The sequence below is a fragment of the Niameybacter massiliensis genome (assembly GCF_001282685.1).
Taxonomy (GTDB): Bacteria; Bacillota; Clostridia; order Lachnospirales; family Cellulosilyticaceae; genus Holtiella; species Holtiella tumoricola.
Map to the genome: position 1 here is coordinate 113,965 of NZ_LN875035.1, position 115,343 is coordinate 229,307.

The 115,343-nt window shown below is 34.5% G+C and carries 108 protein-coding genes, 1 tRNA gene, 2 pseudogenes and 3 other annotated features (1 of these 114 running past the window's edge); of the genes and pseudogenes, 21 read left to right on the forward strand and 90 right to left on the reverse strand.

Features of this window, described 5'->3' with window-relative positions:
- From mutS to hfq, 4 genes are all read left to right on the forward strand, one after another.
- Positions 1-222: the 3' end of a DNA mismatch repair protein MutS gene (mutS, locus tag BN2390_RS06130; protein WP_408633737.1), read on the forward strand. It extends 2,595 nt beyond the left edge of the window; 222 of the gene's 2,817 nt are visible here — the last part of the coding sequence; its start codon lies off the left edge, out of view; it ends in the stop codon at positions 220-222.
- Positions 223-234: 12 nt separating this feature from the next.
- Positions 235-2,307: a DNA mismatch repair endonuclease MutL gene (mutL, locus tag BN2390_RS06135; protein ID WP_053983479.1), complete on the forward strand. Its 2,073-nt coding sequence runs from the start codon at positions 235-237 to the stop codon at positions 2,305-2,307.
- Positions 2,308-2,315: 8 nt separating this feature from the next.
- Entirely contained in the window at positions 2,316-3,269 is a 954-nt protein-coding gene (miaA, locus tag BN2390_RS06140) for a tRNA (adenosine(37)-N6)-dimethylallyltransferase MiaA (protein ID WP_053983480.1), read from the forward strand.
- Between the two features lie 156 nt (positions 3,270-3,425).
- Positions 3,426-3,662, forward strand: a complete 237-nt coding sequence (gene hfq, locus BN2390_RS06145) for an RNA chaperone Hfq (RefSeq protein WP_082238629.1) — start codon at positions 3,426-3,428, stop codon at positions 3,660-3,662.
- A 620-nt stretch (positions 3,663-4,282) separates the two neighbouring features.
- Here hfq and BN2390_RS06150 read toward each other — a convergent pair.
- Together BN2390_RS06150 and BN2390_RS06155 are read right to left on the reverse strand one after the other, a co-directional pair.
- Positions 4,283-4,534 (reverse strand): GNAT family N-acetyltransferase, encoded by a 252-nt coding sequence (locus tag BN2390_RS06150; RefSeq protein WP_053983482.1) that lies wholly within the window; start codon positions 4,532-4,534, stop codon positions 4,283-4,285.
- A gap of 37 nt (positions 4,535-4,571) precedes the next feature.
- Positions 4,572-5,429, reverse strand: a complete 858-nt coding sequence (locus tag BN2390_RS06155) for a hypothetical protein (RefSeq protein WP_053983483.1) — start codon at positions 5,427-5,429, stop codon at positions 4,572-4,574.
- A gap of 452 nt (positions 5,430-5,881) precedes the next feature.
- On the opposite strand from BN2390_RS06155, the gene BN2390_RS06160 reads away from it, so the two are divergent.
- The gene (locus BN2390_RS06160) at positions 5,882-7,228 is read left to right on the forward strand and encodes an MATE family efflux transporter (protein ID WP_053983484.1); all 1,347 of its coding nucleotides are present in this window, start codon (positions 5,882-5,884) and stop codon (positions 7,226-7,228) included.
- A gap of 24 nt (positions 7,229-7,252) precedes the next feature.
- Entirely contained in the window at positions 7,253-7,525 is a 273-nt protein-coding gene (locus BN2390_RS06165) for a metal-sensing transcriptional repressor (protein ID WP_053983485.1), read from the forward strand.
- Positions 7,526-7,569: 44 nt separating this feature from the next.
- On the opposite strand, the pseudogene BN2390_RS22390 reads toward BN2390_RS06165, so the two are convergent.
- The 10 genes and pseudogenes from BN2390_RS22390 to ade all read right to left on the reverse strand — a co-directional run.
- A pseudogene (locus tag BN2390_RS22390) lies at positions 7,570-7,842 on the reverse strand (GNAT family N-acetyltransferase); the annotation flags it as partial.
- Between the two features lie 82 nt (positions 7,843-7,924).
- A complete protein-coding gene (locus BN2390_RS06170; protein ID WP_053983486.1) occupies positions 7,925-8,887 on the reverse strand; it encodes a phosphotransferase family protein in 963 nt (320 codons plus the stop codon).
- A 41-nt stretch (positions 8,888-8,928) separates the two neighbouring features.
- Entirely contained in the window at positions 8,929-9,336 is a 408-nt protein-coding gene (locus BN2390_RS06175) for a GNAT family N-acetyltransferase (RefSeq protein WP_154668785.1), read from the reverse strand.
- A 208-nt stretch (positions 9,337-9,544) separates the two neighbouring features.
- Complete coding sequence (gene metG, locus BN2390_RS06180) at positions 9,545-11,128, reverse strand: methionine--tRNA ligase (RefSeq protein WP_053983487.1); 1,584 nt, start codon at positions 11,126-11,128, stop codon at positions 9,545-9,547.
- 66 nt (positions 11,129-11,194) lie between these two features.
- Positions 11,195-11,465, reverse strand: a binding site (T-box leader).
- Positions 11,466-11,786: 321 nt separating this feature from the next.
- Positions 11,787-12,377 (reverse strand): NUDIX hydrolase, encoded by a 591-nt coding sequence (locus tag BN2390_RS06185; protein WP_053983488.1) that lies wholly within the window; start codon positions 12,375-12,377, stop codon positions 11,787-11,789.
- A gap of 235 nt (positions 12,378-12,612) precedes the next feature.
- On the reverse strand, positions 12,613-13,494 hold the full coding sequence (locus BN2390_RS06190; protein ID WP_053983489.1) for a YitT family protein: 882 nt from the start codon (positions 13,492-13,494) through the stop codon (positions 12,613-12,615).
- A gap of 98 nt (positions 13,495-13,592) precedes the next feature.
- Complete coding sequence (locus BN2390_RS06195) at positions 13,593-14,444, reverse strand: GNAT family N-acetyltransferase (RefSeq protein WP_053983490.1); 852 nt, start codon at positions 14,442-14,444, stop codon at positions 13,593-13,595.
- 109 nt (positions 14,445-14,553) lie between these two features.
- A pseudogene (locus BN2390_RS22395) lies at positions 14,554-14,742 on the reverse strand (GNAT family N-acetyltransferase); the annotation flags it as partial.
- Between the two features lie 12 nt (positions 14,743-14,754).
- Complete coding sequence (locus BN2390_RS06200) at positions 14,755-15,408, reverse strand: hypothetical protein (RefSeq protein WP_053983491.1); 654 nt, start codon at positions 15,406-15,408, stop codon at positions 14,755-14,757.
- Between the two features lie 137 nt (positions 15,409-15,545).
- The gene (gene ade, locus BN2390_RS06205; RefSeq protein WP_053983492.1) at positions 15,546-17,273 is read right to left on the reverse strand and encodes an adenine deaminase; all 1,728 of its coding nucleotides are present in this window, start codon (positions 17,271-17,273) and stop codon (positions 15,546-15,548) included.
- Positions 17,274-17,467: 194 nt separating this feature from the next.
- On the opposite strand from ade, the gene BN2390_RS06210 reads away from it, so the two are divergent.
- Together BN2390_RS06210 and BN2390_RS06215 are read left to right on the forward strand one after the other, a co-directional pair.
- The gene (locus tag BN2390_RS06210; RefSeq protein ID WP_053983493.1) at positions 17,468-18,190 is read left to right on the forward strand and encodes a tRNA 2-thiocytidine biosynthesis TtcA family protein; all 723 of its coding nucleotides are present in this window, start codon (positions 17,468-17,470) and stop codon (positions 18,188-18,190) included.
- A 4-nt stretch (positions 18,191-18,194) separates the two neighbouring features.
- Positions 18,195-19,250 (forward strand): tyrosine-type recombinase/integrase, encoded by a 1,056-nt coding sequence (locus BN2390_RS06215; RefSeq protein WP_053983494.1) that lies wholly within the window; start codon positions 18,195-18,197, stop codon positions 19,248-19,250.
- A gap of 54 nt (positions 19,251-19,304) precedes the next feature.
- On the opposite strand, the gene BN2390_RS06220 is transcribed toward BN2390_RS06215, so the two are convergent.
- Both BN2390_RS06220 and BN2390_RS06225 read right to left on the reverse strand, forming a co-directional pair.
- Positions 19,305-19,808, reverse strand: coding sequence for a nitroreductase family protein (locus tag BN2390_RS06220; RefSeq protein WP_053983495.1), 504 nt, complete (start codon positions 19,806-19,808; stop codon positions 19,305-19,307).
- A gap of 25 nt (positions 19,809-19,833) precedes the next feature.
- Positions 19,834-20,463, reverse strand: coding sequence for a flavodoxin family protein (locus BN2390_RS06225; protein WP_053983496.1), 630 nt, complete (start codon positions 20,461-20,463; stop codon positions 19,834-19,836).
- Positions 20,464-20,624: 161 nt separating this feature from the next.
- Between BN2390_RS06225 and BN2390_RS06230 the strand changes: the two genes are divergently transcribed.
- Positions 20,625-20,978, forward strand: coding sequence for a winged helix-turn-helix transcriptional regulator (locus BN2390_RS06230; RefSeq protein ID WP_053983497.1), 354 nt, complete (start codon positions 20,625-20,627; stop codon positions 20,976-20,978).
- 63 nt (positions 20,979-21,041) lie between these two features.
- Here the strand turns inward: BN2390_RS06230 and BN2390_RS06235 are convergent, their stop codons facing one another.
- The 3 genes from BN2390_RS06235 to argS all read right to left on the reverse strand — a co-directional run bounded on the left by BN2390_RS06235 (position 21,042) and on the right by argS (position 25,999).
- Positions 21,042-22,445 (reverse strand): sialate O-acetylesterase, encoded by a 1,404-nt coding sequence (locus BN2390_RS06235; RefSeq protein WP_053983498.1) that lies wholly within the window; start codon positions 22,443-22,445, stop codon positions 21,042-21,044.
- Positions 22,446-22,457: 12 nt separating this feature from the next.
- Positions 22,458-24,110, reverse strand: a complete 1,653-nt coding sequence (locus tag BN2390_RS06240) for a GDSL-type esterase/lipase family protein (protein WP_053983499.1) — start codon at positions 24,108-24,110, stop codon at positions 22,458-22,460.
- Positions 24,111-24,226: 116 nt separating this feature from the next.
- A complete protein-coding gene (gene argS / locus BN2390_RS06245; RefSeq protein WP_053983500.1) occupies positions 24,227-25,999 on the reverse strand; it encodes an arginine--tRNA ligase in 1,773 nt (590 codons plus the stop codon).
- Between the two features lie 54 nt (positions 26,000-26,053).
- Positions 26,054-26,270, reverse strand: a binding site (T-box leader).
- 133 nt (positions 26,271-26,403) lie between these two features.
- Here argS and BN2390_RS06250 point away from each other — a divergent pair.
- The gene (locus BN2390_RS06250) at positions 26,404-27,264 is read left to right on the forward strand and encodes an EamA family transporter (RefSeq protein ID WP_053983501.1); all 861 of its coding nucleotides are present in this window, start codon (positions 26,404-26,406) and stop codon (positions 27,262-27,264) included.
- Between the two features lie 86 nt (positions 27,265-27,350).
- Complete coding sequence (gene lexA, locus BN2390_RS06255; protein WP_053983502.1) at positions 27,351-27,959, forward strand: transcriptional repressor LexA; 609 nt, start codon at positions 27,351-27,353, stop codon at positions 27,957-27,959.
- 400 nt (positions 27,960-28,359) lie between these two features.
- On the opposite strand, the gene BN2390_RS06260 is transcribed toward lexA, so the two are convergent.
- The 4 genes from BN2390_RS06260 to BN2390_RS06280 form a co-directional block, all read right to left on the reverse strand.
- Positions 28,360-28,635 carry a hypothetical protein gene (locus tag BN2390_RS06260; RefSeq protein ID WP_053983503.1) on the reverse strand — a complete coding sequence of 92 codons (276 nt, stop codon included), beginning with the start codon at positions 28,633-28,635 and terminating at the stop codon, positions 28,360-28,362.
- 496 nt (positions 28,636-29,131) lie between these two features.
- On the reverse strand, positions 29,132-30,079 hold the full coding sequence (locus BN2390_RS06270; protein ID WP_082238636.1) for a helix-turn-helix domain-containing protein: 948 nt from the start codon (positions 30,077-30,079) through the stop codon (positions 29,132-29,134).
- Positions 30,080-30,382: 303 nt separating this feature from the next.
- On the reverse strand, positions 30,383-30,757 hold the full coding sequence (locus BN2390_RS06275; RefSeq protein WP_053983506.1) for a DUF2500 domain-containing protein: 375 nt from the start codon (positions 30,755-30,757) through the stop codon (positions 30,383-30,385).
- Between the two features lie 129 nt (positions 30,758-30,886).
- Positions 30,887-31,498, reverse strand: coding sequence for a hypothetical protein (locus BN2390_RS06280; RefSeq protein ID WP_053983507.1), 612 nt, complete (start codon positions 31,496-31,498; stop codon positions 30,887-30,889).
- Between the two features lie 403 nt (positions 31,499-31,901).
- Here BN2390_RS06280 and BN2390_RS21625 point away from each other — a divergent pair, with 403 nt between their 5' ends.
- Entirely contained in the window at positions 31,902-32,072 is a 171-nt protein-coding gene (locus BN2390_RS21625) for a hypothetical protein (RefSeq protein ID WP_154668786.1), read from the forward strand.
- A 95-nt stretch (positions 32,073-32,167) separates the two neighbouring features.
- Here BN2390_RS21625 and BN2390_RS21630 read toward each other — a convergent pair whose 3' ends face one another.
- From BN2390_RS21630 to BN2390_RS06340, 12 genes are all read right to left on the reverse strand, one after another.
- The gene (locus tag BN2390_RS21630) at positions 32,168-32,365 is read right to left on the reverse strand and encodes a hypothetical protein (RefSeq protein WP_154668787.1); all 198 of its coding nucleotides are present in this window, start codon (positions 32,363-32,365) and stop codon (positions 32,168-32,170) included.
- Positions 32,366-32,858: 493 nt separating this feature from the next.
- The gene (locus BN2390_RS06290; protein ID WP_053983509.1) at positions 32,859-33,044 is read right to left on the reverse strand and encodes a hypothetical protein; all 186 of its coding nucleotides are present in this window, start codon (positions 33,042-33,044) and stop codon (positions 32,859-32,861) included.
- 207 nt (positions 33,045-33,251) lie between these two features.
- The gene (locus tag BN2390_RS06295) at positions 33,252-33,431 is read right to left on the reverse strand and encodes a hypothetical protein (RefSeq protein WP_053983510.1); all 180 of its coding nucleotides are present in this window, start codon (positions 33,429-33,431) and stop codon (positions 33,252-33,254) included.
- A gap of 299 nt (positions 33,432-33,730) precedes the next feature.
- The gene (locus tag BN2390_RS06300) at positions 33,731-34,195 is read right to left on the reverse strand and encodes a hypothetical protein (protein ID WP_053983511.1); all 465 of its coding nucleotides are present in this window, start codon (positions 34,193-34,195) and stop codon (positions 33,731-33,733) included.
- A gap of 34 nt (positions 34,196-34,229) precedes the next feature.
- Positions 34,230-34,796 (reverse strand): HD domain-containing protein, encoded by a 567-nt coding sequence (locus tag BN2390_RS06305; protein ID WP_053983512.1) that lies wholly within the window; start codon positions 34,794-34,796, stop codon positions 34,230-34,232.
- Between the two features lie 126 nt (positions 34,797-34,922).
- Positions 34,923-35,531 carry a YdcF family protein gene (locus tag BN2390_RS06310; RefSeq protein ID WP_053983513.1) on the reverse strand — a complete coding sequence of 203 codons (609 nt, stop codon included), beginning with the start codon at positions 35,529-35,531 and terminating at the stop codon, positions 34,923-34,925.
- 828 nt (positions 35,532-36,359) lie between these two features.
- Complete coding sequence (locus BN2390_RS06315) at positions 36,360-37,241, reverse strand: aminoglycoside 6-adenylyltransferase (RefSeq protein ID WP_053983514.1); 882 nt, start codon at positions 37,239-37,241, stop codon at positions 36,360-36,362.
- Positions 37,216-37,989, reverse strand: coding sequence for an alpha/beta hydrolase (locus BN2390_RS06320; protein ID WP_053983515.1), 774 nt, complete (start codon positions 37,987-37,989; stop codon positions 37,216-37,218). Before BN2390_RS06320 ends, BN2390_RS06315 begins: the two co-directional genes overlap by 26 nt.
- A complete protein-coding gene (locus BN2390_RS06325; protein ID WP_053983516.1) occupies positions 37,979-38,845 on the reverse strand; it encodes an AAA family ATPase in 867 nt (288 codons plus the stop codon). Before BN2390_RS06325 ends, BN2390_RS06320 begins: the two co-directional genes overlap by 11 nt.
- 25 nt (positions 38,846-38,870) lie before the next feature.
- Positions 38,871-39,401: a GNAT family N-acetyltransferase gene (locus BN2390_RS06330; RefSeq protein ID WP_082238640.1), complete on the reverse strand. Its 531-nt coding sequence runs from the start codon at positions 39,399-39,401 to the stop codon at positions 38,871-38,873.
- A 139-nt stretch (positions 39,402-39,540) separates the two neighbouring features.
- Complete coding sequence (locus tag BN2390_RS06335) at positions 39,541-41,232, reverse strand: ABC transporter ATP-binding protein (RefSeq protein ID WP_053983517.1); 1,692 nt, start codon at positions 41,230-41,232, stop codon at positions 39,541-39,543.
- 227 nt (positions 41,233-41,459) lie between these two features.
- Positions 41,460-41,840, reverse strand: a complete 381-nt coding sequence (locus BN2390_RS06340) for a VOC family protein (protein ID WP_053983518.1) — start codon at positions 41,838-41,840, stop codon at positions 41,460-41,462.
- A gap of 177 nt (positions 41,841-42,017) precedes the next feature.
- Between BN2390_RS06340 and BN2390_RS06345 the strand changes: the two genes are divergently transcribed.
- Positions 42,018-42,806, forward strand: a complete 789-nt coding sequence (locus BN2390_RS06345) for a C39 family peptidase (protein WP_053983519.1) — start codon at positions 42,018-42,020, stop codon at positions 42,804-42,806.
- A 69-nt stretch (positions 42,807-42,875) separates the two neighbouring features.
- On the opposite strand, the gene BN2390_RS06350 is transcribed toward BN2390_RS06345, so the two are convergent.
- The 10 genes from BN2390_RS06350 to BN2390_RS06395 all read right to left on the reverse strand — a co-directional run bounded on the left by BN2390_RS06350 (position 42,876) and on the right by BN2390_RS06395 (position 50,400).
- On the reverse strand, positions 42,876-44,237 hold the full coding sequence (locus tag BN2390_RS06350; protein WP_242847649.1) for a hemolysin family protein: 1,362 nt from the start codon (positions 44,235-44,237) through the stop codon (positions 42,876-42,878).
- A gap of 189 nt (positions 44,238-44,426) precedes the next feature.
- A complete protein-coding gene (locus BN2390_RS06355; RefSeq protein ID WP_053983521.1) occupies positions 44,427-44,777 on the reverse strand; it encodes an SHOCT domain-containing protein in 351 nt (116 codons plus the stop codon).
- A 37-nt stretch (positions 44,778-44,814) separates the two neighbouring features.
- Positions 44,815-45,108: a hypothetical protein gene (locus BN2390_RS06360; RefSeq protein ID WP_053983522.1), complete on the reverse strand. Its 294-nt coding sequence runs from the start codon at positions 45,106-45,108 to the stop codon at positions 44,815-44,817.
- A gap of 141 nt (positions 45,109-45,249) precedes the next feature.
- Positions 45,250-45,579 (reverse strand): hypothetical protein, encoded by a 330-nt coding sequence (locus tag BN2390_RS06365; protein WP_053983523.1) that lies wholly within the window; start codon positions 45,577-45,579, stop codon positions 45,250-45,252.
- Positions 45,580-45,594: 15 nt separating this feature from the next.
- The gene (locus BN2390_RS06370; RefSeq protein WP_053983524.1) at positions 45,595-46,272 is read right to left on the reverse strand and encodes a Crp/Fnr family transcriptional regulator; all 678 of its coding nucleotides are present in this window, start codon (positions 46,270-46,272) and stop codon (positions 45,595-45,597) included.
- Positions 46,273-46,414: 142 nt separating this feature from the next.
- Entirely contained in the window at positions 46,415-46,873 is a 459-nt protein-coding gene (locus BN2390_RS06375) for a GNAT family N-acetyltransferase (protein WP_053983525.1), read from the reverse strand.
- Positions 46,874-47,005: 132 nt separating this feature from the next.
- Entirely contained in the window at positions 47,006-47,443 is a 438-nt protein-coding gene (aac(6'), locus tag BN2390_RS06380) for an aminoglycoside 6'-N-acetyltransferase (protein WP_053983526.1), read from the reverse strand.
- Between the two features lie 17 nt (positions 47,444-47,460).
- A complete protein-coding gene (locus tag BN2390_RS06385) occupies positions 47,461-48,021 on the reverse strand; it encodes a hypothetical protein (RefSeq protein WP_053983527.1) in 561 nt (186 codons plus the stop codon).
- Between the two features lie 184 nt (positions 48,022-48,205).
- Entirely contained in the window at positions 48,206-49,480 is a 1,275-nt protein-coding gene (locus tag BN2390_RS06390) for a methionine gamma-lyase family protein (protein WP_053983528.1), read from the reverse strand.
- An 80-nt stretch (positions 49,481-49,560) separates the two neighbouring features.
- Complete coding sequence (locus tag BN2390_RS06395; protein ID WP_053983529.1) at positions 49,561-50,400, reverse strand: hypothetical protein; 840 nt, start codon at positions 50,398-50,400, stop codon at positions 49,561-49,563.
- Between the two features lie 157 nt (positions 50,401-50,557).
- Between BN2390_RS06395 and BN2390_RS06400 the strand changes: the two genes are divergently transcribed.
- Together BN2390_RS06400 and BN2390_RS06405 are read left to right on the forward strand one after the other, a co-directional pair.
- A complete protein-coding gene (locus BN2390_RS06400) occupies positions 50,558-50,938 on the forward strand; it encodes a zinc ribbon domain-containing protein (protein ID WP_053983530.1) in 381 nt (126 codons plus the stop codon).
- A gap of 41 nt (positions 50,939-50,979) precedes the next feature.
- Positions 50,980-51,699 carry an aminoglycoside phosphotransferase family protein gene (locus BN2390_RS06405; protein ID WP_053983531.1) on the forward strand — a complete coding sequence of 240 codons (720 nt, stop codon included), beginning with the start codon at positions 50,980-50,982 and terminating at the stop codon, positions 51,697-51,699.
- Between the two features lie 35 nt (positions 51,700-51,734).
- On the opposite strand, the gene mglC is transcribed toward BN2390_RS06405, so the two are convergent.
- From mglC to BN2390_RS06455, 10 genes are all read right to left on the reverse strand, one after another.
- Complete coding sequence (gene mglC / locus BN2390_RS06410) at positions 51,735-52,760, reverse strand: galactose/methyl galactoside ABC transporter permease MglC (RefSeq protein WP_053983532.1); 1,026 nt, start codon at positions 52,758-52,760, stop codon at positions 51,735-51,737.
- Positions 52,761-52,772: 12 nt separating this feature from the next.
- Positions 52,773-54,275 (reverse strand): galactose/methyl galactoside ABC transporter ATP-binding protein MglA, encoded by a 1,503-nt coding sequence (gene mglA / locus BN2390_RS06415; protein WP_053983533.1) that lies wholly within the window; start codon positions 54,273-54,275, stop codon positions 52,773-52,775.
- A 76-nt stretch (positions 54,276-54,351) separates the two neighbouring features.
- Positions 54,352-55,479: a galactose ABC transporter substrate-binding protein gene (locus tag BN2390_RS06420; protein WP_053983534.1), complete on the reverse strand. Its 1,128-nt coding sequence runs from the start codon at positions 55,477-55,479 to the stop codon at positions 54,352-54,354.
- A 159-nt stretch (positions 55,480-55,638) separates the two neighbouring features.
- The gene (locus BN2390_RS06425; protein ID WP_053983535.1) at positions 55,639-56,688 is read right to left on the reverse strand and encodes a galactose ABC transporter substrate-binding protein; all 1,050 of its coding nucleotides are present in this window, start codon (positions 56,686-56,688) and stop codon (positions 55,639-55,641) included.
- 20 nt (positions 56,689-56,708) lie between these two features.
- On the reverse strand, positions 56,709-58,406 hold the full coding sequence (locus BN2390_RS06430) for a cache domain-containing sensor histidine kinase (protein ID WP_053983536.1): 1,698 nt from the start codon (positions 58,404-58,406) through the stop codon (positions 56,709-56,711).
- Complete coding sequence (locus tag BN2390_RS06435; RefSeq protein WP_053983537.1) at positions 58,393-60,015, reverse strand: response regulator; 1,623 nt, start codon at positions 60,013-60,015, stop codon at positions 58,393-58,395. Before BN2390_RS06435 ends, BN2390_RS06430 begins: the two co-directional genes overlap by 14 nt.
- 113 nt (positions 60,016-60,128) lie before the next feature.
- Complete coding sequence (locus BN2390_RS06440) at positions 60,129-60,626, reverse strand: dihydrofolate reductase (protein WP_053983538.1); 498 nt, start codon at positions 60,624-60,626, stop codon at positions 60,129-60,131.
- A 97-nt stretch (positions 60,627-60,723) separates the two neighbouring features.
- A tRNA-Cys gene (locus tag BN2390_RS06445) sits at positions 60,724-60,794 on the reverse strand.
- 92 nt (positions 60,795-60,886) lie between these two features.
- Positions 60,887-61,870: a tRNA epoxyqueuosine(34) reductase QueG gene (gene queG / locus BN2390_RS06450; RefSeq protein WP_198524869.1), complete on the reverse strand. Its 984-nt coding sequence runs from the start codon at positions 61,868-61,870 to the stop codon at positions 60,887-60,889.
- A gap of 84 nt (positions 61,871-61,954) precedes the next feature.
- On the reverse strand, positions 61,955-63,130 hold the full coding sequence (locus BN2390_RS06455; protein ID WP_242847650.1) for a metallophosphoesterase: 1,176 nt from the start codon (positions 63,128-63,130) through the stop codon (positions 61,955-61,957).
- Between the two features lie 137 nt (positions 63,131-63,267).
- Here BN2390_RS06455 and BN2390_RS06460 point away from each other — a divergent pair, with 137 nt between their 5' ends.
- The gene (locus BN2390_RS06460; protein WP_053983540.1) at positions 63,268-64,011 is read left to right on the forward strand and encodes a 3'-5' exonuclease; all 744 of its coding nucleotides are present in this window, start codon (positions 63,268-63,270) and stop codon (positions 64,009-64,011) included.
- Between the two features lie 64 nt (positions 64,012-64,075).
- Here the strand turns inward: BN2390_RS06460 and BN2390_RS06465 are convergent, their stop codons facing one another.
- The 9 genes from BN2390_RS06465 to BN2390_RS06500 form a co-directional block, all read right to left on the reverse strand.
- Positions 64,076-64,621 carry an ECF transporter S component gene (locus tag BN2390_RS06465; RefSeq protein ID WP_053983541.1) on the reverse strand — a complete coding sequence of 182 codons (546 nt, stop codon included), beginning with the start codon at positions 64,619-64,621 and terminating at the stop codon, positions 64,076-64,078.
- A gap of 11 nt (positions 64,622-64,632) precedes the next feature.
- Positions 64,633-65,805, reverse strand: a complete 1,173-nt coding sequence (locus BN2390_RS06470; RefSeq protein WP_053983542.1) for a M24 family metallopeptidase — start codon at positions 65,803-65,805, stop codon at positions 64,633-64,635.
- 132 nt (positions 65,806-65,937) lie between these two features.
- Positions 65,938-66,090: a hypothetical protein gene (locus BN2390_RS21635; RefSeq protein ID WP_154668789.1), complete on the reverse strand. Its 153-nt coding sequence runs from the start codon at positions 66,088-66,090 to the stop codon at positions 65,938-65,940.
- An 86-nt stretch (positions 66,091-66,176) separates the two neighbouring features.
- Complete coding sequence (locus tag BN2390_RS06475) at positions 66,177-66,482, reverse strand: hypothetical protein (RefSeq protein WP_053983543.1); 306 nt, start codon at positions 66,480-66,482, stop codon at positions 66,177-66,179.
- A 246-nt stretch (positions 66,483-66,728) separates the two neighbouring features.
- A complete protein-coding gene (locus tag BN2390_RS06480) occupies positions 66,729-68,210 on the reverse strand; it encodes a C69 family dipeptidase (RefSeq protein ID WP_198524870.1) in 1,482 nt (493 codons plus the stop codon).
- A 225-nt stretch (positions 68,211-68,435) separates the two neighbouring features.
- Positions 68,436-72,899, reverse strand: coding sequence for a coiled-coil domain-containing protein (locus tag BN2390_RS06485; protein WP_053983544.1), 4,464 nt, complete (start codon positions 72,897-72,899; stop codon positions 68,436-68,438).
- A gap of 1 nt (position 72,900) precedes the next feature.
- A complete protein-coding gene (locus BN2390_RS06490) occupies positions 72,901-73,629 on the reverse strand; it encodes a DUF6063 family protein (RefSeq protein ID WP_053983545.1) in 729 nt (242 codons plus the stop codon).
- 4 nt (positions 73,630-73,633) lie between these two features.
- Complete coding sequence (locus tag BN2390_RS06495; RefSeq protein ID WP_053983546.1) at positions 73,634-75,256, reverse strand: hypothetical protein; 1,623 nt, start codon at positions 75,254-75,256, stop codon at positions 73,634-73,636.
- A gap of 66 nt (positions 75,257-75,322) precedes the next feature.
- On the reverse strand, positions 75,323-77,107 hold the full coding sequence (locus tag BN2390_RS06500) for a DUF4091 domain-containing protein (RefSeq protein WP_053983547.1): 1,785 nt from the start codon (positions 77,105-77,107) through the stop codon (positions 75,323-75,325).
- 440 nt (positions 77,108-77,547) lie between these two features.
- Here BN2390_RS06500 and BN2390_RS06505 point away from each other — a divergent pair, with 440 nt between their 5' ends.
- Positions 77,548-78,012 carry a low molecular weight protein-tyrosine-phosphatase gene (locus BN2390_RS06505; RefSeq protein WP_053983548.1) on the forward strand — a complete coding sequence of 155 codons (465 nt, stop codon included), beginning with the start codon at positions 77,548-77,550 and terminating at the stop codon, positions 78,010-78,012.
- Positions 78,013-78,048: 36 nt separating this feature from the next.
- Here BN2390_RS06505 and BN2390_RS06510 read toward each other — a convergent pair whose 3' ends face one another.
- From BN2390_RS06510 to BN2390_RS06550, 9 genes are all read right to left on the reverse strand, one after another.
- Positions 78,049-79,590, reverse strand: a complete 1,542-nt coding sequence (locus BN2390_RS06510; protein WP_053983549.1) for a ClC family H(+)/Cl(-) exchange transporter — start codon at positions 79,588-79,590, stop codon at positions 78,049-78,051.
- A gap of 259 nt (positions 79,591-79,849) precedes the next feature.
- Entirely contained in the window at positions 79,850-81,004 is a 1,155-nt protein-coding gene (locus BN2390_RS06515) for an amidohydrolase (RefSeq protein WP_053983550.1), read from the reverse strand.
- A 157-nt stretch (positions 81,005-81,161) separates the two neighbouring features.
- Positions 81,162-81,800 (reverse strand): nitroreductase family protein, encoded by a 639-nt coding sequence (locus BN2390_RS06520; RefSeq protein ID WP_053983551.1) that lies wholly within the window; start codon positions 81,798-81,800, stop codon positions 81,162-81,164.
- 135 nt (positions 81,801-81,935) lie between these two features.
- Entirely contained in the window at positions 81,936-83,108 is a 1,173-nt protein-coding gene (gene trpB, locus BN2390_RS06525) for a tryptophan synthase subunit beta (RefSeq protein ID WP_053983552.1), read from the reverse strand.
- 96 nt (positions 83,109-83,204) lie between these two features.
- Positions 83,205-83,459: a binding site (T-box leader), on the reverse strand.
- A 287-nt stretch (positions 83,460-83,746) separates the two neighbouring features.
- Entirely contained in the window at positions 83,747-84,478 is a 732-nt protein-coding gene (locus BN2390_RS06530) for an EFR1 family ferrodoxin (RefSeq protein WP_053983553.1), read from the reverse strand.
- 146 nt (positions 84,479-84,624) lie between these two features.
- A complete protein-coding gene (locus BN2390_RS06535; protein WP_053983554.1) occupies positions 84,625-85,452 on the reverse strand; it encodes a carbohydrate ABC transporter permease in 828 nt (275 codons plus the stop codon).
- 14 nt (positions 85,453-85,466) lie between these two features.
- The gene (locus BN2390_RS06540; protein ID WP_053983555.1) at positions 85,467-86,396 is read right to left on the reverse strand and encodes a carbohydrate ABC transporter permease; all 930 of its coding nucleotides are present in this window, start codon (positions 86,394-86,396) and stop codon (positions 85,467-85,469) included.
- A 10-nt stretch (positions 86,397-86,406) separates the two neighbouring features.
- A complete protein-coding gene (locus BN2390_RS06545) occupies positions 86,407-87,690 on the reverse strand; it encodes an ABC transporter substrate-binding protein (RefSeq protein ID WP_154668790.1) in 1,284 nt (427 codons plus the stop codon).
- Positions 87,691-87,710: 20 nt separating this feature from the next.
- Positions 87,711-89,000 (reverse strand): Gfo/Idh/MocA family protein, encoded by a 1,290-nt coding sequence (locus BN2390_RS06550; protein ID WP_053983557.1) that lies wholly within the window; start codon positions 88,998-89,000, stop codon positions 87,711-87,713.
- 167 nt (positions 89,001-89,167) lie between these two features.
- On the opposite strand from BN2390_RS06550, the gene BN2390_RS06555 reads away from it, so the two are divergent.
- Positions 89,168-90,082 carry an AraC family transcriptional regulator gene (locus BN2390_RS06555; protein ID WP_053983558.1) on the forward strand — a complete coding sequence of 305 codons (915 nt, stop codon included), beginning with the start codon at positions 89,168-89,170 and terminating at the stop codon, positions 90,080-90,082.
- Positions 90,083-90,162: 80 nt separating this feature from the next.
- On the opposite strand, the gene BN2390_RS06560 is transcribed toward BN2390_RS06555, so the two are convergent.
- From BN2390_RS06560 to BN2390_RS06595, 8 genes are all read right to left on the reverse strand, one after another.
- Positions 90,163-90,495, reverse strand: a complete 333-nt coding sequence (locus tag BN2390_RS06560; protein ID WP_082238642.1) for a cupin domain-containing protein — start codon at positions 90,493-90,495, stop codon at positions 90,163-90,165.
- A 12-nt stretch (positions 90,496-90,507) separates the two neighbouring features.
- The gene (locus tag BN2390_RS06565; RefSeq protein ID WP_053983559.1) at positions 90,508-91,116 is read right to left on the reverse strand and encodes a hypothetical protein; all 609 of its coding nucleotides are present in this window, start codon (positions 91,114-91,116) and stop codon (positions 90,508-90,510) included.
- Positions 91,117-91,254: 138 nt separating this feature from the next.
- Positions 91,255-92,430 (reverse strand): polysaccharide deacetylase family protein, encoded by a 1,176-nt coding sequence (locus tag BN2390_RS06570; protein WP_053983560.1) that lies wholly within the window; start codon positions 92,428-92,430, stop codon positions 91,255-91,257.
- Positions 92,431-92,583: 153 nt separating this feature from the next.
- Positions 92,584-93,174 carry a hypothetical protein gene (locus BN2390_RS06575; protein WP_053983561.1) on the reverse strand — a complete coding sequence of 197 codons (591 nt, stop codon included), beginning with the start codon at positions 93,172-93,174 and terminating at the stop codon, positions 92,584-92,586.
- A 72-nt stretch (positions 93,175-93,246) separates the two neighbouring features.
- A complete protein-coding gene (locus BN2390_RS06580) occupies positions 93,247-94,206 on the reverse strand; it encodes a methyl-accepting chemotaxis protein (RefSeq protein ID WP_053983562.1) in 960 nt (319 codons plus the stop codon).
- An 11-nt stretch (positions 94,207-94,217) separates the two neighbouring features.
- Positions 94,218-95,318 (reverse strand): FIST signal transduction protein, encoded by a 1,101-nt coding sequence (locus BN2390_RS06585; protein ID WP_053983563.1) that lies wholly within the window; start codon positions 95,316-95,318, stop codon positions 94,218-94,220.
- A gap of 107 nt (positions 95,319-95,425) precedes the next feature.
- Entirely contained in the window at positions 95,426-95,608 is a 183-nt protein-coding gene (locus tag BN2390_RS06590; RefSeq protein ID WP_053983564.1) for a hypothetical protein, read from the reverse strand.
- An 88-nt stretch (positions 95,609-95,696) separates the two neighbouring features.
- Complete coding sequence (locus tag BN2390_RS06595; protein WP_053983565.1) at positions 95,697-96,710, reverse strand: glycoside hydrolase family 18 protein; 1,014 nt, start codon at positions 96,708-96,710, stop codon at positions 95,697-95,699.
- Positions 96,711-96,874: 164 nt separating this feature from the next.
- On the opposite strand from BN2390_RS06595, the gene BN2390_RS06600 reads away from it, so the two are divergent.
- Together BN2390_RS06600 and BN2390_RS06605 are read left to right on the forward strand one after the other, a co-directional pair.
- Positions 96,875-98,173, forward strand: a complete 1,299-nt coding sequence (locus tag BN2390_RS06600) for a tetratricopeptide repeat protein (protein ID WP_198524871.1) — start codon at positions 96,875-96,877, stop codon at positions 98,171-98,173.
- 110 nt (positions 98,174-98,283) lie between these two features.
- Positions 98,284-99,516: an MFS transporter gene (locus BN2390_RS06605; RefSeq protein ID WP_053983567.1), complete on the forward strand. Its 1,233-nt coding sequence runs from the start codon at positions 98,284-98,286 to the stop codon at positions 99,514-99,516.
- 62 nt (positions 99,517-99,578) lie between these two features.
- On the opposite strand, the gene BN2390_RS06610 is transcribed toward BN2390_RS06605, so the two are convergent.
- The 7 genes from BN2390_RS06610 to BN2390_RS06640 form a co-directional block, all read right to left on the reverse strand.
- Positions 99,579-100,889, reverse strand: coding sequence for a hemolysin family protein (locus BN2390_RS06610; protein WP_053983568.1), 1,311 nt, complete (start codon positions 100,887-100,889; stop codon positions 99,579-99,581).
- Between the two features lie 261 nt (positions 100,890-101,150).
- On the reverse strand, positions 101,151-103,004 hold the full coding sequence (locus BN2390_RS06615) for a DUF5696 domain-containing protein (protein ID WP_053983569.1): 1,854 nt from the start codon (positions 103,002-103,004) through the stop codon (positions 101,151-101,153).
- 24 nt (positions 103,005-103,028) lie between these two features.
- Positions 103,029-103,922, reverse strand: a complete 894-nt coding sequence (locus BN2390_RS06620; RefSeq protein ID WP_053983570.1) for a carbohydrate ABC transporter permease — start codon at positions 103,920-103,922, stop codon at positions 103,029-103,031.
- A gap of 27 nt (positions 103,923-103,949) precedes the next feature.
- Positions 103,950-104,855: an ABC transporter permease gene (locus BN2390_RS06625; protein WP_053983571.1), complete on the reverse strand. Its 906-nt coding sequence runs from the start codon at positions 104,853-104,855 to the stop codon at positions 103,950-103,952.
- A 62-nt stretch (positions 104,856-104,917) separates the two neighbouring features.
- Positions 104,918-106,564, reverse strand: coding sequence for a type 2 periplasmic-binding domain-containing protein (locus BN2390_RS06630; RefSeq protein WP_053983572.1), 1,647 nt, complete (start codon positions 106,562-106,564; stop codon positions 104,918-104,920).
- A 164-nt stretch (positions 106,565-106,728) separates the two neighbouring features.
- On the reverse strand, positions 106,729-108,321 hold the full coding sequence (locus BN2390_RS06635) for a response regulator (protein ID WP_053983573.1): 1,593 nt from the start codon (positions 108,319-108,321) through the stop codon (positions 106,729-106,731).
- A gap of 20 nt (positions 108,322-108,341) precedes the next feature.
- Positions 108,342-109,946 (reverse strand): sensor histidine kinase, encoded by a 1,605-nt coding sequence (locus BN2390_RS06640; RefSeq protein ID WP_053983574.1) that lies wholly within the window; start codon positions 109,944-109,946, stop codon positions 108,342-108,344.
- A 204-nt stretch (positions 109,947-110,150) separates the two neighbouring features.
- Here BN2390_RS06640 and BN2390_RS06645 point away from each other — a divergent pair, with 204 nt between their 5' ends.
- Positions 110,151-112,520, forward strand: coding sequence for a beta-mannosidase (locus BN2390_RS06645; protein WP_053983575.1), 2,370 nt, complete (start codon positions 110,151-110,153; stop codon positions 112,518-112,520).
- Positions 112,521-112,609: 89 nt separating this feature from the next.
- Here BN2390_RS06645 and bsh read toward each other — a convergent pair whose 3' ends face one another.
- The 4 genes from bsh to BN2390_RS22050 all read right to left on the reverse strand — a co-directional run bounded on the left by bsh (position 112,610) and on the right by BN2390_RS22050 (position 115,225).
- The gene (gene bsh / locus BN2390_RS06650; protein WP_053983576.1) at positions 112,610-113,599 is read right to left on the reverse strand and encodes a choloylglycine hydrolase; all 990 of its coding nucleotides are present in this window, start codon (positions 113,597-113,599) and stop codon (positions 112,610-112,612) included.
- 96 nt (positions 113,600-113,695) lie between these two features.
- Positions 113,696-114,346: a helix-turn-helix transcriptional regulator gene (locus tag BN2390_RS06655; protein ID WP_053983577.1), complete on the reverse strand. Its 651-nt coding sequence runs from the start codon at positions 114,344-114,346 to the stop codon at positions 113,696-113,698.
- A gap of 170 nt (positions 114,347-114,516) precedes the next feature.
- A complete protein-coding gene (locus BN2390_RS06660) occupies positions 114,517-114,831 on the reverse strand; it encodes a hypothetical protein (protein WP_053983578.1) in 315 nt (104 codons plus the stop codon).
- A 196-nt stretch (positions 114,832-115,027) separates the two neighbouring features.
- A complete protein-coding gene (locus BN2390_RS22050; RefSeq protein WP_242847651.1) occupies positions 115,028-115,225 on the reverse strand; it encodes a dihydrofolate reductase family protein in 198 nt (65 codons plus the stop codon).
- Between the last annotated feature and the right edge of the window lie 118 nt (positions 115,226-115,343).

Genomic DNA, 115,343 nt, shown 5'->3' on the forward strand with positions numbered 1-115,343 from the left:
GTATCTCCCTCAGGACAAGTCTCCTTACTTGAGCCAGCACAAGCGACACCACCAGCTCAAATGAGCTTATTAGGAGGAAGTGACCTCCATGTGGAAATTATTGATGCATTAGAAGATGCAGATCTCATGAATATGACACCATTTGAGGCCATGCAACTATTATTTGAACTTAAAAATCAGCTAAATGGTAAAGGTTCTAAAAAGAAAAAATCTAGAAGGTAAGGAAGTGAGTAAATGACGCAAATTCAATTATTAGATACGCATACCATTAATAAGATTGCAGCTGGAGAAGTCGTTGAACGCCCTGCATCTGTTGTCAAAGAATTAGTTGAAAATAGTATTGATGCAAAAGCTTCTTCCATTACCATTGAAATTAAAAATGGTGGCGTTGACTTTATTCGTATTACGGATAATGGAAAAGGCATTCCAAAAGATGAAGTAGAAATTGCTTTTTTGCGTCATGCTACGAGTAAAATCACTTCAGCGGAAGACCTTGCCCATGTTTTATCTTTAGGTTTTCGTGGTGAAGCCCTGGCTAGTATTGCCTCTGTAGCCAAAGTAGAACTCCTTACAAAAACACCTAATGCTTTAACTGGCAAGAGAATAGAAGTAGAGGCAGGACAAATGCTTCATTCTGAAGAGATTGCCTGCCCTGTTGGTACAACCATTATTATGCGTCAGCTTTTTTACAATGTACCAGCACGTCGTGCTTTCTTAAAAGCAACGGCAACGGAGACAAGTAAAATTGCAGATGTTGTTTATAAATTAGCTTTAGCACACCCAGAGGTAGCCATTAAATATATTCAAAATAATAAACTTGTTTTCCAAACAGCAGGTAACTATGATTTAAAACGTTGTGTCTTTAGCCTCTATGGCAAAGATACAGCTAAAGATACACTAGAAATGCAATACGAAGAAGAAGGCATTCAAGTCTCAGGACTTATTGGGCTACCTACTTTGACACGTGCTAATAGACAATACGAACAGTTCTTTATTAATGGACGTACAGTGAAAAGTAATTTACTTCAAAAGGCTACAGAAGAGGCCTATAAAACACTTGTGACTATTGGCAAATTTCCTTTTGTTATTTTGCATCTTAACTTACCACCAGAAGAAGTTGATGTAAATGTTCATCCGACTAAATTAGAGGTACGCTTTAGTGAGAGTGAACGTGTTTATAATGCTGTATATAATGGTATTCGTAAACATTTACAAATAGAAAACCTAATCCCAGAGGTTAAAAGCCTTACTTCAACCCCCAATTATAAACCTGCGCCTATTCAGGCAACGGGTGATATTAAAGTTGAAAGTTTCTTTAATAAACCTCAGTTTAATAAGTCCTATGATCCAAGTAAGCTGGTTGAAGCACCCCTTAAACAAAAGGATGATTTTAATACAAGCCAATCAGTCTATCAACCACTCTTTGGGAAGAAGGTAGAAGAAGTACCTATAAGTCCATCATCATCTACTTATACCACAGAAGCGTTAGAACAAATGCCTATAAATAAAGAAGAAACCCTAGCTTTTACAGATAGTAATAGGGTAAGTGAAACACCATTTGTTCCAATGACAGGTGAACAGTCAGCTTTAACAACATCTAGAACCTTAGGCACAGCACAGGTAACCAATGAGTTGCCTTTAACAAGTGAAACAACATTAACGGATGAATCAAAAAAAATCACATCTGTTGTAGAAGTTATTGAAACGGAACCTTATAAACCTGTAGAAGGTGTGGATTATCAAATTATAGGTCAACTCTTTAATACGTATTGGATTTTAGAATATGGTAATGAAGTGTTACTCATGGACCAACATTCAGCCCATGAACGTGTCATGTATGACCAGTATATGAAAGACTTTACAACGAGCCATGTTTCGACACAGATTCTTCTAATGCCAGAGACACTTTATTTACCAAGTCAAGAACTTCTTTTTATTGAGACACATTTGGACCTTTTACAAAAACTTGGTTTTGGTATTGAGCTCTTTGGAGAATCTTCTATTATTATACGTGAAGTTCCTTATCTCTTTAATCAGCCTATGTCTTTAACAGCCTTTCGTGATATGCTAGATAGTATTGACGTAAAGAAAACCTCTAATCTCTATGAAATGAGAGAAGAACATATTATTCAGCTTTCATGTAAAAGTGCAATTAAAGCACATGATCAGCTTACTAGAGCGGAGTGTAAAGCACTCATTGAATCACTACTTACTTTAGAGAATCCTTATACTTGTCCACATGGTAGACCAACACTTGTTAAACTTAGTAAAACAGATATAGAAAAAATATTTAAACGAATTCAGTAGGTGACACTATGAAACAAAAACTTATACTCATTGCGGGGCCTACAGCTTCCGGAAAGACAAAATCAAGCGTACAGCTTGCAAAACGAATCAATGGCGAAATTATTTCTTGTGATTCTATGCAAATCTATAAAGGTATGGATATTGGAACAGCTAAAGTTACACAAGAGGAAACAGAAGGTATTCCACACTATATGATTGATTTGCTTGATCCAAGTGAAGGATGCAACATTGCGTGGTTTAAGGACGAAGTAGAAAAAGCTATCAAAACCATTGCTGCCAAAGGAAAGATACCGATATTAGTAGGTGGAACTGGTTTTTATCTCAATGCCATCTTATTTGATACACAGTTTGATGAAACAGAAGAAGACACAAGTTATAGAAAAGAATTAGAAGCGCTTGCAGATATCCACGGTGTAGAATATCTTCATAACAAGCTAAAAGAAGTAGATCCAACAAGTGCTAAAGCCATTCATGCCAATAATGTAAAGCGTGTGATACGTGCACTGGAGTATTATGCACAAACAGGTACACCTATTTCTTCTCATAATGCATCTGAAAAAGAAAAGCGTGCAGCACAAGTATCACCTTACAATTATCAATTCTTTGCACTTGATATGAATAGACAAACACTTTATAACCGTATTAATTTACGTATTGATCAAATGTTAGAAGAAGGGCTAGTAGAAGAAGTAAGGCATTTTTATGATGTTGGTTTACCGGAAGACTGTACAAGTATGAAGGCCATTGGCTATAAAGAATTTTTCCCTTATTTTAGAGGAGAAATGACATTAGATGCCTGTGTAGATAAACTTAAACAAAATACACGTCATTTTGCTAAGCGCCAATTAACTTGGTTCCGACATCAATCCAATCCTATATTTATTCAAGTAGATCAGTTAAGCTTTGATGCTGATGCTATAGTAAATGAAATGTCAAAATCTCTCCAAAATATTGTAGATTGACCCTATAATTAATTTGGAAATAGATGTATAATGTACTTAAATAAAGTGCATAATAGGAATAATGAATCTAGAAATTTTATGCAATATATAGACAAGTATAGTTTTATCCTATACAATGAACTTAATCAATTAAATCCTTAGGAGGGGTATGTTATTATGAGTAAAGCTATCAATCTTCAAGACTTACTTTTAAATCAATTAAGAAAAGATCGTATTGCAGTTACTGTATTCTTAACAAATGGTTTCCAAATTAAAGGAACAGTAAGAGGTTTCGACAATTTTGTTGTTTTACTTGATAGTGAAGGTAAACAACAAATGATCTACAAACATGCTATTTCTACAGTTTGTCCATCAAAAGTTGTTAATTTAAACATTTCAGCTCAATCTGAGTAAGCTATAATCGTATAAGTTATTTATAAGAGCATCTGGTATTGCATAATCAATACGGATGCTCTTATTTTATAAGTTTATTAACGGAATTATCAGATATACAATTATTCTGATAATTTAAATATCATAAAATATATATAAAAATAGACATAGGTTGAATCTAGATTTAAAATAGATGCTTATGAAGATCTTAATCATGCAATATTAGATATTAGGCACAGAAACCAATGTATTTATGATCCTGGAAATAGGATGGTAAAAATAGGTTTAAAATATAGAGTCTAAGATGCAGATTATTTATTAAAGTGATTAAAGATTTTAGATAGCATTTAAAAGATAAGCTATAAAATGTTAAAGGATCCAATAAAAATAAAGTAGTCATTTATTTTCTATAAGAAATCATATAATAAAAGGATATAAAATAAGAAGTATTATATAAGACAAAAATGGGTATAAAGAAGCACTTTCGTTTCCTTATATAAGCAAGTTTTCGTAAAACTTGTGTTTCGCGAATAGTTATTTATATAAGGAAAGCCCTCTTCTTATATAAATAACCCCACCTATAAGGCTCCTTGTTCTGCTATTGAACAGATTACTTTTATAGATGGGGTTTGTTTATGTACTTACATTCTAAACAAAGCCTTTGTAATTTCTAGATATGTTTCATCAGGTTCTAAAAATGTTGGTCTTGGTTTGCTCACAAACCCTATACGTTCGTAAAGACTCCAAGCCTTTTGATTAGCTGCTGTCGGCTCTACATAGCCTTTTGTGGCTAAGTTTAATTCAAACACTTGACCTATGGCATACTTTAATGCATAAGTTGCAATCTCTTTACCTTGTGCTTTAGGAATTAATTTGATATCAAATGATGCCAAATCATGTGCTTGGATGATGCTTCTTTAATTATTTTGCTCATATCTTTAGTAAATACCCTTGGTAGCTACCTGAGTACTTAAACCCTATTTTTTCAGCTTCTTCATATAAAATAGGATCTGTTTCATCTATAAAAAATACAATGCAGTTAATATGAGCTTCATGATCAAGGATATCAATAAAGGCAACATTAAGGAGTGCTTCATAAATTTTTTGAAGATTTGTTTGATCTTTTACAGATACACCAAATACTTCTGCCATATTATCTTTGCATAAACGTGTAAAGATACTTCCTAAAATCTGATCTTCATCCTTATAGATATGAATGTACCAATTATCAAAATCCTCACCTAGTCTCGTACTATTCCAATACATTCCCTGTGTGTATGTATCATGAAATGCAGCATATCTACTAAAATCTTCTTTTGATAAACGTGAAACATAAGAATGGTTCTTGGTACTTCTTTTAAAATGAGTCACATTCAATCGTAGATCATTACTTGCTTCAATACATGTATATCCATGAGCTTTTAACCACTGGATAGCCATTTTATTTTCTTTTGGATAACCCAATTGTACTTCAAACCCTTCATAATGTGTGTGTAAGTAGATAAGGAGTTCTTCCATTACTTTATCAAAGTGATTTAATACATATACTCTAGCCTGTATATACTTCTCAGGACGTTCCACATATAGATTTATAACACCTTTTAGAGTATTCTCTTCAAAATAGCCTAAGACTTCATCATCAACATAATTAAACCCATTTTTAAGACCAGCAGCTAAGTCTTCTTTTGTTTTTCTAAGAGGATAACACGTTGTATGTATTTCTTTGCAACATGCCCATGCAAAGTCTATTGTCTGATTAATTTCTTCCCATTCTATAGTTGTTAACATCTTCTACCCCCCTTTATATTTTATTGAATCTTATTTTGTAATAGCCATTCTATTGTATCAAGTAAGTGTTCAGCTATATAAATAGGTTTGACGTCCTTCTATTTATCTTTATATTTTCCTAACGCTTCTTCCCCAGCGCCAGTTATCACTAAAATAGCTTATGTAATTGTTGTTACCAATCGTTCCATCACGATCAATAAATAAAGCTTCTATTGTGTAAGGTATAAGTCCTCCTTATTTAACTTTATATAAAATTAAATGATTATATAATCTTTTAATTTCTAGTTTTACTATAACATTTATTATGAGACTAAAAAACATATTTTAATTAAAAATAATAAATTATTAAAACTTTAAAACAATATCTAGTAAATATTGTTTTATTTAGGATGACAACATATAATAGTTATATCCCCTATAGGGGGTTATAAAATATTCAGGAAGGATATGATATGATTCATACATTTCTATCACACTCAAAGGTTATTCTATTATTAGCATTTCCTGTAATTATCGAAAACATTTTACAAGTTTTATTAGGTACAACAGATACTTATTTTGCAGGCAAGCTTGCACCAGAGGCTATTGCAGCAATTGGCTCTGTAAATTTGGTTATGAATATTTTTATTGCTTTTATTACCACTATTAGTGTAGGGGCTAGTGCTATTATTGCACGTTACATAGGATTAAAAGAGCTAAAAAAAGCAAAGGTAAGTATGCAACAAGCAATAATCCTAGCATGTAGTATTGGGTTAGTGCTTGGCCTTCTAAGCTTTATTGTAGCTAAACCACTACTCTTACTTTTAGGTACAGAAACAAATGTTTTAAAATATGCCATTCCGTACTTTTATACAGTAGGTATTCCATGCGTCTTTTTAAGCTTAATGATGATTCTATCGAGTACACTTAGGAGTATGGGCGATACAAAAACACCGATGATTGCTGCAGTTGTTGCTAATCTACTTAATATGATTCTAAACTATGTTTTAATTTTTGGACTTTTTAATATACCTGGACTAGGGATAGTTGGTGCAGGGCTTGCTACTACTCTTTCTAGGATTGTAGCAGTCAGTATTTTAATCTTTAAACTTTATCATGGAAATAGAATAATTAAATTTCAGCTAAGAGATTGCTGGATATTAGATAAAAAGGTTTTTCTATCTATCTTAGGCATAGGTATGCCTGCAGGTATTGAGAAGTTAATTATGCGTGCAGGACAAATGGTCTATGGATCTGTCATTCTTTCATTAGGCACAAGTGCTTATGTGGCACACAATATTGCAGGGACTATCGAAAGCTACTCCTACTTACCAGCAATGGGATTTGGCATTGCTGCGGCTACTTTAGTGGGGCAAAGCTTAGGTGCTAAAAACGTCCAATTGGCCAAACAATATGGATTAGTGGCTAATATACTTTCTACAATTGTTATGATTCTAATAGGTCTCTTTTTCTTTACTACTGCTCCGATACTTGCAAGTCTATTTACTAATGATATGGAAATCCAAAGCCTTGTTGTAAATGTTTTAAGAATTATTGCTTTATTCCAACCGTTTCTATCCATTACAAATGTTATTGCTAGTGCACTTCAAGGCGCAGGAGATACCAAATTCCCAATGTATGCGACTCTTATAGGGGTATGGGGGATACGCGTAGTATTTGGTTATTTTTTTGCCGTTATCTTTAACTTAGGACTTGTTGGGATATGGCTTGCTTATTCTCTAGATATTTTACTTCGAGGACTTCTACTTATGTATCGCTTTTTAAGAGGAAAATGGTATACTACTATTGTGCTTGAATAGTGAAAGCGAAAAGGAGATGAATCAGTGAAAAAACATAGCCATCCCAATCAAAAACAAGTGATTAATCGTTTATCACGTATTATTGGACATACAGAAGCTATTAAGAGAATGTGTATTGAAGAAAAAGATTGTACTGAAGTTCTCATACAAATAGCTGCTGTCAAATCTGCCTTAAATAATCTAGGAAAACTTATTTTACAAGAACATATTGAACATTGTGTCGTACATGCTATTGAAGAAGGTAATACAGAAGCGCTTGATGACCTTTACGAAGCTTTAAATAAGTTTGTTAAATAATAAAACCACCTATTAAGTTTAGGCAACTTATAGGTGGTTTTAGTTTACAATTCTAAGATATAATGAGTAGTTGTTTCTTTTATCTGTTGAAAGCCTAATTTTTCATAAAGCTTCTTTGCCCTAACATTTTGCTTAAAGCATCCGATACCGACTCTCATGTTATTTTGGTTTGCTGTTTTTAAAATATCTTTTAAGATAGAGCTACCAATTTGTTTACCTTGATATTCTGGTAGGAGCTCTAACGCGATAACATCTATTTTATGATCGTTAATAAAGGTTTTTAATAGGCCAATAGCTATACCTTTATAGAAGATGACCTGATGAGTTTTAGTGTCAAAGGAATTTGCAAAGAAAGCTTGCTGATTCTATAGGATACCATTTATATTTTATATCTCTAAACTACCTTGTGTCGTATTGATTTATTAATAAGTCTTTTGCTAATAGATTTGCTCTTTTTAGATAATAATCAAAGTAATGATCTCTCTCTTTATCTGGATTTAGGAGTTCTTGTTCAATGAACTCAATACATTCATTTAAGCAAGCTAATTTAATATCCCATATAAACTGTTCATAGGACAAGTGGGTACGTACTAATTGCTTATAAACATTTTCAAGAAAAAGCATTCTTAGGTTATCTGTCATATAAAAAGGATCATCAACCTCTGCTCCGTGTGCAATAAGTCTTGCAACATCTAGTGCATAAGGCATAATCCCACCAAAAGCCCAATCGATAAAGGTTACATTATCTTCATTATATAAGGCATTACATTGAAGTAAGTCACCATTACAAAGTGTTCTTGGGCAAGTACGTTGCCTTGCCAAAAAAAGGTCATAGGCCTCTTTAAGTTGTGGAAGTTCTTTTAAACATTGTCTACGTCTATTAATACGCTCCCAATATTGCTCAAAACGATCATCTAGCTTAGTTACCTCAAAATTTTGTTCTTGCCAATAGGTATTAAATATTTTTGCAAGTTCTCTTGCACAAGCAAGGGCTATAGATTCATTGAATTGTTTAAGATCACGCCCTTGGATATGTTCGAGAAGAATCCAAGTTGTATCTTGTTCTTCTATATAACCTAATAGACGAGGTACAGCAAAATCACATGCACCTAAAAAATTCTCATAAATAGCTGCTTCCTTACGCTTGGTACGCTTTAGAACATATGTTCCCTCTTTGGTAATAAGTTGATAAACATCATATGTACGCCCTTCTGGTTCTGAATGATCGTAATAATATCCTATTTTTATAAGATGTAACTCAGGTTTAATCTTATGACACAACATTTCAAGTTCTTTATAATCAGATGGATCATCAATCCATATAGGTTGGCAAGTCATTTGTTCGTGTGATTTATTAAGCATAAAGTGATTCTCTCCTTTATTAGTGGGTTTATGCGATAAGGCTACTGACCACTTTGTCTATTATAGTTGCGAAAACACATCGCCTTACATTCAAACATCTTAAAGCGTTTATAAAAGGCTGTAACTTCTTCATCACAAAGTAAATCTATCATATAAAGATGTTGAAGGCTTTCAAGCATGTGTTTAACTAATTCGGTTCCAATTCCTTGCTTTTGATAACTTGGTAAAACCTCTAAAAAAGGAATATAAGCACTTAATACATCATCTGAAATGGCTGTTATAAACCCTATAACCTGTTCAGTATCTTGGTCTATAGCTAACCAGACATAACTACTTTTTTCTAGAAGCTCCTTATGTTTGGTAATAGAGGGGGGATTAGGCCATCCCACAAAAAATCCGTCTAATTGACTATCATCAATATGGTCTAGGCTTGTCGTATATCTAATCATTATGATTCTCCTTTAAATAGTTTATGTATTTGTACGTTAAATCTTATATTAATTAATCTGAATTTTTATATATTAATTATAGTATATTATAAAAATAAATCATAACGTAAAAATACACTATATTTCGTGTTGGAATCATAAAATCATCGTCAATTTTTAACCTATATAGGGCTTTTCCTTATGCTATAGATTGGAAAAGCCCTTTTCTTTATTTTTCTAGACGGGTAAATAGGAGTTTAAGCTCTGGTAATGTCGTTTCTTTTAAACTTATAGGTTGCCAAGTTACATCCTCTAAATCTAAGAAGTTTCTGACCTCTTGTGAGGAAAAAGGTAAGAAAGGGTTTAATAAGTTACTGATATTAGCTATACAGTAAGTACATTGATAAAGTGTATGGTAGCAGCGATCAGGCGCATCTTTAAAAGTTGACCAAGGTCTTTCTTCATCAAAGTACTTATTGGTTGCACGTATAAACTCAAAAATGTATTTGAGTGCAGCTTTGAATTCACCTTTTTCAATACATACACCAACTGCTTCATAAAGTGTATGAATCCTATCCATTAAATGTGACTCTACTTCACACGTTCTAATTTCACCCCTAAAGCTTTTCTTAATAAATGCTAATGTGCGATTGACTAAATTACCATAAGCGCCTACTAAGTCTGCATTGTTTAAATTGACAAGTTCTTTACAAGAAAAGTCTGCATCTCGCTTTTCAGGTCCATTGGCAAGTAAGATATAGCGAATACTGTCTGGATGATAAGTCTCTATAAGATCTTCTACCCAGATTGCCCAATTTTCACTGGTTGAAAGTTTACGGCCTTCTAGAGTAATATACTCACTAGAAATAATATGACTTGGCAAGCCATCTATACCTAAACCTATAAGTAGTGCTGGCAAAATCACATTATGAAATGGAATATTATCTTTGCCATGTACATAGTAAGAACGTGTCTCGGCATTCCAAAAGTCTTCAAAATCTTTTCCATGTGTGGATGCCCATTTTTTGCTTGCTGTAAAATAGCCTAATATGGCATCAATCCAAACGTAAATCTTTTTATCTTCGTAACCTGTAATAGGCACATCTATGCCCCATGGTAAGTCTCTCGTAATGGCTCGGTCTTGAAGACCTTCATTAATGTATCGTTCGGCTGTCTGTAGTGCATTGAATCGCCAATTTTCTTGGTTCTTTTTAACATAAGCTCTAAGCTCTTCTTCAAACTTAGAAAGTGCAAAATAAAGTTGTTTAGTCGGTTTCACAATAGGGGTATGACCACATGTTTTACATACTCTTTCACTTAAGTCGAGAGGATCAAGTAAACTTTGGCAATAATCACACTGGTCTCCTCTTGCAGTCTGCCCACATATTGGACATTTACCTTCTACATAGCGATCTGGAAGAAACTGCTTACATACTTCACAATAGACTTGATCGATAATCTTTTCATAAATATAACCTCTCTCATAAAGGGTTTTAATAATGTCTTTAACTTCCTCTTTGTGGTAAGAATGATCTGTACGTGTATACAGGTCATAAGAAAAACCTAATTTATCAAAGCAATGTACAAAAGACTGATGATACTTTGTAGCAATTGCTATGGGTTCTATGCCCTCTTTCTTTGCTCTTACCGATATAGGTGTTCCATGACAATCACTACCAGATACATAAAGTACTTGGTCTCCTTTTTGCCTATGGTATCTAGCGAGTACATCTCCTGGTACAAGTGCTGCGATTCTTCCTACGTGTAATGTGCCATTCGCATATGGCCATGCGCCTCCAATTAAAATATTCATCTGATACGCCTCCTTAAATTAATCTTTTTTGAACAATAAAAAAGACCTCGTTCTATAGCTATTTACTATAGAGACGAGGTCGTTATAGACTCGTGGTACCACTCTAATTCACTTATACTTCACAGTATAAGCCTCTTCAAGTACGGCATCTTTAAGATGATTATACTCTATCGCTATAACAGGCGAACCTGTTGCACTCTAAATTTAAGAAATGACTTAAACTGTCGAGGGCACTACTCCAAGGCCATTTTCGATCTAGTAGACTTTGCTTCTTTTCAGCTTCCGAAGCTCTCTGTAAAAGACATTCTAAATGTACTTTCCTTTTCAATGTATTTGAGTTAATTAAATTTTATTGAATATTAGCATAGATACAAATTGCTGTCAAGATGGTTCTATTTATAATATATATTTAAAAGTCTCTTAAAGTGCATACTTTAATTACTTGGAAGTCATATGGAGTCTAAAATAAAAATATCTACTAGGCTATTAGTTAGCAATAGTAGATATCACAAAATACATTAATAAATTAAGTAAACTGTTTTTTTTCATAATGCTTTTAAACCTCTTTTCTTTTTGAATCTTCTACCCTTTTTTCGGGTAGATTTATAATTATAGGCCTTAGAGGTTTAAAAGACAAGTGAGAAATACTGGCAATGCCTTAAAGCATACCCAATATAAACTGTTGTAGGACTAAGTAGGTTTTAATATCCAATTTCGAACCGCTTTCAAGGATCTTTTGAGCCTCTTCTTTAGATACAAGTATAGGTTCTATTGTTTCATCTGCTTCTAAATACTCTGTAGAAACGGCTCCTTTACAAGTACAATAAACAAGGGTTACAGACTCATCAGTCATACCTGCTGATAAATAGAGTTTATCTTGTAAGTGAGTAACTTCTATAAGCTCAAGTCCCGTTTCTTCTCTTAGTTCACGTCCTATTGTACTGTTTGCATCTTCACCTTCATCGATAAGACCTGCTGGAAGTTCATAGATAAAGTCATTGAGTGGCATACGGAATTGTCTAATGAGTACAAGCTGATGTGTCTCTTGGTGAATAGCTACAAGTACAACAGCATCTGTTTTTTCTTCTCCATGATTGAAGTAAAGGTTTTCGAGATCTTCATAGCTTTTGCGTGAAGCAATGATCCAGTGTTTAGGTTCACCTTTACGATTCTTATATTCAGCATCATAAAGACTTAAAAAACGTGTTTTTGCAAGGGCTGTGAGTCTTTCCATTTTTGGTGATTCCATTAAAGGTCATCCTTTCTATTCCTTTAAAGATTATTATTAAACTGATCCCATCATATCAAAATTTAGATTAAAATTCAAATTATTATCTTCAACTTCTTGAATAAATGACCATTTTTGAACTCAAGAACATATGTTCGAATATGTTTTAAAGGGCACTTTTTCACCTTTATAGAGGGTATTTTCAATAATAAAACAGGAGTAATTGCTTATTTTAGCATCTACTCCTGTTTACTTCTTACATAATAGAATTATAATCTTCAATAAAGCCTTGACCTAAAACTTCTCGTACATCTGCTATGGTTACAAAGGCTTTTGGATCAATTTCTTGAATGAGATTACGCAAATCAGAAATTTGCTTTTGAGAAACAACAACAAAAAGCATTTCTTTGGTATGCTTGGTATACATCCCTCTTGCACTTAAGCCTGTTACACCACGGACAATTTGTTCCATAATCCCTTTGGCGATGGCATCATTTTTTTCAGACATAATAAAGACGGCTTTGGCATAATGTAGACCTGCTAAAACGTTATTGACAATACGTGTACTTACAAAGACAGCAACGATGGCATACATAGCCTTATCTGCACCAAATACAAAAAGTCCTGTAAGGATAATTAGACCATCAATCCCAAGCATTAATTTGGCTATAGGAAATTTAGGATGGTTGAAACGAATAATAGATGCAAGCATATCTGTTCCACCTGTACTTGCCGAACTTCGAAGGACAAAGCCTATCCCTAACCCGGAAAGAGCACCACCAAACAAACAACATACTAAAAGATCATCTCCTACCCAAAATGGATTAGGAATATGTTCTACAATGGCTAAGGCTACAGATAAACTAAGTACAGCAACTGCTGATTTCTTAGCAAAGGCAAACCCACGTTGCTTAATGCTTATGAGAAAAAGAGGGATATTAAGGACAATGGTGGTCATCCATAGAGGAATAGAGAAACCTAAGAATGCACCGGATACATTTTGTAGAATAATCCCGATCCCAGAAATTCCTCCTGTTACAAGTCCATTAGGTGCTAAAAACCAGTTCACACCGAAAGCAACTAATAAGGTTCCAATAATAATAAAGGCATATTCTTTTACAAGTCTAGATTGTTTCATCATCTTCTCCTTGTCTTGGCACATTTTTTCAATCAAAAAAACACTTACCATTAGTGTAATGCGTAAGTGTTTTTTTATACGTTTTAAAGAAGAATCCCTTAATTTTTTGTAAAATGGATTTGTTTTGTATAGCCAACTAACTGATAGCCGATGGCTTCATACATTTTGTTGGAGATAGGATTATCTCTATCTGCAAAAAGCGCAACAAAGTCATGGCCTTCATCTAAAAGTCTTTGACTAATTGTGCCTACACAGGCTGTAGCATAATGTTGGTTTCTAAAGTAAGGTGGGGTATAAACATTTGAAATGACGATTCCATTTTTAAGTTGGCGCCCTTTGCCTACCATAGATACAGGGTGGTTATCTTTCCATATATAAAACCTTTCATTTTCAAGACTTGTTTCTATGCTCTTAACAATGGTATCAAAGGATGATGGAGGCAAATGACACTCTTTAATAAAGTGTTCTTGCCAATAAGGAAGATAAGAAAGCGCATCTAATGTTGCACATTCTAAAGAACCTTTAATAGCTTGATAAGCATTGACGGTAGTAAGTTTATAGGCATTAAGTCTCATTATTATTTTACTTAGTTGACGTGTATACGTACAATAAAATAAACTAAAGGTCTCTGCAGTCTCATCTTCACCGATAACACCTGGTATACTTATTTTTTTCTCATAAAGTGTTTTAGCTAAAAACTGTAATGCTTCTTGTGCTTTAGCCTTTGGAGGTGTGTAGAGGCAAAGATTAAAAGGTGGTGTATGAACAGCTATGACAAGGATGTTACCAGCTTCATCTTTGACTGTTGCCATAAAACTTCCTTCTATAGGACTTTTTTCTAATCTTAATATATTGCCAACAAGTAAGTTATTTGCTGCTTCATTTTTAAGTAACATAGGAAATGTTTCTTCTTTAAAATGTGTTGCATTCTCATAAATGGTATAATACATTCTTCTTGCCCCCTCACTTAACCTTTAAACTTACAAATTATAAATTCTAAAAATAATTATAAAAAAGTAAAATTATTCTGTAATTAGTATTTTTGATTATATAGTGCATTTAGTATTTTGTAAAGACTATATCTTTTACATGCCCGATAAGTTTATACCCCATTTTTTGATAGACCTTATTTGAGGAGATATTATTTCTATCTGCATACAGTACAGTAAAGGTATTTCCTTCAGCTAAAAGTTTCTCACTTAAAGCAGCAACACAACTAGATGCATATTGCTTTCCACGATAATAAGGTGGGGTATAAACTTAACATACTGCACATCCATTCATAAATTGTCTGCCTTTAGCTGCAATAGAAACGGGATGGTCATCTTCCCATATGTAGGCGAATTGATGTTTAATAATATGCTCGATAGCCCTAAAGTTCTGCATCAATGTTGATGTAGGGAAATGACAATCTTTCTGAAAGTCTCTTAACCAATAAGGTAAAAAGTATAAATCTTCATAAGTTATGGGTCTTAACCGTCCCTTAGCTTTTACTAGAGGTATAAGCTCTGTTAACTTATACACATTAAGATACATACGTACTCTTGGACGCACGTTTTGATAGATGCTATAAAATGTACTAAATACATCAATTAGATGCTCATTCCCTACAATCCCTTGGAAAGCAATTTGTCTTTCAACCATTATTTTAGCTAAAAAGCTTAATACCTCTTGACACTTGGTATCTTCCTTTGCATAAATACAAAGACTATATGGTGTAACTTTTCCGATAATAGCTTGTATTTCACCCTTCTCACTCTTCACGGTACCCATGACATGATCTTCTAGATGTGTGTATTCATATTTGAGTATACTTGCAATAAGTAAGTTGTTCTCTGCTTCATTTTCAAGTAGTACAGGCAAAGTTTCTTCTTTAAAAAGTAATGTATCATGATAGGAGGTATAGAAATACATGGAGCTACTCCTTTCTTTTTAATAAAAAACCGTAGTGCTATTCTAAAAAGAAATAGCTCTACGGTCAAAGTTTTATCAAGAATATATCTCTAACATATGATACTTATTTTAAATTTATACATTAAATTTACTATGATTTATTCTGGCTGAATAGGAATATGTTTAAAGGCACCTACATCAAAGAGCCCTCTATCTGTCAATTTAAGCTCTGGAATAACAGGGAGTGCCATAAAGGCTAAAGTTAAGAATGGATCAATCTTATCATTAATTCCCAAAGTTTTTGCAACCGCTAAAAGGGCTGCTAGTTTATCCGTTACTTGGCTCGCACTTAAGTGGCTCATAAGTCCTGCAATTGGAAGGTTGAGGTGATCGACGACTTTTCCTTCTGATACAATGACAATCCCCCCTTGTTTTTCAATGAGTGTATTCACTGCAAGCACCATATCTTGGTCATTATCCCCTACACATACAATGTTATGGGAGTCATGAGCAATGGTTTGAGCAATGGCACCTTTACGGATATTAAAGTTCTTGATAATGGCAAGACCTTTTTGGCCTGTGCGGTGGTGACGTTCAAATACAGCAAGCTTTGAATAGGTTTCATTTGCTTTAAAGTGACCCGCTTCGGTTGGTACTTCACAAACTAATTTACTTGTGAGAATTTGGAAGTCAATAAGTCCCATAACATAGGCTTGATTACCTACTAATGGAATCACTAAGTCTTCTTCTTTGATCGGGTCACAATTAACGGAATTGAAAATACCTGGTATTTCTTCATAACGTCTATCTACATTATTAAGTAGAGTTGAACCTACATTTTCGCCTGCTATATATTGCCAGTTTCCATTAGTCATAACATGAGTAGGGCTTATTGCTTGTAAATCATCAAAGATAACAAGATCTGCATCGTAACCTGGTGCAAGTGCCCCCTTCTTATTTAAGTGGTAAAGGCGTGCTGGATAGTAAGTTGCCATACAAATGGCTTCAATTGGATCAATACCAAGGGCAATGCTTTCACGAATATTACTATTGATATGACCATCTTTAAAGATATGTTCAATATGTTTGTCATCTGTACAAAATACACAGCGATCAAGTGGTAAGTTAGTCTTTACCAGCTCACTAACAATATCATAGAGATTATTCGCTGCAGAACCTTTACGAATTTGTACGGCCATTCCTAAACGCAAACGTTGTAATACCTCATCCATTTCACTACACTCATGATCTGTTTGAATGCCTGAAAAGGCATAAGCAACTAAGTCATCACCTTTTAATCCAGGTGCGTGACCATCTATCACTTTATCACCAGCCACTTTAAGTTTAGCATGAACATTAGGGTCTCCAAACAAAACACCAGGGAAGTTCATCATTTCGCCAAGACCTAAAATACGTGGGTGATCCATTAAAACTTGTAAATCCTCTGCTTCTAAAATAGCACCACTACTTTCCATTGGTGTTGCTGGTACACAAGATGGCATCATATAGTAAATAGAAACAGGTAAATTTTCGCTTTCTTTAAGCATATAACGAATACCATTTAAACCACTTACATTGGCAATCTCATGTGGATCTGCAATTAATGTAGTTGTTCCAAAAGGTAGTACTGTATGGCTGAAGGCATAAGGGGAGATCATACTGGACTCAATATGGATATGGCTATCGATAAAACCAGGTACAACGAAGCGCCCTGATAAGTCTTGCTCTTCGACTCCAACATAAGATCCAATCCCAATAATGCGTCCGTCACAGATAGCTAAGTCACCTTCTATCCATTCTTTTGTAAATACATTTAAGATTTTAGCATTTTTTAATACGAGATCAGCTTTTTGAAGCTTACGGCATACATCTAAATAGCGTTTCATAGTACGAGTCTCCTTTGCGCTAGGTTTTTATTTTTTAACGATTATATTAGCAGAAAAAACTCAACTTGTCATTAATTTTTTTCACGTCTACAAAAAGTTCCAAAAGTGTGTCTATTTAGGCAGCTTCATGCTAAGTCTAGCCAATCTAAAAACAAAAGGTTATAATAAAATTATACTAAAGGAGGACGCAAAATATGAAAATACAACATTTACTCAGCTACGTTCGCCGTGCTGTTCAAGATTATAATATGATTGAAGAAGGAGATCGTATTGCTATTGGGATCTCCGCTGGAAAAGATAGTTTAGCCCTTCTTGTTGCCCTTAGACATTTACAATACTTCTATCCTAAGAAGTTTGAGTTAGAAGCTATTACGATTTCACTAGGTTTTGATAACTTTGACCTTAGTGCTGTCAAGGCATTCTGTGAAAAATTAGGTGTACGCTATACAGTTTATGAGACACAAATTGCTCAAATTGTATTTGATGAACGTAAAGAATCTAATCCATGCTCCCTTTGCTCTAAAATGCGTAAAGGTGCTTTAAATGATATTGCTAAAGAGCTTGGTTGTAATAAAATTGCTTTAGGACATAATAAAGATGACATCAATGAAACATTACTTATGTCACTATTTTATGAAGGACGTATCCATACTATGAGTCCGGTGACCTATTTAGATCGTAGTGAAGTGACACTGATTCGCCCACTTGTTTATGTACCTGAAAGAGATATTAAGTACTTTGCAAAAAAAGAAGGCCTACCTGTTGTCAAAAGCCCATGTCCAGCAGATGGTGTCACACGTCGAGAGACAACTAAGCAACTTATTTATTCACTTGAAAAAGAAATCCCACAACTTTCAAATAGACTCTTTGGTGCAATTGAGCGTAGTGAAATAGACGGTTGGAAATCAAGGGAGTGAGAATATGTCAAGCTATACTGACCAAAGACAAAAACATATTACTAAAATGATGCGTGAAATCTTAAGTGAGCTTCCACCTTATCTTTTTGACTTTTTCCGTGGTATTGAGCATACAACCAGTATGAATACACGCCTTGCTTATGCCTATGACTTAAGACTTTTTTTCGAGTATCTTTATAAAGAATATCCACCTTGTAAAGCACTTAATAGTATACGAGAGATTCCACTAGAACTCATTGAAAAGGTTTCACCACGTGACCTAGAGATGTACTTAGAATACTTAACCTACTATGAAAAAGAAGAAGGTCATGAGGATATAGTGAGCCATCAAAATGGATTAAAAGGAAAGGCTAGAAAGCTTTCTTCTCTTAAAAGCTTTTATCAATACTTCTATAAACAACAACGTATCTTAACGAATCCAAGTGCGCTTGTAGATATGCCTAAAATTCATGAGAAGCCTATTGTCAAATTAGATGTGGATGAGGTGGCAAGACTCTTAGATACTGTTGAAGACGGTACAGATCTGACCGATCACCAAAAACGTTATCATGCTTATACAAAGAAGCGTGACCTAGCCATTATTTCCCTTCTACTAGGGACAGGTATTCGTGTTTCCGAATGTGTAGGGCTTAATATAGAGGATATCGACTTTAACTACAATGGTATCCGTATTACAAGAAAAGGTGGTAATGAAACCATTATTTACTTTGGAAATGAAGTTGAACGTGCCCTTCTAGACTATCTAGAAGAACGGGAAGAAAAGGTTTGTAAAGAGGATGATACCCCACTTTTCCTCTCGCTTCAAAATAAACGTATGAGTGTACGAAGTGTTCAAATCCTTGTCAAGAAATATAGTCAGCTTGTGACTCAGCTTAAGACCATTACCCCTCACAAGCTACGTTCTACATACGGTACTACACTCTATCAAGAAACAGGAGATATTTATCTCGTAGCAGATGTTCTTGGACATAAAGATGTGAATACCACTAAGAAACACTACGCTCAAATGGATGACGCAAGACGTCGTATGGCAGCTGGAATTGTTAAATTGAGAGATTAAATAGAAGATAAAAAAGTAGCAGTTTTCTCTACTCATAGAGAAAACTGCTACTTTTTATTCGAATACTTCAAAATGTACACGGGTTACTTCATATCTATTTTGAGGTTTAGGTTCGTTAGCTGGATAGCCAAAAGGAACAATCGCATAGGCTTGTAAATATTCCGGAAGGTTAAAAACTTCTGAAACATATTGCATACGCTCTTCAAGAGGTGCAATGCCTAACCATACGCCACCTAATTCTAAATGTACTGCTTCCAAAAGCATATTTTGCGTTGCAGCGCCTAAATCTTGTTGCCAATAGTCAAGATATTTTAGAGCTTTCTTATTAGCAAGTACAACAATGGCGAGTGGGGCTTCAGCTAGACTCCTTGCATAGGGGCTCACACCAGAGAGCTTGCATAAAGTTTCTTTTGCTTCTACAACAATAAATTCCCAAGGTTGCTGATTACCTGCAGATGGTGCTGCCATGGCTGCTTGAAGTAATTTTTCAATTTTTTCACGTTCTACTTTTCTTTCTTTAAACTTTCTAACACTTGCTCTAGAAAAGATTTCTTTCATCCTCTAACCCCTTGCTTATCTTAAATTAACGAATAAAGTTGGTAAACACTTTTGGCTCATATACTGGTGCACTTGTCTTTGCGTTCCCAAGTACTTTCATTAAATGGGCCATGTTCTTACCTAAAACACTCATAATTTGCATCCCTTCATCATCTTTATAAACTTCAGCGGGTGCACCACCATGAATGATGTTCCAGTAATTTGTTGTTGGCATATACATCTCTGCATAATTAAGATAATGATTTAAACCATCAAAAGTCACACTACCGCCACTTCTTCTTACACTTACCACTGCTGCCCCTACTTTATGACGGAATAGTCCCCCATTGGTTGAATGAACATAGAAGACACGATCTAAAAAGGATTTCATAGTTCCTGCAATCCCAGCAAAGTGTACAGGTGAGCCTAATAAAATACCATCGGCTTCTTTCATCACTTGAATCCATTCATTGACATCATCTGTTTTTAAAGCACATTGTTCATTTTTGTTTTTGGCACATTGACCACATGCAATACAACCACGAATCGCCTTGTTTCCTACATGGATAATTTCAAAATCAACACCGTTTTTTTCAAGTTCATCGCCTACCATTTTAAGTGCATGATACGTATTACCTTCTTTTTTTGGACTTCCATTAAATGCTACAACCTTCATTATTGTCTCCTTTTTAAACCATACGTTATTTTATGCTTAACTGATAGGGTTATAGTAAACGATATAGAACAATACCACAAGTACTTACATTTTTATCATATACTATCCTTTTTGACAGTATGATGTTATAGTTAATGGTACATAAATCACTGGAGGTACACATGGCAAGTTTACAAAAAAACTATCAATGCTCTTTTGAGCTTACAATGGATTTAATAGGTGGCAAGTGGAAACTGATTATTCTCTGGCATCTTCTAGATGGTGCTAAGCGCTTTAATGAACTGGATAAGCTTATGCCAGCTATTACACAAAAGATGCTCACAACACAATTAAGAGACCTAGAAGAAAAAGGATTAGTGCATCGAGAAGTTTATCCGGAGATTCCACCTAAAGTAGAATATTCTTTAACTGAGCGTGGACGTAGCCTAGATCCGATCTTACATGATATTTGTAAATGGTCTACAGATTATGCCAATGCGAATGATATTACTATTGGCTGTAACAAAGAACAGTAAAAAGCAGGAACAATCGTGGTTTACGATGGCTCCTGCTTTATTTATTTATCACCTAAAGAAGTATTACTTATTATGAAGGTTTACTTTGGCTTTGTTAAAAAGTAAAAGGGGAAGTTGACCACCACGATCAATAGGTACAACCCCTCTTGGAAATCGTCCTTGACCACAACTTACATAACAGTCGCCTTCAGGCTTCCTACTCATCTTGAACTGGATACGATTGCCTAGAAGTTGGTAACTTGCAAGTTCAATTTTACCTATAGAATCTTCTATTTGGAAAGCTAAGTCGCTTACAGCCACATCAAAACTTTCTAAACGTTCATAAACAGGTGCAAAGGTAAGTTCTATGCACCCTGTATCTAATAAAGAAGCAGATTGAAGATTGGGTGGGGTTCCTTCAATACCTTTGTCATAAAGTTGCTCTAGGGCAAGTCGTGCCATTCTTTCACCTAATACCATATTAGCTGGAGAAGCATTATGAATTGCATCTGATAAAGTAGAATCAATAGATGGGATTATATACACATTATCTATTATCATTGTTGCTTGACGTTGCGCTTCTCTTACCATAGACCACCCTTCATCGGAACGATTTTGTGCAGTTTCATTACCTAAGTTATTAACAACCCGGTTTAACTGAACCGTCAATATTGGAAGTTCGGGTTGATTTAAGTCTTTTCTTAATGCCTGTACCATTGTCTTAAAACGTTCTAAATAAGAATGAGCTAAATCTAAGGTATCTGTATCAGTACATCCTTGATACCATAATACACCTTTAATCTTATCTGTCGTTGATTGGATTACTTCTAACATATTGTGGTATAAATAGCCTTCTTCTTCAGGATTCCACGCACTAAGTGGTGAACCGCCTAAAGCCGTCTGAATCAATCCAATAGGATAGGCTAAGTCTCTTTTTAAGCGTTTGGCAAAACTTAAATAAGGTGAATGACCTGGATTAGCCCCTTCACGATTTATACTATGAAGCGTATGGGTAGATTCATTAAAAGGATGGCTCGCTAAGTCCCATTGTCCACTATTTCGGAGTAAGTGAATGCCTAATTCTGGTGGATCAAATACGGGTCCTTTGCCATATCCAGCAGAATTACTTTGCCCAGCTATAACAAAGAGATCACCGATCCCAACATGGTGAATCATATCCCCGCGAATCGCCCATTCTATAGGATTCCCTATATTTTCTTTTAAGCAAGTTTCAATACGATAGAGGCCACCTGCAGGTACCTCTTTTAAAATGATTTCCCATTCGCCATCTTGCATTTTAGTAGCTTCTTGCCATCTGATAACATTTTCAAAGGTATCTTCTAAGACAACTCTTGCCCAGACTCTAGCTTCTTCACAATGTGCATGAACATCATATGTACCTTTTAACGTAATATTTGCTTTTCCTTCAACTTGTTGGATGATTTGCCAAGGTTGTGGTCCTTGTGTAATAATGGCTCCAATATTCATGATGATGACTCCTTAGTTTGAAATTTGTTCTATGGATTGGATAAATGTAACAATTGGGCTTGGATCTTCTAAGCTGTGAGGATGATGCCCAATATGAGGTTTTACGATAACTGTAATGTCTCTTTCTTGGGCTTTGCATAAATGGACTAATTTCTCACCATTTTCTTCATAAGGCACCACTTCATCTGCATCTCCAGCCACTAAAATAATAGGAATCTGTGTGTTCACTAAGTCATTCATTGCTTCTAAAGCTTTTGATTTAAAATAAGTTTTTGCATCTTTTTCATCTAAAGCATACTGCCAGAGGGCTTGTTGCCAATCTAAAGATGAGCCAATCCCTTTTCCTAAACTACCTGGCCAACTACATAGGTCGAGTACAGGTGCATCAAGATAAATACTTCTTAATGCTTCAGGGTACTGGGTTGCATAATGCATCGTATAAAGGCCACCTCTACTAAATCCAAATAAATCTACTTGAGAATTCAAGTTAAAGTCTTTAACAACTTTTGTATAGAAGTCGTGCATCAGTTCAACAGATTGAGGATTGCCATACATATCACTTAGATTACAGTATGCAAGATGCCAACCAGCTTCAAGAAGTGCCATGTCTGCATAGCTAAAAGCATCGAAGAACTCTGCACGCCATACCCAGTGACGCATCTTGGTTGGTACTTTAGGTTCGATGAGGATACATTCTCTTCCTTGGCTATAAAATTGATAGCCTTTATACCCTTTAAAAGTGATCGTCTCAATGGCTTCACAAGGTTGTTCTTGTAAAAGGAGTTCATTAATTTGTATTTGCACAGCTTCAACTTTTGATTGTAAGTTTTCAATCCCAACAGATTGTAAAACTAATGCTTCATTCCCATGTCCAATATCCTCAAGTAATGTATCACTAATAAGGTGATTCTTGTACTCGATAAGTTTATAGAGTGCATTTTGTTCTGGATATTCTACATATTCAGGGACACGCTCAAGAGAAATATTAAAAAGTTGCTTTAATAGAGCTTTTGTAAATAAGAAATGTCCCATGCTACAAACATGGATGCCATCACCTGATACATAGTGAGGATCTTCTAAACGTTTTGCATCAATATAGGCTGCAACGTCACTATAAATATCAATAGTGCCTAGACCTAGCGGTTCTGACATAAGCCACTTACCATAGTCTTGTAAAACTTGATCATATCCTTCATAAGGTTTCATAAACCCATAGTCATCCCCATACGCGTCTTTGAGACAAGTTGGATCTATCATCTGTGCATCAAAGGGTGGTGGCGTTAGGCAAACCAAATCACAACCTTTTTGTTCCACTATTTTTGCCAGTTGTCTCATACCCTTTTGATATGCATCCAAGCGCTCGTCACTTGGTGGATGATAAATGCCATCATTCATCCCATAACATGCGATGACTAAATCAGGCTGAATCTTCTCTAGAGTAGGCTCAAGTCTTTGAAAGATGCAAGGTCTTAAGAAAGGATGATGAGCTTCTGAAAGACCTGAAGCCGTTTCACTACTCAATCCTAAATTGATAAGCATAGGTTTTGATTCATTAAAATGTGTTGTTAAATACGTATCCATATAGTTCACATAGTGTGCAAGATAAGTGATACTATCCCCTAGAAATAAAATCTTTTTGTAATGCTGTAGGTCTATAGGTTTCATTACGCTTCTCCTAGTTTTAATTATAAAATAATTATAGACTAGTTCATTTTATAACACTAAATAATGAAATTCTATAGTCATATTTATCGAATTCAAGTACTCATTTATGATACATTTTACATCTTGTCAGGGACTTCAATACCTAATAAATCTAAGCAAGTTGTAAGGATCGACTTAGTAAGGGTAATGACTTGAATCCATGAGTATTGTTTAACCTGATCTTGCTCTATAAGAATCTTATGTTCATGATAAAATCTATTAAATGTATTGGAAAGCTCATAGATATACTGACACATTTTGTGAGGGGCATATTCATTAAAGCTTGTTGTGAGCACCTCATTAAATTCAACGATTTTGAGCATAAGATTACGTTCGCTTTCCGTATAAGGCACTTGTAAATTGAATTTGTCGCGTTCTACTAATGTATGACTACTATAAAATTTAGATAAGATAGACTCAATACGTACTACAGTATATAAAATATAAGGCCCTGTATTGCCTTCAAAAGAAGTAAAACGTTCTAAGTCAAAAACATAATCTTTGGTAATTTGATTGGATAAATCACCGTATTTTAGTGCGGCAATACCAACCTTGTAGGCAATTTGTTTAGCTTTAGAATCGTCTATTTCTTTATTAGTGGTTACTTTTTGATACACTTTATCAGCCACTTCTTTTATTAGACTTTCTAGGCGCATTACGCCTCCATCGCGAGTTTTAAAAGGCTTGCCATCTTTTCCGTTCATCGTTCCAAAACCTAAAAAGGTGAGCTTAGTATGTGGATCTACTAAATGCCCTTTTCTTGCACATCTAAAAACTTGTTCAAAGTGTATTTCTTGTCTTTTATCAACGATATAAATGATTTCATCAGGATGATAAAGTGCCATTCTTTCCACGATCGTCGCAAGGTCAGTGGTACTATACAATGTGGCACCGTCAGACTTCACTAAGATGCATGGTGGCATTTCTTTTGTATCACTGGCTTCTTTCACATCAACCACAAGTGCACCTTCACTTTCATAAGCTAATCCTTGCTGCTTCAAACTTTCAATCATGTCAGGAATGTAAGGCTGTGCATCACTTTCTTTCTTCCATAAATCAAAGTAAACATTGAGGTTGGCATAATTCTTCTTAAGATCATAGATAGAGACATCTAAAATATGCTGCCACAGCGCAACATAACCTCTATGTCCCGTTTGGAATAAATAAGTAGTTTGTTTCGCCTCTTCCATAAAATCAGGATTAGATTTAGCATAACGACTTGCTGTTGGATAGATTTCTTCTAAAGTATGAATGGTGAAAGGGGGTTCTTTAGGAAAATCTCCTGTGTAGGTTTCATCAAAGTAGTCAAGGTCTGGTGAACGTCTCTTAAGTTCTGCAATAATCAGACCAATTTGTAATCCCCAATCGCCTAAATGTACATCACCTAAGATGGTGTAATCTAGAAATCTCCCCATTCTTTTGATACATTCTCCAATGACCGCTGTTCTTAAATGACCGACATGAAGCGGTTTGGCTACGTTTGGCCCACCGTAGTCAATCATAATATTTTTGCCTTTACCTATTGGGTCACATCCTAATTTAGAATTTTCTTGCATCTTTTCTATATAATCAATGAGCCATGCATCGTGTAATATGAGATTGATAAAGCCTGGCTTCACACAAGTTACTTCCTTAAAATGATCATTGCCTTTTAATTTTTGAGCCACTTCCATAGCAATCTCAAAGGGTGCTTTTCTATAGGCTTTTGCTGCACTTAAGGCACCATTACATTGGTATTGGCATAAATCGGGTCTATTGGATCGTGTAACCATCCCATAATCTTTGTCATAGCCACATTGGGCAAAAGCATTTTCTATTTCTTGGTTAATCCATTTAATAAGCGTATTCATACTCTTCCTCCTATTCGTTTTTAACATAAAAAAGCCCGCCCCTTATTCCTAAGAATAAGAGACGGACTCAATCCGCGGTACCACTCCAATTGATTGTATAAACAATCCACTTATCACTTTAACGCAGTTAACGGCACACCCTAACTTTTCATAAAAGCTCAGGTTGCTTCTCCGAGGCCCTCTTCACCTTATGATGACTTATAGGACTTCCACTCTACTCCTACTCGCTGGCAGACACTCAAAAGGTTACTTTTCTCTTCACAGAATTTTTTAGTATTGTTTGATATTATATGCAGAATTATTTTCAATGTCAAGCAAATTTTTTCAATAAAGTATCCCTTTTATTACCAAAAGGTGCTAAAATACAAGTAAATGAAATCTATTTTCAAAAAGGAGGATTTATAATGTGGTTACTCTTTGCCTTTGGTTCTGCACTCTTTGCAGGACTAACAGCTATCTTAGCTAAATGTGGGATCAAAAATACAGATTCTAATGTAGCGACTGCTCTTAGAACCATTGTCGTATTGGTTTTTGCTTGGATGATGGTCTTTATATCAGGTTCTTATACTACATTAAGTGGTATCAACACCACAACATTTATCTTTCTTATTCTATCAGGCTTTGCAACGGGAGCCTCTTGGCTGTGCTACTTCAAAGCACTGCAACTTGGAGATGTGAATAAAGTCACACCCATTGATAAATCAAGCACCATTTTAACCATGGTACTCGCCTTTATTTTTCTAGGTGAACCTATGACATTCATCACCTTTATTGCCCTTGTGCTTATAGGTATAGGTACATACTTAATGATTCAAAAGAAAGAAGCACAAGATCACGAAGTGAAAGGAAAGGCTTGGCTTTTTTATGCCTTAGGCGCAGCAGTCTTTGCCAGCTTAACATCCATTTTAGGTAAAGTGGGTATACAAGGTATTGATTCTAATTTAGGAACAGCTATACGGACTATTGTTGTCCTTATTATGGCATGGGTGGTTGTATTTGTTACAGGCAAGCAACATACCATCAAAACCATTGATCAAAAGAGCTGGTTATTTATTGTCTTATCTGGTTTTGCAACAGGCGCATCTTGGCTTTGCTATTACCGTGCCCTTCAAGACGGACCAGCAAGTGTAGTCGTTCCTATTGATAAACTTAGTCTTTTAGTAACCATTGCTTTTTCTTATATTGTGTTTAAAGAAAAACTTACGAAGAAATCTGCCATAGGCCTTACGCTTATTGTGATAGGCACTCTATCCCTCTTATTTTAAAATTAAGTATAAAAGCGAACGAATGTTTGATATTGGAAATAAGCTGTGTTATAATAAGGAAAAATCAACTAGAACAGAGGGATACTATGAAGGATATAACCGCTAAACAACAAGCCGTCCTAGATTGTATCAAAAAAGTGAGTGCGGAACGCGGCTATCCGCCATCAGTAAGAGAGATTTGCCTTGCTGTAGGTCTTAAGTCTACTTCTACTGTACACAGTCATTTAAGTAGCCTTGAAGCAAAAGGCTTTATTAAAAGAGACCCTTCAAAGCCACGTGCGATTGAAGTGATAGATGAATCTAAAAACTGGCTCTCAGATCATGTGACACCTGTTCCTGTACTTGGAACAGTAACTGCAGGTGAGCCTATCCTTGCAGCTGAACAAATTGAAGAGTACTATCCTCTTCCAAATCATATGACACGTAATGGTCAAGTGTATATGCTTCGCGTAAAAGGTGAAAGTATGATCAAGGCTGGAATCTTGAACCAAGACTACGTGATTGTACGCCAACAAGAATCAGCTAATAATGGTGATATTGTTGTTGCACTCCTTGGAGATGAAGTCACTGTAAAACGCTTCTTCAAAGAAAAGAATCGTGTAAGATTACAACCTGAAAATGACACTATGGACCCTATCTTCTGCTTAGATGTACAGATTATTGGAAAAGTTATTGGGTTATTTAGAGAAATGTAATATTTACAAGACATTGGAATATCATTTACACTGCGTGATTCTAGAAATTTTAGATGAAAGTGGTGTATTTTTTTATGCAAAAAAAGGTTAAAAAAGCTAACATCCTTAGAAGATTTTAAACAAAACAATTCAACTTATATATACTATTTTATATCTTTCATTCTATTTTCAATTCTTGATTTATATTACTAAAAAAGCACCCCATCCTATTCCTAAGATCAGGTGCCTCAGCATGATTAAAAAAACTTATCCATAAAAAATATAAACCCTGTTAGTACTGCTAATAATACTTATATTTTATTTTGAATAAGTTTTTCCTTCTCTTCAATTACTAATGTATACCACATACTAAGCACAATTAATATAACTGGATAGAGTAGCTTGTCCAATATCGGAAGATTTAATCCCTATGACTAGATACTAAATCTTCATGCCCCTCAGGATAAATATCAAATCCAATATAGTAAATAGTATCATCTGCTTCAATTCCCATGTTGTATCTATCTTCTTCAAATTGACTTATAACAAAATCTGCAATTTCATTATCTGTAAAGTCATCAACTTCTTCATCCTTATCTATAATGATTCCTGTTTCCTCTTCAAACTGTTCTAATGGCATCTCTATAGAAAAATTACTTTCATTTACTTGTATATGCCCTTGAAAATACATTTTCATAACTATCACCTCATAAAAAGATTATTTTACTCAGCCTTAGTATATGTAACTTTCTATATTTTTACAATGCTTTTATCTATATTTGTCGCATATTGTCCAGAATTCCAACTATGACTATCGCTTGCAATAAGAAATAAGCCCAACTGTTTAGTTGCCGAGACTTCAATATTTACTAATTTCCTACTAACATATGAAGTGTTGCCTAGTGTAGTTAACTCTATGCTTTGCTCTATCCCTTGAAGCATATTACTCGCTACTGTTCCAACTTGTTTATCTTGCTCTTTGGTATAGACATCTTGAAGGGATAAAGCTTTTCTTTAGCCTGCCATTAGTGCATGTTTTAATTCTAGTTTGCTGGGCTCAAATATTGCAATCTGCTTTGTGTATTCTGCGAGCTCTTTCATTGAAACAAATTCTTCTAACTTACTAGCTTGTACTGGAATCTTATAAAAAAGAGCATCTACTTCTAGATGCCCCTCCTCCTTAATTTTTTCTTTTATTTCATGTTTAGTAACTCTTCTTCTAATCTTATTATATTTTGTCTATGATTATCTGCTGGAATCTTTAATCCCTTTGCTTCTAACCATTTTACAATTTCCTTCCACTGATTCAACTCCTCATGCTTTCTACCTAGCTTTTGGTAACAAGATGCTTTGCTAAACATCCAATGTATATATTTTTCTGATAACCCAATAGCTTTATCCCAATATTTAAATGCTTCCTCATAACATTCGAGATATTCATAGAATTCTCCCACATATCCCACAATATCAGGTTCATTAGGAAACTTAAGAATTGCTTCTTTTGCAAGCTTTAGTCCCTCTTCATACTTACCAGTTGAACTATAAACTTGTAGCATTAACTCATGCATTTCTACACTTTCTTTATCTTCTTCAAATAGTTGCTTACAAAATGCCATTGCTTGATTATATTGCCCAAGTTGTGTCTGTAATGAAAGATACCTTCCTAATGCCTCGTAATATGCTTCACTTTTACTTTCTTTTTCAGATTCAATGACCTTCTTGTATACTTCAAAAGCTTTTTTCTTACAATCATGCATATGGTAGTGATATAAATATCCATAATCACTAAGTTGTTTATTAGTATATTTTTCACTTTTAACTATCTTTCTATATTCTTCTTCAGCCCTTAGGAAATTCTCCATGCTTCTTGATTCTGAGTAAATTGAAAATAATCGGTCTGCATAGGACTCATAAGGGTCAATCTCATCTTTTAACAAGTCATCTACTAATACTTCTAGCACTCTGCCCATCTCTGGCAAAAGTGATATATCAGGCAATGCTACACCATTTTCCCATTTACTTACAGCCTGATGAGATACATTTAATAACTTTCCTAATTGCTCCTGTGTAATCTGCTTTGCTTCTCTTAGCTTTTTAATGTTCTTTCCAATATTCATATTCTTTCCTTTCACTCTATTCATTTCTATATCTTTAATTATCTTTTCTCAACGTTGATACTTTGATTATACAAAAAAATCGATAGCATTCAATAACCGTATAAGTTCATCCTGTTCAACTATGAGTTGCATAACTCCTGATAAGTTGCACTCTCTTTTTAAAAAGCATGCCTCTTTGAAATACTGTAGGTGCGACCTTTTCAATAAATTTACCTTTTTTTGCATATCCTCTTTCTTTTTTGTAGAATCATTCTAAGAGATGGATACCATTTTAGAGCAAAAAAGAAGGCCAACCCTAAGGCTGGCTTCATGTAGTATTTTTAATAATTATTGCATTCTCTTAAATTCAATATAACGCGTCCCTTGAAAAGTAAGCTTTCCCATATCTTGTTCAACAAGTATCCCATACTCAGTCCCTCGTACTCTGAATTCTATGCGGTCACCACTCGCAACTTCAAATGTCACATAATACGTAGTTGATGATGAACTATGCATATTTTCATGATGATGGTGACTCACATTAGTGCGTTTAGCTATAACTGTAGCATCTACTGTAAGTACTGGAGAATCATTATTCTTTTTCCATTCCTTAGCTGAGCCTACTAGTCCGACAATAATTAATCCAAATACTAATATAAAAATTACAAAGATAAATATAGGAACAGCGTTAAACATGAAATCATCAAATGGTGAAAATAGCATTGATTAAACCTCCTACAAAATAAGTACTTTATTATCAGTATATCTGGTTATTAATCAAAAATCTATATTTTCATTCTCTTATAATGTATTTTACAGTTTAGAAATTATATTTACTTATAAATCCAATCTTCATTCTATTATTCCCCTAGCGTGTAGGTATTCCCATGCTACATTTTCTTCATGATATGTACTTACTCCTTCTTGGCTATCATAAATCCAAATACCCTCTTGATCTTCTTTATAGTAGTTTTTTCTTTTGAAATTTTTTAAATGCTCATCTTCTCCCTTATATACTTCTTCGACTACTAGATATCTTTCATTATCAAATATTGAATCTAAAGGTATTGATATATAAACTTTTGAAATTTCAAATCCTTTATCATAAGTTGTAGGATAATAGATATCTTTTTCTAATACATATCTACCATTGACTTGTCTAATATAATTGTCATACATTGGCAAACCAATACTATCATATACATCTCTAGAGAATTGACTAAGAATAGCTTGTTCTGATTGAAAAGCTTCCCCTAGATAAAGTTCTCCTCCTTCTTCTACTACACTTTCTATTATTTCATTCCAAGATTGATAGGTATTTTTATGTACTTTTTCTCCATCTTTTCTATCGTATGGTAAATGAATAGATGAATTAGCGATAATATATGGAGCATTACCAGCTATAATAAGGGCTACAAAAATACCAATAATCCAATACATTGTTTTATTACTTTCAATAAACATTTTTTCCCTCTATGTACTTTATTTATTTAATCTTATAATATTTTATAGAAATTTACAACATACCTTCCTAGTTATAACGTAATGTCTAGTCATATCCTATATAGATTTCAAAGTTATGATTATAGACTCCAAAAGATGTATGTTCTAAGTTTCATGAAGCTACTTGTTAGCATATTTAATACTAAAAGTGTATTTTGATGTTAGTACAATATTTTTATGCTACAATTAGATTAAAGTTTATCTAAAGGGGACTAATAATGTTTGATTTATTTTTTACTTTCATGCAGTTTTTCAGCGTAGCTATAATACTAGCCTTCACTATTCTTGGACTATACGCTCTAATCTTATTTATTAAAGCGTTAAAAATCTATATAAAGAATAATGAAAATAAGGACGTATAGAAATGAATGGTATAAATCATGAAACAAGTGAAGTGATAGAAACATATGTATATCGTGAAAGTGGTCATAGTAATATTATGATATGTTTTATTGGTTTGACAGTTGTTGTGATAGTGATATCTTATATGTTAGGTAAAATGTTAAGAGAGAAGTTAAAGAATAAGAAAAAGTAGGTGTAATATCAATAAAAAAACTCTTAGTAAGTTTATACTAAGAGTTTCAATACTTAGTCTAGCTTTTCATAACAGTTTGCTTTTAGCTGCTTCAATTACCAAATAAGCTTTTCGTTTTTCCAGTCTACTATATATATGTTATATTTTTCACCAGACGTATCACAGTCAATCTTAATATCAAAGACGCTATCTCTTTTAAAAAATCCTAAAAAGGTATTATACTTAAGTCCAATATAAATATTTTGCTCCTCTATTTTATACGTATAGCCTACAAAAGATGATATACTATCCATAACATTTCCTTTTATTTCATAACATCCCTTTCCGGGTATAACACTTTCAACATATACTGTAGACGGGTCGATACAATAACGAAATCCACAAAGCTTCCAACTGTATCGTGATCCTAAGAATAGTATTACAATTAGTAAAAGTAATGCAATCACTATAGATCGTATTTTCCTTGTCATTTTACTTCCCTTCCATTACAGAATTTTCAATTATCGTGCATGAATTTCATGCAATTCTATTTGCTAATTCCCTGTTAATCCTATTGTATTTACTCTTTGCCTGTGCAATTAGTTAAAGTACTAATATAAAAAATCGACTCAAGAAGAGTCGATTACTTTCCAGTCAGTATTAAAATTAATCTTATGTCTATTATATCATTTATTGGATAATATACGCTATATCTAACATATTTTTAAGCTATTTATTAAGAAAAATTTACTCATAATATCTATTCAGATCGTAAGTATTATCCTCTTAATAGACTCTCCATCTATTCTAGCTATACTTTGTAAATACTTCAATTAAAAATCCTAATAAAATACACACGGCTCCTATAGTTGGTAATATAAAGTTCCATATTGACATTTTTGTAATATCTAATCTCGGATATGCCCTAATAATTGTGGCACCTATAGCCAATGTAGCCCCTATGTATATTAAGATCATACTTAAGTTTTCCATCTAATGCTTCCTCCTAAGTGATTATTCTATCTGTATTTCCTGATATTTGAATCTAAGCTACTTTTTTAACGTTTTAATTATAATTTAGTAATTTATTGTTTGAATTTTAATAGATTGTGTTATAATACAATTAAAGAAAGCACCAGTGCGGCTAACACTGATGCTCCCTGGAGGTTTTATTTTCGGGGCTATAAATAGAATCACAAGTTATTTATTGCGATTAGAGTGTTCTCTTTTACAGGGTGGAACACTCTTTTCTTTTGCACTTATTTCAAACTCAAAGCCTTTCAAGCTTGCCTTAAGCTTAATTTTATCGAAAAAGGTATTTCGTCTAGGATAGATAATAATACCTATTACTATAATTATCATTAGTAGTACATAGTCCATTCATAACACCCCCTCCGCTTTCGACATAGATAGACTCTATATCATAGCCTCATAGGAGGATATACCTACAACCCCCATGCCACCCATTGCACGGTATTCTTTACCATTTTATTATATCATTATTAGTTTAGCCTGTACAAGCTTATAACTCTATGTATTCTTAAAAATCTCTATTATTTATCATTTATATTAATACTTTAATCATTACAGATAACACTCTTAAAAAAGCTGAATGCATACTTTTAATCATTCAGCGTCTTTCTAAGTTAAAATATTGTAATGAATGTTATTTTTTAAAGCTAAAACTTTGACTTCTCATAATTGTAAGGGATACTTATCCCTACAAGCACATCTTCTATTTTCTCAATAATTAGCCAGTCATCCATATTCCCTTGATGTTCAAATTCTAGTGGTTCTATTTTTTGTACCTGCTCAAATTCAACTAAGCAGAGGCATTTTTTATGCCAACGTACTTTTTGCTTGTCTGATAAATTAAGCTTAGTTTGATGCTCTTCAAGTATTTTTGTAATCTCATCCTCTGTAAGCTTCACATAATTTTGAACACTTTTTACGGTTGCCATTGTAGAGATGGTTGTTGTGCCTTTCTCCATAAAATAGAGATGTTCTCCTTCAAATACTCTGCTATGGGGAATCTTTCTTCCAGCAGCACCTCGTACGACCATCGTTTTTGTACCTGCTAAAATTTGATCGAGAACGTGTTCTCCTTTTTTCCCTGTGTTATCACAATATACTAAATGTACCATATCTATTTTCTCCTTTTAAAGTTATTTAAATATATTATTCATTTAAAAGACTCATTACTTGAGTATACTTTTCTTGGTAAATTATTTTGCTTTGTACTGAAAGTTTATGATAACTACGTTCTAGTTTGTTACGTACAAAGACAACACCGTCTTCATAAGAAAGTTTTTTCTTTGTATATACAAAATACAATAATGAAGGAAGATTATCAAAATGCGAAATAGCATCTGCGTCTGCAACACAAATTTCTTCTATAGTACTTTTACTTTTGAGTTCACTTCCACGATGGTTCAGTATACACTTTTGAACACGTTCAATGCTTTCTGCAGGGTAATGCATGGGTTCTAAAAGTTCTTTGGCAATACGTGCGCCATGAATATGGTGGTCTTTATACAAGTCATAACTTGTGACGGAAGCAATATCATGTAGCCATGCACTGATGATGACGATCTCAAGATCTGCCCCATAGGCATCTGCCAATAGCTTGGCATTTTTTACAACAGCTTGAACATGACCATAACTATCGCTACCAAAGAAGTTATTGGGGCTTGTACATCTTGTCTTTATCTCTTTTTGTAATGTATCAATAATATCCGTTCTCATACTATACTCCTCAAGTTCATACAATTTTAAAATCAAACATATGTTCTATATTAGTATAATATTTTATTGTTGTAAACTATTACTTCAATTATTATTTATAATCTTTCAATAATTAAAACATAAACCTTAACCTTTATTTTCATTGCATATCGACTGCATAATGCATGTTTTAAACTGAGAACCACATCTTGCTAATTCTCCTAATACTTTATCTATACCGACTTCGGTCTGAAACCATGTGTCTTTACTAATACCTTGGATGTCTACAGGACAAATGATAAAGGTTGTATGGGGATAAGCCCATTGATAATAAGTATAACAACGTCTGGCATGGAAGCTTTTGCAACATAATATGGCTTTGTTGATTTGTAATCCTAAGGCATCCGTCACTTCTTTAGATTTAAAGGCATTCTGATAGGTATATTCTGCCAAGTCTTCTCTTAGAATAGCTGTCTCACTTACACCGTTTTGAAGTAAAACATCCTGGAAGAATGCCCATTCGGTTGTATAGCTTTTATTATATTCATTGGCTTTAGATAGTGGGCCCGGAAAGTAGCCACGAGAAGGACTGTATTTCCCAGAAGGTAAAATGAATGGTGCATATCCATTACACCAAAGTCTAGCAGCTTGCTCACCTAACTCAGCATAGGAACCTCCTGGAATGAAAATAATGTCAGCCTTTTCTAATGGATGCTCTAAAAAAATATAGTTTGTAATATCATCGATTGTTTTCATACTTCTCACCTCATTCTATGGATGCAAGTCTACTCATGGTAACTTATAGCACTATTATTTTAAACTAAAGTTTATATTTTTTCAAATAATCACATTTTTGAATTAGTTTTTCTTTACCGAAAAGATAGATTAAGAAAAACTAACCAAATGTATCACCTATCCCTTTAGCGTGTTATTTGTTTAACTTGCCCAATAAGCAATTTTCCTTTTAGCTAAACGGTATAGTTTGCAACGAATTTATAGATATTTGCATTTCTGATTTCTAAAGAAAAAGCTTTGAAAACAATTTATTTATCTTGTTTTTGATCATTTTAATTTTGTGAAAATTTCACTCTATACATTTGTTTTCACTTTCGGTATAACTATGCTATAAGCTTCATTCGACGCCCAATATAAAAGTACAGCCTAAAAGGTTATTCTAGATAAATCCTTTAACTGTACCACTAAGAATAGCTTTTGAAACTTTTAGTCTTCCCCCTACTAAGAGTGGATGAACTTATTTTTAGGTCCTCCTCTATAAAGTGGTGGCAACTTCATAGAGTGGGGTATTATCGCTTTTACTTCAAATAGCCTGTTTAACCTTCTGATACACATTACTTTATCTTAATCGGATCGACCAACCTAACAACTGGTGGTGATAACTATATTGATAGCGCTTTCACCTAAGGAACCTTATGAAGGGATATCCTTTTAATGTAGACCCATGTGATTCGGTTTATTAAACAATGCTATTTATCCTTTGCCACAACAAAACAAGCCAGCCTAAGTTCTACCTCTGTTTCATCAGGGGGAAGGTAGATTTAGGTTGGCTTGTTTTGCATATATAATCTAGTAAATGTGAGTTGCATCTTTGGGTAATTGGTGAACATGTTCTAAATGCTTATAACTGGCATCTGCTTCGGCTTGATTATAACGATAGCCAAGTCTATCAGCCACTTCCTTTGCAACTTCATCAAAAAGTTTGCACATGATAAAGGTGGCTTGCCACATCTGTTCTAAATCTGCAGGAGCATACGTTGCTAAAAAGCGATTATAGGTTTCTTGATCAAGATAACGATTCATATATTTTGCAGATTTCCCAACACTACATGAAAAGTCTGTATCAAGCCCTATCTTCCAAGAAAGGACACTCACGAGCTGAGGTCTAATACATGCATTCACCATATCCATAACATAGGGGATTTCTTCACGCCAAAGCCCTTTGGTCACATTATTTAGGCACCACCAAAACTCATTACACACCCCTAGAAATTCATAAAGTGTTGGTCTTTGTACATGATAATTTTCATCTGTTGACGGAGGTATCATAGGTAAGACAGACTGTTTATCTAATAGAATCATACAGAGTGTATCTGCTAAGAGATCTTTTTTAGCATACGCTACTCGGGAGACATGTAAATCTAATCGGTTGCCATCTGCAAATTGAATAAGCCAACCATATGTATCTTCTAAGTTACAATCCTCTCCACGAAGCACATCACTTTTTTCTGGCATTTGCATATAGAGTCTTTCACCAAAATGGTCAATCCAAGTTTCATCCTCATAAAATGGTTTTGTTTCTGAGACCACATAGACAATATCATAGTCTTGAAAAATATCTTTGGGAACATTGGAATTAGTCCTAGAACCATTCATATAGACGGCATGAATACGTGGATCTTGTTTTGCAATCCCTATAATCAAATCAAACATTTCTTGTTCTGTTCTCATATTTATTTTCCTCCCTCTCTTTATCTAATAAAGCCTGAAAATGCTTTAAGATATCTGTTCGCTCTTCTTCTACATAATAAAAATGTCCAGACTCCTTGAGTGTAGCTATTTGAACATTTTTCATGCCCTTAAAATACTTTAACGACCTCATACTTACAAATTCATCCTGCTCAGATTGGAAGATAAAAATAGGCAACTTTAACTGACTCACTAACTGTCTTGTTGTATAAGCTATACGAAAGAGCTCCACATATCTTGGCAACCATGTAACATAATAAAGTAACGGTTGACGCTCTATGCTACATGCCTTTTTAGCTGCCACAGCTAGTGTATCTTCAGCTTTAACCAAGTCGAGTGCCACTTTTAAACTATTGATCATGCCCTGATACTTTAGTCTGATACATAAGGGGATAGCCAGTAAAAAAAGTGCTTTAATGGATTGAGGATAGTGCATCGCACATTCTATCGCTAACAACGTCCCCATAGAATGCCCTACTAAAATAATATGTTTATAGTTTTCTTCTAAGCCTTCTACAGTCTTAAATACATGCTGTTTCCATTCTTTTAAGCTACTTTTAGCAAAGTCCTTACCTGTTGCACCATGCCCAGGCAACAAAAGATTAACGGTATCTACTTTATCCTTTGCTTTTTCTATAAAATCTTCAAATTGGTTGGGACCTTCAATAATACCATGAACAAATACAACAACAGTATCTGACTTTTTTAAGTTAATAGGATCAATCATCATCTTCAAATGCTCCTTGATGTCTTTTAAAAAACTGATAATAGGTTTGAACATTTTCAAGTTCTGTCCATTTTTTTATGGTTACAGGGTCTGCATCTAAATCATAGATTTTTGCCCCTTGTATAGCTAATAGAAAAGGTGAGTGGGTTGAGATAATAAACTGACAATCAAAATATCTAGCAGATTCTTCAATAAACTTTACTAACTCAAGTTGTCTTTGAGGAGATAGACTGTTTTCGGGTTCATCTAGAATATAAAGCCCACCTTCTTCAATCTTTTCTAAAAAATATTTATAAGCACTTTCACCATTGGAATACTCACGAATGTTATTCATAAGATTAGTGCGCACATATTTAGATTGGGTCTTGCTACGGGATTCATTGACTTTTTTGAGTTCATCATAATCTTCTAGAGAACGAAACTTAAAGTTCGCATGCTTAAAATCTAAATACTCTTTGAATAAGTCCTCTCGTTTCTCATCAATGCCTTCATTAAGGGTACGAATATTAAGCATATAGTCAAAAACATCATCGCTTGTGATAATCTTACTTCTACTAGGAATCTCTTGGGCAATTTCTAAATCACACAAGTCTAAATAGTCTTGATAGAAATTAGATCGATTGTATAAAGATTCTCGTGAAATGCGTAGCTTTTCAGCGATAACGTTTAATGCCGTTGATTTACCTGAGCCATTACCACCATAAAGAATGGTTATAGGTTCAAAATCTATCTGTTCAAAATGATGCTTAGATAAGATTTTAAAGGGATAGAAGGTATCATAGCACTTTCTTTTAATTAATATAATAAAATCAAATTCTTTGTCATCATTTGGAAATTTAAAGCTTTCTAAATAAATCATTTTGTCACCTTTATCTGTTCTAAATTTAGTTTTTCCATTCAGATTTTAAAATGCCATAGAGATACGTATCAAGCCATAGAGGGTTACCCATGGCATCTTGCTTAAAATAGATGTTTTGTTTCAAGTGTCCCTCTCGTCTCATATGTAACTTTTCTAAAAGCTTCCATGAAGCATGGTTATCCGGATTGCACATAGCAATGATTCTTCTGGCGCCAAGTTCTGTAAAAGCATAATCAACCAGGGCACGGGTACTTTCTATGGCATACCCTTGTCCTTGATACTTTCGATTAAAAACATATCCAAGCTCCCACGTATCCAACTCACTTTGGTCTAAATAGAGATTACCTATTAACTTATCGTTTTCTTTTAAACATACAGCATAAAAACTCTTATGCTGAGCTCTTTTTGACGCCTCTTCTTTTGCTTCTTCTTCAAAGAAGATATCATATGGTTCAAACTTTACAACCTCTGGATCTGATAAATAGTCATAAAGGTCTTTCCAATCCTCTTTTCGAAATCGACGGATATATACTCTTTCTAAAATCATCGGTTCCATTTCACCTCTCCTTACCTTGTGCTCTCTTTTAATATACTGTATAATCAATGCCCCGGTAAAAATTATGTTCACTATTAATAAACTTATAAGTAAAGAGCCAATTATAGACTCACCTGAGTCAAATTGGCTCCCTTTCTATCTATTCCTCTAAACTCCCTACATGATAGAGTTCTTTAAAATAATCATTATCTGCTAAGAGCTCATTAAAGTGCCCTTCACCTACTACAGTACCCATATGAAAGGCTAAAATACGATCAAAGTCTTTAATGGCATTTAAGCGATGTGCGATTGTTATCACGGTACAAGGTGCCGCCACTTCAAGTACTGCCTTCATAACATGTTCTTCTGTTAGATTATCCATTGCTGAAGTTGCTTCATCTAAAATAATAACCTTTGAGTCTTGAAACCAAATACGTGCCAGTGCTAAGCGCTGCCTTTCGCCACCAGATAGAGTGATTCCCCTTTCACCTAATTTCGTTTCTAACCCATGGCTTAACTTAGTAAACCACTCTTCAAGGCATACATGCTTTAAGACAGCTACAATCTCCTTATCAGCAATTTGCTTATCAAAGATTAGATTTTCTCTGAGTGTCCCATCAAATATAGGACTTTCCTGTGGGATATAAAGGATCTGCTTATAATAGTCCTCCAAGCATATCTTGCCTAATGCTTGACCATCTATTTGAATTTCACCACAAGTAGGCTTGAGTAAGCCAATCAATAACTTCACTAAGGTGGATTTACCAGAGCCACTTCCCCCGACAAAGGCTATTTTTTCCCCTGCTTGAATGGCAAGCGATAAGTTCTTAAAAATCATTTGCTTACTGTATGCAAAATCTATCTGGCAAATATTGAATGCTCCTTGTAAGCTTTGTAGGGGCTCACCTATCTGTAATTGTTTATCTTCTTTTGCATCTAGAAAATGTGTATATCTTTTAAAAGCCGATTGGTCCAATTTATATTGTACAAACAGTACATTAAAAATGGCTATAGGGGTATAGGCATGGTCAACCAAAGTAATAAGGGCAATAACTGCTCCAATGGTAAGGCTTTTGGTGAACCAAGCATAAAGAATAATCCCTATTTTGATTAAGGTAACCAATAATGCAAATAACGTAAAAAATGCTTCATGAATTAAACTCATTTTAATTTTTGAATCCACAATTTGTGTCTTTGCATGATTTGCATGAGCGATTTCAGCTTTAAACTTTCTATGTAGTCTAAAGGTTACCATTTCCATAAAACCACGTGTTAGGAAATGGGTCATTTGCTCTTCATTATTCAATATTTTTTCTTTTAAGTGATATAAAGAACGCAGCAGTATATTAGTAATCCCAAATACAAGAATATAACCTGCCAATACAGCATAAGCAATAGAGGTGTTTAATCTCCAAATAAATAACATACTAAAACCTATAGAAGGTAGTAGCTTCCTTGCCATTTCAAAATAAAAATCAAATAAGATTCGCTTACCTGCACCAGAACCACTTTCAATTTTTTGTAAAAGCTCCCCTGTTCCTAGTGATTGATAAGTTTGATAATCAATACAACTCACCTTTTTTAAGGCCTGTACCTTTAAATCTAAATAGATACCATTTTCTAATTTTCTACCAGGATATTCATCAAGGTAGTTTCCTATACAAATGAGGAGCAAAACACTCCCATACATGATAATGAACCTAAATGTCAAAGTACCTGCTGTAAAATGGTCAATCAGTTGCTGATAGTAATTGGCACTTAAATTAGTCAAAAAGGCTAATACAATACCTACTACAATATAGATTCCTATCCATACTTTATTTTTCTTAACAATTTCTTTTAAATACATCATATCTGTACTCCTTTAGTTTTGAGTTAATCGGAATTTGTACAGTTATGACTGCTAGCACATTTCATTTTCATCTCAGTACAATCTGCTAACAGATTACATACACTGTACTGAGTTGTTATCTCGTTGATGTCTCAAAAGAGCTCACCCCTTTATATAAACTATAATCAAATTATAAAATACTTTTAAACATAAAGAAATACCCTTGAACCAAATCAAGGGTATTTTTATTATTGATCTTCTCTTAATAAGTATGAATTATTGTCTTGGTCTTTAAAGCTAAACATACTTCCATAAGGCATCTTCATTAAATCGCCTACTTCTACACCCTTTGCTTTCATCTCTTCATAGCTTTTTTCAATATTTTGGGTACTTAAAATGACATTTGGATGAAGTACATTGGCTTCTTTATTTTGAGCTAACATTAACCCTTTTTCATAAAGTACAAAAGTTGTCTCGCAACCTTCTTTAGGTGCTACTTCTAACCAAGTCATATGAGGTCCCATTGGTTGTACAAAAGTGACTACAAAACCTAGTTTTTCACACCAAAATTTCTTTGCTTCTGCTTGATTTTCTACATATATTGTTATTTTACCGATTTTATTAATCATAAGTTGCCTCCTCTTTAGATGTCTTATCCTAACTATTATATCCCAAATGGATATTTTTACAAATGAATCTTACAAAATCGCAAGAAATAAATTCACCCTTCTGTAAGATTTATTTTCTAAAATAAGCTTATACTAAGATGGACTTGATGACATGACAAACAGCGATGAGGGATGAAAATGAAGAGACGTAAAAAGAGAAAATTAAAGAAGAAAGTACTTAGAACATTATTGACTACAGGTATTATAACCCTTATATCCTTTGGTTTTATACAAAATCAATTAGCAAGGCAACCTGTAGTTGCTCAAAATGTAAAAAAGGATATTAAGATGGATCATATATTAGCCAATGAGACTCTATATCCTAGTGCGCTAGTCGAACTGGCATTAACAAAACCGGAAACAAGAACATTTGTTTATAATTATTTAGAAAAGAAAGATTTACCAAAGAAGGATCTAACACTAAAAAATTATACAAAAGGCACCTTTCCTCTCTTTATACAGTGGGATGAAAGATGGGGATATGATCAATATGGTGATAACTATATGGCGATCAATGGATGTGGACCCACTACTTTAGCAATGGCTATTGTAGGCCTTACAGGAAATACGGATGTAAATCCTAAAATGGTAGCAGATTTTAGTGTTCAAAATGGTTACTATGTCAATAATGTAGGCACCAGTTGGACATTGATGTCAGAAGGTGCTCAGGCATTTGGTCTAAATAGCAAAGAGGTTCCTCTTAGTGAATCTAAGATCCTATCGCTTCTAAGGGAGGGGCAACCCATTATTGCCTCTATGGGACCAGGAACCTTTACTGCAAGTGGTCACTTCATACTCCTTACAGGTATTACTGAGGACAACAAAATTATTGTCAATGATTCTGACAGTAAAGTACGAAGTGAAATGACTTGGGACATAGATGTATTTATGAAAGAAACTAAAAATCTTTGGACATTTTACATATAAGTGTCATCTTACTTAAAAAGGCTACCGATCCTTCGATGTAGAGGATAGATAGTCTTTTTAAATAGCCTTTTATTGTTCAGGAAGATTAATTTGAATCTGTACGTCATTAATTCTATTATCTTTAATTTGTAAAATCTGATAGCTTATTTCATTTAGTTTGAGTTCTTGATGTGTCTCGTTAGGAAGCTCACCCAACTGAGAGATTAAATAACCACTCAATGTATCGTAGGCACCTATAGGAAGTTGAAGCCCCAATATTTGATTAAGTTGTTTGATGGTAATAGAGCCTTTTACTTTAAAGAGATGCTCATCTATTTGTTGAATCTTCACCTCTTCTATATCATACTCATCTTGGATTTCACCCATAATCTCTTCAATTAAATCCTCCATTGTGACAATACCAGAAATCCTTCCATATTCATTAATCAAAATAGCCATATGTTTTTTCTTTGCATTTAAACTTTTGAAGAGTTCATTTGCCTTTTTCGTTTCAGGTACACAATAGGCATCGTGTAGGAGCTTTGTCAGTTCAAGATTATCAAAACCTATTGTTTTGGCTTCAGCAATGATATCCTTTATATTCAGAATGCCTATAATATGATCTATACTTCCTTTATAGACAGGTACTCTAGAATAATTTTGCTGAACGACTTGCTCTAAGATTACTTGTATCTTTTCATCACTATTGATCATAAAGGTCTCTTTTATAGGTGTCATGAGTTCCTTGGCTGTTTTATTATTAAATTCAAAAATACTATTAATCATTTGATGTGCATCATCCTCAATACATCCTGCTTGGCTGGACTGATATATGAGCGTTCTAATTTCTTCTTGCGAAATTTTCTTTACCGTATCTTCAGGATTCATACCTAGTATCCTTAAAATAATATGAGTGGAACCTGAGAGTATCTTATTAAAAGGTTTTGCAATAATAGACACAATGTAAAGTAAAACCGCTGAGACTAGAGCAATATCATCAGCTTTTTTTAGCGCAATCCTTTTTGGCACCAATTCACCAAAGACTAAGGTGATATAAGATAAGATGAGCGTGATACCAATCATAGATAGTTCTTGCCTATAAGGGATATGATAGGTGGCTAAAAATTTTGAAAGGTGTCCAGCGATCCCTGTTGCTGCAGAAGCACTTGAAAAGAAACTTGCGAGCGTAACACCCACTTGAATGGTTGATAAAAAGTTACTGGGTTCATGGATTAACTTTTCAAGTAACTTTGCTTTTATATTGCCTTGTTCACTGAGTTGTTTCATTTTTCCTTTGTCTGCTGTAACAATCGCCATTTCCGCTGAGGCAAAAAAAGCATTACTTCCTGTTAAAACAAAGATGATAACTAATGGGAGTATGATATTAGATGAACTAGATAGCATTTTGTGTATGCCTTCTTTCTTATTCAAATAGTGGTCATACCCTATCATATTAAAAAGAGCTATTAAATGACGCTAAATTCTATAAGATTTTTGTATTGTAAAAAGTATCTACATAATAACAGTAGTTGGGTTTTAGCACGCTTTATTGCATAAGCTCTTTAAATTAACGCTTTAAAGTGTGAAACGCTTCTATAAATAAAGACCTGTAAAGGTCATACAGTAATATACTGATCACCTTTACAGATCTTGGAGAATTTCACTTTTCTTTTCTTCATATTCTTCGGTTGTAATAAGATTGTGTTGATAAAGGTGCTTGAGTTGTTCAAGTCTTTTTTCAATGCTTTGATCGTTTTGTTCCACTTCATGTGTTTCTTCAATTTCAATACTATGGGTTGCAATACCTTTTTCTGAAAATGCATTCATAGCATTTGTAGCAGTAATCACCCCTGCAATAATTGTCCAAAAGATACCAAAGGCACCGAAGGTTGGAATAGCAATAAATACACCTATGCCACAAAATACTAAGCCGACGATAAAGCCCATGATGGATTGTTCTTTACTCGGTTTAATGTTAACCCGTTTTTTCATATTTAGCCTCCTCTATATAAGTGTGTTTGCTTATGCTTTATATGTTCTCATTTTCCTTTGTTGTTTCATCCTCTACCAGCTCAACTTGAATTTCGAATTGACCAATCTTAGGTGATAACCAATTGTATCCTAAGCCAAAGAGTACAGCTATCCCTCCATATAATATAGGCCCTAAGATCATCACCGTCATACAATATAGCAACATACTTGAATCCATAGGTGATACAACTAGCATAAGCACACTTAATATAAGTAATGGTAAAAAGCTCAGTGCTATAATGCCTAAAAATAAATATTTTAGACTAATTTTTTTCACTTTTATTTTTTTCATTTTTTCCCCCATCTATTTATTCATTTAACCTTCTTACAAATAGTATACAGTAGTTTAATTTTATTTTCAATATTCTTACTTTTACTACATTACTATAGATAGATATAAAAAAAGAGTCCCTATGATTTATAGGACTCTTTTTTATTGTGAAATTTTTATAAGCTTAGCATAAGATCGTGAAATAAGTGTAAGATTTTGATCTTGAGGCACCGTTAGGATACTCCCTTGTTCCATCTCTACTAATCCACCTTCTTGCTCAACTTCTACTTCACCTTCTAAAACCACATAAACAGCTTCTTGATCTAAGCAAAACTCAGCTACACTTCCTCTAATCTCTAGCATATTACATTTTAAATGTTGTAAGGGTTGTGATTCACTAAGTTTTTTATCGTAAACAACCGTAAATGGTGAGCAATCATTGATACGATCTTGTTCTGTTACTTGCATCTCATAGTTAAATATATTGTTCATGATTATATACTCCTCTTAGGCATAGACTTGATGTCCGTATTCACTATAATGATCAATCATTTCTTTGAGTTTGTTCTTATCTTTATAGACAATTTGTTGCCCTTTTTTCTGTATAATATTTTGGCTTTTAAGTTCTTGCATAATACGTGCAATGGTCACCATATGAACCCCTAAGTATTTTGCTATTTCATTATATCTAAAGTATTTGTCTAATACATATTCACCTTGTTCTAGCTTTGCTAATTGGAGGAGCATTTTACATACTCTGATATTCGTATGTTCATGGTTTGCACTTTGAAAATGGTAAAGCACATCTGAATAGTGTTTAGACATTGCTCTTGCAATCATAAATCCTACTTTGGGGTCTTGGTCAACAAGTTCATTAATCACTTTATGAGGAATCTTATAAACCACGCACGTTGTTTTCGTCACAAAGTAAGTTTCCTCATTCTTAGAATATCTGTCTTCACCTAATCCATAGCAAATAACGCCTAATAATGAGTCCTCTTGAAGATAGTTATAAATAATCTCTTCTCCTGTCTTACTCTTACGTACTAATGCACACAAACCTTCTTGGAGGTAGTAAATATAATCTCTGTTATCATCAATTTTTGAAAGGCTTACCCCTTTTGGTAAAACTTCTCTCATTCCTGCATTACATAATGCTTCTTTATAAGATGTTTCAATCATCATATTTCTACTACTCCTTCGTTATATTTTTAACATATGTATTTTGAATACATCTAAATGTATCTCTTAATGATGTTAAGTATAGCGTAAGGGATGGTAAAAGAAAAATAATAATTTTTAATACTATCATTAAAAAAATTAATGATTAATGAATAGCTAAAACATAAACTTGACAAGGATTCCATTCATCCCAAAGAGTTGGAAAACATTCAAATTCCTTAAAGCCAATATGCTTATAAAAATGAGCTGTTTGGTCATATACATCATAACAGCCCTCTTTAACCGTTTTAACCTGCATATAGGAATAGCCTTGTTGCTTAGCATAGTTATAGCACACATCAAATAAATTCTTACCTATTTGTTGTCTATGAAAGGCTTTTAATATTCCCATAACATAGAGTTCTACAGTATGTGGACTTGTTTCTTTTAGTACAATAAATCCTTTCATATCCTGGTCTTCAATATCAGCCCAAAAGGGTAGCTCTTTGCTATACTGTACATATTCTTCTATACTTTCTGGTAACCCAAACCACTCGGTTAAATCGGCTAATACTTGTCTTGTTATTTGCTCTTTTTGTACGGGATCTTCTATCATACGTATCATAGTACTTTACCTCTATATCTCATTTTTCTTTAAACAATCTTTCTCTTTAACTGTGAAAAATTAAAAGCGTCGCCATAAGTCTCATCATCCTATTCGGCTAAAGGACAAGCAGGTATGTATTTTATAGGACATCTAAGAAAGATTTTTATTAAAACAAATAATTCTATTTGCTTCAATAAACCCTAGTTTTACATGAAATTTAAGACTTTCCTCATTTTCTAGTTCACAGTCACTTGCAAATTCACTACATCCTTTTTCTGCAGCCCATTTCTCACAACTTGCTAAAAGTGCTTTAGCATAGCCTTTTCTTCTTGCTTCTTCTTTAATAAATAGACCTTCTAAATAACCCACAGGGCTTGTACTTGTCCCTTCAACATAGTCGTGTCGTAATTGACACTGAGCAAAGCCAACAGCTACATCTTCTTCAAAATAGAGAAATAGACTTGCTGTAGGAGAACTTATGTAGGTACCCATTTCTTCTTGTAGATCTTCTACACTATGATGTGGCCATAAGCATTGTGCCAATACAGCTACGGTGTAGCTCTCGTTCATCGTCGCTTTTTTAATCATCTTTTGTATATCCTTTCTCAATCACTTAAGATAAAATTTCGTATTTCAACTTGCTCCCATTCTTCCTGCTCTGTAGGATCAATATCTGTATATAATATAATATTACCCGCTTGATCTATGACAGCTTTGAACTCAAAGTTCATTTCTTTTGTTGCTAAGTACTCATCATAGAGTTGTTGATAGTACTTGTCACCTCTAGCTTTTGCTTCTTTTATATAGCCTACTGTATCGGGATCTTTGTCATAATTTTTGTAGAGTATTTGATACCAAAAGTTAGCTTCTGTCTGCCCATTGTCTTCATGCTCTACATAGTTAATGATATCAAAGGTTAATAACTCATAATAATTAGCAAAAACTTGTTTGCACTTTTCTTCTAAATAGTCAGCTATACGTACTTGATGGGATGCTTCTACTTTATCAGTTATAGCTATTTCCTCTATAGGTTCTGCTACTTCCATTACGTTTTGTTCCCCTTTAGGTTGTCTATCCACCTCTTGTATAACCTGTGATTTACAACCGCTTAATCCTATTGCTAACATCACTATTCCTACGAATGTTTTACAACCTTGATATCTCATGAACATCTCTCCACAGCTTAAACTCCATTTCACCCTTATTATAGTAGCTTTACCCTTGTCCCTATTCTCATTTTTTAGCATGTTCTTCTAGTTTAACGTATTTAATGTATTTTGAAACTCTATTTAATAGAATATTAACAAAAATCACCCGATTTAGCAATTTAGACTAAATCGGGTGATCTCATTAAAGTGTAATAAGCCCTTTATCTTTCATAGCTTGTACAGACATCATAATCCCTAAATAAGCATGATAATCTGTAAGGCCTCCTTGGAAGAATACTGTATAAGGTGGCTTAATCGGTGCATCTGCACTCAGTTCAATAGATGCACCTTGAACGAAAGCACCTGCAGCCATAATAACAGGGGCATCATATCCTGGCATATCCCATGGTTCTGGTACAACGTAGCTATCTACTGGCGCACCCTTTTGGATTCCTTGACAGAAAGTAATAACATTTTCTGGTGTACGCATGTTAATCGCTTGAATAATATCATTACGTCTTTCAGTTGAAGTTGGCATCACTTCAAAACCTAATTTTTCATAAAGTGCCGCTGCAAAAACAGCACCTTTTAAAGCACTTGATACCACTTGTGGTGCCATAAAAAGACCTTGGAGTACAGGTTGATTAAGGCCAAGTGTAGCCCCAACTTCCTTACCAAGTCCAGGTGCTGTAAGACGCATTGCAGCATTTTCAACGTATTGCTCTTTCCCTACAATGTAGCCACCGATTGGTGCAAGCCCACCGCCTGGATTTTTGATTAGGGAACCTACACAAAGGTCTGCACCTACTTCTGTTGGTTCGATAGTATCTACAAATTCACCATAACAGTTATCAACCATACAAATAATGTCTTCACGAATCCCTTTAATAAAGGCAATAAGCTCTCCAATTTGCTCAACAGAGAAAGTTGGACGATAGCTATAACCTTTTGAACGTTGGATGGTTACCATCTTAGTTTTTGGTGTAATGGCTTCACGAATAGCATCATAATCAAAAGAGAAATCTTCTTTTAAGTCTACTTGTTTGTATGTAATGCCATATTCAGCAAGACTTCCATTTGTTTCACGAATGCCAATAACGCCTTCAAGCGTATCATAAGGTTTGCCCACAGGTGATAACAGCTCATCTCCTGGACGTAAGTTACCAAATAAAGCAACCGTTAAAGCATGTGTGCCTGACATAAGTTGTGGTCTTACAAGTCCAGACTCTGTTTTAAAGATATCTGCATAAATACTTTCTACAACTTCACGGCCTAAATCGTTATACCCATAACCTGTTGTTGCTGCAAAGTGTACATCACTTAATCTATTTTTTTGCATTGCTGCTAAAACTTTTGCTCCATTTTGATGCATACGTGCATCAATACCTTCTAAAACAGGTGCAATCTCACTTTTTGTGGCTTCACAAAATGTTTGCACATCCTGATCAATTTTAAAAAGTTCATATAATGTATTCATAATGACTCCTTTGTCTCGTGTTATCTGCAATACTTTTAATTATAACCATTTCGACAATATATGCAAGGATATACTAGGATTTAGACTTTTTTCAAGATCTGAATGCCCATTTCATATACCTTCTGAGTACTTAGGTCAAATGGCCATTCTAAGACTATATCTTGTACCAGTTCTAATACACCTGCTTCTTGATAATGCTGAATATCTTGCATACATTGCATGGCACCTTGTATACTGCCTACCCGATCTACACGCTTTTGTTCAATACCTATAATTAAGCATGATTTTGTCATTGCAAAAAGCAAGTCATTGAGCTTTTCAACAGCCAATGTGTTCATCTCACCAATTTTTTTACGAACCAGAGGTTCATCTAGCTCAAGGGTTTCAAGTATAATCCCCCAAATCCATTCCAGCATATTTAAAAGTTGACTATGGACACCTACGGCAACAACCACATCATATTGCCCAGTTTCTAATGGACTACTTAGATTTGCTAACTGTGGTTCTAATTGAAGCAAAAGTTTAAGAACAACTTCTGCTAGATGATGGACATTGGTAGCTTTTCCATACTTTTTTGCTTCTGCAATCAATGTATCTGCATACTGTCGGTACGTGGTATCGGATATACCAACAAAATCTATTTTTAAAGTATCTACATAAGATTCAGTTTCTAAACCATATTGTTTTTTGGCCTCTAGCATACTGTTTTCATCCTTATCTAGCAATGTAATATGCTGAAAATGCTCTTTAAGTAAAACTAAATCCAAATCGTTGCATCTTCCTGCACCACAAATAGCCAGGCTTTGTCCTGGCTTGGTATGCTCTATAATAAACTTAGTTATTTGTGAACGATAAGTTTGCCATTCACTAAAGGCATGTTCTATCACTTGTAGCTGTAATAATTGATCATATAAATTCATGTCTTACTCCTAAAATTTTTTACCCATGTTATTCACTCCATTATACAAGACTTTTTAGCAAGTGGCTAATCATTTAATGATATCTTTTGATTGAAATGTTTGATACAATATTCATATTAATAGAAATTTCAGTTTTGTATAGTTAGGAGAATGGTTTATGATAAAAGTATGCCCTAAATGTGGCTATCAAAATGACGAAGATGCTATCTATTGCTTGCAGTGTCTAGAAGACTTAAAAAATGTCCTTCCAGGAGAAGAGGTAAAGATCAATTCCACTGAATTTACAGGCTATAATACAAATAATATGTCTCCTCTTGGCCACTCACTCCAATATGAGCATTACAATGATGATGTCTCTATAGGTGCTTGGATTGGTATTTCAATTGCGCTTGGTATTCCTATTATTAATATTATTGTTTTAATTTGGATTTTAACTTCATCTTCTACAAATAGGACATTAAAAAACTATGCAATTGCACAATTTATCTTAATGTGTATAGGTATTGTACTAACTGGTCTACTTCTCCTCATAAGATAAGAGGAACACATCAATGATTATTGCTCTTAGGAGGATGCAAAATGATTAAGGTAAAGCCTATTGCTGTAGGAAATACAGCAGAAGTCTTCGACTACGGTAACAAAAAGGTCTGTAAACTATTTTTTGAAGGATACCCCTTAGAAGCCATTAACCGGGAATATACCAATGCAAAGCTTATGAAAAGTTTAGGTCTTCATGTCCCTAAATGTCATGAAATCATTCAATATGACCATCGTAGTGGTATTATTTACGAGAAAGTGTATGGTAAAACACTTCTTGAGTATTTCTTTGAAACAGCAGACCTTCATTTCCTAGTTCATACTTTAACCCATGTACATAAAAAAATTCTGAAACATCATACCCAAAATGTCCTATCCTATAAAACATTTCTTATTCAATCTATTCCTGATCAGGACATACAAAAAAGTAGGCTGATTAATGAAATTAGGCACCTACCAGACGGCGACACTCTGTGTCATGGTGACTATCATCCAGGTAATATCTTAGTGGGGAGCAATCATAAAACCACCTTGATTGACTTCATGAATGTATGCCATGGGCCTTGGCAATATGATATTGCAAGAACCTATTATTTACTAGCCTACGCCAATGTTCCTAGGGGTTCATCTAGTGACTCTGATAGCAAAAGTCAGCAAAAAGACCTTGCCGATCTCTATTTATCTAAGTTAAATGTAAGCTTTAAAGAGATTGCTCCATTTCTTTCAATCATTGATGCATGTCGTAGCTATGAAAAAGCTTAAAAAAGAAGGGACTGTTTTAAAACAGTCCCTTCTTTTTATTTTTTCTTAATATATTTTCTTGTATCAATAGCTACTGCAATAACAATAATAAGACCTTTAATAATGTACTGGATATATGGGCTAACGTCTACGTAGTTGAGTCCATAGTTGATAACTTGGAACATGAGTACACCACTTACTACCCCCGCAATCGATCCAACACCACCATTGAATGATACCCCACCTACTACACAGGCAGCAATGGCATCAAGTTCATAACCATTACCAATGTTATTGGTTGCACTCCCTGTTCTTGCAACTTCAAGTGAACCTGCAAATCCATAAAGAATACCAGCAAGCATAGATACAAGTACAATGGTACGAATAACATTAACACCAGATACAGTTGCCGCTTCTTCGTTACCACCTACTGCAAACATGTTTTTACCAAGTCTTGTTTTATTCCAAATGAACCAAACAATAGCAACTGTAATAGCTGCATAGATAACAAGGAACGGTATTTCAACAGGTCCAAGTCGTAAGCTACCTTGTGCAAAGTATTTAAAACGTTCATCTAAGTTGGCGATAGGTGATCCACCTGTATAATCATAGTAAAGAGATGCTACACCATAGATGATAAGCTGCATACTTAAGGTTACAATAAAAGCAGTTACCTTGAATTTTGCAATAACATAGCCACTAATAGTAGATGCAATAGCTGTACAAAGGATAGCAAGTAAAATCGGTGCAAATACGGGTAATTGAGGCATATCTGGGAAGATTCTTCTTGCGTAATCTGGTGCTTGAAGTAGTGAGGCACTGATTACAGCAGATAACCCAACCATACGACCAACAGAAAGGTCAGTTCCAGCAAGTACTAAAAGTCCTGCTACCCCTAGCGCCAAGATTACACGTGTTGAAGCTTGTGTAATAATAAATTTAAAGTTTTGTACAGATAAGAAACTACTATCCATACAAATAATAACGATAACTAAAAGTAAAAGTACAACATAAATGGCATTATTAATCAAAAAGTCCGCTACGGTACTTTTATTCCACTTTTTCACACTTGTTTCATTCATAATGCTCCCCCTTTATAAGTATTTTGCTGCAAGTCTTAGGATTTCTTCTTGATTCGTATCCTTGGTCTCCACAATCCCTGCAACACGCCCATTACTCATGACTAAAATACGATCTGTAATACCTAGCAGTTCGGGCATTTCTGATGAAATCATAATAATGCCTTTATCTTTATTGGCTAGATCTATAATAAGTTGATAAATTTCATATTTAGCACCTACGTCAATCCCACGTGTAGGTTCATCCAACATTAAGATTTCTGGTTCAGTCAGTAGCCATCTTCCTAGAATAACCTTTTGCTGGTTACCACCAGATAAAGAACGAATCTTCTCTTTTTGTGAAGGTGTTTTTACCTTCATACTTTCAATAACCCAATCCGTATCTTCTTTAATCTTTTGATCGTTTGTTACCCCAAGTTTATTTGTATATCTTGGTAGATTCGCAATCATTGCATTAAACTTAATATCTAACACATCAAAAATACCTGTTTTTCTGCGCTCTTCTGTTAAAAGTGCAAAGCCATTTTTAATCGATTCTTTTGCACTCTTATTTTCAATCGTTTTACCATGAAGAATAATTTCGCCGTCTTCTTTATGGCGAATACCAAAGATGGTTTCAAGAAGCTCTGTACGTTTAGAACCCATAAGCCCTGCAATACCTAATATTTCACCTTTGCGAAGTTTAAAAGAAGCGTCTTCTACAGTCGGTTTATAAAAGGCAGTTAAATGATTGACTTCTAAAATAGTTTCACCTGGTTTATTGGTTTTAGGTGGGAACCTGTGTGTTAAATCACGTCCAACCATTAAATTAATAATTTTATCCGTTGTCAAATCTTTAGCCTCATGGGTTGCAATCCATTTCCCATCACGCATAATCGTTACCTCGTCACAAATTCTAAGAATTTCTTCCATTTTATGAGAAATATAAATAATGCCACAGCCTTGATCACGTAATTGATTAATAATACGGAACAAGTGCTCAACTTCTTTTTCTGTAAGAGATGAAGTGGGCTCATCCATTACAATAATTTGGGCATCATATGAAACTGCTTTTGCAATTTCTATCATTTGACATTGAGATACAGAAAGGTGTCCCACCTTTTCTCTTGGATCTACATCAATACCTAATTTATCAAATATTGCTTTTGTTTGTTGATACATTTCTTTTTCATCTACCCATAATGAGTTTCCTGGAAATCTTCCAAGCCATATATTATCCATAACACGGGTTTGACTTACTTGATTTAATTCTTGATGTACCATGGAAACACCATGCTCAAGTGCCTGTTTCGGATTGGTGAAGTGAATCTTTTCACCCTTTAGGAAGATTTCACCCGCGTCTTCTAAATAAATCCCAAATAGACATTTCATAAGTGTAGACTTTCCAGCACCATTTTCCCCCATTAATGCATGTACCGTTCCTGGTAAAAGCTTTAAGTTGGCATCATCTAATGCTTTAACACCTGGAAACTGTTTAACAATATGATTCATTTCCAGCAAATAAGTTGTTTTGGCCATTTGTAGTCACCGCCCCTCTTTGTTTAAAGCATTGCAGACACCGCTATGTGTACTGCAATGCTTTATCCCTAAAATCTTATTTTAATCCGTAAGCTTCTTCAGCTACACCAAGATTATCATTTGTGATTGCAACATATGGAACACGTACAGCAAGTGTATCATCTAATTGCCAGCTTGTGCCTTCAAGAATATCTTTACCCTGTGTTGCATTAAGTGCAAGTTCTACAGCTGCTTTACCTTGATTAAGTGGGTCATTAAGAACGGTTCCTAACATCTTGCCTTGTTTAATAAGTTCAAGGGCTTCTGGAATGGCATCTACCCCTACAACTGGCATATATTTGTCACCTTGGAAGTATCCAGCAGCATTTAATGCTTCTACAGCACCAAGTGCCATACCATCATTGTTACAAATAACCATTTCAATGCCATCACCTTTAGCTGCAAGCCATGTTTCCATTAATTCTTTACCCTTGGTTGCATCCCACATACCTGTTTGTGTACCAAGGTCTTCTGTTTCAATACCTGCTGCATTGATTGTTGCAATAGATTCTTTTGTTCTTGCTTCTGCATCTGGATGTCCTGGTTCACCCATAAGCATTACGTATTGAATTTTGCTATCACCATTTTTATCCCAATCAGGATTTGCTTTCCAAGCATCAATAATGAGTTCGCCTTGGATGATACCTGATTCAGCTGAGTTTGTACCTACATACCATGTTTGATCATACCCAATATTGTTTGTACCATCTGGATATTCTTTGTTGATGAATACAACTGGAATATTTGCTGCTTTTGCTTTTTCAGCAATGGTTGGTGCAGCACCTGGATCAACTAAGTTAATAATAAGACCATCAACACCTTTTGCAATTAATGTATCGACTTGGTCATTTTGTTTAGCTTGATCATTTTGTGAGTCATTCATTGTAAGTTCAGCTTTTCCATCAGCTGCTGCTTGAATGGCATTTCTTGTGAATGTCATAAAGTTATCATCATATTTGTAGATAGTTACACCAATTTTAGGTAATTTACCACTTGTTTCTTCTTGCTTTGGCTCTTCAGCTTTTTCAGTTGTATCAGCCGTTTCAGCGGTTTCGGTTTTCGTTTCGGTTGTTGAAGATGAGCTCTCAGTAGATGGTGAACAACCAACAAAAGCTAACATCATACAACTTGCAAGAAATACGCTTAATACTTTTTTAAGTTTCATTTATATTACCCCCTAGTATTTAGATACCTTTAACAAGCACCTTACTTATGCCTTTATTTTATAGTGAATAGTGTCTAGTATGAATACAAAATTTTAACACTTTACCTTAAAAATTTACTAAAAAAAATAATACAAAAAAGCTAAAATAGCTTCTTTGTATTATTTTTTATCTTCTAACGTATGTTTTTTTAAGGGTACATGTTTTACCCAGAAATACTGATTTTCTTTTTCTGTAATAGGCATAAGTGTTTCATCCATTGGAAGCTCTAAAAGCTCAAATATTTTGTAGAGCATGCACTTAGCTTGTTCCTTAGAATCATTTAAAACTGTTCCTAGTAAGGTGCCCTCTTCCATGGCCTTTACAGCTTCATCAAGTCCATCTACACCTAGAACTGGAATTGTCTTATCCCCTTCAAAGTAACCTTTTTCTTTGAGACATTCTATGGCACCTAATGCCATTTCATCATTATTCGCCATAACGACTTCAATTTGATCACCTAAATTTGTATACCATTCTTCCATTTTTGCTTTGGCCGTATCTCTTTGCCACATAGCAGTATCCGTCGCTAAATTCTCCATACGGTATCCACGTTGTTCTAGGGTTCTAATACAATGATAAGTACGAAGTATGGCATCTTGATGACCATACTCACCTTCTAACATGACATATTGAATCTTACCATCTTGATTTAAATCAACCTCTAATCCAGCATCCAAGGCATCAGCTAAAAGCTCCCCTTGAAGCTTACCTGCTTCTTCTGCTTTTGAACCTACATAGGCTAGTTTATCCCACCTAGCAATATCTTGAGGTACAGGCTCTCTATTAAAGAAGATTACTGGCACATTTACATTTTGTGCTTTATCGATGATCAAGCTGGCATCTTCTCGTTCCACTGTATTCACAATAAGTAAGTCATAGCCTTCTTCAATCAATTTAGAAATCTGTTCATTTTGTAAGCTTTGATCATGTGTACTATCTTTATAGGTAAGATTGAAAGCCAAATCTGTTTCTGCATGAATTTCACGTATGTACGTTTCAAGATATTCAACTGTTTTTTTAATAAAAGGATCTTGCGCATTATAAAGTACGACACCAATGTCTATTTGTTCTTTCTTTTCTGGAGTGGGTTGCTTGAGTACTACAAGGCCTATTCCCCCTAAAAGCCCTACCATACTTACAATTACCAACCACTGTAAAGTCTTTTTCATACCTTCCTCCTTTAATGCTCCTAACCTTCTAAAGGAATTTTGATTAAAATAGTTGTTCCTTCATCTACTTCACTTTGTATCTCAACGCCATATTCTATACCGTAATAAAGTTGAATACGTCTATGTACATTTTGGACGCCTACCCCTGAGCCTTTTGTTTGAATGGTACGCCCTTCTTCAAGTAACTTGGTAGATACTTCTTCTTCCATGCCAACACCGTTATCTTGTACGCTAAAAATTAATACCCCTTCTTCTTCCCAAACATTGATATGAATCTGTCCTTGATGTTGAATGTATTGAATCCCATGATAAAGCGCATTTTCAATAATAGGTTGTAAGATTAACTTAAGTGTTAGACATTCCATAATACCGTCTTCTGCTTCAATGAAATACTCAAATTTATTTTTATATCGAATCTTTTGGATCGCTAAGTAGTTTCTTGCATGCTCGAGTTCTTGCCTTACTGTAATAATCGTTTTGCCTCCACTAATGCCTATTCTAAAGAATCTTGATAAGGCAGTAATCATCATCGTTGCCTCTTCATTACGTTCATCTTCTACTAACCAAATAATAGAATCTAAGGTGTTATAAAGAAAGTGAGGATTAATTTGTGATTGTAGAACTTCCATTTCCTTTTTACGTTTATCATCTTGTTCGGTTACAATCTCATGCTTTAAGCCTTTAATACGTTCTACCATTCTATTAAATGTTTTGGACAATTCAGATACAATGTATTCACCTTCTTCAGGCAAGCGAATATTAAAGTTTCCTTCTTCTACTAACTTCATGGATTTTTGCAGTTTATATAAAGGTGCTGAAAGCCTAGAGGAAATAAATAAGGTTCCTATAATACAAAGAATAAATCCTACTACAAAGACAGCAATAATAAAGTTTTGGAATGTATCATAATCAACAAGTAATTTGGTTAAATCCCAAACGCCTATGACCTTCCAACCTGTATAACCTGCCATCTGAAGTGTAATAAGACGTTTATCTTCCTCAAATACAGTTACTTCATTCTTTATTGCTTCATTGAATTTGCCTACTTCAAAAGCCCCTAAATCACCATATACAAGCCCGCCATCTGGTGCCACAATATAAATACTTCCTATATCACTGTCTTTAATGGGTGCACAAATATTTTTGATCCCTGTAAGGTGCATATCTACAAGCAATACCCCTTGAATAATATTGCCATTTTCATTGAGTGAAACCACCCGACTAAGTGTAATCACATCAGGGCTATTGTTATCTTGAAAAATCACTTGCTTATGAGGGCTTGAAAAGTGTACATTTTCTTGCTTTTGAATGGCATTTTTAAACCATTCTTCCTCTGTAACATCCACCGCTTCATTAAGATGCATATACCGATTGGCTGCTATGAGTTCGCCATTTTCTTTGAAGATTGCTAAATTGGCAATATGGTTGTTGGTTGTTTGAATCAAAGACATTTGGCTTGTAAACGTATTATCTTGTATAGACTGATTTTTAATGATCTTATAATATAACGTATTAGAAACATCAATCATACTTCTTGTATACGTATCAAGACTATATTTTACTTGTGTCATCAGCTGTTGTGCAGACTGAGTTGCATAATGAATCGCAATATCATTAAACTTCTTATAAAGGCTCGTACCTGTTAAGAGTAAAACAACTACAATAATAGAGGTAAAGCATATAATCATCAGGCTCTTAATACTTTTAAATCTTTCCATTGCGGTACTCCGTTGGTGAACAGCCTGTTATCTTTTTAAACACATAGCTAAAATAATGTCCTTCTGGATACCCTACCGCATAGCCTACCTCTGCCGCTTTCTTATTGGTTGTTTGTAAAAGAGTCTTTGCCTTTTCTATTCGAATTTGTGTTAAGTATGTACTAAAATTCACATCCATTTCTTTTTTAAAGAGTGCTGAAAAATAGGTTGTTGAAATATGTAAATATTGGCATACTGCTTCTGAGCTTAGGTTTTCGTCTTCATAATGAAGATGAATATACTCTACTGCTTTTTCAATCAATTCATTCTTGCTATCTTTACGTGAGTCATGAATACTTCTTGTCATAGCCAAACAAATCTTAGTCAGCCACTCTCTCAGTTCTTCTTTTGTACAAAGCCTACTCAGTGCTTCTAAAAGATTTGTATCTTGTGGTAAGAGACTATTCATCTCTACTTTCATGCTACGACCAAGTTTTAATATACTTGCAAGCACACCTACAATATAAATCTGATATTCTCGTAGTGCCATCCATTCCCCATCTAACTGCCCAAGCATTTTATCAACAGCATCTTGTATTTTTTCCTCTTGCCCTAGTTTAATCATGGTCAGTAAGGTATGTTCATCCTCTTCTTCAAATACAGTACTTGTATGGCTTGCAGGTTCTATATCGTCTAAATAGATAATTTTATCATTCCCAATGGTAATGGTATAATCCAGTGCAGAAGAGGCATCGGCATAGCTTTTATAAAGTTTGGTATAGTCTGTACATAAGCTGCCTACCCCAATAGTTACAGTTGTATTTAAGTATTTCTTAACACCACTACGTATTTGATCAAGCCCTCTAAAAAGATAGCTACTCGACTTAGGGTGTTCGCCTTGTTTTAAATCAACAAGCAAAATAAGCTCATCTTTGCGTGCAAATAATAAACCAAGTTGTTCACTACGTGTAATTTCATCAGCTATGTTAAAAACAGCAAGTTTTAATAAGTTTTTACTTGGAATAGATGAATGGACCATTTCTTTTTTATTCATTTCATCTGGTCGTATAATCACCACGGCTAATGCTTGACTTTCTAATTGTATATCTAGCTCAGTTAAGTTATCATAAAGGATCTCTCGTTCAATATACCCTTCAATCCATTGATTTAAGAACCGCTCCTTTAATAACGGTAGACTTTTCTTATAGGTCTGTTTAAGTGTATTAAGATTGCTTTTTGATAAGATTTCTTCATCTAATAAGACTTTTACTTCTCTTAAAAGTGTATGAATCTCTATGGAATTAATGGGTTTTAGGATATAACGAATGACACCTAGCTTGAGCGCTTCTCTAGCATATTCAAAATCATCAAAACCAGATAAGATAATGACTTTAATTGTAGGAAAACGGTCGTGAATTTCTGCTGTAAGCCTTATACCATCCATAAAGGGCATTTTAATATCTGCAATGACTAAGTCTGGTAAAGTCTTTTCAATCACTTCTAAAGCTTCTAAACCATTTTCTGCTTCTCCTACAATTTTGAACCCTAACTCTTCCCATTTAATTCTTCTAATAATCCCCCTTCTAATCTCTTCTTCATCATCAACAAGTACAACTTTATAGTAGTCCATTGTCTCATCCCCCCAGCACTTTTAACAGGACATAGTTTTGTTATTATTAAAATTATACCATATTGTATAATAAATTTTTATATTTTATTTTCTTTTTTAAAACTTTTATCTTTCTAGATCTGTTTGATCCATTCTGTAAAACAATATCTATATTCGTGGTTTTCTTTTTGTGACTCTGAGCTTATACATTTAAAGACCCCTTCACCTTGTACTGTGACCGGAAGTATAGGAAAAGCAGTATCCCCCTCAATAGTTGCTTGGATTTGAGTGATGTATAGTTTATTTGCAAAGGGCATAAAAACTTGATAGAGAGTACTTCCTCCAATAATAAAGACCTCTTCTTCACTTGTTTGATACTGGGCAAGAAGTGCATCCATTTCATGCATCACAATACACCCATCAGCTTGATAGCTTTGATCCCTTGTGAGAACAATATTTGTCCTGTGAGGTAAGGGTATTCCAATACTTTCATAAGTTTTGCGTCCCATAATCACAACATGTCCAGATGTCACTTTTCTAAAATACTGTAAATCCTCGGGAATAGACCATGGCATTTTATTATCTTTGCCAATCACTCTATTTTGACTCATTGCAACAATCATACTAATCATTTTTCTCTTCCTTTCTCTATCCTCTATTTATTTATATCACATCTACTTTTAAGTATACAAAAAAAGCTCTTAGACCTAAGTCTAAGAGCTTATCTTAAGGCGGCAACCAGATTTGAACTGGTGATGAAGGTGTTGCAGACCTCTGCCTTACCACTTGGCTATGCCGCCATTTAATGTCACACAGAATACACCTGTGTGACGCTTATTATTATATACTATTTTTAGCCTAGAGCGCAATACCTTTTCTGTAATTTTTTAGGTTATTTTTCTGATAGTCTATCTATATAGGTATTAATATAACTTGACTCACCTCTAAATTGCTCAACAGATTCACCTTTTTGATGCATGTGAATGATCGCATTACGTTTAATAACATTTTTACCACGCCAACCACAGGAGGTAGATGCCATTTTCTCTTTAAAGTATTTATTATCCATCTCAGCATAAATACGTGCCTCATCATTCATATAGTCTAAAGTAGAAAAGGCTTCTAATGTTGAAGATGCAATATCTTTATTATAAGGACATTCGATTTGACAAAAGTCACATCCAAATACATTGCCTTTTAATAATCCCATTTCTTGATGGGTCAGCTCTTTTTTTTGAGTTAAATAAGATAAGCAGATATTAGGATTGATACGTGCCTTATTAATTGAACAGGTTGGACAGGCTTTGTAGCAGTTGGTACAGGTACCACATTCCACATAACTTCCCATCTCTTCAAAATTCCTCTGATCTTCACATACTATTTCTAAATCTGTTAATATTTCCCCAAGAAAAACATAGGAGCCATATGTTTTTGTAATAAGCATGTTATTTCGACCAATAAACCCAAGCCCTGCTAAATAAGCAATATATCTTTCTGGCAATGTATTACTATCTACAAAGGCCATAGCTTTGCCACCAAGAGATTCAATATAATCACAAAGTGCCACTAAGTATTGCTTCACCACTCTATGATAATCTAAACGCTTTGTATAAACAGAAAATCCATTGGGCTCTGCCTGAGTTGGAATGGATTGGGCATAGGGAAAGGCAATAGATATAATGGTCTTTGCCTCTTCCATATAATGCCTAGGATTAATACGTTCATCTATCTCAGAAGTTTCAAACTCATTTTGTAGTTTTGCTTCTTGTCTTTTTTCATAAAATCCTCTAAGTTCATCAAATCTCCTGCAGGGAATAAAACCGATTGTGGTAAGCCCTTGTGCCTTGCAAAAATCTTGTATTTGTTCTTTCAACATACCTCTCATCCTATCTCTCTTTACATTAAAACTTACGCTTTTTAGGTGTAGTATAGCATACCCCGTCCTCAAGGACTAGCACTGTTAGAGAAAAGGTCTTGCAGAGGGATAGTAGACTTTTTTTGCTTTCACACTTACTATTTCATCTTCCGGATATCTAAAGGCTGTGAGCTTCCCACCATAGACACAACCTGTATCAATATTAATCGTATGGTGAACATGCTCTGCCTCTTTCTTTGGTGTATGGCCGTAAACGACTAATGCATCTCCTTCATAATCTTCACTCCAATTAAGTCTAACCGGTAAACCCTGTGCATCTAATTCACCTGTTGTCTCACCAAACATGGCTAAATCTCTAATTTTCTTGGATTCTCTACCATGCAAATGTTCTTTTAGTCCTGCATGAGCGACCACAAGTTTTCCCTCATCAAAAACATAATGACTGACAAGTCCCTCTAAAAAGATCTTAACCTTTTCACTAAACCACTCTGGCTCTTGTGCCAACTGTTCCATAGTGGTTTCTAATCCGTGAATGACTTGAACATTTGAGCCCCTTAATTTGCGTAAAAGCTTCCCATCATGGTTTCCGAGTACACAGTAGGCTTGTTCATTAGTCACCATATGCATCACCAGTTTAAGCACTTGGGGTGTTTTTGGCCCCCTATCCACTAAGTCCCCTACAAAAACCAGTTTTCTCCTATCTGGTGGATAAGCATAGGCTCCCTTTTTATCTACACGATAGCCTAATTGATCCAATAATGTACAAAGTTCATCATAACATCCATGCACATCCCCTATAATATCAAAAGGTCCATGGATTTTGCGTTTATTATTGGCGAGTGGTCTATATTGTATTGAAGTATGTTCAATCATTTCCAATGTTTCTAAATGATACAACGTTTTGAATCCTACTTTTCCTAGCACACTTATTATAGATTCACTTTGCTTGCTCTCTTCTTTAGGACACTCGTTCCTTTCACCTTCTAGAGTGAAAGGATAATCTTTGCCAACCACTACTGCCATAGGGGTATAATGATAACGTTTTGCCAATTGAGCCAAATGTTGGCCTACTGTCTTCTCAAAGGTTACAAGAGGAATCACTGTAAGCTGCCCAAGTTCTAGTCTACTTATAACTTGTGTTTCTATATTTTGCGGATTAATCACTTCATTTCGTTGGAAATGTTTGTTTATAAAAGTTTGTATTCCTTGTTCTTCGCCTACTATAACAAGAAGTGTAAATTCTGGAATAACGATTTGCATCTTTCTCAACCTCCGTTCTCATTCAACGTTTAAACTAATATATAATAATATGAACCATTTACTGCTATTTCATTTACGTATAGCTTTATTAAAGCTTGTAAAAAATAAGTAAAATCTATTTCTTCAGGAGGTCCATCATGCACTACATAGTCTTTGATCTAGAATTTAATCAAGATGCTGAATCTTTACAGAATTTTGAGCACGCTGCAACACGTTTTCCTTTTGAAATTATCCAAATTGGTGCAGTTAAGTTAGATGAGCACTTTAATCTTGTTTCAACTTTTAATCATTATATTAAACCTACTTTTTATAAACGTCTTAGTCCGTTCGTTGCGGAGTTAACTCAAATTACATCCGAACAATTAGAAGAAGGCGACCTATTCCCACTTGTTTATGAAACCTATCTACAGTTTATTGGCGAAGAAGAAATCACATGGGTTGTTTGGGGAATGTCTGACATGAAGGAACTTTTTCGTAATGTCTTCTATCATCACCTTGACCAAGCACCTTTACCTAAACACTTTATCAATATTCAGCCTTATACCTCAACTTACTTTAATCTCTCCGAGAAGAAGCTTTTAAAATTAGAAGATGCCATTACAAAACTTGAACTTCCACTCTCTCATTCGTTTCATAATGCCCTTCATGATGCCTACTATACAGCGGAAATCTTTAGAAAAGTATATACACCTACAATAAAACCTATGATTTATGATCCATTTTTTAAGCCTGCCCATCCTAGGCAACCTAAAAGGCGTGTCAACTATCATGCACTTATAGAGCAATTTGAAAAAATGTATGATCGTCCTATGACAGCCGAGGAGCAAGCTCTTATTAAACTTGCTTATAACATGGGTAAGACACAGCAATTTCTACATTAAAAAAGCACCTCCAAATGCTAGATTTATTTTCTCTAACATTTGAAGGTGCTTTTTATTTAGCCTATTAAAATTTCTTAACCAATGGATTAAGTACTGGATATAAAATGGTTACAGCTACAATCCCAAATACACTATTGACAAAGGTAGCAAGTAAACTTGTGAATGCGCCCCACATGGCTACACTTAAACCATTGCCTACTAAAAATAAAGTGGCTGTATCATATAAGAAGTCTCCAGTTAAACTAATTAAAAAGGCACAAGTTGTTGCAAGAATTAATGCTTTAGTGACACCTATTTGATCTTTGAAATGTTCAAAGAGTTTAGAGGCTACAAAACTCATAAGAATGGCAAGGATAATAACCTTTGGCATCACTGTAATATAGCCATTGAGTAAATCAAAGATAGCAAAGCCAATAGCCCCTGCAAATGCACCCTTCTTTCCTCCTAAAATAAGTGCGCCTAGTAATAAAAAGATATTACCAAAATGTAAGAAAGGAACCCCTACAGCTGCTGGTAGTGGAATTCTAAATGCCTGTATGCCTAAGAAGGTTACCGCTGCAAAAAGTGCAACTTTGGTAAGTTCATAAATGGGTTTACGTTGTTCGTTCATCTCATACTCCTTTATATTTTAAATAGATTAAATTGCTTTTCTCCAAAAACATGAAGTTTATAATGGTCATCAATATAGACATCCACTTCTGTACGGACACCTATATTCTTCTTATATAAACCAGGTTCTATAGAAAATAATGTTCCAGGCAGTAACTTTCTATCATCAATGGCTTCAAAACTATCTAAGTTAGCGCCAGGTCCATGGACTTCATGCCCTATGTTATGTCCAGTTCGATGAATAAAATAGTCTGCCTCTCCACACTGCTCAAAATACTTGCGACAATGTTGATCTACCTCATAGCCTTTTGGTAACAAGCCTTTTTCTAACCTTTCTTGAATAAAAGTTAAGCAAGCTTCTCTTGCCCCAACTACTTTTTCAAATTGTTCGGCATAATCTTTCGGAATCTCCTTACCTATATAAGCACAGAAGGTGACATCGTAATAAATACTCTTTGCCTCTTTTTCACGTGCCCACAAATCTAATAATAAAAGGTCACCCTCTTGAAGGGTATAACTATTTTCACTAGTGGGTACAAAGGTTAACTGACTTGCATGGTCATTGACTGCAACATAAGGCATATCATGATCACAGGTAAGGTTATATTTCTCATAAGCTTTTTGGATCCATACTAAGACATCCCATTCAGTTAAAGGTTGCCCTTCATTGATGCCTTTACGAATCGTTTGATAAACGTCATCTCTTATGCGTAGGATCTTTTCTCCTGCACGCTTATGACTTTCTATTCCTTCTTCATCAAGCACACAATACAGTTCTTGTATCAAATCTCCAGAGGATACAACTTGTCCCCCTATACTTTTAATCAGTTCTACAAAGCCTGCATCTGTAGTTGCCACTATAGGTAACTGGCACTCTTTGCTATATTGCATCGCCACCTTTTGGTCATAAAGATATTCATGAAGTAAAGCTTTTAAACTTTCATAGCTTGTATAACATACAGTCGTTCCCTCAAGAATATCTAAGATATGCTTTTCTATAGTAGAAACTAGCTTGATCGGTTGTCCTATTCTAGGAAGCAAGTAAATCCATCTACGGCTTGTGAAAAATGGCTGAGGTAAATCAAGGAGTTGCTGACTAAATACATCTCGCCCATGATAATCTGTAATGATCCAATAATCCATTTTATATTTTTCTAATAGTTGTTGTATTTTTTGAATATCCATTTGTAATCTATTCCTTTACTCGCATAGACTTAAATAACGTCTGTCTTATTATACGATAATATATGTCTTTACAAAAGTCTATACACAAAAATACCACTAAAACTCCTTATAGAGCTTTAGTGGTATTTGACGCTATAATCCAAATAAGAAGGCTAATGCAAACACTATAAATAGTAATACAATAGCCGCTCCTAAATAGAGCACCCCTTTTACTGTGCATTTAAGTAGCTTTAAAATAACAAAAAAGATTAAAGCAATCATTAACAAGCTAAGTAAAAGTTGCATACACCTCTCCCCTTTATAAAACACCTTACTTTATCTTATTCATCAGAGAGAGTCTATGAACATATAACGTTATAAAAATATACTTTTTATTTAAAATAACCATATTCACAAAGTACTTCAAAACAGCTATTCACTTCATCGTCTGTAAATAACTCCAAAAACTGACTTTTTGTAATGGTTGCTTCCATAGTCAGTTCTAAACGATCCGCTTCTTGTAATTTATCAAAGTTGTCAGATAATCTACCCTTGCGAATAATTTCTTTTGCAGTTTTAACACCACCAAATTTCTCTAATGTCTGTAAAAAACGTGCAGGATTACAATCACATTCTTTTTTAGCGATGTCACAGTTTTTGATTAATGCTTCATCAAATTGTTTTTCTAAGTTTGTCATAAGTTACCTCTTTAAATTCTTTAGTTATAGTTTCATTATACTATAGTATATCCCTTCTCACAAATTCTATATAATGCTGGGGCATTTCATATACTGTTTCTTATTTTTTCTTCCTCCGCTAAATGGAATAGACATTCTCTGGACGCTTATAGGTTACAGCTTAACATAACGCAATCAGAATACAAAAAAGAGTAAAGATAAGGCGTTCACTCCTTTATCTTTACTCTTTTTATATAACCTTATAAATTACTCAACAACTGGTACAAATGGTGCTTTGATTGTTCTACCACCACCGTGTTTTGCAACAAATGTATAAAGTTGACTATGTATTTCTTTAGCTTTTGTTAAAGCGCCCTCTGCTGTATTTATACCTTGCTCTGTCATATATGTAGCTGCTGCTGTCTTATCTGTTTTTACAAGTTCAATCACTTTTTGATCCACTTGAGCTTGTGCTTTAATAAGGTTTAACTCATATTGTTTCCAATAATCTCTTACACCTTTGCCAAAGTTTACACGATCAAGTTCTGCAAGTGTTGAAAGCCCTCTAAATGTCCAATATGCAGATGCCTCATTATAGTTTACACCTGGTATTTTGTAGGCTTCATGTGTATCTGTAATCCCTCCAAATGTAGGAAGATATACAGCGTGTTCTGCATTTCCCATTGCCATCCACATGAGACCGCCTACTTCTTTTGGATAGCTTTCTTTCATTTGAATAATATGACATTCAGCTTGCCCTTCTGTACCAATGGCACGTTTACCTTTATTTTCAGGAAGATTTACATCATTTTCTGTCCCCTCATAACGATATCTTTGAAGATCCATGACTTCGTCTACAGAGATCTTGTCATCGGCTTTCATAAATAAATCAAATACTGGTGTATCAAGTGCAACCTCTTGAGAAGCTGAGAAGAAATGTTGGCCTCCCCATGCACGTAAACGATTGCCTTCTGACATTTCTGGTCCATATGTAAGTGCTAAATGGAATTTACCTTCATAGTTTTTTACTAAACCATGTTGAGCTGGCATATTAATCACATCTTTTGAAGCCATCACATTTTCTGTATCATTTAAATCAACATAACCTAACATAAAAGCATTTGGAATGACTGCATACATATCATCTGGTACTTTTACAGCTGCCCATTGATGACCACTTAAGATCTCCATATACCAAGCTTCTTCATTATCTGCAAAAAGAATAATATTCCCTTCTGCTGATCCATATTGCTCTACGATTTCACCAAGTACTTTAACCCCTTCTCTTGCTGTTTTTACACGTGGAAGAACAACTGATGGAATGGCTGCTTCACGAATACCATTTTCAACAAGTGGATCAATAGCTTTAATGGCATCATTTACTGCTGCTGATACCGTTGCTGTCATCGCAACACCTTGTTCATTTATTCCTGCTGCTGCATAAATACCATCTTCATGTTCCTCTACATCAGGAAGCATTGTATATTTATAAGCTTTTGCAGGCTGTTCAATCTTGAATCCATTAAGGTCTTCAAACATCTCGCCTTTTTTATAAGTTGTTGCTGGTACAACAACAAAATTCTTATTGTAAGCTGCCCCAATATCTTCAGTTCTACCCATGATAATACTACCATCTTCAGTAGCATTTTTCCCTACAACAACGCCTGTACAAGCGAATACATTAACACTTACAGATAAGCTTAAAAGAAGCGTCATTAATCCTTTAAGTAAATTATTTTTCTTGCTCATATTTAATCCCTCTTTCTATGTTTGTGAATATTTATTAGTTGTTTGTTTACTTTATACATAGTAACATAATTTAAAATAGACTGCAATACATTTTTTATATTTATTCATATACACTTATTTTTAATCATTATATTACTAGCTATTTTCTTACATTTTCTACTCTTAGGTAATAAAAAAGAGCCAATAATGTATTTTTTATACATCATTAGCTCTATCGTTTTTATTTTATAGCACCATTTGTTCTCCAAGGAGTTTATCAAAGCTAAGGGCATCTAAATTAATGTGGGATTTAATATGTTCTACCACAATGGTTTGCTTTTTGTTTTGGTCGTACTCTGAAGCTAAGTTATACTTCACATCAAAGAGAGACATAAGATGTTGTGGAATATCATAACCTACACAAAGGAGTTGAACATTATTACGATCAAGTAATTTGATAACAGGTTCCCATATATAGGCTGCAGCTGTACCAGAGAATGGACTATCTAGCATAATAAACTTACGACTATCTTCTCCGATATGTGGATTATAGAGTTTTCTAATATAGGAAATAAGACAAATAAAGATACTCATATACATCCCATTGGATTGTCCTGTAGAACCAATGGCACGGCTCCAAGGAAGCTCTCTACTATTTTCCTTAATATCTTCTACTTTATAGACACGTACATCACTTTTCTTGATATTGACAACAAAGGCACCAAAGAGTTCCCTAAGTGTGAGGCGACCTGCTAAATAGGCTTGTTTTTTATTATCTTCAATAGACTCTACTTGCTCAACCAAGTTATTAATATAACTTTTCATCTTAGCAAAACGTAGTTCTTCTTCTAGTGGTGTCACAATAATGCGAATCATTTCTTGACTACGTCCATAAAGTTCTATTTTTGAAAGATGTGCCAGGCTCATAAGGTCATTATAGACTTGCTCACATTTTTGGATACATTGATTGATAAAGCTTTCTTCATCTTTTTTGAGCGCTTCAATGGTTTCTTTAATACGGACTTTTTCTTCCCTTACATTTTCAAGGTAGCCGCCCTCTCCACCAATGAGTCCTCTATAGAGGTTGCACATTTCTTCATCTTTAGGACTTTCTAAAAGGAGTCTATCTAAATCTCCTTTAAAATGGATGAGTTCCGGTGCTTCTAAATAATCCAATACTTCTTTGAGTAATAGACTATAACCATTAGAAGTACTCTCTAAAGCACGAAGGACTTCTCTTGTTTCTTGCTCAATGGCATCAAAGTTCTCCATTTTACGGGTAGCCTGAATAGTTTCTATGTATTGTAACCCGTAACGATACATGAGTCCATTTAGCTTTTCACGTTGATGGTTAAGGTTCTTAAGTGTTTCTTCTAGATCTACAAGTGCTTTTGACTTCTGATTTTGTTCATTTTGGCATTTTTTAATATTTTGAAGTAAAACACCTTTTTCATCTTTTACTTTTACTAAACATGCCTGAATTTCGCCCTCTTCTAGAATCATCTCTTCGTAAGTCATACGGTATTCTTTTAAAAATTGGGCTTTCATATTCCCCAATGCACCCTCTTGACTGGCATATGCTACCTTCTGTGCTTCTACATTGGTACGAGCTGCTTCGTACAGTTTGCTGCTTTCACCTATTTGGATTTCTAGTTGTTTAAGAAGGGAAAGATAGTCGCCTTCAAAACGACTTCTCGTTGTGAAGTAGTCTGTTGTAAACTGTTCGCCTTTAGCTACCATTTCTAAGACTTTGTGTTCCATACTTTCTGCACATTCTTTAATGGCTTGTTCGAGCTGCTTGACATCTCCCGCTTCTTCACGTAAACGTTGGTCATACATCTCATATTTCAGTTTTGCTTCTTCATAAGGCATATCTACTACATCATACTTAGCATCTTCTTCAACTTTAAAGGTGAAGTGCTCAACTTGAATACGTATCTCATGATAACTTCCTGTCAAAGCGTCCTTGTGTGCTGTGAGTTCGGTTTGTCTTGCACCAAAGTGCTCAATAGTCTCTTCTAAGAGGCCTAAAGTCTTTTCACAATTTTTAAGTGTAAGGCTTAATTCACTGAGCTCTCTTTCTAGAGTAACTTGCGTTTGATGATCAGCTTCCCATTTTTTTAAAGCTTCACATTCTTGCTCTAGTCCTTCTAACACCTTACTTATCGTTGTAAATGCTTGATGTTCTTGTTCTAACGTCTCTTTCATCTCTTGAAGCTTTGTTTCTTCTTTACAAAGTGCTTCCTCAAGTTGTCTTTGCTGTTCCTCTAAGGCTTCATCCTTGTGGATGGCTTCTACAAGTTCAGCTTTAAATCCTTCTACCTTTTCTCCTGGATAGGTCTTGGTGATTTCAAGAACAAGGGCTTGGTGATCTGTAACAACTTTAACTTGTGCCTCTAAATCCTTTAAATCTTGTTCAAGACTTACAAGCTCTTTTTTTAACTTGCGTAGTTCTTTTTCTCTTAAGTCGACATCCATAAAATAGTCAACATCCTTGGTCGTAAAGGTAATCCCTGAAACTTGTAGATCTTCACCTTCTAATAACGCATCCTGGTTAATAATCGGTAATACTTCATCTTCTAATGTACGTCTAAGCTTTGTATCTCTTACAAGCTTTCTAAAGTCTACTTCATCGACTAAAATGCTGTACGGTAAAAGGGTGGTACGTTCTAAGAGTGCTTTCTTTTCGTCCTCCGATTGGTTTTGCAAGAAACTACTCCCAAGTACTGCAGAAGGATAGCTATCTGATACACGTTTATATTGCCTTCTTGCACATGCAGAGAGGACAACCCCATGACTGAGTTCCAGCATGCTTAGCTTTTCTTCACATTCTTTTTTCTTTGTTTCTTTTTGACTCATCCCTTTATGTAGATTCACTAAGGCTTTATTTAAATGCCCCATCAAATCCTGCGTGTCGTACTTAGCTTTTAGCTGATTTATTAAGTTTTCACCTGTACGTACCTCTGCTAAAATTTTTCTAAGGTTTAGCACTCGTGATGCTTGATGTTGCTTTTCAAGTTCTAAAAGTTTACGTGCTTGGAGCTTGTCATTTAAGCTACTCTTTGCCTCTTCCATGTCAACTTTTAGTGCTTCTATTTTTGCTTTTAAAGTTTCACAATTCAATTTATTTGCTTCATATTCTTCTTCAAGTTGTTCTTTTGTCAAATGCTTAAATTCTTTTTGAAGCGTACTTAATTGCTCTTGGATTCTATGGATTGCTTTTTCTTTTTCTGCTACTTGGACTCTTGTATGTGCTAAAGTTGTCTTAATACGTTCTCTTTCCAAACAACTTTCATGGTACTCAGCCTTTAACGCTTCTAATGCGTTTTCTGCTTCTTCTTTAGCTTTGGTACTTGTTCTAAACTGTTTAAACAATAAGTTACCGTATACATTACCCCAATAGTTGTAATCTGCCATAAGTTCCTTATGTTCTTTAGCACGTGTGCCAAGTTCCTCTTCTTTTAAAGCTTTTTTCATTTTAAAGCTTTCATATTCCCCATAAAGTTTTTCAGCTTCATAATACGTTTTCTTTTCTTTTAAAGCGTTCAATGCCTCTTCTTTTTGTCCAAAGGCTTGCTCTAATTCTTGAAGATAAGTACCCAGTGCGTTTAGTTTCTCCTGGGCTTCTTTAATAGAATAGGCTTGCTCTTGTCTATTTAAGTGCTCTACATGCATTTTATATTGTCCAAGTAAACTTTCTAGTTCTTGAGTTTCTTTAATAAGACGACTTTTCTCTTGTTCCTTAAAGCTTTTGTCTTGGGTAATCCCTAAACTCATTTCACTCAGTTTTGTCACTAAGTCCTCTTTAGATTCAAACGCTTTTCCCAGTTTACCAAGTTGCTCATAAATACGCTCACAAGCTTCTTCAATATAAGTATATTCTGCTTCTAAAGCTTCTTTTTGCTGAAGGGTCAGAAGGGTTTGTCTCAGATTAAGAAGGGTCTTTGCACGACTTTCTTCTGTTTGATAGTCACCTTCGTGACGTAATCTATAGCTTTCTTCTATGGTTGGAATAAGGAAATCTTGAATAAAGCTACTTGCCGTACTGTAACTTCTTAAATACTTCTCGGCATTGGCCTCACTGGCATTGATACCCATGAGATGCTTCCATTCCACACTATTAATATTGAGCTTTGCAAGTTCTTTTAGATGATCTTTTTTCGTACGATTCATCACCACACTGTACTCACGAAGGGGCGTTTGCATCAATTTCTTCAAGTAACCTTCTAACTCTTTGTAATTCATGATTTTCTTCGTACCATCTTCTTTTACAGTAACCAGTGGCAAACTTTCTAAATCATAAGCATTAGGTTCATTGTAATAGGTAATATAAAGCATCGTACCAAATTCACCATTTTCTTCTTCGTCTAAAAAGTTCACTTGCTCCACTTTTTCTTTTTTATAAGCACAAAATCCAACTAAAGCATATTTAAAGGCACTGCCTTCATCTAATCGCCATTCCACAAGGGAGTGAATCGTATTATTGTTATTTTTGTTATCAAATAAGAGAGAAAGAGGAAACTCTTGCTTAAACTTTGCACCTGGTAGCATAGGTTGTGCCATACATTGTAAGAAGAATGTTTTACCTAGTCCATTAATCATATCAATTAATGTATGAGTCCCTCCCATTTTAAGCACAAAATCTTCATAGTAGTTATTGCCATCGTTATATTTAATGTTTGTAATACGTACGCGATTGATATATGGCATATTAGTTCTCTCCCTTCTCAAGTAGGCTTTCCCCGTAATGCATAAGGGCATTTTTCACTGTGCGATCATCAAAGTAATGGGCAATCAATGCTTTAAACTTTTCAGTTGGCACATAGTTACGCTCGATTACATTTTTAAGTAAAAGTCCTTGTCCTACTAAAAAGTGTAGGCTTCTTGTGACAAAATAAAATTGTGTTTGGCTTCTTCTAAGGCTTTCTAAATTTTCTTCGCTTTGGTGCAAACTCATTTGCGCTAAGCTCTCCCAGAAGTTTTTAATAGCTGTAAATGAATAGACTTCTTCCTCATCCAATTCTTCTAAACTTAACGCGCCTAAAGTAGCACTTACACGGTCCACGACTTCCGTACTGGTAATATAATCCTTATAAGTGGTATAAGCACTTTCTTTATAAAATAACGTCATCATACTATACATAATGAAATAACAAAGATAGAGTTCTTTATTGGTCTCTAAATTCATAGCTTGTCTAAGCTCTTCATTTTTATAACCAAATAATGTATTTTCTAGACCTGGTGAAACGTAAAGTGCCTTTTTATATTCAATAAGTGTCAAGTTAAAGCTTGAAAGAATGGTATAAACCAATTCTTGTACACCCATATCTGTCATATAAAGCTCATAAAGTGCTGGCTCACTTTGTAAACTTAATGGTTTATTTTGGAGTAACAAGTTGGTCATTTGTAATGCTTGTTGCAACTGTTCTGTATGTGTCATAAACTTACCTCTTTATATAATAATGACAATCTGTCATTTCTAAAGCCCCATCTGTCATATAAGTTCCTCTTTGAACTTCTACAATCAGATTCACCTCTTTAAAAACTGACAAACTTTCTGTCTCTGTAACGATTTTCTTATAAATAGCTTCTACACTAGGAAGCTTGGTTTCTTGTCTGATTATTTGTCTATAGTCAAAACACTTTGTACCACTTTCTTCTCCTTTTGTTTGGGTAAGGATCATCATAAAGCTTGGCAAATCATAGTTTTCTACTACTTGTGAGCCATAACGTGCCTTAAGTGTTTGCAAATAATCTTTAAGACTCATATGCTCATTTTCCATGACTAAGAATAGAAGCTCTCTAAACATCAGTTCATAGTTAAAAATAAGACGGCTTGTAACTTGTTGGTCTAATGTCTCAACTTTAATACTTTCACTATCTTCAGGGTTCACAATTTCACCTTCTGAACTTTTTTCTTCCTTAAGTAAAAAAAGATGGTCAATACGCTCTAGGGCAAATTGCTTAGGTAAATGGATATCAAATAAACTATTGATAGCTGCCGCGAGGCCTCTTGTATCGTCCTTTCTGATAGCATTTTCTAAGAAATGGTGGAAGTTAAAGTTCTCTTTAAAAATAGTTTTACGACGTGCCACAAGCATTTCTTCTGCTTTCTGCCTTAGATCAACAAGGGCATCTAATAGTAGGGCATGTAGCTCAACCGTCTTAGAAAGTTCCATCTGCATATCAATGACAAAACGTTTAAATCTTAAATCTTTTTCACTCATTTGGCTGGCTTCGATTTGTTGCAGATATTCTTTTTCTAAAGTGGACAAATAGCTGAGGGTTTCTTTAAAAAGAGATTGTTCATCTTCTAGACGTTTTCTTACAGATTGTGTGTAGAGCGCATAGCCCTCTGTAAAGCCATAGCTCAGTTCCTCTAAAATTTCTCCTTTACGCTTAGCTTCCTTTTTAATTTCAATATTAATACGTTCTAAAGTGCTAAGCGCACTTCCAAAGTCCTCATGCTCAACTAATTTACGAAGTAAAATAAGCTGAATACTAATTTTACTTTCTTCTCCAAACTCCTTTGTCTGAAGAAGAAAATCAATGCCGACCGTTGTGAGACGATAAAAGTTTTTTTCTAAAAGGGCATCTCTTGTATAACTGATATAACGAAGCTTTGTTTCTTTCATGCGTCTTTCTTCAAGATCATAATAGGTATAACCAAAAGGGGTTCCACCATTTTGAAGTTTATCTAGAACGTAACGGGTAAGATCTGTCATCTCCACTGGGGAATAATCCTCGTTGTAAACGGTGCCAATAACACCCTCTAAATGACCTTGTATTTCTTCAAATCCTACGCCACGGTCCTTTAGATGCCCCTCATAAAGGAGATAAGATAAAACACTAAGGACTAAAACGCCCATGTCTAAATTGGTATATTTATCCGAACGCTTATTAAGCGCATAGAGTTCAGCAAAAGGTATGTATTTTGCAAGATTTTGTTGCCTAATAGGAAGGTCAGCTAAAATCTTTAATCGTTGTTTCTCATTTTCCATAGGTTCTCTTCTTTCTTTACAATATACTGCTTCATAATATCGAACTTTTGTTCTGTGTGTAATCATTGCAAAAGCTCTAGTTCATCTTGCTAACTAGAGCTTTCTATGAAGTAAAAATATCTCTTTCATCTATTATATACTATTTTTCTTGATTTTTAAACTTAAAACCTCTTGATTGCTGTATTGTTTACTGATTGCATAAATGCCTTCTTTAATCTTTTGCATATCTTTGAGCATTTCTATTTTACTTTCTTCTCTAGCCCATTTAGCACTTCTTCCTGCAACTGCCCATGTTGGTGGTGTTTCTACTTCATCATAGTCGTATTGACACTTCACTTGATTAAGTAATGCTTTGATTGGTCCTTCAAGTTCAGGGCACTTTTTCGCCATGACATACAACTTATTCATATCTCTTACACCTTCATCTAGCTTTGCTAAACGTACAGACCATCTACAGTCTGGATAAATTAAAAAGCAATCTCCTGCTTGGAACGAAGCATGTGTTGTATCTTGCAGAGGATTCTCTACCCAAGCATCAAAGGCCCATCTCAAAAAGCCATCTGTACCTAACGAACCTGCATACATAATCGTCCAATAACTTTCTACAGGTATAGACTTTACGAAACTATTTGGGAAGTGTTCCGTTGCTGTATAAAGGGTTGTTTTTCTTCCAAGCTTTTTACGATTCATTACTTCTACTTTGAATGCCTCTACATTCTGACGAATTTCTTCTAATCCTACACTGACATGGCTCAATTGATCCGATACTTTTTTATTACCTACAAAATCATTAAAAGCTGCGACCTTTTTCATACTTTTGCCTTTACTATTTTTCACTTCATCTACTAAATCTAAAGCAACTTCCATTTGATGACGTTCATCAAATCCTATACAAACGTATTCAAACCATCCTTTTGCTTCAATATGCTTTACAAAGTCTTTTAAAAATGGGCGCCATACTGCTTGATAATTTTTAGGATCTCCAACATCTGCAATAAGCACCTTTTGCTCTCCTGAGATCTCATCTTTATACAGGATTTTACTTTCCCATGGCATCATGCTGTAACAAACTACCTGCTGTAGCAGGCCTAATTCTAAGTTAAGAGCTACCCATTTATCAAAATGAGTATAATCAAAGCTAAATGTCCCATCTTTTTTTCTAATCCATTTAATCATTGAAGGGTAATGAATAGGATTTTGGCTATAAGTTTGTCCACCCCAAGCTTCCTCAACGATAGATGCTGTAATAGTCTGTCCCCCTAAAGCTTGATAACACTGCATATGTTCTTTTAACTTTTCAAGATGCGCTTTTGAAAAGGGCTCTAATTGATAATACTCTGCAAGATTATAAGGATGTTGCCAATATTCTACATCAAATAGATAGTGTTCGGGGGTAGGAAGTACCGCTTCTAAAACTTCTAATTGATAGTCAAAGCTTAGTTTATTTTCCTCACAGTGTACTTCTACTCTCCCTTCATAGATTCCAGCGGATACATCCTCTGGTACCTGTATTTCTATCCAAATTGATTGTATACTCAATGCTGGCATGCTACAAACAGTATCCTCCCAAAGAACATCGGGGAACATTTCTCTTGGCCCTGTAGGCATAATCCCTGCTTTATTATAAGCATACCAACCGGCATGTCCAATAAAACCTTTTACTTCCTTAACAAAAAATGTCTTTATGCATGTGCTTGGGATGCATTCGGTTCCTTTAACAAAATCACTGGTACAGATATGTATATCATTTAAAGGCTTGTCTCCACTTAAAAGTACAATCTCTGATAATGCTTTGTCATTTTTCCATGCCCATAAGTAATCCTTATCTTTATGAATCTCCCGTAGAGCCTCATAACTTTCTCTAGAATAATGTAATCCAGACTCTACAATAGTCCCGTTTAATAAGCTTTCTCTCATAATCTCTCCTCATTTGTGAACTTAAATTATTTGCCCTAGTTATTTATTTTTACCTTTTAGCTTCAAAATCCATAAAACTATAGTCAAGATTAGTAATCCCCCTAGTAAGATCCAATCCCAAACGCTTGCAATCAGCGCTGTTGTAGATACGAAGATACTTGTTGGTCCATCTGCACCTCCAATAATCCCAATAGATATACCTGCATCTCCTTTATCTCTTTTCAGAACACCATTTACACCTATCTTTTATTAAATATATATCAACTATAAAAAATAAGCAATTATCTAACTCTTATAAAGTGAAAGCTCTAAATAATTGTATCTTATAAATTTATCATGTTATACTCATCCTATATCGTTCTATTTTACGTATTCAATAAATTAACAAATCATATCACTTATAGGACCTTACAATACTATTTTGAGATTGGAGATTTATGATGATTCATATTATGTTTGTATGTCATGGAAACATCTGTCGTTCACCCATGGCTGAATTTGTTATGAAAGACTTAGTTGAAAAACGTGGTATAGGCCATCTATTCCATATTACTTCTTCTGCTACAAGTCGTGAAGAAATCGGCAATGATACCCATCCTGGCACACGTAAAAAGCTTAAGGAGATGGGTATTCCACTTACAAAAAGAGGCGCTATTCAAATTACATCTGCTGATTATGCAAACTATGATTATATCTTATGTATGGATAGTCACAACCTACGTAATCTAGGACGTATTATCAGCAATGACCCTGATCAGAAAGTACGACGTCTTTTAGACTTTTCCAAAAATCCACGTGATATTGCAGATCCATGGTACACTGGAAACTTTGATATTACCTATAATGATGTGGTTGAAGGCTGTGAAGCTTTACTTCAGACCCTTTTAGAAGATCTACAATACTGAAACCTAATAGGTATCAGTATTGTAGATCTTCGCTTTTTATTCTTTAGTCCAACATTCTAGTTGTTTTCTTGCTTCCCATTCATTATTTAAGTCAGTTACTACTTGTAGCACATCTTCTACTTCTATCTTCATCTTTCCATTTGGAACCATTGTGTTTCCCATACGTTCTACTGTAAGTAGTAAGGAACGTTTTGGCCACTCAATTTCTCGTACCTCTTTGCCACACATCCTAGAACCATGTTTAACTATTGTTGTAAGAATCACCTTCTCCTCATGTTCTTCTTCATCAATACCTAAATCTTGACCTGCCAATTGATTTTCAAGCAATGAATCATAGATAGGTGCACTCTTTAGTCCTTCTGCAACACTATAAGCAATAACAGAAACGACTGTAAGAGGTAAAAAGTTTATAAAGGATCCTGTCATTTCTGCAATAAGTACAATACCTGTAATGGGTGCACGTACTATAGCTGTAAAATACCCGGCCATAGCGACAATGACAAAGTGATAAAAGAGACTAGGATCTACGCCTAAATAAAGAATACATACCTTACCAAATATCCCACCGATAAGGCCTCCAATAATGAGCAAAGGAAAGAAAATGCCTCCAGGTACGCCAGCTCCAAAACAAATAAGAGAAAATAGAAATTTAATTATTACAAGCATAATCATCAGCCATAAGGCTGTGTTCAAATTTAATATTTCAACAATGGCATGGCCACCTCCTAGTACAAGAGGACAAACAATACCTAAAATACCTGCGAGAATAAAAGGAATCATAAATTTTGCATAGCCTTTTAGCCAGGTTACAAGCTTATATTTTTGCTGAATCCATAATAATGTTTGGTTATAAAGTACACCACATGCACCTATTAAGATTCCTAATACTACTAATAAAATGTAGTCCTTTAATGGAAAGATACCTAGATTAAAATTAAAAATAGGCTTAAGACCAAAGACTTGCTTACTTATAAAATCAGCAATAACAGCTGCGCTCATACTTACCAACAAAATAAGGGGTGAAAAGTACTTAAAAATCTCTTCAAATATAAAAAGGACACCTGCAAGTGGTGCATTAAAAGCTGCAGCTAAACCTGCACTTGCACCTCCAGCTATTAGGAATTTTTCTTCTTGGCTAGAAACTTTCGCCTTCTTACTTATTCCTTGTCCCACACATGCACCTAACTGTATTGATGGTCCTTCTCTTCCAACTGATAATCCTCCAGCTGCAGTCAGAGCCCCTCCTATAAACTTCATACATAAGGTTGGTAACCATTTTTGGTTAAAACATCCTTGAAGTAAACCTTTTACCTGTGGGATACCGCTCCCTGATATAGATTTACACTCTTTTACACATCTTGCCACCAGTACACTTAGTACTATCAGTATCAAAAACCATATGCCAATGTTCACAATTCCCTGTTCTTTAATCATCTTTACTATCCAAAATACAAAGTGCTCAGCATACTCTAAGACCAGCCGATAGCAAACGGTAATAACACCTACGCCAAGGCCTACTAATATACTCAAACCTATTAAGGTAGGTTTATTAATTTTTAATGTTTTACTTTGTAGCATCTCTTTACATCTCCTTACACTCTTTTACTATTTTGTTCCACTAATCATATATATAGCGAAGATCTTGATTTCATCACTAAGTTCTTTTTCATTTTTACAATATAAAAGGCTTATCCCCTCTATTTAAGGAAATAAGCCTTTACCTAAACACTACTACGGTCTAGTCATTTCTTCTAAAATACTAATCGAGATAATGGAATATCTTACTACTAAATAACAGATGTTAAATTTAAAGATAAAACATCAAAATTAATAATCTTTAATTTTTATAAACGATTTCCCCATCAATAATGGTATAGAGGGTATCAGTAAAGATTTCCATTGGATTTCCTGAGAATATAGCAATATCAGCATCTTTACCCACTTCTAAACTTCCCATTCTATCTGCTACATTACAAATGATTGCAGCATTAATGGTAATGGCTTTAAGACCTTCTTCTATACCTAACCCTTCCTTTGCCGCAAATCCAGCACATTTACTTAAATACTGAACTGGAATAACAGGATGATCCGTTGTGAGTGCCACAAGTGTACCTGCTTGATGTACAATTCCAGGTGTTTTAAAGGATTTATTTTGTACTTCAATTTTACTTCTACTTGTAAGTGTTGGACCGATAATAGCAGGATAAGTAGAAGATGCTACATATTCTGGAATAAGATGCCCCTCACTACAATGATCTAATGTCATATGTACATCAAATTCTTTACCTATGCGAATAGCAGTTAAAATATCATCACTACGATGGGCATGTGCTTTAAGAGGAATTTCTTTATTAAGTACAGGGAGCCATGCTTCTTGCTTAAAATCAATCTCAAAGTCCTCTCCCTTTGCTACTGCCTTTTCTTTTTTTACTTTATACTGTACAGCTTTTGTAAGTGCTTCACGTAAAAGAGCAGCTGTTGCCATGCGTGTAGATGGCATTTTACCTTTACTGTTATAGACACGTTTTGGATTTTCACCAAAGGCAATTTTCATAGCCGCTGGTGCTTTAACAATGAGATCATCCATACTTTTTCCTTTTGTTTTCATAAAGACAAATTGTCCGCCGACTACATTGGCACTTCCTGGGCCTGTCATAACAGAAGTTACACCTCCAGCTACGGCATCATCAAAAGCTGTATCCATTGGATTAATCGCATCAATTGCTCTAAGTTGTGGTGTAATTGGATCTGTCATTTCATTGGTGTCGTTCCCTTCAAATCCTTTATCTTCTTCCATAATACCTATATGACAATGGGCTTCTATAATCCCTGGCATAACCCATCCACCTTTTGCATCAATAACTTCCATTTCATTTGTTGGTTCAATAGCTTGAGCAACTTCTTTGATTTTTCCATTTTCAATCAGAACACACCCTTTTTCATAAGTTGTCCCTGCCATTGTAAGTATCTTACCATTTTTAATTAATAACATATTTAATCTCCTTATAAGCTATTTATAATGTATTATAATAAAATCAACATCAGTTCAATTATTATTGTATCATATATTATTTTATTAATTATTATTTTATATAAAAAGCTCTAACTTATTATCTTGTTAGTAATAAGTTAGAGCTTTAGTCTCATCATTAATCAATAAATGTCAGAACTTCTTCTAATGGTTTACGAGGTGGCTGAGCTGGTGTATGATCTGCAGCTTCTCCTAAAGCGACCATCGCCATAAGTTCATACCCTTCTTTTTCAAAGTTAATCAATGCTTCAATTTCTGATTTTGCATGAGTTGGTCCTGTCATATAGCAACTTCCATAACCTAGTTTGGTGGCTGCAAGGAGCATATTCTCTACTGCTGCACCTATTCCTTGTGCACCTGATTGTGGTGATTGCAACATTTCAAGCACATTTGCTGGTGCATCATTTTCTTGTAAAATTTTGTATTCAATCATATTATAAGGACAACCATAAACCAAAATTACAACGGGTGCATCCTTAAAACAGGTATAGTAATTAATAACACTCATATGTCTTTTGAAATCTTTTTCATTTTTAGCCAGTTGTCCAATGCGTTCATGACTTGCACGAACAATCTCTGCCATTTGTGTAATAAGTTCTTTATTTTGAAGTACAACAAAATGCCAATTTTGTTGATGCTTTGGTGACGGTGCATAAGTTCCTGCTTTTACAATTTCTGTAATAACCTCTTTTGGAATAGGTGTATCTTTAAATAAACGTACACTTTTACGGTTGTAAATAAAGTCTAATGGATTCATTGGTTTCTCCTTTGTCATCATTCTTTTAAAGTTATTATATACCAACTCTCTTCTATGTACTATATAGTATTCATCATATCTTATATTTTAAAGAGGTTGTATTCTTGATTAAATGCAACCTCTTCTACCTACATACTATTTATTAAGATATGCTGCGATTGCTTCTACATCTTTATCTCCACGTCCTGATACTGTTACGATGATACTTTCATCCATCTTACAAGTTGGTGCATATTTAAGTGCATAAGCTAGAGCATGTGAACTTTCGATTGCTGGTAGTATCCCTTCATACTTACAAAGCTTTAATAAGGCCTCTACTGCTTCATCATCTGTAATTGAGACGTACGTTGCTCTGCCTATTTCATTTAAGTAGGCATGTTCTGGCCCTACACCTGGATAATCAAGTCCTGGTGAAATAGAATAAACTGGTGCAACTTCTTTGTTTTCGTCTAAAACACAAAGGGTTTTCATACCGTGTAAAATTGTTTTTTCTCCTTTAGTGATGGTTGCAGCATGCATAGGTGTATCTAAACCTTTTCCAGCTGCTTCTACGCCAATAAGTGCAACTTCTGGGTCATCTATATAGGCTGCAAATGACCCTATTGCATTGCTTCCTCCACCTACACAAGCAATAATAGCACAAGGTAATTGACCTTCTTTATCTAAAATTTGTCTTCTAGACTCTTCACTAATTACTTGCTGAAAATGCTTAACGATAGTTGGATAGGGATGAGGACCTACTGCTGATCCCAATACATAAAAAGTCTCTTCTGAAGCATTTACCCATGCACATATGGCCTCATCTACTGCCTCTTTTAAAGTCTGTGTACCTGAGGTTGCTGGTACAACTTTGGCTCCTAACATCTCCATACGAAATACATTGAGTGCTTGCCTTTTCATATCTTCTTTACCCATATAGACTGTACATTCCATCCCCATTAGTGCAGCGACTGTTGCTGTTGCCACACCATGTTGGCCAGCACCTGTTTCTGCAATCACTTTCTTTTTACCCATGCGTTTTGCTAAAAGCATTTGTCCGAGTACATTATTGATTTTGTGAGCACCTGTATGATTTAGATCTTCTCTTTTTAAATAGATCTTTGCACCCCCACAGGCTTTAGTAAGATTTTCAGCATAATATAAAGGTGATTCTCTACCTACATAATCATGGAGATAGTAATTAAGTTCTGCTTTAAATGCCTCATCATCTTTATACTTTACAAATGCCTGCTCTAATTCTTTTAATGCGTTAAGTTGTGCCTCAGGTACATACGCTCCACCAAAATTACCAAATACATCTTTTAACATAATAAATCCCTCCATTTTTTTAATGATTAAATCAGAGTGATCTATGAACAGTTGGGTAAACTTATTTTGGGCCAAAAAAAAATTATATCCTCCTCACAATGGGACGATATAACTTCGTGGTGCCACCCAAATTATAAACCTAGAGACCTTCTCCAAGCTTATCTTACTTTAGATACGGTACATAAAAGTACGATATCCTGCTCTTATAACGTAGAGCTAACGGCTCTGGCTACTCTCATTTCACCATGCATCTCCCAAACCCATTCCTTATATTCTCCCGTATCGACTCCCAGCAACGCCGACTCTCTGTGACATTTAAATATAAGTACTCTTTTTGTTCCTAGATTTTGAATTCGATTTAATTAATGATATACTATGAAAAAATTTTAATTTTGTCAATAACTTTTTGAAAAATTTAATAAATTTATTTATCTTTTCTAACTCTTATTTAACCTTTAGATCTATTATTTTATCTTATAGTATTAATTATTTTATATTATTCAGAAATATATTGCATTTCATTTCAATTGTTGTATAATCATATATATCTTCATATTCGTATATGATGATTTGTCCAGAAAAAGACGCTGTATAGCCAAAGGGCTATCCGGCGTCTTTTTCAAGTTTCTCATTTTATTTCATATATTTTTTAAGAAGTAACGTGCTTTCCCTTTTGTTTTTTCACCATACTGAATAGCCTCTTTTGGACAATGGTTAATACAACTTAAACATTGGGTACATGCCTTATCCCAAACAGGCTTGTTTTCTACTAGCTTTATAGAATGTAATGGACAAGATCTAACGCATACACCACACCCTATACAGCTTTCTTCAACATGAAATGGTTTGGTACTGATTGCATATTTTTGAAACATAGGTGCCGCAATGACTGACTTTATACCACCCAACCATCCTTTTGCCACCTTCCATACTTTTTCCTTAGCCTTTACTTCATCACAAATGTTCTCTATTTGAATCTTAGCAGCTTTTATTTTCTTGTCTATCGTTTCTGGTGTGTCTACATTTGTTCCAATGATATAATTATTAGGCATACTCACTGAATAGCCACTTTGTATTCCTATTTCTTTTGCAAGCTTTTTCATGGCTGTTCCTGCTTCACTTTCACATGTCCCTACCATAAATTTAAAAGTATCCTTACCATAGTTTATATGCTTTATAAATTCCGCCATAATTTTGGGTGGTGCCCATGCATGAATGGGGAAAATAAACCCTACAGTTTCTCCATCTCCCACTTCAATAATCGTTTGTTTCTCCAATGATGTAATAGCAATTGCTTCTGTCTGTAATCTAACTGCTAATTCCTTAGCTACCCATTCTGAATTACCTGTTCCTGAAAAATAATAAATCATTTTACCCTCCCAATAGACATGATCTATCTAATCGATTTTATTATCCTTAGGCTATCATGATTAAATATTGAATACAACCCTTACATTTAAAATGTTTAATCCGCTATAAAAAAGTCCGCTATACTTTATTGTATAGCGGACTTGTATCACCCTTTAATCCCTGCATGTGCAACGCCTTCTATAAATTGTTTTTGGAAAACAAAGAATAAGACAATCATTGGAATAACAGCCATGACTGATCCTGCCATTTGTGCTGGGAAATCATTAGTATACTGACCTGATAATGAAGCTAACGCTGGGCCTAATGTCATCTTCTTTGGTGATGTATTGACAATAAGTGGCCACATGAAATCATTCCATGCAAACTTCGCTGTGAAGATAACAAGGGCTACAATACCTGATTTTACAAGTGGTAGCATAATCTTATAGAAAATTTGCCACCTATTACACCCATCTAGTATGGCTGCTTCTTCTAATTCATCAGGTAGCGACATGAAGAACTGCCTCAACAAGAATGTCCCAAAGGCACTAAATAAATTGGGCAAAAATAAAGCCACTGTGGTATTAAGTAAGCCCATTTTTTGTACAATCATATATTGAGGTACTAAGAAAATTTGACCTGGTACCATTAATACAGATAGTACAAGAATAAAAATAAGATCACGGCCCGGAAACTTAATTCTAGCAAACCCATAGGCTGCCATTGAGCAGATTGCAACTTGACCTACAACCGTAATAACAGTTGAGATCAAGGTATTCAGATAAACGCTACCAAAAGGAATAGCTTTAATAGTTGATGTATAAGCATCTACATTAAAATGTTGTGGGAAAATGGTTGGCGGTATTTGCACAGCCTCCCCATTTGTTTTAAATGAAGTAAGTACCATCCATATAAAAGGGAAGATGGTTATACCTAATCCAAGAATTAAAAGCAAATGCACAAAAAAGTGACTTATTTTCTTATCTTTACTCATAACTTCTCCCCTCCTTAATCATAATTAACCCATTTTTTCTGAAGCTTCACTTGAATAACCGTAATAATCATAATAATTGTGAAGATAAACATGGCAACAGCGGAAGCATAACCTTTTTGCCCATAATCAAAAGCATTACGATAGAATAGCATAACCAGTGATTGAGTCGATTCGAAAGCTAAACTACTCTTTCCAATCATCATATAAATCGTATCAAATACTTGGAATCCACTAATTAATCCTGTAATAAGAACAAAAAAGATTGTTGGTGTTAAGAGTGGTACAGTAATTTTAAAGAATTTCCTAAAGGCCCCTGCTCCATCTATAGAAGCTGCTTCATAGTAGGTATCAGGTATGCCTTGCATCCCTGCTAATAAAATAATCATATTATAACCAATCATGCTCCAAATCCCTACAATCATAACCATATAAAGTGCATAATCTGGAGAGGACAACCAATTTTGTCCTTCTATACCCAATACGCCAAGAATCTGGTTGAGTACCCCATAATTACCGTTATAAATCCATTTCCATACCATGGCAATAGCCGCTGGCATTGTAACAGCTGGTAAGAAGTATAAGGTTCTATAAATAGATGTTCCTTTAATCTTAGTATTTAATAAGGCTGCAATGATTAACGACAATGCAATACCAATAGGTACTGTAATAATTACATAACGTAATGTATTCCATGTTGCTTGCCAAAGCTCTGGTGCGCCAAATAACTTCTTATAGTTTTCTAGCCCCACAAAAGTTGCTTGGTTAAAATTATTAATGTTTGTAAAACTATAAAAGAAACTCTTAATAAAAGGATAGATGTAGAATACACCAAGACCTATAACTAAAGGGGCTATAAATAAATAGCCCCATATATAATCTACATTGAACTTTTTAGAGGGTCTTTTATAGACACACTGTGTCTGTTGTACTTCGGTGACCTTCATAACATCCCCCCTATTTGTTCATTTCTGCCAGTGCAGCATCACTTTCTTCTGCAATTTTACTACATGCATCTTCTAAACTCATTTCATTACTAAATGCTAACTTAAGGTATTTTGCTTCAATATCAAAAAGTTGACTTGAAACTTTACAACATGGCAACGCTGTTGCAATGCCTGCTTGATTTGTATAAGCTTTCAAGTTAAGATCAGGATTTGTTTGGGCAAAATATTGTTGTGCATCATTTCTTGCAGAAATAACAACACCTGACTCTCCTTGGATTTTCATAGCCTCTTCTCCACCTAACCAAAGTGCAAATTTAGAAGCTTCATCTTTTTGTTTGCTATTTGCATAAACACTATAACCTAGACCATTAATGACATTCCCTTGATTTCCTTCAAAAGTTGGTGCTTCTACTAAGTCAATTTTACCTTTAACCACATCATTTTGAACGTATTCAGGTGTCATATAAGAACCTGCCCAAATCATCGCAAGTTTCCCTGATTCAAACATGGCATCTGCACTTGTATCTGTTGTTTCTGCTAATGTAGGTGAAATCCCTTCATTAATGAGGTCAATCCAGCATTGAATCCCTTTTTGTGTATTGGAATCATTATATCCTGTTGCTGTTTTATCAGCATTTAAAATACTACCATTGGCAGCAAAAATAGTATTGTAATAGCAAGTTTGGAAATCTAATGGTGCTGCAATACCATAAATACCTTTAGATTGATCTGTTAATTGTTTTGCTGTTTCAACCATGTCCTCCCAAGTCCAATCATCTGTTGGGTAAGCCACACCGGCATTATCAAAAATTTCTTTGTTATACCATACTGCATTGGTATCAAAATCTTTTGGAACAGCATATTGTTTGTCTTCAACATTGTAAAGTGATACCAGTGATTCTGGGAACTGACTTAAATCAAAACTATTACTTGTTATGTATTCATCTAATGGGAGAAGCATCTCACCATCCACATAACTTTCTACATGTAACCCATTCATCCAAAATACATCTGGTGCTGTGCCCCCGGTCATAGAAGCTTCTAGTTTAGTCCAGTATTCCCCACCTTTATATGGTGTAAGTTGAATTTCTATACTTACATTAGGATTTTGTGCGGTATAAGCATCACATAAAGCTTGCATAGTAGGCTGTTGATTTTTATCCCAGATACCAAAAGTTAATTGTACTTTTCCACTTTTGTCCCCTTGGCTTTGACATCCTGCTAGGCAAGACGCTGTAACCATCGTCATCATCAATACTGCTACCGCTTTTTTTAACATTTTACTCACATACATCATCCCCTCATTTTATACGCTTATGCGTTTCTTATATTTTCTAACGGAATACATGTACCGCCTTCTACTCGAGATTTCTCTGCTGCTAATGCAATATAATGACTTTCTACAGAGTTTTCTAATGATGTGATTGCTTTTGTTGGTTCTCTGTCTTCTAGAATCATATCTACAAATTCCTCAACAAGTCTTATATCTCCACCACCATGCCCAGATAAATTCTGAGCTAACTTAGAAATATCGATTACTTCTGGTTGTTTGCCAAATACTTTAATTTCTAAGGTGTTGGCTTTCATATCTGCCACGATTTCACCCATTGTACCCATAATTTTTGCATAGCGGGAATTATCATTTGTAAAGCCACTCATTGTAAAGCTCATTGTAGAACCATCTGTCATCTCTAAATTTACAACTTGATGATCTACTACGTTATTGTTACAGTAATAAACACATTGACCATAAGGTCCTGTTTTGATGGCTTCTGTAATCGTTTCAAGGGTTGGGTGAAGCGCTAATACTTCTAATGGCCATCCTGTGTGCCCACTCTTAATGCCCATTCTTTCGTGTTCTATGTAGAATTTTTCTGCATCATAAGGACAATTTTCTTTTGCTAAGCAACCATCCATACAACGTTTTGCTGCACCCTCTGGAGCATTTTCACTTTTGAAAAGATAGGTACTTCCAAAAGAACTCACACTTTTGCAGGTTTTATTTGTAAGCCATAAGTATAAGTCCATATCATGGCAACACTTTTGTAAAATCATTGGACTTGTTTCATCTGAATTGCACCAATTTCCTCTAACAAAGCTATGTGCTTGATGCCAATACCCTACATTTTCAATACCCATTACAGTGACTACATCACCTATTGTGCCTGCATCTAACACTTCTTTTAACTTGGTATAGAAAGGTGTATAGCGAAGTACATGACATACAACAACTTTACGTTTACATTCATTGGCTACTTTTACAAGCTCACGACATTCATCTAAATCAGGAGATACTGGTTTTTCAAGTAAAAGGTGATACCCTTTTCTTAAAGCTGGAATAGCATGCCCCACATGCTGTCTATCTTGTGTTGTAATAAACATCACATCTGCAAGTTGATCTTGTTCAAGCATCTCCTCAACACTGCTATAACATTTATCTCTTGGTACATCATAAGTTTTTGCAACTTCTTCTACTTTGTCTGGGTCCCAGTCTGCAATTGCTACAATTTCCATCTTATCTTTAAATTTTAAAGCTGCTGGCGCATAAGCATCCTTCCCACGATTCCCTAGTCCTGCTAATGCTACTGTTAATTTTTTAGCCATATTATTCCTCCTGATAGCAATCTAATTTTAATATTCTAACTTTTTTACTTTTTTGTATATAGATAGTATAATGATATTTAAACAAAGTTGTATAATCATTTATCCGACTAATTTGTATTTTTATCCGAATCTAGTCTTTACACAACCTACAATAGGAGGGATGACCCATGACTTATATTAGTACTAAACTTCGTTCTAGCGTGCAAGTTAGCCATATTATTACGATTCACTACTTTGAATATATGAAAGACTTCTATTTTGCTGGAGAGGTTCACAACTTTTGGGAGTTTCTATGTGTAGACAAGGGTGAAGTTGAAGTTCAAGCAGATGACAAAATGCATCATCTTAAACAAGGAGATATTATTTTTCATAAACCAATGGAATTTCACGCAATTAAATCTATTGGTCACTCAGCTCCTAATCTTATTGCCATCTCGTTTAAATCATCTTCACCTATTATGGATTGCTTACAAAACAAACATCTTACACTAGGTAGTAATGATAAAAAGCTTATTTCTAAAATTATCAGCGAAGCAAGTCAAGCTTTTTCTACACCCCTTAATGTACCGGCTGTTGAACAAATTACACGTGCAAAAGAGGTAGATTTTGGTGCTGAACAACTTATCAAAATCCACCTAGAAGAACTTCTTATTGGATTTATTCGAAGAATCCTAACGACACCATCTGACTATTCTCCTGTAAACCCTATGGTTACAAAAGAGCATACTTTTGAACATATTTGTCACTATTTAGAAAAACATATTTGCGATCGCTTAAGTGTACCGATCATTTGTAACGATAATCTCATTAGTAAATCTTGTTTACAAGAGCTCTTTCATTCCAAAGTAAATATTGGTGTTATGGAGTATTTTAATCGTCATAAAATCGATTTAGCTAAACAGCTTATTCGTGAGAACGAGAAAAACCTCTCTCAAATTGCAGACTATCTTTCCTATAGTTCCCTAGCACACTTTTCTAAGCAATTCAAAAGGTTTACTGGAATGTCCCCTACTGAATATGGCTCCTCTATCAAGCTACTCTCTGAGAATGTAAACCAGGGAGATAAAGACATTTTACGTTAAAATATCCTACATATTAAAAAGAAAGAGACGTTAACTTCTAAAGGTAACGTCTCTTTCTTTTTTCTTTTTAATCATTCAATCTAATTAATAATTGTAACAAGTACTTTACTTTGTTTTTTTGCAATCACATTATGTTCAATGCTCGCATCAAATCCAAAGACATCTCCTACTTTAAGTTGATGGACCTGTCCATTTACAAATGACATCTCCACTTCCCCGCTTATAACTTGAATAGCTGCAAGTCCCTGGTGTGTATGGTTAGGCAAGCCTTTTCCAGCTTCAAATACAAAACAAATCATACGATATTTATCATTTTTTATAAGTATTTGTTTTTCTAAAACTTCTGCTAAACTCCCTCTATTAGCTTCATTTATCTTTTTAACTCTAGCTGTTTTAATGGTTCTTTCACTCATTTTATACTCCTCCTATTTACTTATTTTATAAGTGTATTCATCTACAACTTGAAATCTTTCTTTACCTGTTTCTACAAATCCTTTTAGCCATGCTTCACGTAATGCATAGTAACAGGACACCTCTCCCGCTTCTGCTTCCCAATACGCTTTATGGACACATTGATTTCTTTGCCATACAATGGCCTCTTCTGTAGCTTCTAATACTTCATTAACATGATCACATGGCATACCATCAATCAAACTATCTTGAATCTCTTGATAGAGCGCTTTAAGTGCTAATCCTTCACCCATTTTTTTGCGTTTTGCTTGTCCTTGGTCCTCGAAAGCCTCTTTTAAAGTCTCCATGGCATCTGGTATTTGCTTAATAAGCTCTGTTACGCAATATGCAAATTGATATTCTGTAACAGAAAGTTGGCTTTGTAGCCATCCATGGATTTGTGTTGTATCGATAATATCTTCTAAATCACCTTGGGCGATTTGTCCATATTTTGTATAACAGCTACTTGCTAAATCAATATGCCATTTCGTTTGTGCTGTATCTATAACTGTTTTAACAAATCCTTCTTGTATTTGAATTTTATTATATAACCAATAATGAATTGGACCTAAAAATTTACTCATTGTATGCTCCTTATTGAACTTGATTTATATTATCTGTTTGGATGTATTTAGTATATCTGATTTTCTATTTGAGCGACGTTGCCAGAGCAACAAAATGATAAAGGAGGCCACTCTTATCAAAAAGAATAGCCTCCTTTATCACTTTGTCAAATTTTCAATTTCGCTAAGTAATACTTGTGCATTCATATCATTAGATACATGAATACGCTTAATATCTAATGATGTTGTTCTACTACCAGCTTCTTGAGATTGCTCTACAAGATTGGTAACTTGTAAATCTACACCACATGCCTTAACCCATTTCTGAGTTTGAACTGTATGGAGAAATTGAGGATATGCCAATACTTTAACATCTCTTTTACCTAAATGCTTTTCAATATCTGCAAAAGATTTCTGAACTTCGTAATACACTTCAGTTTCACTTGCATTATTCAGCAGCGTATGTCCATGAGTATGACTTTGAATATCAATCAAACCACTTTGTTCCATTTCTTTTGCCTGTTCCCATGTAAAATGCTCATATTGTGTCTTCATTCCTACATATTGAGTCGTTATAAAAAAGGTAGCTGGTACCTCATATTGTTTTAAAATAGGGTATGCCTTCTCGTAATTATCAAGATATCCATCGTCTGCTGTAATAATAAAGGGCTTATTAGGCAGACCTAACCGCCCTTCTAAATAGGCTTGAAGTTGTTTGAAATGAATAGGCGTATATCCTGCATTCAATAAAGCTTTAATCTGTTCTTCAAATAAAGTTTTGCTAACACCTATACTTATCTCTTCTTTTGTAATACCTATTTGATCCTTAATCTGATGATACATGAGAACTGGAATATATTTTTGCTGATATGTAGGTTGCTGATTGATGGAATAATCCTTTGATTTTCTTTGAGCACGTTCATTATAAGCAATAGCCATCTTATTATTCACATAGAATTGTGTTACGCCATAATAGGCCTTATCTCTTACCTTTACTACAACTTTAATTTCATTAATACCTTGATGAAAAAGACTAGGGTCCATTCGTTTGATAGAGGGTACTCTAAAACTTTGGCCTGCTGCACTTCCATTCACTTTAAATTCTACATATTCTATTGTTCCCTCAGATATATTCGGTTTTACTAAAAGGGTTAATTGCCCATTCGTTAGCTCCGCCTTTGCTGTTTCTCCATCTAGCTTTAGTGGTATATTTATGTTTTCTTGATTTTGATTTGTAACTTGGTAAATTTCCATATCCATCTTTTCACTTATTTTAGCGCCATATACATTTATATTAATAAAGATGAATAATATAATCCACCAATATTTTTTCATAGAGTTCCCCCTTAGCTGAAAGTCTTACTTTTTATTTTATTTTAGAATTACAAATATAGACCTTTAAATAATGTATGGAGTAAAATTATATAAAAAAGAAGCTATTACTCTAATGTAATAACTTCTTTTAGGAACCACTCGATTCCATATCCTTTAACCTTGTTGGTCAAATAAAAGTCCTTCTCGTTGGCTAGCCTTTACATCTAATTGTACACAACCTGTTTTACATCCCGCTTGTTCTGCTTCTTCTTTGGCCTTTTCTATTGCTGCCATCTGAATGCGAACTTGAACCTCTGATAAAAATCCCTTTTGAGCCATTCCAACCACTGTCCCCATTGCTGCAGATAAAATGTTTTGTCTTGCACTTTCGGTTTTAGCATGTTGTAAACGTTTTTTGAGTTGTTCACCTTCTTCTTTTGCACGATTTGCCTCACGCTTAAGATCAGGATAGCTTTCATTAATAAATTGTTCTTCTTCTGGTGTTAGACTTTCACCTTTAGCAATTTTGATAGCAATTGCTTCTGCACGTCCCATCTCCATATAAACTTCAGCATAAAAAGCTTGTGACTGAGCAACTTCATAATGATTTAATTTCTTATATTCTTCTTCTGATAATGTTTCAACCTTCATACCGCTTGCTAACTTTTTTTGAATAGAAAGAATCTCTTCACTAGGTTGCATACCATAGTACTTTTTACTTGAATGAGCTTGTTGAAATAGATTAGGATAAATTGTTTGAATCATTATTATAACCTCCAATAAAATTTATGCTGTTATAAATTTTATCGACATTTTTTACTTCTTCAAAATAGTTCTTTATCGTTTCTCTTTTAAAAGATTGTCTAACTGCTGTAAGAAATCTATAATTTCACACATTACAATTGACTTTTTACTAATTTTAGATTTTAAATTTTTAAGCTTATCACCAAATGTTTGTACCAAGTCTGTTATAGAATGTACCCCTTGGACCGCACCATTAAGATTCTTTCTTGTCCACTCTATTCCACTTAGAATCTGATTGGTAAAGTTTTTTACATCATTAGCACTATGAGTCATTTGTTGAAAATTCTCTTGTACTGTTTGAGCTGTTTTTACATTCTCTTGAATGGCAGATTTAGATGACTCAATTTCTTGACGTAATGTTTCAATACTCTTATTAATCGATCGAATACTCTCATCAATCCCTTTTGCAAGTTCTGTTGTGGAATTAGAGAGTTCTCTTACTTGGTCTGCAACTACTGCAAAACCTCTGCCAGCATCGCCTGCACGTGCGGCCTCAATAGATGCATTCAGAGCTAAAAGATTTGTGCTTGATGCAATGCCTGTAATATTACTAGACATTTGTCCGATTTGGACACAATTTTGTTCTAATGTTGTAAAGGCACCTGATATAGCATCCAATTGATGGCATGTTCCTTGAATTTGCTGTGCCAAGTCATTCATTTTTAAGTCAGCCTCATAAACAGTCTGCCCAGATTGTTCCATTACGCTATCTATTTGATTGGCTGTATGGTGAAACGCTGTAAAATCAGTATTCAATTGTTCAATCATCTGATTAATACGGCTAATTTCCACAAAGGTCTCTGCAATATCTTCTATAGCTTGTGTTACTTCTACCTCTTCATCCATATATGCTTCTATTTTCTTTTCTATATGATGTACACCATACCTTAAATGAGGCGTATGATCCTCTTTTTCATATACAACCTTCTCATCTATAGATGTAGGTATTGCTTGTGTATCTAATTGTCTCTTTTTTAATCTTAGCCACTTCATGATTCTCTCTCCTATTCAAATACAGCTATAATCATTGTTTGATTAAAATGTTGGTGATCAAGTTGTTCACCATATCCTGCAAAGCCTACATAGTTACCAAGAGTCTGTCCCATTTCTCTTGCAAATTGATCAAGATACCCTTGTGATTCAAATAGTAAAGAACGTGCTAAACAATGGACAACTAAAGCTAAAGATGGCTTAGGTACATCTTGGTGAATACGTTCCATAGTTTGTTTAATAACATTTTTATAGTTATCTGGTTCTAGTAAAACCATTTGAGAATTTTTATAGACACGTGCATGATACGCCATGCCCTTTTGTTCAACGACTTCTTTATTGGCAGTAATGTACATATCATTTCCAATCATTCTCCCCATAGGATAGCTATCTAAATAGCTCGGCAAATGTTGAAGGTCTGTTCCTAATGCTTGAGCAACTTGAGGTGCCGCTGGCTTACCATCATACTCATAAACAATACGATTGCGAACATCAACCTTTGTTGCTATAAAATGATGAGCTGTTGGTTTATAAATATTTTCTTGATAAAAGTGTATTTTTCCTCCTAAATTTTTCAATATCACGAATATACAGGCTTTTTCATATACCTTCCCATTATAAGATACTAGTGTCTTTTCAGCTTTTCCTTCATCCCCAGCTGTCCCACCAAATATAGGAATTTGTCTTGAGTTCAAAACAGAATTTAATGTAGAAAGCACTAACTCCTCACAGCTTATTAATCCTGTTGTAAAAGTTAAACACATAGTATTGGTAGATGTACCTATAGATTCTACACACGCCTCTATACGTGGCACATATTTGATAGGATATTGATCTACTTCCTCAAGAACATCACCATAACACTCTATTCCTTCTTCAATTCCAAGTACTAGTATGCCCTCTTTAGAAATCCCCTCTTTGCAAAAAGATGCAAACGTTGTAGAACCTATAACTAAACAGTTCGGAAATTTTTCTTTAATACCTATTGTATAGGCGTCAAAGTTTCTTACACTTGAAAAGAATAAAATCAGTTTAGGATGCTTAAGTTCTCCAATTGCTTCATTTATACTTTGCTGTACATCTTGATGTGTACTTCTTCCCATTTTATACTTCATATGACACTCCCTTAAATTACAAAATATTATAACCATATAGTATATTTTTGTCGAATTTTAGTCAATAGTATAATTTATTACTCATCATAAAAAACTTCCTAAAAATATTACATCTCTAGGAAGTTTTCTGCCAACCCGTTTAGTTCTTTACGTACAATCACTACCATTGTTGTAAAATCATTATTCAAGAAGTCAAAAAATAAATAATCTAAACAAAAATGCCCTATGGCATAAGGCCATAGGGCATTTTCTCCGTCATTCTTCCAAAAAGGGGTTGGAGGAGACTTCATTCAAGTTCAACTTGGGGGAGTGAACTTAACTATATTTTATGTATTATAGTACATAATTGCAATAGTTAATTTTAAAATTTACTCTTTTTTAGGAAATTTTTATCTCACGTGCTATAATATCGAACAATTCTCCCCTACGATCTGCATCATGTACCCAGTAAAAAATACCAGCCATATCATGAGCTTTTGCATAATCACACTTTTCCTTTACAGAGGTAGGATCATCATAAGAGAAAAATGTACTTCCATTAAATAGGAAAGGTGCTCTTGCCGCTTCATCAAAGTATTTGATGTAACCATTTTTATTTTCATAGTGATCAACAATATCTGTGTAACCAGGTCCCCAATTATTAAGCTCTGGTGAAGTTTGGCGATAACCATGATCAATGTCTGGTACATTATTCCATTGTTGAGAATAAAATGCTGCGCCTATTAGTATCTTCTCAATAGGTACACCAGCCCCTACCATTAGATGAATGTGATAATCTGCACTATGAGGTCTAATCCCTTCTCCTTTTGGCTCATATAAGTTGGTGTGGTGACCAGTTACTTTTCCACCTGTATTAGAATCATAAGTCATTAAATTAATAAAGTCTAAGTACTCATGACTTGTCTGAATCTCTGTACGATCTAAATACCACTGTCCACTCCCAGCTGCTGTTGTGAGCCAGTATTTCTTTCCTGTTTTTTCACCTAATGTATCTAAGGCTTTACGGTACGCTGCAAAAAGTGCTGTATGTTGGTATTTCTCCTCTATAATCCCTGTATCACCTGGAAATTCCCAGTCACAGTCAATCCCATCTAAATCATAACGTATTACAATATCCATTGTAGAGGCTACTAATTTATCCATTCCTGCTTGTGTACTTGTGGCTTCCCCATGTCCATGATTGTTACCGCCTCCTGTTGAAACAAGTACATTAAGTTCTGGATTTGCCTTTTTAATACGTTTGAGTTCATCTATTTGTGCTTTATCTAACTCCATGACTGTAATATCCTCAACCATTGGTGCAAATGCTAAGTTAAGATGTGTTAACGCTTTTGCTTGCTCATCCGTTATCGTATGCATACTTCCTTTATTTACATAACCTACAAAATACATTGTTATACCTTCTCTTTCCGGCTTTTCATTTTGTTATATATTAAGCCATTATTTTCTCTCAGTTAAATTATAACAAATTCATATATTTTAGTAAAATATTTATCAAATAATTTACCTTAGTTCTAGTTTCAAAAAGTATGTATTCTCCTAAAAGTTTTAGTATAATGAAGCTAACAGTTTATCTAGAAAGGATTTATCAAATGGCTATTCACACCCCTTTACTCGGTTCCCTTATTAAAAAATATCGTCTTGAACAAAATATGAGTCAAGAGTCCCTTTGCCAAGGTATTTGTGTTGTCTCTTATTTAAGTAAAATAGAAGCTGGCCTTGTCACCCCTAGCCAAGATATATTAGAAGGACTTACCCAGGCATTAGGTATTCATTATGAACTAGAAGAAGCATTCCTTAAAGAAGGTGAAGTGCTCTTTAACGATTACTTCCATGCATTATCCTTCTTTTTAGAAGATAAAGTAGCACTACTTCAAGAGCATATTTTAGAAAACTATAATACCTATTTATTTTCACCTTTGATGTTGGAAGCACTGCTCGTTCAGGCAAATATACAAAATGAAACACATGACTTAAAACTTTTAGAAACGCTAGACGACTTAGAACATTCTTTTAAGTTTCTTACCTCCAGTCAAAAGGCACTCTTTTATTTATTTAAAGGCTGCGCTTTAATCTACATGAAAACTGAGCCTACTAAAGGATTTAATACTTTGGAGCAGGCATTGGCTTATGAACGCTCTGGCTTTATGCTATTTGCTGTTGGCAAACAGCATTATCGCTTAGGTCACTATAATTTATCTCTAAACTATATGGAAGAAGCCTACGAGATGTGTATTAAAGAAGGTAACTTAAGATGTGCTCTTTATAGTGCACTTAATATTGCAGGTGTCTACTCTTCTATTCGTAATATGTTCCTTATGGAGAAATATTCTAAGCTCATTATTAATCTGGCAACAAGTCTAGGGGAAGATGACAGCCTCTATACCGCATACTATAACTTAGGTGCCACTTATTTAGAAATTAAAGACTACGAAAAGGCACTTACTTACTGTGAGCGAGCTCTTCACCTTAGAAAAGATAGCCCTCATCCTGATGTAATGAATTATCACAAGTTAGCCCTCATTCATCATCAACTTGGTAATCTGGAAAAGGCACATGATTTCTTAGACCGTGCCTATAACTGCTATCTGGCATGTTCTATCCACGGTACACCCCTTACTAAAACGATGCTCGATATCGTTAAGATTACCCTTGATGATCCTAACTATCTTCATAATTCAGAATATGGAACACTCTTAGAATCCGTCTATAACCAAGTTGGTGAAGCCATTCATTTTGGTTTTAAACAATTTCATGGCAACTATCTTATTGACTACTACAAGGCCAATAGACGTTACAAAGAAGCCCTAGCCATTACAGAAGAACTTTATGTCAAAAGTCCGTATCTTTCCTAAGATAGGGGCTTTTAGTCGTCTTAACACTCGTATATAAGTGAAATTTTCTCAAAACTGCACTCTATTTTATTCTTTAGCCTCTATTTATAATATAAAGAGGAGGTGAAAATATGAAAACAAAACAACCTACGTTATGGACACGTAATTTTACTATTATTACACTTGGAACGATTATTTCTGCTCTAGGAGGTGTGGCAACTTCCTTTGCTATGAACATTGTAGTCTTTAAGGAAACAGAATCTACACTTCTTACAGGACTATATACTGTACTTATTCTCATTCCACAGCTTATTTTGCCTATTATAATAGGACCTTACATTGACCGCTTTTCCCGGAAGAAACTTATTGTAAGCTTAGATTTTCTCATGGGCTTTTTCTTTTTATTTTGTAGCTTTCTCACTCGAGATAACTTCTTTAGTTATCCGCTCTTTGTTGTCATGGGGATTCTTATTAACACAAATGGAGTGATCTATGGCAGTGCTTATAATGCCTTATATCCTGACTTAATTCCTGAAGGGATGTATCAAAAAGGTTATTCGGTAAGCAGTATGATTTATCCTTTAGCCAGCACACTGATGACACCTGTAGCTGCACTTATCTTTGAACACTTTGGTGTATCTTTCTTATTTGTACTAGAGGGTGTCCTTTTGATCGTAGCGGCCTCCTTTGAATGCTTTATCAAAGTCAAAGAAACTTTAACCAAACCGGATAGTACTTCTTATAAAGTTTATTTAGAAGAACTAAAACAAGGCTTTTGCTATATTCAAGGTGAAAAAGGATTACTTGCTATCTTTACATACTTCTTCTTTACCATGTTTGCCTCACAAGCAACTGCCTTATTATTAGTACCCTTCTTTGAAAATCATCAATTTCTTACTTTAACTAGCTACTCTCTCTTGATTTCTGCTGAAACAATCGGACGCACACTAAGTGGTACTTTCCATTATCTATTTAAAATTCCTACTAAGGCACGCTTTAAAGTTGCCGCCAGTGTGTATGTCCTCTATGACCTATTAGAAGGCATCATGCTCTTTATGGCTTTTCCAGTTATGCTTATTATTCGTTTCTTACTGGGCTTTATGGGTACCAACTCCGCTAATATTCGAATGTCCTCTGTCCAAAGCTATGTTCCATCAGAGATACGAGGTCGTGTAAATGGCTTTAGTAGTATCTTATCTATGGCAGGGGTCTGCTGTGGTAGCCTTGTATCTGGTATACTTGGTGAATACTTTAACTACGCTCACCTTGCATTGGTCTATGGCATTATTGGGACATTGGCAGCCTACTTCCTCATCATTAAAAATAAGGATGCTGTATCTGCTATTTATAACCGAGAACTCTAATAAAAATAAGCCTCTTATGTACAATGTCTTGATAACATTTTGACCACATAGAGGCTTATTTTTTATTTACTATTGAAAGGTAACACGACTTGTACTTGCTCAATACGTCTCCTATTGGCACTTACAATTGTATATTTTATATCTTCTAATGCTACTTCAACACCTTCATCTGGTATTGCACCCATATAAGTGGTAAGGAATCCATTAAGTGTATCATATTCCCCCTCAGGTAGTTCTAGTCCTAATGTATATTTCAAATCATGAATGCCTGTTGAACCATTTACTAAGTAAGTCTTCTCATCCATTTGTTCTATTTTAAGTTTTTCGATGTCATACTCATCATCAATATCTCCCATAACTTCTTCCACGAGATCTTCCATCGTTACAATCCCTGAAAAGCCACCATATTCATCAATCAATATAGCGATGTGATTTTTACTTTCTTTAAAGTTTTTAAAAAGTTCATTAATCTTTTTACTTTCTGGAATGAAATAAGGTGTACGTAAAATGTTTCTAATATTTATAGCATGAAATCCTACTTTTCTTGCTTCCTTTATTAAATCCTTTGTATAAAGTAGGCCAATGATATGATCGATATTGTCTTCGTAGACAGGAATTCTTGAATAATTAAATTCTGTAATTTTATCTAAAATCACTTCTATATCCTCTTGAATATTAATGACAAAGATATCTTTTCTAGGTGTCATAATTTCTTTAACAATCCTGTCATTAAACTCAAATACTTTATCAATCATAACTTCTTCTTCATCTTCAATACATCCATCTTGCTTAGATTGTGAAACCAATGCACGAATTTCTTCTTCTGAAATTTTTTCCTCTGCATTGTCTTGACTATTGCCTGTTACTTTTAAAACAAATAGTGTAGATAAAGACAAAATCTTTATAAAAGGTTTTGCAATTAATGATACTAAATAAATGGTTTTAACTGAACTTAAAGCAATAGTTTCTGATTTTTTCAGTGCAATTCTTTTAGGGACTAACTCTCCAAAAACTAAAGTAAAATAGGAAAGCATCAGGGTAACACCAATCATTGCAATTTCTCCTGAAAAAGGGATACCTAGTTGCTGCATCCATTTTGCAACATGGCTAGATAAACCTGTTGCTGCTGATGCACTTGAAAAGAAGCCCGCTAAAGTGATTCCTATCTGTATTGTAGATAAGAAACGACTTGGCTCATCTATAAATCTTTCAAGCAACCTCGCTTTACTATTTCCCTCTTCACTTAGTCTCCTTATTTTACTTTTGTTTACAGATACTATGGCCATCTCTGCTGATGCAAAAAATGCATTTGTACCTGTTAGTAAAAGAATCAAAATCAACTGTCCCATAATACTTGCCGAATCACTTTCCAAAATAATCAATCCTCTCTGTTTTTTAATATATTCTAAGTCAAAATATACGCAAAAAGACACAACCTACGCCTAATTAGACGTAAGCCATGCCTCTATATTTTGAAACTTATTCAGTTTTAATCTCTTATTATTTTCATGCTCCGTATCACTAGCATCGTCCATGATTTGTTCTAACTTCTCCTTTAAAATAATGCATTCTATATTTGATATTATATGTATATGCATTTATATAATCAAGTATAAATATAGAATTTTATTATTTTATTGAATTATATATGTACCTTTGTCTAAATCAATAGTTACTTCTGTTCCATCGCTATATACAGCTTTTTGTGTTCTATAATTTTCATCTAAGAATTCATGTTTAATCATTTCACATTGAGCAATTTTTTCTTGAAGGGCTGCCACTTGTTGATAGCGCTCTATTTCATGTTTAAGGGCGCCCCCTTCTTTTTCTGCATCTAAGTAAGCTGCTCCACCATTGAGTAATGCATAGAGCATATAGTCTCCTTGTGGTGTATCTTCTTTCATCAGCCATGGAAGGACTACACAGTCATGATATACCAAGTTAAAGAGTGGGACAGGTATGCCTTTAGGTTTTTCATTTGGCCACAACATAAAGGCATAAGGCCCATAATGAGCTGTTACAATACTAGGTACTGCCCAGTCAATCACTTCTTCTGAGCTTGGAAGAATATCGTGTGCAACCAAGTAGTCAAAGCATGATTTTCTATAGGCCATACATTCTTTACGTGTCATTGTATGCCATGGATGTGTACATTCATCTAGCTCGTTACATGTAAATACATCTAAGTAAGTTCCCTCTAGCTGTATGCCATGCCTAAAGAGTTCTGTAAAGTTACGTTTTAAATATAATGGTGCTTGTGATGCACAAATATATGTCTGCCAGCCTCCTGCCCATCTACAAAACTCAATATGTGATCCATCTGGATTTTGAAGCGCAAATGCTCTATCATAAGTTGCTGCATCAAAGTAGTAATCACGATACTGATCATGAATAGCAAACATATAGTTTAACGCTTTCATTTTATCTGAAAGTGCTTTCATACCAGCCCATCCACCAGCCTCAATGCAAGCTGGCAAATAATCTGGGTGTTGATTATCATACCCTGGTTCTCCCCATCCATCTAAATGGAGATAAACTTTCTCAAGTCCTGCTTCTTTTAGCTTTTCCATTTGTTTTTGTCTCACTGCAAATGGAACCACTTCATCATTTTTCTCCGGATGCTCTTGATCATAATAAGCTGAATCTGGTGATACGTGTGTTTTAATACCTGTATGTACAATAGCAGATCCAATAAACTTATTAACTAAGGGATTTTTAGCTGCTTTTTCTTTTAAAGTTACAAGTAGCCCTTGTTCTTTGGCATACTGGCGGTAAACTTTACAAAGGTCATTGTAATCACAGTTTTCTAAGAAAGTCAGCTTCATACTACGTTTATAAGTTAATTTCCCCATACTCGGTAGCCATCTTACGCCAATGTGGCAAAAGTCTGATCCTTCGGGATGATTCACCTGATAGCCTGCATCCCATGGTGTACATACAATAGCAATATATCCTTCATGCTCTTTTATTTGGCCAAACCATGGCATATACGCTGCACTACTGCACATTTGTCCATCAAATACTAGTTTATCTACTTGATGTGGCCAGTTATTGGGGATCATAAGTCCTTGTAGCATATTGATAACGGTGTACCACTTACTACTATCCTCTTTAAATGCCATGTGCCCCGGCCAATAGAAGTTGCCCATAAGTTCATGAGCCTCCTCTATTGGAATAAGTTCAAAATAAATGTTTTGTGTAGCATACTCTATCCAAACCACTGTCTCAAAAGCTAAAGGGCTTTCTATCCCGTTTACAACAAAGTTTGAAAACTTAGTTCTAAATCCTTCTCCTACACCTGTCTTCCAATTAAAATGCTGGATACAACCTGCATCTTTAAAATAGATCGTCTCCTCACCTATATTGAAATAGGGTTGATACATTTCGTCCCATTGCCAACGATTACCGTTACTTTCAATGGCTATATGTAAGGTCTTTTCATTATAATACACCCTAACTGTTTCATGTTGCACCGCTTTTATGATCATCAATAAAACCCCTCTTCTATAGATTTAACCTTTAACACTACCCACTACAATACCTTTAATAAAGAAACGTTGTAGGAATGGATATACGAGTAAAATAGGAAGTGCACCGACAAAAATCTGTGCAGCTTGTAGATTCAGCTCACCAATACTTTCAAGTGCCAAAAGTTGCTCTGGTGACATCATTTGATTCGCCGTCATATTTTGATCAAGTACAACCGTTGATAAATATGTCTGTAATGGATATTTGCTTGTTGTATTCAAGTAAAGCATCCCATCAAACCATGAGTTCCAATGACCAACAATAGTGAAAAGTAAAATAGTTGCTAAAGATGGTAAAGAAATCGGTAAGTAAATCTTACATAAAATATAGAACTGACTCGCACCGTCAATCAGTGCCACTTCTTCTAGATCTTTTGGAATCTGTCTAAAGAAATTAAGGAGTAGAATAACATTCCATACATTCATGGCTGTAGGCAATACTAATGCCCAAATGGTATCAATTAACCCTAAACTCTTAATGACCATATAAGTTGGAATCATACCGCCGCTAAAGAACATGGTGAAAGCAAAGAACCATACATATAGACTACGCTTTTTGAAACGTAAGTTAGACTTAGATAATGGATACGCTGTTAAAATTGTAATGGCCATGCTAATAACCGTACCAATCACTACCCTTACAACGGTTACCCCCATAGATTGGAAGAACTCTTTCTTTTGAAGTAAGTATTTGTATGCTTCTAAGCTAATTTGTTTAGGTAAAAGCCCAACTTCCCCTGCTGTAGTTGCTGCTTGTGAACTCATAGATACTGCAAATAAATGTACAAATGGTAGTATACAAATTAATGTAACAATGGATAAAAAGATAATATTACATACATTAAACGCTTTGCGTCCCTTTGACTCTTTAACTGCCATAACACACACCCTTTCTCGTCTTGTTCTCTAGAAGATACGGTAATCACTTACTTTATAAGCGGTCCAATAAGAGAAGGCTACTAGAATAAGTGATATAAATGATTTAAATAATCCTACTGCTGCTGCAGGTGAATATTGCCTATCAAAAATACCTAAACGATAAACAAAGGTATCAATAATGTCACCGCTTTCATATACAACAGGACTATAAAGCATCAGTACTTGATCAAATCCAGCATTTAATAAGCTACCAAGACTTAAAATACCGATAAGAAGGATAATAGGCATCATACATGGAAGTGTAATATATTTTACACGTTGCCATGCATTGGCACCATCCATCTCTGCTGCTTCATAGAGACTTGTATCAATCCCTACAATTGATGCAAGGAAAACAATCATGTTATAGCCCATCCCCTTCCATACATGGGTTATAACAATAACGATAGGGAACCAAGTATTATTGAGTAAAAACATAAGTGGTTCTATGTTTAAGCCACCTAAGATCTGATTGATTGGACCATTTAAAGCAAAAATTTGTTTTATAATTCCACCTAAGATTACCCAGGAGAGGAAATAGGGCACAAAGATAGCTGTTTGAACATATTTTTGAAAACGTTTAAGTACAATTTCATTTAAAAGTAAAGCCAGTATTAAAGGAACTAATAAACCAAATATGATTTTAAGCACAGATATGTAAAGTGTGTTCCACAATGCGTCATAGAAACCTGGTAAGTTGAATACATACTTAAAGTTATTCATTCCAACAAAATCTGATCCTGTAAAGCCTTTAACTGGATTAAACTTTTGAAATGCCATTACAATACCTGCCATAGGCAAATAAGCAAAGATAGCAGTAAAAATAACACCTGGTATAAGCATGATATGCCATGCTGTTGTATCTTTTCTCAAAAATGCTTTAAGTTTTTCCATCTACCATCCCTCTTTCTGTAAAAGTAAAAGGGTAATAAAATTACTACCCTTTTACTTCTGTCTTATTTATTTTGATACCACTCATTAACCTCTTTAGTAATTTCATCTCCACCAAGTTTGAGCCAGTTATCTGCATAAGCATCAAAGGTGCTAATAGGTGTTTCTCCCATAACCATTTTTACATAAGTTTCTTCTGTTAACTTATTGAGTGTAGCTTTTCTTTCTTTCATTGTATCTGTGGCAAGACCATAGAATTTATTTAATTGATACTCTTTGTTTTCTACAAGTCTTTCTGTTGTTCCCCAAGCAAAGTCGTCATCAATTCTTCCTAAATATTTACCCCATTTATTGGTTTCATCATAAGGGATCTCTCCGGCTTTCCATTTAAAGTAATCCTCAGCATAACTCCAAAGCTGAATATCTCCACCGCCAATGCCTTCTGGTAAAGTTTTTAAATCACCTGTAGCAATTTGGGTGTTGAAACGATCATGTAAAGTTTGAATATCATATGGATCAAAGTAAGTTGTTGGTACCCAGTTCCACACGTGTCCATTTGCAACTTGAGCTTCTTCTGGATACTCTGTTTCAAATAATGCCCAAAGATTAAAGAGCTTTATAACTGCTTCTGGATTTGTACATTTACTATTTAAAACATAGTAATCTTCAATCATCATACTTTCAAGTAAAGCACCGTTTGTACCTTCTGCTCTTGGAATAGGTGCTGTTGTCCACTTACTATCTCCATTTTTAGCAATTTCCTTTCCAATGAAAGAATCAAATGCCCACCATGGTGCAATTAAAATACCTAATTTTTCTGACATAATAAACTCTCTAAGTTTAGTTGCATCATGTAATGCAAATTCTTTATGTATAAGCCCTTTTTCATAGAAACGATTAAGTGCTTCTAAAGCTTCTTTTGTTTCTGGTTGTGTTTCCCCTGGAACTAAAGTGCCATCATCTCCTTCTATCCATGCTGTTGGATAAGAACCAAACATATTCATAAGTGCTGCAAGTGGAGATGTACCTGCTAAAACATCTTTTGAAAGGCTGATTCCCATATCTGCCCCTAATTGTTCTTTAAAAGCTGTTGCTACTGCTTCTAATTCCTCTACAGTTGTAGGAACATCCATCCCTACTTCCTCTAACCAGTCTGTACGGATCATCATAATATTAACATTACGTTTGACATCCCAATACTGTGGTATCGCCATAATTTTGCCATCTTCTGTTGTCACACTTTCAAGAACTGCTGGGTCACGATAAATCCATTCTTTCAAAGTATCACTGGCCCATTCTAAGGCATCATTCCATGGCATAATCTGTTCATTTTCTAATAAGTTTTGATAATCAACAGCTGAAACTGCCATAATGTCAGGTAACTCTCCTGATGCCATTGCTACTCCTAGCTTTTGTTCATATTGATCTGTTGGTGCAGTCCAAAGCCATTTAAAATCAATGTTAAACCTATTTTTTGCTTCCCTAACAAAAGATTGGTTTTCTGGGGTAGTACCTGCTGGTACTTCTGATGAGCCAGCTGAAAATGAAAGTACTCCTGTTACTTCTACAGGCTCTTGATATTTTCCAAATGGATCTACTTCACCTTTTTCCACACTAGATGAAGCGGTTGTTTGTTCCTTTCCAGCACATCCTCCTAAGACACCCATACACATTGTTAAAGCAAGAATCATCGCCCCTACTCTTCTTCCCATATAGCACCTCCGAATTTGTATATTTTTTATTGTATTTATATATACAATTATATGTTTTGTGTACATTTTGTTCAATTTCTTTATTTTTACTTCTTTTTCTTTTGTTGACATGTATATAAAAATAGAGTTAAAGAAAGCCTTTGTTACTTTCTCTAACTCTACTCCTATTTATAATTTCTGTACTCTGTAGGTGTAAGCCCCACACATTTTTTAAAGAATACGGTAAAGTATCCTACCGACTCATAACCTAACATTTTAGAAATATCGCCTATTTTTTTATCACTTTTTCTTAAAAGTTCTTTGGCTTTCATCAACTTAGCCTCTTTAATAAACTGCGATAAATTTCTACCTGTAACACTTTTATAAAATCTTGATAGATAAGATGGATTAAAATAAACTAACTTAGCTAAAGTATTTAAACTAATTTCTCCTGTGACAGAATTTAAAATATAGTCCTCTATCTTTTTAATAATCATATCTTCTTCCGTTACCTTACTGAGTGCTTGATCTTCTCCTAAGGACTTAAGCAATAAGACTAAAAACTGATGGATCTCATCTACACCTGTTAAATAACGTAAATGATAATAACCTCTTTGTAAATCTTCCGGAAGTTCTAAGTAATTAATCTCTTTTTCTATGTAAGATGCAACCTTTTCTAGACACTTATAGTACATCTGTGTATCAATTAAACTCAGCTCATAGGTATTCTTAATACTGATATAAAGGCTTTCAAAAATTTCTTTTAAATCAAGGAAGCGCTTTTCTATAAGCATTTTATCAATTTGGAGTACATAATGCTCATGATTGCTATCCTTTAACTTATTTCCTTCTATAAGTGTCTCCACATCAATAAGAATAGGTACGTATTTAGATAAATTAATATCTAGTAAGGTCGTATACAGCTTAATTTGATCCTTCAATTGCTCCCATTGCACTTGATGATTGGAATAAATAAAAGAAATCTTTTCTTCAGACAACGCCATTAATTGAGTTTGTATTTCTTCTAACATGTTACCTAGTAGGACTTGTTGTTCCTCAACTTTTTCCTTTGGCTGAACGACTATAAGATAGGTATTACTATATAATTTGATTTCATCTACTTCATAAAAGTAGCTATACTGCTGCTTAACCTGTGTAATTGTTTGAAGAATCATTTTCCTCTTTTGGCTACTGCAACGCTCTCCTAATACTTTCCCTATTGCAATATAAAAATCTTCTTCTATCTGAATGGGTCCTGCATCATAAATCATCTTTAATATTTCTAAACGTTCATTACTATTTTGATGTCCAAGAAATTCTGTCATAAGTTGACATTTTTCATAAGTTTTGTTTTCATTTGTCATTTGCAACATCTTGCCTTCAGTTGCTCTTATTTGGTGAGTACGTTCTATTTCTTGGATACACTCATTAATCACTTGAATAAATTTATCTTCTTCCTCATTTTTCAGCATATATTTCCCTGCATATTCATTGACTGCTCGGTAAATATAATCAAAAGTATCATAACCTGTTAAATAAATAATCTTGCATTCCTTCCAATAGCCTTTTACTGTTTGACTAAATTCAAATCCATCCATAATGGGCATATTAATATCTGTACATAATATATCTAATTTAACTTCTTTTGCAATACGAAGGCCTTCACTCACTGTATAAGCTGAGTAAACTTGTAGCTCAAGTTCTTCTCTGTTCTCTAGCATCGTTACAAGACCTTTTACAATACTCTTCTCATCATCAATCACTAAAATCTTATACATATTTTCCCCCTTATATGTACTTACTTTTCGCTATAAATCTGAAGTATAATGGCTAATCCCCCCATTTCTCCTTGGCTTACCACAATATCATTTTTCTCATGAATATAGTGAAGTCGCTTTTTAATATTAATTAGACCTGTTACAGGGTTTTCACACGCCTTTAATCTGATCTGTAATGCTTCTATTTGCTCTAAGCTTATAAAGGTTCCATTATCCTCTACTTGTATCAGAATAAAATGAGCCTGCTCTCTAACATTTATATGTAACTTTCCCCCTGCTTCAATTTTTTCAAATACATATTTATACGCATTTTCTACCACTGGCTGTAAAATCAATCGGGGTACATATACATTTTTTAGGTTGTCTGGTAGTGGATCCATCTCAATTTGTACTCGATCTTCAAATCTAATTTGTTGAATACCAATATAGTTTTTCATGTGCTCATACTCTTCTTCTAACTTGACAAACGCATAGCTTGTCCTTGTAATATAGCGATAGTATTTGGCTAATCCAAGTGTAAGCTGTTCTATCTTCTCTACATCATAGGTTTTGCACATATTTGAAATATTGAAAAAGCAATTATAAAGAAAATGAGGTTTAATCTGCCCTTGAAGATGGCTTAGTTCCATCTGCTTCATATCAATAGCTTGTTCATAACTTTTCTTAATATAGTTTTCTAATAACCCCTTAGCCTTATTAAAACTTTGTGTCACATACTCAAATTCATCGATACCTTCATGTTTTGCCTGTTGATTGAAGTTATGTACATTCATATTTTCAATATGACTTACTACATTTTGGAGTGGTTTATGGATGGCCCGATTCAGATACTTGGTAAACTTAATCGTAATAAAACATAATAAAATTAAAGCTAATAAACTGAGTAAATAAAATTCATGTCCAAACTCTATGAAATGAGAAGGAAGATAAATATGAAAGGCTATAGGATATAAGCTGCTCTTTATAACCATTTCTCTCGAAGTTTTATTGGCTTGTTGTACATTAAAAGGAGCAATTTCTAACTTTTCTCCATTTAATAGTGCTTCTATATAAACCTCTTCATTAAATTTCATTTTTTCCATTAAACGTATTAATTCATATTGGTCTAGCTTAATATATCCTCTTCTATACTCATTCTTATTTTCATATTTTTCTAGTAGATATAGAGTATCTTGTAAAAAATATAAACCAGGTTCTTCTATGTCTTTTATGGCCTCATCAGGTCTAAACCACTCCAACGATGTAATCCATAAATCTTGCTTTGGTATATAGATGCCTATATCACTTGTCCATTTATATTGATTATTTAAAATATTGAGCTCTTCCTTAGCCTGCTTCTTCTTATTTATTTTTTCATAATCAGACAGTTGTTCATACTGATTAGATAATACAAGAACATTTTCACTTTGCATCATATACATCACTAAATTTTGTAAATTGAGTAATTCTTCATCAAAATACTCCATATGTTGCATCGCATTTGTTTTATAGCGCTGTATAAAATTATCACGTATCGTTCGAAGGCCCACTCCCATAATGGCTAAAATACTTAGTGCAATCATAAAGTGACTGACTAAATAAATAGCAAGTACTTTATTGGCTAACTTAGCTTTTCTTATCTTCATTTTATCCCCTTAACTTTTATCAATTTGTTAGTTTTATTATATAATATTATTTACTTTTTTTGAAATTTAAATCGTCAAATAAAACAACTTTTCCTATTTAATTTTTTATACTTTACTAAAATTCACTAATTATGTATAGCCATTTTTACTTTATTTGTCTATAATTCTATAATAAGCTTTAATACATAAGGAGGATTATTATCAATGGAAATAAACTTATCTGGATCTTGGAAGTTTAGACGTACTTCAGATTCAGCCTATCATACAGGTACTGTTCCTGGAAGTGTCTATTTAGATCTATTAAATACGGGTTTTATGCCTGATCCCTTTTTCCGAGATCATGAAGAAATCGTCTTAAACCTTGCTGACTATGATTATGAGTATATTAAAACCTTTACAGTCGTTGACTTAGATTATCAAGAGCTTTCACTTCTATGCGAAGGTATTGATACTTTGAGTGAAATCTTTATAAATGGGCATGAAGTAGGAAAAACACAAAACATGCATAGAACTTATATCTTTGATGTGAAACCCTTTCTCATCAAAGGAGAAAATGAAATTAAAGTTGTTTTAAAATCACCTACTCGATATATTCAGCAATGCCATGAGCAAGAGCCTATTTTTCATCATCCAGGTGTAGTAGATGGCTATACTCATTTAAGAAAAGCTCACTATATGTTTGGATGGGATTGGGGACCGCAGCTACCTGATTTAGGTATTTGGAAACCACTTAAAATCATAGGACGCAATGCACATATCCTAGACTACACTATTAGGCAACATCATACGGCTACAAAGGTATCTTTAGAAATAGATGTAAAAGCAACTCATGATTTACCTATCCAAATTGAAGTCATCTCCCCAAGTGGAGAAAAATATTATAGCGATGGCACTAAAAGTACACTAGACATTCATAATCCTCAAATTTGGTGGCACAATGGTTATGGTGCTCAACCTTTATATGATGTCAAAATAACTTTAGGAAAAGAAGATTGTAAAAACTTTAAAATAGGTCTACGTGAACTAGGTATTAAAAAGGAAAAAGATGAATGGGGTGAAAAATTCTGTTTCATTATTAATGGCAAAGAGATCTTTGCCATGGGAAGTAACTACATTCCAGAAGATAGCTTATTATCTCGCATGACAGAAGAACGTACTCGTAAGCTACTAACAGATTGCGCTTTAGCTAATCACAACTGTATTCGCGTATGGGGTGGTGGCATTTATCCGCCCGATTACTTCTATGAAATTTGTGATGAATTGGGGCTTATTGTATGGCAAGACTTTATGTATGCTTGTAGCCTTTATAACTTTGATAACCTTCAAGAAGAAGTTATTGAAGAATCTATTGAACAAATCAAACGTCTACGCCATCATAGTTGTATAGCCCTTTGGTGTGGTAATAATGAACAAGAAGAAGCTTGGTTTTATTGGGGGTGGAATGAAGAAATTGCACCTAAATATAAAAAACATTACCAGAGACAATTTGAAGAAGTCCTGCCTGAGCTTGTTCATCGGTATGATCCAGAGAGATTCTATTGGCCTTCATCACCTTCATCGGGTATAGACTGTGATGACCCACGAGATGAACACCATGGAGATATGCACTACTGGACAGTCTGGCATGGACTTAAACCTTTTGAAGCCTATAAGGAGCATTACTTCAGATTTGTTAGCGAATATGGTTTTCAATCCTTCCCTACTATGAAGACTATTGAATCCTTTACCCTTGAATCTGATCGTAATATTTTCTCTTATGTGATGGAGAAGCACCAAAAAAATAAACAAGCTAATAAAATTATCTTGCACTATCTAGCAGACAACTACCGCTACCCTTATAGCCTAGAACACACAGTCTATCTTTCACAACTTTTACAGGCTGAAGCAATGCGCTATGGTGCTGAGCATTGGCGTAGAAATAGAGGTAGATGTATGGGTGCACTCTATTGGCAAACTAATGACTGTTGGCCTGTAGCTTCTTGGTCCGGCATTGATTACTATGGCAGATGGAAAGCGCTACATTATAAAAGCAAGCATTTCTTTGCGCCTATCCTCTTATCCGCTGATCTAGAAGATAACAAAGTCCATCTCTTAGTAATTAACGACAGCGCCAAAGCTTTCACAGGTCAAATTCAATGGCAAATCACAAACGCTAAGGGGGAGTGTCTACAATTAGGACATTCATCTGTTTCTGCTCCATCTTTAGGAAGAAGTGAAGGTATAACTTTAGATTTTAGTGAACTTCTTTTGGATTATAATAGTAAAAGGGATAAAGTCTTTCAGTATACACTGATTCATGACAAAACTATTTTAAGCAGTGCTTGTCAATTATTTATAAAACCTAAGCACTTTAATTATGAGAATCCTCATATTAGTTTTAAGCAAATTAATGCACATGAAATAGAAGTCACCTCTACTGCCTTTGCACATGATATTATGCTAGACCTTGGTTCAAAAGATGGCATATTTAGTGACAACTACTTCTCTCTACTTCCTGGTGAAGTGAAAAAAATCCATTGCACTGCAACTATAGACTTATCAGATTTAAAAGTAATCAGTGTGTACGACGTCTAACTATTTATAGGAAACTAAAAGAGCTACTTAAATGTCTATAAGACACATAAGTAGCTCTTTCTTTAATAAACTCTATTTAATCTATTTTATTAGTTTTGATAATTAATATCTTGTGTAGATACGTATGGGAATAGTTTGAGTTCTTTGCCCTCTAGTTGTTCTTTATGCATATCTATAGCATTGATTCGACTATTATCATGTGTTTTATAGTAGTAAATACCTTTTTCTAGATCCATACAAGAAGAATATAAAGTTGAATCTTCTAGTCCCTCTTCTGTAATAACACCACCTTTTACCATCTTTACATAGTCAAGCATATGGAAAAATTGAGTTAGTGCTTGCATATCATTCTCTATTGTTGGCATTTGAGATCTAATATAAGCAATTCTTACAAATCTTGAAACAGAAGCAAAGTCTCCTGGTATACCTAATGTACCTGCTCCAATACCTAAAGGTCTTAGTTCTTGGTTACTCCACATTGTTGCCTTAGGTTGATTTGGAGTAAGATGCATATATTCATTGAGGTTAGTTAAATGCCAGTCAAATGTTGGGTTATTGGTCATAACACCAACAGGATTATCATGAACTGTAATTTTTTCTTTAGTTTTTTCAACTACTATAGACTTACCAGTTTTATCCGCAATCATCCAATGTAGCATCGCAACAGGTGTTTTATCATTAATCGGTACATTTACAAATTCTATATTTTTAATTGCTTCTTTTACTTCATCCACTGTTTCATAGTTAGATAATACCCATTGGATAAAGTCATAAGGTGCAAGATTTATTTTATCTGGCACTCGCTTTTCTTCAAAATAAGCATACCCTGCAAAATTTAAGCCTGCACAAGCTAATCCCGCTTCATTCATCGCATCCGCTATTGCAGGATGATTATCGATAACGGTTCCCATACCAATAATAGCACGTTTATTGATAACCATATTACCCGTTACCTTATCTTGATATTGATAATTTCTTGGAATAATAATTCCTGATTGATTAAAAGTATAGGCTAAATCCATATTTCTTCCAAAAAAACATTTGTTTTCATTTGATTTTATACTTAATGCTGTACACATATTCTACCTCACTTTATATTTTATTTATTAAACTATTCCTTAATAAGTCTCTCCTAAAAATTTTCTCTCATTCTACTTATAAAACTTTAAGAACAACTACAATAATTTTAAATTATCTTTATTTTCCTTATACTGAATAAACACTCCATCATAGCAATGAGAACTTTTTGAAGCTTGATATATATGATCTATTGAAATCAATTTATACGTTTTCGCATAACAATAGAGATAGATTCCCTCCTTTTTTAAAACATAGCTAATAGGAACCACTTCTATACTCATTTCTTTAAGTTCTAACTTCACAAATATCTTATCTTCTAAACATGAATTAATTATCTTACATACTTCTTTTTCACTAATCGCTTGTTGCTCATCTAGATCAATTATAAATCTTTGTTCTAAGTTACTTAATATCTGATCACATCGATTATGATTAACAAGTTTAAATTTCTCAATAAGATCTGATTTTTTTAAATGGCTTGCTATATTTTCAGATATATATAAGGATAATATTAAATCTTCATAATCATTTTCAGTTAATACATATTTAGCAATAATATAATTTCTGTCTAATTCTATTCCTCCACTTATCCCTCTATAAGAAATAATGGGAATTCCAAGAACTGATAATTTATCTAAATCTCTTTGTATTGTTTTTGGAGAAACATTAAATCGCTCTGCTAGTTGTTTAATTGTAGTCTTAGAATTACATTTTAATAAGTAAAAGAGTATTTCTATCAATCTCATTGTTCTCTATCCTTTTCCACTTACATTAATCTCATATTTTGTTTTTTCTTATAAAGCATAGTATATACAGGATTTTTTATGAATCAACCTTCTTTAAAAGGTTTCTTATCTATCATAAAACTAAAATAGGACATATATAGTCCTATTTTACACATTTTATATTTATTTAATTATACCGTTGCAAAAGGTCTAATGAATATACTTCCAATATAGCTTATGGGTGTAGTTAAAGAAGTAGCCATTTTTAGCTGCACACGGCTATCTGTTGTTGCAATAACATAAAAACATGATGAAACTGAACAAATAGAATTATTAGAAGTCTCATAACTTGCTGCTGACGTAGGAAACATAATTTGAAGTACACCATCAATATAAGGTGTTATCTGAAAATGATTACTTTGATTAGATGTACTTCCTTGAAGTGTATAGCATACCTCATAAACATAACCTGCTTTAACTGTTATAGTTGATCGATCGGCAGACAATGCTGTCAACCCTCCTACATCATATATCAAGTTTTTTTACTACTAAGATCTTCATTCTCTTAAATAAAATAATTCTAAACTTTTATTTAATTACTTTTTCGTAATTTATAACGTAGCCATACACTTCCATCCTACATTGCTCGTGTATTCTCAAGTTCAAAACTTATAGGTACACTATTACTTAATCCTTCTCTTTCTAAGAACAAGAACCATCTGCTGTTGCTGATATTACTATACTTACTTCGTCGCATAGCCCAATCTGTAAAAAGAACCAATTCAGCACGCCCCCACCACCCAACATAAGTGTTTCAATCCCAAATAGATTATTAAGTTTCTCAAGTACCATTTCAAAATCCAACGTTTCTTCGCCTGCAATAATATAAGAAATGTCCAATCTACGTAAAATGCCTTATAGGCATTACTTGCTTTTTCCGTAAGTACTTCAATAATATCTACTGTCGTATTGATATAAGTAAGTTTATTGCTTTCCCATCCAAGCTTGCCTGATGGAT

Coding starts and splice junctions, on each gene's coding strand:
- BN2390_RS06460 (WP_053983540.1), top strand. CDS start 63,268: ATGCACTACATAGTCTTTGATCTAGAATTTAATCAAGATGCTGAATCT.
- BN2390_RS06550 (WP_053983557.1), bottom strand. CDS start 89,000: ATGGCTAAAAAATTAACAGTAGCATTAGCAGGACTAGGGAATCGTGGG.
- BN2390_RS06330 (WP_082238640.1), bottom strand. CDS start 39,401: ATGGAACCGATGATTTTAGAAAGAGTATATATCCGTCGATTTCGAAAA.
- BN2390_RS06270 (WP_082238636.1), bottom strand. CDS start 30,079: ATGAATAGAGTGAAAGGAAAGAATATGAATATTGGAAAGAACATTAAA.
- BN2390_RS06395 (WP_053983529.1), bottom strand. CDS start 50,400: ATGAATTTATATGATCAATTATTACAGCTACAAGTGATAGAACATGCC.
- mglC (WP_053983532.1), bottom strand. CDS start 52,760: ATGAATGAAACAAGTGTGAAAAAGTGGAATAAAAGTACCGTAGCGGAC.
- BN2390_RS06595 (WP_053983565.1), bottom strand. CDS start 96,710: ATGTATTTTGTAGGTTATGTAAATAAAGGAAGTATGCATACGATAACG.
- BN2390_RS06275 (WP_053983506.1), bottom strand. CDS start 30,757: ATGCTATTTTCACCATTTGATGATTTCATGTTTAACGCTGTTCCTATA.
- BN2390_RS06485 (WP_053983544.1), bottom strand. CDS start 72,899: ATGCCATATATCAATCGCGTACGTATTACAAACATTAAATATAACGAT.
- BN2390_RS21630 (WP_154668787.1), bottom strand. CDS start 32,365: ATGGATAGTATATCATCTTTTGTAGGCTATACGTATAAAATAGAGGAG.
- BN2390_RS06425 (WP_053983535.1), bottom strand. CDS start 56,688: ATGAAAAAGACTTTACAGTGGTTGGTAATTGTAAGTATGGTAGGGCTT.
- mutL (WP_053983479.1), top strand. CDS start 235: ATGACGCAAATTCAATTATTAGATACGCATACCATTAATAAGATTGCA.
- BN2390_RS06570 (WP_053983560.1), bottom strand. CDS start 92,430: ATGAAAAAATATTGGTGGATTATATTATTCATCTTTATTAATATAAAT.
- BN2390_RS06310 (WP_053983513.1), bottom strand. CDS start 35,531: ATGAAAACAATCGATGATATTACAAACTATATTTTTTTAGAGCATCCA.
- BN2390_RS06440 (WP_053983538.1), bottom strand. CDS start 60,626: ATGATTAGTATGATTGTTGCAATGAGTCAAAATAGAGTGATTGGCAAA.
- ade (WP_053983492.1), bottom strand. CDS start 17,273: ATGAAACGCTATTTAGATGTATGCCGTAAGCTTCAAAAAGCTGATCTC.
- BN2390_RS06615 (WP_053983569.1), bottom strand. CDS start 103,004: ATGATCATAAAAGCGGTGCAACATGAAACAGTTAGGGTGTATTATAAT.
- BN2390_RS06500 (WP_053983547.1), bottom strand. CDS start 77,107: ATGAGAGAAAGCTTATTAAACGGGACTATTGTAGAGTCTGGATTACAT.
- BN2390_RS06230 (WP_053983497.1), top strand. CDS start 20,625: ATGGCAAGTTTACAAAAAAACTATCAATGCTCTTTTGAGCTTACAATG.
- BN2390_RS06375 (WP_053983525.1), bottom strand. CDS start 46,873: ATGATACGTATGATAGAAGATCCCGTACAAAAAGAGCAAATAACAAGA.
- BN2390_RS06300 (WP_053983511.1), bottom strand. CDS start 34,195: ATGGTACATTTAGTATATTGTGATAACACAGGGAAAAAAGGAGAACAC.
- BN2390_RS06360 (WP_053983522.1), bottom strand. CDS start 45,108: ATGAAAAAAATAAAAGTGAAAAAAATTAGTCTAAAATATTTATTTTTA.
- BN2390_RS06200 (WP_053983491.1), bottom strand. CDS start 15,408: ATGTATTTCTATACCTCCTATCATGATACATTACTTTTTAAAGAAGAA.
- bsh (WP_053983576.1), bottom strand. CDS start 113,599: ATGTGTACAGCATTAAGTATAAAATCAAATGAAAACAAATGTTTTTTT.
- BN2390_RS06215 (WP_053983494.1), top strand. CDS start 18,195: ATGTCAAGCTATACTGACCAAAGACAAAAACATATTACTAAAATGATG.
- BN2390_RS06155 (WP_053983483.1), bottom strand. CDS start 5,429: ATGTTAACAACTATAGAATGGGAAGAAATTAATCAGACAATAGACTTT.
- BN2390_RS06355 (WP_053983521.1), bottom strand. CDS start 44,777: ATGAAAAAACGGGTTAACATTAAACCGAGTAAAGAACAATCCATCATG.
- BN2390_RS06170 (WP_053983486.1), bottom strand. CDS start 8,887: ATGCTTAATAAATCACACGAACAAATGACTTGCCAACCTATATGGATT.
- BN2390_RS06495 (WP_053983546.1), bottom strand. CDS start 75,256: ATGATTACACACAGAACAAAAGTTCGATATTATGAAGCAGTATATTGT.
- mglA (WP_053983533.1), bottom strand. CDS start 54,275: ATGGCCAAAACAACTTATTTGCTGGAAATGAATCATATTGTTAAACAG.
- BN2390_RS06580 (WP_053983562.1), bottom strand. CDS start 94,206: ATGAAGTGGCTAAGATTAAAAAAGAGACAATTAGATACACAAGCAATA.
- BN2390_RS21625 (WP_154668786.1), top strand. CDS start 31,902: ATGAATGGTATAAATCATGAAACAAGTGAAGTGATAGAAACATATGTA.
- BN2390_RS06280 (WP_053983507.1), bottom strand. CDS start 31,498: ATGTTTATTGAAAGTAATAAAACAATGTATTGGATTATTGGTATTTTT.
- metG (WP_053983487.1), bottom strand. CDS start 11,128: ATGAATATTTTAATTGGAGGCGCATGGCCATATGCGAATGGCACATTA.
- BN2390_RS06505 (WP_053983548.1), top strand. CDS start 77,548: ATGATTCATATTATGTTTGTATGTCATGGAAACATCTGTCGTTCACCC.
- BN2390_RS06540 (WP_053983555.1), bottom strand. CDS start 86,396: ATGAAGGTCACCGAAGTACAACAGACACAGTGTGTCTATAAAAGACCC.
- BN2390_RS06405 (WP_053983531.1), top strand. CDS start 50,980: ATGATTAAGGTAAAGCCTATTGCTGTAGGAAATACAGCAGAAGTCTTC.
- hfq (WP_082238629.1), top strand. CDS start 3,426: ATGAGTAAAGCTATCAATCTTCAAGACTTACTTTTAAATCAATTAAGA.
- BN2390_RS06600 (WP_198524871.1), top strand. CDS start 96,875: ATGAAGCTAACAGTTTATCTAGAAAGGATTTATCAAATGGCTATTCAC.
- BN2390_RS06185 (WP_053983488.1), bottom strand. CDS start 12,377: ATGGAATCACCAAAAATGGAAAGACTCACAGCCCTTGCAAAAACACGT.
- BN2390_RS06640 (WP_053983574.1), bottom strand. CDS start 109,946: ATGAAGATAAGAAAAGCTAAGTTAGCCAATAAAGTACTTGCTATTTAT.
- BN2390_RS06435 (WP_053983537.1), bottom strand. CDS start 60,015: ATGGACTACTATAAAGTTGTACTTGTTGATGATGAAGAAGAGATTAGA.
- queG (WP_198524869.1), bottom strand. CDS start 61,870: ATGTTGAAAGAACAAATACAAGATTTTTGCAAGGCACAAGGGCTTACC.
- BN2390_RS06315 (WP_053983514.1), bottom strand. CDS start 37,241: ATGAGAACAGAACAAGAAATGTTTGATTTGATTATAGGGATTGCAAAA.
- BN2390_RS06370 (WP_053983524.1), bottom strand. CDS start 46,272: ATGATGATTGAAACATCTTATAAAGAAGCATTATGTAATGCAGGAATG.
- BN2390_RS06535 (WP_053983554.1), bottom strand. CDS start 85,452: ATGAGTAAAGATAAGAAAATAAGTCACTTTTTTGTGCATTTGCTTTTA.
- BN2390_RS06260 (WP_053983503.1), bottom strand. CDS start 28,635: ATGAAAATGTATTTTCAAGGGCATATACAAGTAAATGAAAGTAATTTT.
- BN2390_RS06350 (WP_242847649.1), bottom strand. CDS start 44,237: ATGATAGGGTATGACCACTATTTGAATAAGAAAGAAGGCATACACAAA.
- BN2390_RS06295 (WP_053983510.1), bottom strand. CDS start 33,431: ATGGACTATGTACTACTAATGATAATTATAGTAATAGGTATTATTATC.
- BN2390_RS06385 (WP_053983527.1), bottom strand. CDS start 48,021: ATGAGATATCAAGGTTGTAAAACATTCGTAGGAATAGTGATGTTAGCA.
- BN2390_RS06555 (WP_053983558.1), top strand. CDS start 89,168: ATGACTTATATTAGTACTAAACTTCGTTCTAGCGTGCAAGTTAGCCAT.
- BN2390_RS06625 (WP_053983571.1), bottom strand. CDS start 104,855: ATGGAAAAACTTAAAGCATTTTTGAGAAAAGATACAACAGCATGGCAT.
- BN2390_RS06480 (WP_198524870.1), bottom strand. CDS start 68,210: ATGAGCAAGAAAAATAATTTACTTAAAGGATTAATGACGCTTCTTTTA.
- lexA (WP_053983502.1), top strand. CDS start 27,351: ATGAAGGATATAACCGCTAAACAACAAGCCGTCCTAGATTGTATCAAA.
- BN2390_RS06400 (WP_053983530.1), top strand. CDS start 50,558: ATGATAAAAGTATGCCCTAAATGTGGCTATCAAAATGACGAAGATGCT.
- BN2390_RS06585 (WP_053983563.1), bottom strand. CDS start 95,318: ATGAAGTATAAAATGGGAAGAAGTACACATCAAGATGTACAGCAAAGT.
- BN2390_RS06560 (WP_082238642.1), bottom strand. CDS start 90,495: ATGAGTGAAAGAACCATTAAAACAGCTAGAGTTAAAAAGATAAATGAA.
- BN2390_RS06530 (WP_053983553.1), bottom strand. CDS start 84,478: ATGATTTATTATTTTTCAGGAACAGGTAATTCAGAATGGGTAGCTAAG.
- BN2390_RS06470 (WP_053983542.1), bottom strand. CDS start 65,805: ATGGATATTCAAAAAATACAACAACTATTAGAAAAATATAAAATGGAT.
- BN2390_RS06340 (WP_053983518.1), bottom strand. CDS start 41,840: ATGATTAATAAAATCGGTAAAATAACAATATATGTAGAAAATCAAGCA.
- BN2390_RS06455 (WP_242847650.1), bottom strand. CDS start 63,130: ATGCAAATCGTTATTCCAGAATTTACACTTCTTGTTATAGTAGGCGAA.
- BN2390_RS06420 (WP_053983534.1), bottom strand. CDS start 55,479: ATGAAACTTAAAAAAGTATTAAGCGTATTTCTTGCAAGTTGTATGATG.
- BN2390_RS06225 (WP_053983496.1), bottom strand. CDS start 20,463: ATGAAGGTTGTAGCATTTAATGGAAGTCCAAAAAAAGAAGGTAATACG.
- BN2390_RS06390 (WP_053983528.1), bottom strand. CDS start 49,480: ATGAATACATTATATGAACTTTTTAAAATTGATCAGGATGTGCAAACA.
- BN2390_RS06565 (WP_053983559.1), bottom strand. CDS start 91,116: ATGAGTAAATTTTTAGGTCCAATTCATTATTGGTTATATAATAAAATT.
- BN2390_RS06325 (WP_053983516.1), bottom strand. CDS start 38,845: ATGATTTATTTAGAAAGCTTTAAATTTCCAAATGATGACAAAGAATTT.
- BN2390_RS06590 (WP_053983564.1), bottom strand. CDS start 95,608: ATGAAGTCTCCTCCAACCCCTTTTTGGAAGAATGACGGAGAAAATGCC.
- BN2390_RS06365 (WP_053983523.1), bottom strand. CDS start 45,579: ATGAACAATATATTTAACTATGAGATGCAAGTAACAGAACAAGATCGT.
- BN2390_RS06520 (WP_053983551.1), bottom strand. CDS start 81,800: ATGAATCCATTAGACTTTATTTACAACCGTAAAAGTGTACGTTTATTT.
- BN2390_RS06290 (WP_053983509.1), bottom strand. CDS start 33,044: ATGGAAAACTTAAGTATGATCTTAATATACATAGGGGCTACATTGGCT.
- BN2390_RS06220 (WP_053983495.1), bottom strand. CDS start 19,808: ATGAAAGAAATCTTTTCTAGAGCAAGTGTTAGAAAGTTTAAAGAAAGA.
- trpB (WP_053983552.1), bottom strand. CDS start 83,108: ATGTTAAAAGATGTATTTGGTAATTTTGGTGGAGCGTATGTACCTGAG.
- BN2390_RS06635 (WP_053983573.1), bottom strand. CDS start 108,321: ATGTATAAGATTTTAGTGATTGATGATGAGAAGAGTATTGTAAAAGGT.
- BN2390_RS06510 (WP_053983549.1), bottom strand. CDS start 79,590: ATGCTACAAAGTAAAACATTAAAAATTAATAAACCTACCTTAATAGGT.
- BN2390_RS06515 (WP_053983550.1), bottom strand. CDS start 81,004: ATGTTATTAATTAAAAATGGTAAGATACTTACAATGGCAGGGACAACT.
- BN2390_RS06210 (WP_053983493.1), top strand. CDS start 17,468: ATGAAAATACAACATTTACTCAGCTACGTTCGCCGTGCTGTTCAAGAT.
- miaA (WP_053983480.1), top strand. CDS start 2,316: ATGAAACAAAAACTTATACTCATTGCGGGGCCTACAGCTTCCGGAAAG.
- BN2390_RS06655 (WP_053983577.1), bottom strand. CDS start 114,346: ATGAGATTGATAGAAATACTCTTTTACTTATTAAAATGTAATTCTAAG.
- BN2390_RS06645 (WP_053983575.1), top strand. CDS start 110,151: ATGGAAATAAACTTATCTGGATCTTGGAAGTTTAGACGTACTTCAGAT.
- BN2390_RS06335 (WP_053983517.1), bottom strand. CDS start 41,232: ATGATGTATTTAAAAGAAATTGTTAAGAAAAATAAAGTATGGATAGGA.
- BN2390_RS21635 (WP_154668789.1), bottom strand. CDS start 66,090: ATGCAACTTTTACTTAGCTTGTTAATGATTGCTTTAATCTTTTTTGTT.
- BN2390_RS06475 (WP_053983543.1), bottom strand. CDS start 66,482: ATGACAAACTTAGAAAAACAATTTGATGAAGCATTAATCAAAAACTGT.
- BN2390_RS06575 (WP_053983561.1), bottom strand. CDS start 93,174: ATGATTCAAACAATTTATCCTAATCTATTTCAACAAGCTCATTCAAGT.
- BN2390_RS06345 (WP_053983519.1), top strand. CDS start 42,018: ATGAAGAGACGTAAAAAGAGAAAATTAAAGAAGAAAGTACTTAGAACA.
- BN2390_RS06320 (WP_053983515.1), bottom strand. CDS start 37,989: ATGATGATTGATCCTATTAACTTAAAAAAGTCAGATACTGTTGTTGTA.
- BN2390_RS06545 (WP_154668790.1), bottom strand. CDS start 87,690: ATGTATGTGAGTAAAATGTTAAAAAAAGCGGTAGCAGTATTGATGATG.
- BN2390_RS06430 (WP_053983536.1), bottom strand. CDS start 58,406: ATGGAAAGATTTAAAAGTATTAAGAGCCTGATGATTATATGCTTTACC.
- BN2390_RS06190 (WP_053983489.1), bottom strand. CDS start 13,494: ATGAAACAATCTAGACTTGTAAAAGAATATGCCTTTATTATTATTGGA.
- BN2390_RS06240 (WP_053983499.1), bottom strand. CDS start 24,110: ATGAAACCTATAGACCTACAGCATTACAAAAAGATTTTATTTCTAGGG.
- BN2390_RS06175 (WP_154668785.1), bottom strand. CDS start 9,336: ATGATTAGATATACGACAAGCCTAGACCATATTGATGATAGTCAATTA.
- BN2390_RS06195 (WP_053983490.1), bottom strand. CDS start 14,444: ATGTATTATACCATTTATGAGAATGCAACACATTTTAAAGAAGAAACA.
- BN2390_RS06465 (WP_053983541.1), bottom strand. CDS start 64,621: ATGAACGAACAACGTAAACCCATTTATGAACTTACCAAAGTTGCACTT.
- BN2390_RS06250 (WP_053983501.1), top strand. CDS start 26,404: ATGTGGTTACTCTTTGCCTTTGGTTCTGCACTCTTTGCAGGACTAACA.
- BN2390_RS06490 (WP_053983545.1), bottom strand. CDS start 73,629: ATGACACATACAGAACAGTTGCAACAAGCATTACAAATGACCAACTTG.
- argS (WP_053983500.1), bottom strand. CDS start 25,999: ATGAATACGCTTATTAAATGGATTAACCAAGAAATAGAAAATGCTTTT.
- BN2390_RS06160 (WP_053983484.1), top strand. CDS start 5,882: ATGATTCATACATTTCTATCACACTCAAAGGTTATTCTATTATTAGCA.
- BN2390_RS06305 (WP_053983512.1), bottom strand. CDS start 34,796: ATGAGAACGGATATTATTGATACATTACAAAAAGAGATAAAGACAAGA.
- BN2390_RS06630 (WP_053983572.1), bottom strand. CDS start 106,564: ATGGGAAGAAGAGTAGGGGCGATGATTCTTGCTTTAACAATGTGTATG.
- BN2390_RS06620 (WP_053983570.1), bottom strand. CDS start 103,922: ATGGCAGTTAAAGAGTCAAAGGGACGCAAAGCGTTTAATGTATGTAAT.
- BN2390_RS06235 (WP_053983498.1), bottom strand. CDS start 22,445: ATGAATATTGGAGCCATTATTACACAAGGACCACAACCTTGGCAAATC.
- BN2390_RS06605 (WP_053983567.1), top strand. CDS start 98,284: ATGAAAACAAAACAACCTACGTTATGGACACGTAATTTTACTATTATT.